The sequence below is a fragment of the Megasphaera micronuciformis F0359 genome (assembly GCF_000165735.1).
Lineage (GTDB): Bacteria > Bacillota > Negativicutes > Veillonellales > Megasphaeraceae > Megasphaera > Megasphaera micronuciformis.
Genome location: NZ_GL538208.1, coordinates 172,682 through 288,024, shown reverse-complemented (window position 1 = coordinate 288,024; position 115,343 = coordinate 172,682). Strand labels below are relative to the sequence as shown.

At 45.2% G+C, this 115,343-nt stretch carries 107 protein-coding genes, 2 tRNA genes, 1 other RNA gene and 1 other annotated feature (1 of these 111 cut by a window edge); of the genes, 11 read left to right on the top strand and 99 right to left on the bottom strand.

The window, feature by feature from the left end:
- The 5 genes from purM to HMPREF9429_RS05080 form a co-directional block, all read right to left on the bottom strand.
- A protein-coding gene (gene purM / locus HMPREF9429_RS05100) for a phosphoribosylformylglycinamidine cyclo-ligase (RefSeq protein ID WP_040773885.1) crosses the window boundary here: on the bottom strand, positions 1 to 657 show its 5' portion. It extends 417 nt beyond the left edge of the window; only the first 657 of its 1,074 coding nucleotides appear in the window; the start codon lies at positions 655 to 657; its stop codon lies beyond the left edge, outside the window.
- Positions 635 to 2,062, bottom strand: coding sequence for an amidophosphoribosyltransferase (purF, locus tag HMPREF9429_RS05095; protein WP_006942165.1), 1,428 nt, complete (start codon positions 2,060 to 2,062; stop codon positions 635 to 637). The genes purM and purF overlap by 23 nt, the downstream gene beginning before the upstream one ends.
- 18 nt (positions 2,063 to 2,080) lie before the next feature.
- Positions 2,081 to 2,578 carry a 5-(carboxyamino)imidazole ribonucleotide mutase gene (purE, locus tag HMPREF9429_RS05090; protein ID WP_006942163.1) on the bottom strand — a complete coding sequence of 166 codons (498 nt, stop codon included), beginning with the start codon at positions 2,576 to 2,578 and terminating at the stop codon, positions 2,081 to 2,083.
- Between the two features lie 254 nt (positions 2,579 to 2,832).
- Complete coding sequence (locus HMPREF9429_RS05085) at positions 2,833 to 3,300, bottom strand: hypothetical protein (RefSeq protein WP_040773882.1); 468 nt, start codon at positions 3,298 to 3,300, stop codon at positions 2,833 to 2,835.
- A gap of 98 nt (positions 3,301 to 3,398) precedes the next feature.
- Positions 3,399 to 4,652, bottom strand: coding sequence for a diaminopimelate decarboxylase family protein (locus HMPREF9429_RS05080; RefSeq protein ID WP_006942160.1), 1,254 nt, complete (start codon positions 4,650 to 4,652; stop codon positions 3,399 to 3,401).
- 155 nt (positions 4,653 to 4,807) lie between these two features.
- On the opposite strand from HMPREF9429_RS05080, the gene HMPREF9429_RS05075 reads away from it, so the two are divergent.
- Positions 4,808 to 5,674 (top strand): LysR family transcriptional regulator, encoded by an 867-nt coding sequence (locus tag HMPREF9429_RS05075; protein WP_006942154.1) that lies wholly within the window; start codon positions 4,808 to 4,810, stop codon positions 5,672 to 5,674.
- 39 nt (positions 5,675 to 5,713) lie between these two features.
- On the opposite strand, the gene rplT is transcribed toward HMPREF9429_RS05075, so the two are convergent.
- The 6 genes from rplT to HMPREF9429_RS09175 all read right to left on the bottom strand — a co-directional run bounded on the left by rplT (position 5,714) and on the right by HMPREF9429_RS09175 (position 9,142).
- Positions 5,714 to 6,064, bottom strand: coding sequence for a 50S ribosomal protein L20 (gene rplT / locus HMPREF9429_RS05070; protein ID WP_006942153.1), 351 nt, complete (start codon positions 6,062 to 6,064; stop codon positions 5,714 to 5,716).
- A 38-nt stretch (positions 6,065 to 6,102) separates the two neighbouring features.
- Positions 6,103 to 6,300, bottom strand: coding sequence for a 50S ribosomal protein L35 (gene rpmI / locus HMPREF9429_RS05065; RefSeq protein WP_006942152.1), 198 nt, complete (start codon positions 6,298 to 6,300; stop codon positions 6,103 to 6,105).
- Between the two features lie 17 nt (positions 6,301 to 6,317).
- Positions 6,318 to 6,821 carry a translation initiation factor IF-3 gene (gene infC, locus HMPREF9429_RS05060; RefSeq protein WP_006942151.1) on the bottom strand — a complete coding sequence of 168 codons (504 nt, stop codon included), beginning with the start codon at positions 6,819 to 6,821 and terminating at the stop codon, positions 6,318 to 6,320.
- Positions 6,822 to 6,844: 23 nt separating this feature from the next.
- Positions 6,845 to 6,955 (bottom strand) — a sequence feature (ribosomal protein L20 leader region).
- Positions 6,956 to 7,032: 77 nt separating this feature from the next.
- On the bottom strand, positions 7,033 to 8,265 hold the full coding sequence (locus tag HMPREF9429_RS05055; protein WP_006942150.1) for a deoxyguanosinetriphosphate triphosphohydrolase family protein: 1,233 nt from the start codon (positions 8,263 to 8,265) through the stop codon (positions 7,033 to 7,035).
- Between the two features lie 3 nt (positions 8,266 to 8,268).
- Positions 8,269 to 8,874, bottom strand: coding sequence for a hypothetical protein (locus tag HMPREF9429_RS05050; protein WP_006942145.1), 606 nt, complete (start codon positions 8,872 to 8,874; stop codon positions 8,269 to 8,271).
- A 127-nt stretch (positions 8,875 to 9,001) separates the two neighbouring features.
- Positions 9,002 to 9,142, bottom strand: coding sequence for a hypothetical protein (locus HMPREF9429_RS09175; RefSeq protein WP_156780718.1), 141 nt, complete (start codon positions 9,140 to 9,142; stop codon positions 9,002 to 9,004).
- A 634-nt stretch (positions 9,143 to 9,776) separates the two neighbouring features.
- Here HMPREF9429_RS09175 and HMPREF9429_RS05045 point away from each other — a divergent pair.
- Positions 9,777 to 10,961, top strand: a complete 1,185-nt coding sequence (locus tag HMPREF9429_RS05045) for an acetyl-CoA C-acetyltransferase (RefSeq protein ID WP_006942140.1) — start codon at positions 9,777 to 9,779, stop codon at positions 10,959 to 10,961.
- A gap of 111 nt (positions 10,962 to 11,072) precedes the next feature.
- Here the strand turns inward: HMPREF9429_RS05045 and HMPREF9429_RS05040 are convergent, their stop codons facing one another.
- The 25 genes from HMPREF9429_RS05040 to HMPREF9429_RS04920 all read right to left on the bottom strand — a co-directional run bounded on the left by HMPREF9429_RS05040 (position 11,073) and on the right by HMPREF9429_RS04920 (position 38,059).
- Complete coding sequence (locus tag HMPREF9429_RS05040) at positions 11,073 to 11,981, bottom strand: lysophospholipid acyltransferase family protein (protein ID WP_040773878.1); 909 nt, start codon at positions 11,979 to 11,981, stop codon at positions 11,073 to 11,075.
- 9 nt (positions 11,982 to 11,990) lie between these two features.
- Positions 11,991 to 13,013 (bottom strand): UDP-3-O-(3-hydroxymyristoyl)glucosamine N-acyltransferase, encoded by a 1,023-nt coding sequence (lpxD, locus tag HMPREF9429_RS05035; RefSeq protein WP_006942137.1) that lies wholly within the window; start codon positions 13,011 to 13,013, stop codon positions 11,991 to 11,993.
- Between the two features lie 14 nt (positions 13,014 to 13,027).
- Positions 13,028 to 13,447 carry an OmpH family outer membrane protein gene (locus HMPREF9429_RS05030; RefSeq protein WP_006942136.1) on the bottom strand — a complete coding sequence of 140 codons (420 nt, stop codon included), beginning with the start codon at positions 13,445 to 13,447 and terminating at the stop codon, positions 13,028 to 13,030.
- A gap of 16 nt (positions 13,448 to 13,463) precedes the next feature.
- Entirely contained in the window at positions 13,464 to 14,402 is a 939-nt protein-coding gene (locus tag HMPREF9429_RS05025) for a protein kinase family protein (RefSeq protein WP_040774253.1), read from the bottom strand.
- A 5-nt stretch (positions 14,403 to 14,407) separates the two neighbouring features.
- Positions 14,408 to 14,884 carry an OmpH family outer membrane protein gene (locus tag HMPREF9429_RS05020; RefSeq protein ID WP_006942134.1) on the bottom strand — a complete coding sequence of 159 codons (477 nt, stop codon included), beginning with the start codon at positions 14,882 to 14,884 and terminating at the stop codon, positions 14,408 to 14,410.
- Between the two features lie 15 nt (positions 14,885 to 14,899).
- Positions 14,900 to 16,069 carry a hypothetical protein gene (locus HMPREF9429_RS05015; RefSeq protein WP_006942133.1) on the bottom strand — a complete coding sequence of 390 codons (1,170 nt, stop codon included), beginning with the start codon at positions 16,067 to 16,069 and terminating at the stop codon, positions 14,900 to 14,902.
- 139 nt (positions 16,070 to 16,208) lie between these two features.
- Positions 16,209 to 18,431 carry a BamA/OMP85 family outer membrane protein gene (locus tag HMPREF9429_RS05010; protein ID WP_006942132.1) on the bottom strand — a complete coding sequence of 741 codons (2,223 nt, stop codon included), beginning with the start codon at positions 18,429 to 18,431 and terminating at the stop codon, positions 16,209 to 16,211.
- A gap of 13 nt (positions 18,432 to 18,444) precedes the next feature.
- Complete coding sequence (locus tag HMPREF9429_RS05005) at positions 18,445 to 18,993, bottom strand: hypothetical protein (protein WP_006942129.1); 549 nt, start codon at positions 18,991 to 18,993, stop codon at positions 18,445 to 18,447.
- 136 nt (positions 18,994 to 19,129) lie between these two features.
- A complete protein-coding gene (locus tag HMPREF9429_RS05000; RefSeq protein WP_198005683.1) occupies positions 19,130 to 19,762 on the bottom strand; it encodes a sigma-70 family RNA polymerase sigma factor in 633 nt (210 codons plus the stop codon).
- Between the two features lie 30 nt (positions 19,763 to 19,792).
- Positions 19,793 to 24,085 (bottom strand): translocation/assembly module TamB domain-containing protein, encoded by a 4,293-nt coding sequence (locus tag HMPREF9429_RS04995; protein ID WP_006942126.1) that lies wholly within the window; start codon positions 24,083 to 24,085, stop codon positions 19,793 to 19,795.
- A gap of 78 nt (positions 24,086 to 24,163) precedes the next feature.
- Positions 24,164 to 25,687 (bottom strand): TolC family protein, encoded by a 1,524-nt coding sequence (locus tag HMPREF9429_RS04990; protein ID WP_040773869.1) that lies wholly within the window; start codon positions 25,685 to 25,687, stop codon positions 24,164 to 24,166.
- A gap of 31 nt (positions 25,688 to 25,718) precedes the next feature.
- Entirely contained in the window at positions 25,719 to 26,954 is a 1,236-nt protein-coding gene (locus HMPREF9429_RS04985; protein ID WP_006942116.1) for an MlaD family protein, read from the bottom strand.
- Positions 26,954 to 27,703 carry an ABC transporter ATP-binding protein gene (locus HMPREF9429_RS04980; RefSeq protein ID WP_006942115.1) on the bottom strand — a complete coding sequence of 250 codons (750 nt, stop codon included), beginning with the start codon at positions 27,701 to 27,703 and terminating at the stop codon, positions 26,954 to 26,956. The genes HMPREF9429_RS04985 and HMPREF9429_RS04980 overlap by 1 nt, the downstream gene beginning before the upstream one ends.
- A 9-nt stretch (positions 27,704 to 27,712) precedes the next feature.
- Positions 27,713 to 28,507, bottom strand: a complete 795-nt coding sequence (locus tag HMPREF9429_RS04975) for an MlaE family ABC transporter permease (RefSeq protein WP_006942114.1) — start codon at positions 28,505 to 28,507, stop codon at positions 27,713 to 27,715.
- A gap of 151 nt (positions 28,508 to 28,658) precedes the next feature.
- Complete coding sequence (locus HMPREF9429_RS04970; protein WP_006942112.1) at positions 28,659 to 30,674, bottom strand: SpoIVB peptidase S55 domain-containing protein; 2,016 nt, start codon at positions 30,672 to 30,674, stop codon at positions 28,659 to 28,661.
- 3 nt (positions 30,675 to 30,677) lie between these two features.
- Positions 30,678 to 30,968 carry a biotin/lipoyl-containing protein gene (locus HMPREF9429_RS04965; protein WP_006942111.1) on the bottom strand — a complete coding sequence of 97 codons (291 nt, stop codon included), beginning with the start codon at positions 30,966 to 30,968 and terminating at the stop codon, positions 30,678 to 30,680.
- An 11-nt stretch (positions 30,969 to 30,979) separates the two neighbouring features.
- A complete protein-coding gene (gene mreB, locus HMPREF9429_RS04960; RefSeq protein WP_006942110.1) occupies positions 30,980 to 32,044 on the bottom strand; it encodes a rod shape-determining protein in 1,065 nt (354 codons plus the stop codon).
- The gene (gene murA / locus HMPREF9429_RS04955) at positions 32,028 to 33,299 is read right to left on the bottom strand and encodes a UDP-N-acetylglucosamine 1-carboxyvinyltransferase (RefSeq protein WP_040773864.1); all 1,272 of its coding nucleotides are present in this window, start codon (positions 33,297 to 33,299) and stop codon (positions 32,028 to 32,030) included. Before murA ends, mreB begins: the two co-directional genes overlap by 17 nt.
- Before the next feature lie 248 nt (positions 33,300 to 33,547).
- Positions 33,548 to 34,459: a metal ABC transporter substrate-binding protein gene (locus tag HMPREF9429_RS04950; protein ID WP_006942108.1), complete on the bottom strand. Its 912-nt coding sequence runs from the start codon at positions 34,457 to 34,459 to the stop codon at positions 33,548 to 33,550.
- Positions 34,460 to 34,629: 170 nt separating this feature from the next.
- Positions 34,630 to 35,061, bottom strand: coding sequence for a hypothetical protein (locus HMPREF9429_RS04945; protein WP_006942107.1), 432 nt, complete (start codon positions 35,059 to 35,061; stop codon positions 34,630 to 34,632).
- A 104-nt stretch (positions 35,062 to 35,165) separates the two neighbouring features.
- On the bottom strand, positions 35,166 to 35,909 hold the full coding sequence (locus HMPREF9429_RS04940) for a DNA/RNA non-specific endonuclease (protein WP_006942106.1): 744 nt from the start codon (positions 35,907 to 35,909) through the stop codon (positions 35,166 to 35,168).
- A complete protein-coding gene (locus HMPREF9429_RS04935) occupies positions 35,906 to 36,310 on the bottom strand; it encodes a hypothetical protein (RefSeq protein ID WP_006942105.1) in 405 nt (134 codons plus the stop codon). The genes HMPREF9429_RS04940 and HMPREF9429_RS04935 overlap by 4 nt, the downstream gene beginning before the upstream one ends.
- Before the next feature lie 8 nt (positions 36,311 to 36,318).
- Complete coding sequence (locus tag HMPREF9429_RS04930; RefSeq protein ID WP_006942104.1) at positions 36,319 to 37,023, bottom strand: pentapeptide repeat-containing protein; 705 nt, start codon at positions 37,021 to 37,023, stop codon at positions 36,319 to 36,321.
- Between the two features lie 22 nt (positions 37,024 to 37,045).
- Complete coding sequence (locus HMPREF9429_RS04925; protein ID WP_006942102.1) at positions 37,046 to 37,597, bottom strand: phosphoribosyltransferase family protein; 552 nt, start codon at positions 37,595 to 37,597, stop codon at positions 37,046 to 37,048.
- Between the two features lie 27 nt (positions 37,598 to 37,624).
- Positions 37,625 to 38,059 (bottom strand): hypothetical protein, encoded by a 435-nt coding sequence (locus HMPREF9429_RS04920; RefSeq protein WP_040773860.1) that lies wholly within the window; start codon positions 38,057 to 38,059, stop codon positions 37,625 to 37,627.
- Between the two features lie 149 nt (positions 38,060 to 38,208).
- Here HMPREF9429_RS04920 and HMPREF9429_RS04915 point away from each other — a divergent pair, with 149 nt between their 5' ends.
- The gene (locus HMPREF9429_RS04915) at positions 38,209 to 39,747 is read left to right on the top strand and encodes a hypothetical protein (RefSeq protein WP_006942099.1); all 1,539 of its coding nucleotides are present in this window, start codon (positions 38,209 to 38,211) and stop codon (positions 39,745 to 39,747) included.
- A 55-nt stretch (positions 39,748 to 39,802) separates the two neighbouring features.
- Here the strand turns inward: HMPREF9429_RS04915 and HMPREF9429_RS04910 are convergent, their stop codons facing one another.
- On the bottom strand, positions 39,803 to 41,434 hold the full coding sequence (locus HMPREF9429_RS04910; protein ID WP_006942098.1) for a malolactic enzyme: 1,632 nt from the start codon (positions 41,432 to 41,434) through the stop codon (positions 39,803 to 39,805).
- Positions 41,435 to 41,702: 268 nt separating this feature from the next.
- Here HMPREF9429_RS04910 and HMPREF9429_RS04905 point away from each other — a divergent pair, with 268 nt between their 5' ends.
- From HMPREF9429_RS04905 to HMPREF9429_RS04895, 3 genes are all read left to right on the top strand, one after another.
- Entirely contained in the window at positions 41,703 to 42,458 is a 756-nt protein-coding gene (locus HMPREF9429_RS04905; RefSeq protein WP_006942097.1) for a hypothetical protein, read from the top strand.
- Positions 42,459 to 42,605: 147 nt separating this feature from the next.
- On the top strand, positions 42,606 to 43,145 hold the full coding sequence (locus HMPREF9429_RS04900; protein WP_071585512.1) for a restriction endonuclease subunit S: 540 nt from the start codon (positions 42,606 to 42,608) through the stop codon (positions 43,143 to 43,145).
- A 27-nt stretch (positions 43,146 to 43,172) separates the two neighbouring features.
- Positions 43,173 to 44,093 (top strand): site-specific integrase, encoded by a 921-nt coding sequence (locus HMPREF9429_RS04895; protein ID WP_006942095.1) that lies wholly within the window; start codon positions 43,173 to 43,175, stop codon positions 44,091 to 44,093.
- Positions 44,094 to 44,115: 22 nt separating this feature from the next.
- On the opposite strand, the gene HMPREF9429_RS04890 is transcribed toward HMPREF9429_RS04895, so the two are convergent.
- The 6 genes from HMPREF9429_RS04890 to HMPREF9429_RS04865 form a co-directional block, all read right to left on the bottom strand.
- Positions 44,116 to 44,673: a restriction endonuclease subunit S gene (locus HMPREF9429_RS04890; RefSeq protein WP_006942094.1), complete on the bottom strand. Its 558-nt coding sequence runs from the start codon at positions 44,671 to 44,673 to the stop codon at positions 44,116 to 44,118.
- 35 nt (positions 44,674 to 44,708) lie between these two features.
- Complete coding sequence (locus tag HMPREF9429_RS04885) at positions 44,709 to 47,933, bottom strand: type I restriction endonuclease subunit R (protein ID WP_006942093.1); 3,225 nt, start codon at positions 47,931 to 47,933, stop codon at positions 44,709 to 44,711.
- Positions 47,934 to 48,130: 197 nt separating this feature from the next.
- Positions 48,131 to 50,509 carry an AAA family ATPase gene (locus tag HMPREF9429_RS04880; protein WP_040773858.1) on the bottom strand — a complete coding sequence of 793 codons (2,379 nt, stop codon included), beginning with the start codon at positions 50,507 to 50,509 and terminating at the stop codon, positions 48,131 to 48,133.
- Between the two features lie 166 nt (positions 50,510 to 50,675).
- On the bottom strand, positions 50,676 to 51,308 hold the full coding sequence (locus HMPREF9429_RS04875) for a hypothetical protein (protein WP_006942091.1): 633 nt from the start codon (positions 51,306 to 51,308) through the stop codon (positions 50,676 to 50,678).
- A 219-nt stretch (positions 51,309 to 51,527) separates the two neighbouring features.
- Positions 51,528 to 52,787 (bottom strand): peptidase T, encoded by a 1,260-nt coding sequence (pepT, locus tag HMPREF9429_RS04870; protein ID WP_040773855.1) that lies wholly within the window; start codon positions 52,785 to 52,787, stop codon positions 51,528 to 51,530.
- Between the two features lie 67 nt (positions 52,788 to 52,854).
- Positions 52,855 to 54,426, bottom strand: a complete 1,572-nt coding sequence (locus HMPREF9429_RS04865; protein ID WP_040773853.1) for an AbgT family transporter — start codon at positions 54,424 to 54,426, stop codon at positions 52,855 to 52,857.
- 204 nt (positions 54,427 to 54,630) lie between these two features.
- On the opposite strand from HMPREF9429_RS04865, the gene HMPREF9429_RS04860 reads away from it, so the two are divergent.
- Positions 54,631 to 54,705: transfer RNA gene (locus HMPREF9429_RS04860), tRNA-Arg, on the top strand.
- Between the two features lie 51 nt (positions 54,706 to 54,756).
- Positions 54,757 to 55,092, top strand: coding sequence for a nitrous oxide-stimulated promoter family protein (locus tag HMPREF9429_RS04855; RefSeq protein ID WP_006942088.1), 336 nt, complete (start codon positions 54,757 to 54,759; stop codon positions 55,090 to 55,092).
- Positions 55,093 to 55,159: 67 nt separating this feature from the next.
- On the opposite strand, the gene HMPREF9429_RS04850 is transcribed toward HMPREF9429_RS04855, so the two are convergent.
- The 37 genes from HMPREF9429_RS04850 to HMPREF9429_RS04670 all read right to left on the bottom strand — a co-directional run bounded on the left by HMPREF9429_RS04850 (position 55,160) and on the right by HMPREF9429_RS04670 (position 91,780).
- Positions 55,160 to 56,587 carry a hypothetical protein gene (locus HMPREF9429_RS04850; protein WP_006942087.1) on the bottom strand — a complete coding sequence of 476 codons (1,428 nt, stop codon included), beginning with the start codon at positions 56,585 to 56,587 and terminating at the stop codon, positions 55,160 to 55,162.
- 169 nt (positions 56,588 to 56,756) lie between these two features.
- Positions 56,757 to 57,698: a Dyp-type peroxidase gene (locus HMPREF9429_RS04845; RefSeq protein ID WP_040773850.1), complete on the bottom strand. Its 942-nt coding sequence runs from the start codon at positions 57,696 to 57,698 to the stop codon at positions 56,757 to 56,759.
- Between the two features lie 115 nt (positions 57,699 to 57,813).
- Entirely contained in the window at positions 57,814 to 58,683 is an 870-nt protein-coding gene (gene htpX, locus HMPREF9429_RS04840) for a zinc metalloprotease HtpX (RefSeq protein ID WP_006942085.1), read from the bottom strand.
- A 158-nt stretch (positions 58,684 to 58,841) separates the two neighbouring features.
- Positions 58,842 to 60,026, bottom strand: a complete 1,185-nt coding sequence (locus HMPREF9429_RS04835) for an aminotransferase-like domain-containing protein (RefSeq protein ID WP_006942084.1) — start codon at positions 60,024 to 60,026, stop codon at positions 58,842 to 58,844.
- A gap of 74 nt (positions 60,027 to 60,100) precedes the next feature.
- A complete protein-coding gene (locus tag HMPREF9429_RS04830; protein WP_006942083.1) occupies positions 60,101 to 61,033 on the bottom strand; it encodes a bifunctional riboflavin kinase/FAD synthetase in 933 nt (310 codons plus the stop codon).
- A gap of 2 nt (positions 61,034 to 61,035) precedes the next feature.
- On the bottom strand, positions 61,036 to 61,917 hold the full coding sequence (gene truB / locus HMPREF9429_RS04825; protein ID WP_006942082.1) for a tRNA pseudouridine(55) synthase TruB: 882 nt from the start codon (positions 61,915 to 61,917) through the stop codon (positions 61,036 to 61,038).
- The gene (locus HMPREF9429_RS04820) at positions 61,914 to 62,858 is read right to left on the bottom strand and encodes a DHH family phosphoesterase (protein WP_006942081.1); all 945 of its coding nucleotides are present in this window, start codon (positions 62,856 to 62,858) and stop codon (positions 61,914 to 61,916) included. The genes truB and HMPREF9429_RS04820 overlap by 4 nt, the downstream gene beginning before the upstream one ends.
- 3 nt (positions 62,859 to 62,861) lie before the next feature.
- Complete coding sequence (gene rbfA / locus HMPREF9429_RS04815; protein ID WP_006942080.1) at positions 62,862 to 63,209, bottom strand: 30S ribosome-binding factor RbfA; 348 nt, start codon at positions 63,207 to 63,209, stop codon at positions 62,862 to 62,864.
- A 24-nt stretch (positions 63,210 to 63,233) separates the two neighbouring features.
- The gene (infB, locus tag HMPREF9429_RS04810) at positions 63,234 to 65,786 is read right to left on the bottom strand and encodes a translation initiation factor IF-2 (protein ID WP_006942078.1); all 2,553 of its coding nucleotides are present in this window, start codon (positions 65,784 to 65,786) and stop codon (positions 63,234 to 63,236) included.
- Positions 65,787 to 65,805: 19 nt separating this feature from the next.
- Complete coding sequence (locus HMPREF9429_RS04805) at positions 65,806 to 66,114, bottom strand: L7Ae/L30e/S12e/Gadd45 family ribosomal protein (RefSeq protein ID WP_006942077.1); 309 nt, start codon at positions 66,112 to 66,114, stop codon at positions 65,806 to 65,808.
- Positions 66,114 to 66,374: an RNase P modulator RnpM gene (rnpM, locus tag HMPREF9429_RS04800; RefSeq protein WP_006942076.1), complete on the bottom strand. Its 261-nt coding sequence runs from the start codon at positions 66,372 to 66,374 to the stop codon at positions 66,114 to 66,116. Before rnpM ends, HMPREF9429_RS04805 begins: the two co-directional genes overlap by 1 nt.
- Before the next feature lie 9 nt (positions 66,375 to 66,383).
- Positions 66,384 to 67,511, bottom strand: a complete 1,128-nt coding sequence (gene nusA / locus HMPREF9429_RS04795) for a transcription termination factor NusA (RefSeq protein WP_006942075.1) — start codon at positions 67,509 to 67,511, stop codon at positions 66,384 to 66,386.
- A gap of 16 nt (positions 67,512 to 67,527) precedes the next feature.
- Positions 67,528 to 67,989 carry a ribosome maturation factor RimP gene (locus tag HMPREF9429_RS04790; RefSeq protein ID WP_006942074.1) on the bottom strand — a complete coding sequence of 154 codons (462 nt, stop codon included), beginning with the start codon at positions 67,987 to 67,989 and terminating at the stop codon, positions 67,528 to 67,530.
- A gap of 130 nt (positions 67,990 to 68,119) precedes the next feature.
- A complete protein-coding gene (locus HMPREF9429_RS04785; protein WP_232216646.1) occupies positions 68,120 to 68,773 on the bottom strand; it encodes a hypothetical protein in 654 nt (217 codons plus the stop codon).
- Positions 68,774 to 68,806: 33 nt separating this feature from the next.
- Positions 68,807 to 68,891 (bottom strand) — tRNA-Leu (locus tag HMPREF9429_RS04780).
- A 7-nt stretch (positions 68,892 to 68,898) separates the two neighbouring features.
- Positions 68,899 to 69,471, bottom strand: coding sequence for a lytic transglycosylase domain-containing protein (locus HMPREF9429_RS04775; protein WP_040773845.1), 573 nt, complete (start codon positions 69,469 to 69,471; stop codon positions 68,899 to 68,901).
- A gap of 13 nt (positions 69,472 to 69,484) precedes the next feature.
- A complete protein-coding gene (gene coaE / locus HMPREF9429_RS04770) occupies positions 69,485 to 70,087 on the bottom strand; it encodes a dephospho-CoA kinase (RefSeq protein ID WP_006942071.1) in 603 nt (200 codons plus the stop codon).
- A 9-nt stretch (positions 70,088 to 70,096) separates the two neighbouring features.
- On the bottom strand, positions 70,097 to 70,918 hold the full coding sequence (gene mutM / locus HMPREF9429_RS04765; RefSeq protein WP_006942070.1) for a DNA-formamidopyrimidine glycosylase: 822 nt from the start codon (positions 70,916 to 70,918) through the stop codon (positions 70,097 to 70,099).
- A 9-nt stretch (positions 70,919 to 70,927) separates the two neighbouring features.
- Positions 70,928 to 73,501, bottom strand: coding sequence for a DNA polymerase I (polA, locus tag HMPREF9429_RS04760; RefSeq protein WP_006942069.1), 2,574 nt, complete (start codon positions 73,499 to 73,501; stop codon positions 70,928 to 70,930).
- A gap of 17 nt (positions 73,502 to 73,518) precedes the next feature.
- Entirely contained in the window at positions 73,519 to 73,887 is a 369-nt protein-coding gene (locus HMPREF9429_RS04755; protein WP_006942068.1) for a hypothetical protein, read from the bottom strand.
- Positions 73,888 to 73,916: 29 nt separating this feature from the next.
- On the bottom strand, positions 73,917 to 74,366 hold the full coding sequence (smpB, locus tag HMPREF9429_RS04750; protein ID WP_040774238.1) for an SsrA-binding protein SmpB: 450 nt from the start codon (positions 74,364 to 74,366) through the stop codon (positions 73,917 to 73,919).
- A gap of 22 nt (positions 74,367 to 74,388) precedes the next feature.
- The gene (rnr, locus tag HMPREF9429_RS04745) at positions 74,389 to 76,542 is read right to left on the bottom strand and encodes a ribonuclease R (RefSeq protein WP_156780733.1); all 2,154 of its coding nucleotides are present in this window, start codon (positions 76,540 to 76,542) and stop codon (positions 74,389 to 74,391) included.
- Positions 76,543 to 76,696: 154 nt separating this feature from the next.
- Positions 76,697 to 76,933 (bottom strand): preprotein translocase subunit SecG, encoded by a 237-nt coding sequence (secG, locus tag HMPREF9429_RS04740; RefSeq protein WP_040773840.1) that lies wholly within the window; start codon positions 76,931 to 76,933, stop codon positions 76,697 to 76,699.
- A gap of 51 nt (positions 76,934 to 76,984) precedes the next feature.
- Positions 76,985 to 77,635, bottom strand: a complete 651-nt coding sequence (gene sigH / locus HMPREF9429_RS04735) for an RNA polymerase sporulation sigma factor SigH (RefSeq protein ID WP_006942064.1) — start codon at positions 77,633 to 77,635, stop codon at positions 76,985 to 76,987.
- 9 nt (positions 77,636 to 77,644) lie between these two features.
- A complete protein-coding gene (locus tag HMPREF9429_RS04730; RefSeq protein WP_006942063.1) occupies positions 77,645 to 78,169 on the bottom strand; it encodes an NYN domain-containing protein in 525 nt (174 codons plus the stop codon).
- Positions 78,170 to 78,177: 8 nt separating this feature from the next.
- Positions 78,178 to 78,921, bottom strand: coding sequence for a 23S rRNA (guanosine(2251)-2'-O)-methyltransferase RlmB (rlmB, locus tag HMPREF9429_RS04725; protein ID WP_006942062.1), 744 nt, complete (start codon positions 78,919 to 78,921; stop codon positions 78,178 to 78,180).
- A gap of 3 nt (positions 78,922 to 78,924) precedes the next feature.
- Entirely contained in the window at positions 78,925 to 79,404 is a 480-nt protein-coding gene (locus HMPREF9429_RS04720) for a Mini-ribonuclease 3 (RefSeq protein ID WP_040774235.1), read from the bottom strand.
- Entirely contained in the window at positions 79,401 to 80,846 is a 1,446-nt protein-coding gene (gene cysS, locus HMPREF9429_RS04715; RefSeq protein ID WP_040773837.1) for a cysteine--tRNA ligase, read from the bottom strand. Before cysS ends, HMPREF9429_RS04720 begins: the two co-directional genes overlap by 4 nt.
- A gap of 377 nt (positions 80,847 to 81,223) precedes the next feature.
- Entirely contained in the window at positions 81,224 to 82,687 is a 1,464-nt protein-coding gene (gltX, locus tag HMPREF9429_RS04710; RefSeq protein ID WP_006942059.1) for a glutamate--tRNA ligase, read from the bottom strand.
- A gap of 13 nt (positions 82,688 to 82,700) precedes the next feature.
- A complete protein-coding gene (gene ispD / locus HMPREF9429_RS04705; RefSeq protein ID WP_006942058.1) occupies positions 82,701 to 83,891 on the bottom strand; it encodes a 2-C-methyl-D-erythritol 4-phosphate cytidylyltransferase in 1,191 nt (396 codons plus the stop codon).
- A gap of 6 nt (positions 83,892 to 83,897) precedes the next feature.
- On the bottom strand, positions 83,898 to 85,070 hold the full coding sequence (locus HMPREF9429_RS04700; protein WP_006942057.1) for a PIN/TRAM domain-containing protein: 1,173 nt from the start codon (positions 85,068 to 85,070) through the stop codon (positions 83,898 to 83,900).
- Positions 85,071 to 85,334: 264 nt separating this feature from the next.
- Positions 85,335 to 85,850: a cysteine hydrolase family protein gene (locus tag HMPREF9429_RS04695; protein WP_006942056.1), complete on the bottom strand. Its 516-nt coding sequence runs from the start codon at positions 85,848 to 85,850 to the stop codon at positions 85,335 to 85,337.
- A gap of 46 nt (positions 85,851 to 85,896) precedes the next feature.
- On the bottom strand, positions 85,897 to 87,264 hold the full coding sequence (gene radA, locus HMPREF9429_RS04690) for a DNA repair protein RadA (protein ID WP_006942055.1): 1,368 nt from the start codon (positions 87,262 to 87,264) through the stop codon (positions 85,897 to 85,899).
- 9 nt (positions 87,265 to 87,273) lie between these two features.
- Complete coding sequence (locus tag HMPREF9429_RS04685) at positions 87,274 to 89,703, bottom strand: ATP-dependent Clp protease ATP-binding subunit (protein ID WP_006942054.1); 2,430 nt, start codon at positions 89,701 to 89,703, stop codon at positions 87,274 to 87,276.
- 29 nt (positions 89,704 to 89,732) lie between these two features.
- The gene (locus tag HMPREF9429_RS04680; RefSeq protein WP_040773831.1) at positions 89,733 to 90,797 is read right to left on the bottom strand and encodes a hypothetical protein; all 1,065 of its coding nucleotides are present in this window, start codon (positions 90,795 to 90,797) and stop codon (positions 89,733 to 89,735) included.
- Entirely contained in the window at positions 90,790 to 91,299 is a 510-nt protein-coding gene (locus tag HMPREF9429_RS04675) for a UvrB/UvrC motif-containing protein (RefSeq protein ID WP_006942052.1), read from the bottom strand. The genes HMPREF9429_RS04680 and HMPREF9429_RS04675 overlap by 8 nt, the downstream gene beginning before the upstream one ends.
- A 13-nt stretch (positions 91,300 to 91,312) precedes the next feature.
- Positions 91,313 to 91,780, bottom strand: a complete 468-nt coding sequence (locus HMPREF9429_RS04670; RefSeq protein ID WP_006942051.1) for a CtsR family transcriptional regulator — start codon at positions 91,778 to 91,780, stop codon at positions 91,313 to 91,315.
- Positions 91,781 to 91,972: 192 nt separating this feature from the next.
- Here HMPREF9429_RS04670 and HMPREF9429_RS04665 point away from each other — a divergent pair, with 192 nt between their 5' ends.
- Positions 91,973 to 92,974, top strand: a complete 1,002-nt coding sequence (locus tag HMPREF9429_RS04665) for a DUF535 family protein (RefSeq protein WP_040773829.1) — start codon at positions 91,973 to 91,975, stop codon at positions 92,972 to 92,974.
- Between the two features lie 674 nt (positions 92,975 to 93,648).
- On the opposite strand, the gene HMPREF9429_RS04655 is transcribed toward HMPREF9429_RS04665, so the two are convergent.
- From HMPREF9429_RS04655 to HMPREF9429_RS04565, 19 genes are all read right to left on the bottom strand, one after another.
- The gene (locus HMPREF9429_RS04655) at positions 93,649 to 94,290 is read right to left on the bottom strand and encodes a CatB-related O-acetyltransferase (protein WP_006942047.1); all 642 of its coding nucleotides are present in this window, start codon (positions 94,288 to 94,290) and stop codon (positions 93,649 to 93,651) included.
- A gap of 11 nt (positions 94,291 to 94,301) precedes the next feature.
- Positions 94,302 to 95,441 carry a DegT/DnrJ/EryC1/StrS family aminotransferase gene (locus HMPREF9429_RS04650; protein WP_006942046.1) on the bottom strand — a complete coding sequence of 380 codons (1,140 nt, stop codon included), beginning with the start codon at positions 95,439 to 95,441 and terminating at the stop codon, positions 94,302 to 94,304.
- A 14-nt stretch (positions 95,442 to 95,455) separates the two neighbouring features.
- Positions 95,456 to 95,938, bottom strand: coding sequence for a GNAT family N-acetyltransferase (locus HMPREF9429_RS04645; RefSeq protein WP_198005682.1), 483 nt, complete (start codon positions 95,936 to 95,938; stop codon positions 95,456 to 95,458).
- 2 nt (positions 95,939 to 95,940) lie between these two features.
- Entirely contained in the window at positions 95,941 to 96,942 is a 1,002-nt protein-coding gene (gene rfbB, locus HMPREF9429_RS04640; RefSeq protein WP_006942043.1) for a dTDP-glucose 4,6-dehydratase, read from the bottom strand.
- Positions 96,943 to 96,953: 11 nt separating this feature from the next.
- On the bottom strand, positions 96,954 to 97,532 hold the full coding sequence (gene rfbC / locus HMPREF9429_RS04635; RefSeq protein WP_006942039.1) for a dTDP-4-dehydrorhamnose 3,5-epimerase: 579 nt from the start codon (positions 97,530 to 97,532) through the stop codon (positions 96,954 to 96,956).
- A 12-nt stretch (positions 97,533 to 97,544) separates the two neighbouring features.
- Positions 97,545 to 98,423, bottom strand: coding sequence for a glucose-1-phosphate thymidylyltransferase RfbA (gene rfbA / locus HMPREF9429_RS04630; protein ID WP_040773826.1), 879 nt, complete (start codon positions 98,421 to 98,423; stop codon positions 97,545 to 97,547).
- An 18-nt stretch (positions 98,424 to 98,441) separates the two neighbouring features.
- Positions 98,442 to 99,419, bottom strand: a complete 978-nt coding sequence (locus HMPREF9429_RS04625; protein WP_006942035.1) for a glycosyltransferase family protein — start codon at positions 99,417 to 99,419, stop codon at positions 98,442 to 98,444.
- A 237-nt stretch (positions 99,420 to 99,656) separates the two neighbouring features.
- Complete coding sequence (locus HMPREF9429_RS04620; protein WP_006942034.1) at positions 99,657 to 100,907, bottom strand: PIG-L family deacetylase; 1,251 nt, start codon at positions 100,905 to 100,907, stop codon at positions 99,657 to 99,659.
- Positions 100,908 to 101,185: 278 nt separating this feature from the next.
- Positions 101,186 to 102,979, bottom strand: coding sequence for a phosphoethanolamine transferase (locus tag HMPREF9429_RS04615; protein WP_006942033.1), 1,794 nt, complete (start codon positions 102,977 to 102,979; stop codon positions 101,186 to 101,188).
- 186 nt (positions 102,980 to 103,165) lie between these two features.
- The gene (locus HMPREF9429_RS04610; protein ID WP_006942032.1) at positions 103,166 to 104,314 is read right to left on the bottom strand and encodes a glycosyltransferase family protein; all 1,149 of its coding nucleotides are present in this window, start codon (positions 104,312 to 104,314) and stop codon (positions 103,166 to 103,168) included.
- 32 nt (positions 104,315 to 104,346) lie between these two features.
- Entirely contained in the window at positions 104,347 to 105,105 is a 759-nt protein-coding gene (locus HMPREF9429_RS04605; RefSeq protein WP_006942031.1) for a glycosyltransferase family 2 protein, read from the bottom strand.
- A complete protein-coding gene (locus HMPREF9429_RS04600) occupies positions 105,068 to 107,113 on the bottom strand; it encodes an LTA synthase family protein (RefSeq protein ID WP_006942029.1) in 2,046 nt (681 codons plus the stop codon). Before HMPREF9429_RS04600 ends, HMPREF9429_RS04605 begins: the two co-directional genes overlap by 38 nt.
- A gap of 264 nt (positions 107,114 to 107,377) precedes the next feature.
- Positions 107,378 to 108,556, bottom strand: a complete 1,179-nt coding sequence (locus HMPREF9429_RS04595) for a glycosyltransferase (protein WP_006942024.1) — start codon at positions 108,554 to 108,556, stop codon at positions 107,378 to 107,380.
- 188 nt (positions 108,557 to 108,744) lie between these two features.
- Positions 108,745 to 109,242 carry a methylated-DNA--[protein]-cysteine S-methyltransferase gene (locus tag HMPREF9429_RS04590; RefSeq protein ID WP_040773821.1) on the bottom strand — a complete coding sequence of 166 codons (498 nt, stop codon included), beginning with the start codon at positions 109,240 to 109,242 and terminating at the stop codon, positions 108,745 to 108,747.
- A 14-nt stretch (positions 109,243 to 109,256) separates the two neighbouring features.
- Entirely contained in the window at positions 109,257 to 110,762 is a 1,506-nt protein-coding gene (locus HMPREF9429_RS04585; RefSeq protein ID WP_006942021.1) for a phosphohexomutase domain-containing protein, read from the bottom strand.
- A 59-nt stretch (positions 110,763 to 110,821) separates the two neighbouring features.
- Entirely contained in the window at positions 110,822 to 111,745 is a 924-nt protein-coding gene (locus HMPREF9429_RS04580; RefSeq protein ID WP_006942018.1) for a transketolase family protein, read from the bottom strand.
- Positions 111,745 to 112,563, bottom strand: a complete 819-nt coding sequence (locus HMPREF9429_RS04575; protein WP_006942017.1) for a transketolase — start codon at positions 112,561 to 112,563, stop codon at positions 111,745 to 111,747. Before HMPREF9429_RS04575 ends, HMPREF9429_RS04580 begins: the two co-directional genes overlap by 1 nt.
- A gap of 111 nt (positions 112,564 to 112,674) precedes the next feature.
- Positions 112,675 to 113,046 (bottom strand): PTS glucitol/sorbitol transporter subunit IIA, encoded by a 372-nt coding sequence (locus HMPREF9429_RS04570; protein WP_006942016.1) that lies wholly within the window; start codon positions 113,044 to 113,046, stop codon positions 112,675 to 112,677.
- 18 nt (positions 113,047 to 113,064) lie between these two features.
- Positions 113,065 to 114,093, bottom strand: a complete 1,029-nt coding sequence (locus tag HMPREF9429_RS04565) for a sugar-binding transcriptional regulator (RefSeq protein WP_006942011.1) — start codon at positions 114,091 to 114,093, stop codon at positions 113,065 to 113,067.
- 169 nt (positions 114,094 to 114,262) lie between these two features.
- Here HMPREF9429_RS04565 and ssrA point away from each other — a divergent pair.
- Positions 114,263 to 114,613, top strand: a transfer-messenger RNA (tmRNA) gene (gene ssrA, locus HMPREF9429_RS09025).
- A 414-nt stretch (positions 114,614 to 115,027) separates the two neighbouring features.
- Positions 115,028 to 115,343, top strand: a 316-nt coding sequence (locus HMPREF9429_RS09330; RefSeq protein ID WP_006942007.1) for an IS110 family transposase, incomplete at its 3' end; no start/stop codon positions are given.

The window sequence follows — 115,343 nt, the reverse complement described above, 5'->3', positions numbered from 1 at the left end:
TCCTACATAGTCCGTAAGCTTCATCTTCATACGATCAAAAACTATTTTACGAACTAAGGAAAAACCGTTGGAATGAACGCCTGTCGACGGCAAGCCGATGAGAACATCGCCCTCTTTAATGGTTTCTCCCGTAATCAGCTTTTCACGGTCTGCCAAGCCGACACCGAAACCGGCCAAGTCGTAATCGCCGTCACCGTAAAAACCGGCCATTTCAGCCGTTTCACCGCCTAAGAGAGCGCATCCCGATTCGCTGCATGCCTGAGCCACGCCTTTGACGATGGATGCTACCTGTTCGGGATTGAGCTTACCTACGGCAATATAATCGAGGAAAAAGAGAGGTTCCGCACCCTGGACGAGAATGTCGTTAATGGACATGGCTACACAGTCCTGACCGACCGTATCGTGCTTATCCATCATAATGGCCAGGCGCAGTTTCGTACCTACTCCGTCCGTACCGCTGACGAGAACGGGATTTTTTACGGAACTGTTCATTAAGGAGAAAAGGCCGCCGAAACCGCCTAAATCACCCAGCACTTCCGGTCTGTATGTGGCCTTGACCGAATCCTTCATCAATTCAACCGCTTTGTTACCGGCATCGATGTCTACCCCGGCTGCGGCATAGGTCAAACTTTCCTTAGCATTTTCCTTCGAGTGCATATTTTTCTCCTTCCTCATTGGCGGGAATTTCCGTGGGATAATCGTTATTAAAGCAAGCCAGACACATATTTTCCTTTGGAATTTCGGGCATAGCCTTGGCCAATCCGTCAAAGGAAATGAAGTGTAACTTGTCGACGCCTATATACTTGCGGATCTCTTCAACGGACAAGTCGGAAGCAATGAGTTCCTTGCGAACCGACGTATCGATGCCGTAGAAACAGGAGTATTTAACAGGCGGTGCCGATACGCACATGTACACTTCTTTAGCACCGGCTTCACGCAAAAGTCTGCAAATAATACCGCTCGTCGTGCCGCGGACGATGGAGTCGTCAACCATGACGATTCGCTTGCCCTTAACAACGGACTTGACGACGTTCAGCTTCATACGAACGGCCAGTTCACGTTGCTTCTGATCCGGTTTAATAAAGGTACGGCCCATATAGCGATTCTTAATGAGGCCGAAGTTAAAGGGAATGCCCGAGGCCATGGAATAGCCGAGAGCCGCCGTCGTACCGCTGTCGGGAACGGAAATGACGAGGTCCGCATCGTAATGCGTTTCATTCCACATTTCCCGCCCCATAGCCAAACGGGCCTGGTACACATCCTGTCCGTCCATGATGCTGTCGGGACGGGCAAAATAAATGTATTCGAACGAACAGACTTGTTTACGTTCCGCTTCCGCATACATGGTAGACTTCAAGCCGTCCGCTCCGATTTCGATAAATTCACCGGGCTTGACATCACGCACAAAAGTAGCTCCGATAGCATCGAGAGCACACGTTTCCGAAGCGATGACATAGCCGCTCGTTTCCGTACGGCCGATACACAAAGGACGAAATCCCAAGGGATCACGTGCCCCGTAAAGCTTTTTGTTGGTCATTAAGACAAGGGAGAATGCACCCTTAATTTGAGTCATGCTGTCAATAATTCGTTCTTCAATAGTCGGTTTTCTGCTACGGCTGATGAGGTTGACGATAACTTCGCTGTCCATCGTCGTCTGAAACGTCGCCCCGTCATCTTCAAGGCGCGTACGCAGTTCCCGGGCATTGGTCAAATTGCCATTGTGTGCCAATGCGATTTCCCCCATAGACGTGTACACGGCCAAGGGTTGAATGTTACGGGGATTGTTGGAGCCCGTTGTCGAATAGCGCACGTGACCGATGCCGATGGGACCGCCTTCATTGGCAGGCAGTTCCTTTTCAAAGACCGAACTGATTAGGCCCATGCCGCGATGATTGTGAATATCCGTGCCGTCCGTCAGAGCAATACCGCCGCTTTCCTGTCCGCGATGCTGTAAGGCAAAAAGCCCCCAGTATACATAACGGGGAATGTCCGCTTCTTTATCGTAAATGCCGAAGACACCGCATTCTTCATGAAGTTTATCCCATACCGAATCGTATTGCATAGTTCCTCCTGATTGATTCTACGCCTGATTGAGTTGCTTTTGTAAATTTACGTTCTTCGCTTCTACCTGAGCCGTCATATCTGCACGATAGGCCTTGTATTTACCGGCCAGTTGAGCATCACCTACCGCCAGAATTTGAATAGCCAAGAGAGCCGCATTCTTCGCTCCGTTTACGGCTACTGTCGCCACGGGCATACCCGACGGCATTTGTACTGTCGACAAAAGGGCATCCATACCGCGCATGCTGCCGCCTTCAAGAGGAACTCCGATGACGGGCAACGTCGTAAAGGACGCAACAACACCGGCTAAATGAGCCGCCATTCCCGCACCGGCAATGAGGCACCCTATGCCGCGTTCTTCCGCCGTTTCGGCAAATTCTTTAACAGCTGCGGGCGTACGATGTGCCGAAGCCAATACGGCTTCATAAGGAACGCCGAATTCCTTAAAAATATCCAATGCTTTTTGCATAACGGGTAAATCCGAATCGCTACCCATCAACAAGCCAATTTTTTTCATAACTTCCTCCTGTAGAAAATAAATAAATCCCGGCAGAAGGCATACGCCTTCGGCGGGATTATAGCACTAAGATACACTGCAGGCACGACAATAGAAGGTATGTAAATTTATCTTTCGAAATCTCATTCTCATGTCGCATCTCCTCGCAGTATGAATGATAGAAAATACATGTTGTATTGTACCAATAATCAGGGGCTTCTGTCAATGACAAAGGCCGTCACACAGGCGTTTTTACGGCATACGAGCAAGAGTTCTCAGTCCTTCTTTTCGCTCTTGACGATCCGGTCCGAGTACGAAAAAACGACACCTGCCAACATCCCGCCCACGACGGGGCTGACAAGAGACGTAACCCATAAGTATCTTAAGGTCGGTACAAAGTACAAAGCCAGTTGCAAAAAAGACAGGACAAAGGCCGTCGCCACATATGGTCGAAAAACTCTTCTCGTAACCGGAACCCTCCGCTGTAACTGCCCGTAACCGCCCTTTTTGCCGAAGACGGCATGGGTCACAAAAAGGCTTGCCACAAACAGTCCCGCCCAAAGACCGAGCCCTTCCGAGGCATATAAGGTCACACTGAGGCACCACAAAAGACAGATTAAATTGTGTAAAACGACGGCCCGCACCGACACGCTTCCCTTTCGGCATGCATAAGCTCCGCCGGCACCGATGACGACGAGAGCAAACAAATGAAAGGTCGTAACCGCTTCAAAGGCATGGAACATACTCATCTCTCCTTTCTTACATACTACCATGAAGGGAAGGTCCAAGCCAAACAAAAAAGGCGTTCCTGCAGGAACGCCTTCGAGTAATAATGCAGTTCTTATAAATCGGAAAAATCCAAGGTTGCAAAGAGGTCGTCAACCGTTTCGGCACGACGAATTTGCGTGACACTATGGTCCTTATGCATGAGCAATTCCGCCGAACGAAGTTTTCCGTTGTAATTAAAACCCATAGAATGACCATGAGCACCCGTGTCATGAATGACGAGAATATCGCCGTCCTTAATTTCAGGCAAGGGGCGATCGACAGCGAATTTATCGCAGTTTTCGCAAAGAGATCCCGTTACGTCATATACGTGATCGGCCGGTGCCTCTTCTTTTCCCAGAACGGTCAGGTGGTGATAGGCTCCGTACATGCCGGGACGCATGAGGTTGGCCATGGAAGCATCCGTACCGATGTAATGTTTCCAAATATCCTTATGGTGAATAGCCGTCGTTACCAAATAGCCGTAAGGGCCCGTAATGGCACGTCCGCATTCAAAGGAGAGGCGAATATCATCCAATCCGTTAGGAACCATAATCTTTTCAAACTGATCCTTAATGCCGGCACTCAATACATCATAGTCGACAAAACTTTCTTCCGGGCGATAGGGTAAGCCGATACCGCCGCCGAAATCGATAAAATCAATATAAATGCCGAGGCGTTCTTTAACCTCTACAGCCAATTCAAACATCATCTTCGCCGTATTAATCAAGCCGTTGGCGTTGAGTTCATTAGATACGACCATGGTATGAAGACCGAAGCGTTTTACACCCTTTTGCTTTAAAATAGCCATGGCTTCAAAAATCTGATCGCGCGTAAGCCCGTACTTCGATTCTTCCGGCGTTCCGATAATATCATTGCCGTCTTTTAATAAGGGGCCGGGATTATAACGCATGCAGATGCGGTCGGGAATGGGACCGTTCGCTTCAAGGAAGTCGATCATCGTAATGTCGTCAATATTAATAATGGCCCCTAATTCCATGGCCTTGGCAAATTCTTGATAGGGCGTATCGTTGGACGAAAAGATAATGTCGTCGCCCGAAATACCGACTTTTTCGCACAACAACAGTTCCGGTAAAGAGCTGCAATCGGCACCGACGCCTTCGGCTTTAAGGATTTTCATAATATACGGATTGGGCGTTGCCTTTACAGCAAAATATTCTTTAAAATCCTTCGCCCAGTCAAAAGCCTTGATAAGCTTGCGAACGTTGGCTCTTATGGCTTCTTCATCGTAAATATGAAAGGGTGTCGGATAGGTTTTAATAATTTCACGAATTTCGCCTTCTGTAAAAGGCACTTTTTTCTCATTCATCACTGTCACTCCGTTTTCCGTACTGACGGGCAGTACTGAACTTACTGTACGATAATTGTCTCTTTTACCGCCTTATTATATAATAAGAAAAAATAATTTGTAAAATAGATGAATTCGATTGAATCGATTTGTTTTTCAGATACTTGGAGAAATTTATGAATACGGAAACGCTGCGTACCTTTATTGCCGCCGCCCAAATTAAAAACTTTACCAAAACGGCGGAACACCTTTTCATTGCCCAATCAACGGTAACAAACCGAATTGTCGACTTGGAAAGTGAAATCGGCAAACCCCTTTTTACACGCAAACATAAGCAGATTGAGCTGACCGAGGCGGGGTTGCAGTTTTTAGACTATGCGAAACAGCTCGTCGATTTGGAAACAACGGCCTTACAAACGGTCCGCTCTTCCCTTTCGTCCGACGAACGCCTGCGCATCGGTACGACCAACACTATTTACGAATGCCGCCTGCAACACGCTCTGCGAAAGTGGATGAAAGCCAAGCCTCTAAGCACGATTATATTGAACATCGGTCATACGACGGAGATGATCGAGTCTTTAAAAAAAGGGAACCTGGATATGGTCTTTTCCTTCGTTTCCTTTTACGGAGACGGTTACTGGTGCCGTCCTTATTACAGTGAAGATCTCTGCCTCGTCTGTACTGCCGATGACACGACCTGGGCCGACGGAATTTCCAAAGAAAATCTTCCCGAAATCGACTACCTCTTCTCCAACTTTGCCCTTCAGGGGTTGGGTCTATACATTCGCGATCTCTTCCCCAAACACCATCGCTTCCGCCTGGAAATCGACAACAGCACTAAGCTTCCCGCCTATATTCGCAAGGGTCTGGGCTATACCTTTTTGCCTGCAAGTCTCTTACAGGACCCGGCGGTCTCCACAGGCATTCGCATTATTCCCCTTCTCGATTTTGCACCGCCTAAAATCGACTCGTACTGCATTATGCGACGCGACCGTCCCCTTCCGCCCGATTGGGAAGACTTCTTTCTTTACGATAAATCCTAAACAAAAAAGCCGCTCATATATGAGCGGCTTTTCCTTATCTTACTGAGCTTTCGCTACTTCAACCAACTTAGCAAAAGCGGCTGCATCGTTAACAGCCAAGTCTGCCAACATTTTGCGGTTTACTTCAACGCCTGCTTTCGTCAAGCCGTTGATGAAACGGCTGTAGCTCATGCCGTTTGCACGAGTTGCCGCATTGATGCGGGCAATCCATAATTTACGGAATTCACGTTTCTTCTGACGACGGTCACGACGAGCGTAGAAGAGAGCCTTCATTACGCTTTCGTTAGCCTTTTTGAAGAGACGGCTACGCGTACCGCGATAGCCTTTTGCCATTTTAATGATTTTTTTATGACGAGCGTGTGCTGTAACACCGACTTTAATTCTAGCCATTATATAATTCCTCCCAATCTCTTAAGTGTAATAACGTATTAAATGAAGGGGCACATCTTGCGAACCGCATCCGAATAGCTCTTAGCAACGAGAGCGGCTTTACGCAGATTACGTTTACGTTTCGGAGATTTCTTTTCCAAAATATGGCTCTTATAAGCTTTTGCTCTTTTAAACTTGCCCGAACCTGTTACACTGAATCTTTTTGCCGCAGCGCTGCGGGTTTTTAATTTACCCATGATATAATTTCCTCCTCTTACTTCGCCTTATTGACAGCTATGACCATAGTCATGTTTCTGCCTTCTATCTTAGGTGCCTTTTCAACATGAGCGACTTCTTTCAACTCATCGGCAAAGCGAATAAGCAACTTTTCACCCAATTCGGGATGGCTCATTTCGCGGCCTCTGAACATAATCGTAACCTTGACCTTGCTGCCTTCATCGAGAAAACGTTGTGCCGCTTTCATTTTGACGTAAAAGTCATGGTCTTCAATGTTGGGACGTAATTTTACTTCCTTCAACGTCAGGACCTTTTGTTTTTTCTTTGCTTCCTTTTCCCGTTTCTGTTGTTCATACCGGTACTTCCCGTAGTTCATAATACGGCAAACGGGCGGTTTGGCATTGGCTGCAATTTCAACCAGGTCCAAGTGCCGTTCTTCCGCAATCTGACGTGCAGAGCGCAAAGACATAACACCGAGCTGTTCATTCGTATCGCTTACCAAACGTACTTCCTTAGCTCTGATTTGATCGTTGATACGCAATTCTTTACTAATAATCTTTCACCTCCGCAAAAAAAGAGCGAACAGCATAGCTGCCCGCTCATATATGACCGACATATAACCTTAGTAACTGTGCGTCTTGTAAGGTGAGAAGCGGACGGCTTCTGCTTAATCTGTAACACAACATATTATACTCACAGCTCCGATCCCTGTCAAGGCCCAAACCGCCATGACCGGAAATATTCCGGAACGGTTAAAAGGTCGTCATTTCACCGAAAATCTTTTCAGCATAAGTATCCGTCATACCGGCAATATAGTCGATGCACGCCTTCTTATAATCAGCTTCGCTATCCGAGATTCGGTAAATCACCTTGTTGCCGTATTCGTCGGGATCCGCTTCGAGACGACCTAAGTCGGAGAACTTTTTCATACGCTTTTCAAAATGCCGCCCCAAGGTAGGATAATCTTTGGCAAGAATTCGGATATTGTTCATCGTTTCCGTGCCGTCATAACACTCGCGCAAAAGCTTATACACCGATTCAAGAATAAGGCGCGCATAAGCATGATACACTTCCAGCCTCTTATTCTTATAAATGTGTGCGTAATTGAATCGCATGACCGCATCCATCATATTAATATGCGACTGCGACAGAACCAAACCCGCTTCGGGAGAACTTTCGCGGCAAATATCCGTAATAAGAGGATACATAATGGACGTATTCGTCACCGACTGAATAGGCTCCTTGCTGTAACTGTTCAGTTCTTTTAACAAGTCCTGTAAGGGCTTGCCGTCTTCTTTCAAAATACCGAGGCGTACGGCATCTTCAATATCTCTACCCAAGTATGCGATTTTATCGGCAATTTTTACGACACATCCTTCCCACGTGTAGGGAGCATACTGACTGGGGCGCTCAATGTCGTTTAAGTCCATGGCTTCTTCACGGGGTCTTATCACCGTCGACCGCACTTCACCGCAATGACTGATAATACCGTCTCTGACCGCATAGGTAAGCATGAGATTTTGTGTCTTTCCCGTCGGATCCAACAGAGTTTCAATGGAGTCTACTACATGCAGGCCCTGCTGTTCATGCCAAAAGCGCTGCCCCGCCTCGTCATGACTGATTTTCTGCAAGATCCGCTCGCCCAAGTGCCCAAAGGGTGAATGACCCAAATCATGACCCAAAGCAATGGCACTGATAAGCTCCGTATTTAACCCCAAATAAACGCCGATGGTATTACTCACGGAATTGACCTGATTGACATGGTCGATACGCGTCGATATATGATCGTTCTTCGTCGTAAAAAACACTTGAGTCTTATGTTTTAAACGGCTGTAAGCCAGAGAATGGATAATACGCGTATAGTCGCGACCGAATTCCGTACGAAAATCGCCGCTGCGACTGTACAGTTTGCCGGCACGGGCCGAAGCATATTGCCAGTGCGGATGATTTTCATCCATGCGAACGGACGCAAAAGCTCCTTTCATAAGTTACCTCTTTTCCCGTAAAGCCTCTAAACTGCGAGAGGCTTCTTCCGTATCGATATATTTGGCTTCCTTGTCGAATACCTCAAGATTCAATCTTTTTTTGGCTTCCTTGCGAATTTTTTTATACAGATTCTTAGGAAAGTCGTCGTCATGATATGTAATTCCTCGCGGGAAAACGGCTTCCCTCTCCAGAATATAGCCTTCCGGAACTTCACGAGACTGACGAGGATGATACAAGTCGAACCAGAGGTAAAAGGCCTGTCTGCCGCTTCTGTTAATAACTTCAAAGCACGCCGCCCCGTCTTTTATTTCATCAAGATGAAAATAAACGGGCCCACCTGTCGTCAGTGAGCGTAATCGGGATAAATAGGACCAAGCCCCGAAAAGACCGTTTACCGGAACGGGGGAAGTCTTATCGAAACCGAAACGACCGACTGCTTCAGGCAAAACATCCACGTCGGAACCTTGAACTACGGTAGATTTTAAATGCCCGTCCAATAATTCATTCTGAGCCTTTGCATTATTAAATAAGACTAAAGCCTCGTCATATATTTTGGTATCTACGGGCTGAAGACTCGTCGTACCGATGAACTTATTTATAAAAGACATGACCTACCTCCTCTTTTTATGTTTCATATTATACGTGTATCTGCAGATACTGTCGAGATAAGTCTCCCTATAGACTCAATCGCCTCTTTCCCGTATATTTACGAGTCTTGTTGTGGCCTTTCAGGTCTTATGATTTTACCTTATCTTTGATATTTAAAGATGTAAATGAAATTTTTAAAGTTTTTTCTTTTATTTTTATATTTAAATATTTAAGTATATCTACCTTTTTTCTTCTTCTATCTCTATTTTTAAGTCCGATTTTCTCCATATTTTTTATCATCAGTCATAAACCATGAGTATTCATCATATATAACTAGTATCCATAACTTTTTAGGCTATTGCATTATTTTTTTAAGAGAGTATTATTAAGACAAGAAAAGAAAGTTCAGATAAGAACATACTTTTACAGTATTTCAATCTTTACCTTATTACATTAATTACCCCTGTATTTCATAAATAAAAGGAGGCGGGCGATATGACTTCGATGAACGAAAATATGAAACTGATGGTTTCTGTTGCCGTACTTTTCAGCTTCGGTTTCATTTCGAACCTGTTCTAATTAAAACAGTAACACGTAAAAGAGGCATTCCTTTAAAAGGAATGTCTCTTTTTTTATATGCTCTGCTCAAGTCCTGACAATCTGCTGTGTTCATAACCGTTAACCGCTTTATTGTTCCTCATGTATACCCTATAGTTACTGTTCCTTCACTCTCAATAGCTAGAAAGTATAACTTTTTTCCTTTTACCCCTTGTATTTATGAGTAAAAAAATATACTATATAGACATGGAGATTGTGAAAACAGTAACGATATATTTTACGAGTATATCGTGCATGCTTTCCGTCTTCGCGGTTATAATGATTTTTACATTCACTATAAACGAGTTGAGAAAGGGTGGTATTCATGAAAGATGTAGTAATCGTAAGTGCTTGCCGTACGGCTATCGGTAAATACGGCGGTGCATTCAAAGACGTTCCGGCTGTAGACTTGGGCGCCGTAGTTATTGAAGAAGCAATCAAACGTGCCGGCATTGCTAAGGACGCAGTAGACGAAGTCGTAATGGGTAACGTATTACAATCCGGCCTCGGCCAGAATCCTGCTCGTCAGGCTATGATTAAAGCAGGCATGCCTGTTGAAACTCCGGCTATGACAATCAACAAAGTCTGCGGTTCCGGTCTGCGTTGCGTATCTTTGGCAGCACAGATTATTAAAGCCGGCGATGCCGACGTTATCGTTGCAGGCGGCATGGAAAACATGTCTCAGGCACCCTATCTCGTACAAAAAGCTCGTTGGGGCTATCGTATGGGCGACGGCAAGCTCGTTGATGAAATGATCAAAGACGGCTTGTGGGACGCATTCAACAACTACCATATGGGTATTACGGCTGAAAACGTTGCTGAAAAATTCGGCGTTACTCGCGAAGTTCAGGACGAATTGGCTGCATCTTCTCAGGCTAAAGCTGTTGAAGCTATTAAAGCCGGTGCATTCAAAGATCAAATCGTTCCTGTCGTTATTCACGGCAAAAAGGGCGACATCGTTGTCGATACGGATGAATTCCCGCGTGAAGGCGTTACGGCTGAAGGCTTGGGCAAATTAAAACCCGCTTTCAAACGCGACGGCGGCACGGTTACGGCCGGCAATGCTTCGGGTATTAACGACGGTGCGGCAGCATTTGTTGTTATGTCCGCTGACAAAGCTAAAGAATTGGGTATCAAACCGCTCGCTACGATTAAGAGCTATGCATCTGCAGGCGTTGATCCCGCTATCATGGGTACAGGCCCCGTTCCCTCGTCTCGTAAAGCTCTGGAAAAAGCAGGCCTCACAGGCGCAGACATGGACCTCGTTGAAGCAAACGAAGCATTTGCTGCACAAGCTGCATACTGCTGCAAGGAATTGGGCTTCGATATGTCGAAGGTCAATATCCACGGCGGTGCTATTGCCCTCGGTCATCCTATCGGAGCATCGGGTGCTCGTATCCTCGTTACCTTGCTCTACGGCCTCAAAGAAAAGAAGGCAAAATACGGCTTGGCAACACTGTGCATCGGCGGCGGCCAAGGCACGGCTTGCATCGTAGAAAACAACCAGTAATTTACACCGATAAACGGAGTCTCTCTTGTGAGAGACTCCGTTTTTGCATGCATTGTGACAAAAGAAAGGCACCGCAGAGGATCTTTTCGCCTCTCGGTGCCTTTTTCTTTTCTATTTGTTTCCTTCCGCCTTTTCTTTTTCCGCCAGGCGGTTCGTCCACTTCCAGCGGTTGTGTAACCAGAACCAGTCACTCGGATATTTACGAATATGAGCTTCTAAAATATCGTTGAGTTTCTGTGTTACTTCATAAATACGCTGTTTCTTTTCTTCTTTTGAAAGGGTCTCTCCTTCTGCAAAGACGTAAAGGGGAGCCTGTATTTCAATGTGATGGTGGTAAGGGCGGTCTTCGTGAATGAATACGGGATAAATGCCGTAGTTCTTCATGGCCGCCATCTTGGCCGGTCCGTCGGCCGTCAACGTGTCTCTGCCGAAGAGTTTTACATTAAGTCCCGTATAGCCCGGGTCCTGGTCCATGAGAAGGCCGATATATTTACCTTCCCCCAGAAAGCGAAGCATGTCCCGAATGCCCGTTTTATAGGTTACGTGCTGCTTCATCATCGTCCGATATTCGTTAATAAATTCATCGGATCCGCTACTTTGCTGCTGAGCTACGGAAATGACCGGATAGTCACTCATAGCCAACCAGGCACCTAGAAGTTCCCAATTGCCTGCATGAGATGCCATGAGCACGGCACCTTCACCGCTTTCTTTCAATCGGTCCAAATATTCTTTGCCCGTAACGGTAAATTTTTCAAAAAACCCTTTTTTCACCAAATTCGGATAGGTCAAGACTTCGACAATCATAGGCCCGAATCGCAGGCTGCTCGCCTTGGCAATAGCCATGGCCTCTGCCGGTGAATCGGTGAGTTTACAATCCAATATTTGTTTTTGTGCCAATACCTTGCGTCGCTTGGGCACAAAGGTCCAAAAAAAGACACCCATTCCTCGTCCTAAAGCCTGTTGCCAACTGACGGGCAGATGACAGATGAGGAAGCTGAGGATTTTCATGAATCGGTACATACAAACCTCTTACTTTTTTTCTTCCAGTTCGGCAATCCGTTTTTCCAAAGCTTTGACGGTCTTTGCCAAATCGGGGAGTTTTTTAATATATACCTGTGTGCGGCTCCATTCAATGTGAGGACGTGCCGGGAAGCCGGCATTTACCGTATTGCTGGCCACATTGCCTACAATGCCGGACTTACCGGCAAAGGTAACGTTATCCCCAATGGTAATATGTCCCGTACAACCGGTCTGGCCGGCAAAGATAACGTGATTTCCCACCTTTGTACTGCCGGCAATGCCTGTCTGCGCAATGACGAAGCAGTCTTCACCGATTTCCACATTGTGTCCCAAATGGACGAGGTTGTCTATTTTCGTACCTCGACCGACCTTCGTGCTGCCTAAGGTGCCGTTATCAATAGTCGTGCAGGCACCGATTTCCACGTCATCACCGATAGTAACATTGCCGATTTGGGGAATGCGCGTGTGCTTGCCGTCTTTGGTAGCAAAGCCGAAACCTTCACCGCCGATAACCGCATGGGCCCGAATAACCGCATTATCTCCCATAACCGTATTTTCCATAATCACGGCACCGGGATAAATAGCCGCATTGGCACCGATGGTCACATTATCACCGATAAACACATAGGGATAAATAACACTGCCTGCGCCGATACGTACGTTTTTACCGATAACCGCATAAGCCATAACGGCCGTATTTTCGCCGATGGTTGCACTCTCATCGACAACCGCCGTGGGATGAATGCCCTGTTTCACACTCTGTCTGGGATGAAAGAGTTCCAACAATTTGGAAAAAGCCAGACGGGGATTTTCCACAAGAACAAGGGTGTTATCTCCTGCCGGATATTCTTTCTCCGTAATAACAGCCCCGGCATGAACCTGAGGTAAGTATTCCGTATACGGTTCGACGGCAAAAGAAATGTCGTCGCTCCCGGCTTCGGCCAATCCTTTGAAATCGGAAATCTCCCGATTTTCATCGCCTATAACCGTGCCGCCTAAAAATTGTGCCAACTCTTTTACCGTCTTTTTCACACTAACACACCTCTTTATTGTAATTTCGCAATTACTTCGTCCGTCACGTCGATACCGCCGTTAGGTACGGCTCTTTTATCAACAATAATGCCGACTTCCTTATCTTTAGCAATTTCCGCCAACTTCTGATCCAAATCGGACTTAAATTGACGTTGCAGGCCGGCACTGTAAATATCCAGCTCCTGCTTTTGTTTCTGCTGTTCCTTTTGGAAGTCTTCATCACTCATGGACAGTTTTTCTTCTGCCAACTTTTTATTGATTTCCTGAACCTTCTGTTCGTGTTTTTCTACATACTGCTTAGCCAGGGGTGCTTCTTTTTGCACTCTCTGTGTATCGACAACACCGACTTTGTCGGCACTGCCGCAACCTGCCAAGATTCCTGCCGTCAAAACGGTAAGAATCAGGGCCGTAAGTTTTTTCTTTGCACCTTTCATTCTTCGGGCCTCCCTGTTATGCCAGCTTGGCAATAATATCATCAGTCACGTCTTCTGCCGTACCGATGCCTACATAATCGCTGAAAATCATGTCAATTCCCTGCTCTTGTGCCACCCGTGCGGCGCAATGGCGAATATCATCCATAATCTTTGCCTTTTCGTCATCCATTTCCTGCTTTTTCGCATCAAGCTTGGACTTCCATTCATCATTCCAAATCGCCGGGTCCGGTGTATTTTGAAGTCCTGCCAATTGAGTCTTTAACAAGTTATCGTTCGTATCCTGGCGACTTTGCAACTCTGCCCGTTGGGCTTCTACATAGTCTTGTAACTCTTTTTTAGCCTTTTCTTTATAAGGAGCCATTTCGGCTTCCGCTTCCGCAACGGCCCGTGCCGAATCGGTACCGCCGTTTTTACGGAGCAGGGCAATCAACTCATTTCTGGCCGTTTCTCTCTGTTCCTTCGTCATGGCCAGTGTATTTAGTTGAAGCTGTAAATTGACAGCCTTCAGTCGATCCGCATCATTTAGAGACGGAAGGCGCTGCTCTTTTTCCTTTAACAAGGACTCGTACTTTTGCTGCAATGCACTGTTTAAGTCCGCCTCTTTCAACGCCGCCTTGGCCTTCAGTTCTTCTTCCGCCGCGGCCGCACCCATGAGGCTCATAGACTGAGCTTTTTGCAGAACTTGTCCGTCTTTTCCGGCTTGCTGCGTGTAATGCCACTGTTCGAACTGGTACTGTGCTACCATAGCATTATACTCCAGCTCCAACCGGTGATAGACGGCGTAATCGGGATGGCTCATCATAATATGCTCCGTATCGGCATAGGCATATACCGGTCCCTGTGTCGCCGATTCATCAGGTGCCTTGTGTTTCCAAGCATAGATACCCGCCAAAAGGCACAACACTAAAAGGACGATGGCTCCGCCTGCCGCCACGTTGCGTTTATTTTTATCCATCGACATTACTTGGACGATAATTGTTTAGCTACCTGGTCCGTAATGTCTTGACCGCCGTAGAGGACTACGCTCTTATCAACAACAAGGCTCAAGCCCTTAGTCGAAGCAACGCTGCCTACAGCTGTTTCCAATTTGTCTTTTAAGCCCTTTTGAATAGCTTCCTGCTTATCGGACATTTCGCCCTGCATCTTTTGGAAGAGTTGAGCTTTTTCTTCGTCCGACATATTGGCGGACTGTTCTTCAAACTGCTTCTGCATATCCTGGGAAGCCGTTTGTAATTCTTTCTGTGCGTTTACAATTGCTTCATTATCCGGTGCAAATACCTTGCTCGTGTCGACAACACCGATATTGCTGGACGGTGCGGCACTGACCGGGTTGCCCGTCTGCATAACAGCCATAGCCGCTACGGAGAGGACAAAAATTACGGCTACTGCAGCCGAGAAAATCTTTACATTCTTTTTCTTACCCATTTCTGCCATCATAGTCAAATTACTCCTTTACAAATAACCTATAACTCGGAGCCACTGGTCGTGTTCCGACACAATATATTCTAAGCCTACATAGTCGTGTAGTCTATAGTTAATTCCCAATTCTTCATCATGATTCGATATATCCCAATCAAAGCGCAAACTCCACCGACCTGCCAGCTTTTGCTTCAGCCACAGGTGGTGACTCTTATCTTCAGTCTCAAACTGATAACCCAGGGATGTCTTGTCCGAAAAGCGATAGAAATAGCCGGGAATCAGATTCCATTTCAACGTTGACGGTTTGAATTCGACTTCGCCGAAAAGCTCATGTCCTGAGCCGAACTTTCTGCCGATGTGAACTTTTGCAACCGTATCTTCGTCCTTCTTACCGCGACGCTTGTCGCCGTCACGACGCATATCGATGTACGCCGAAGCCTGAATATCGTAAAAATCGGTAAGCGATTTCAAGCGAATATCCAAATTCTCGCCTACTGTTAATTGCGGCTCTACTCGCAACTTGTACTTTTCTACAACCCATTGATCGGAAACGGTGCGGCTCACATCTTCCTGTATGTCTTTTTCATGACGCCGAATAAACGCAACAGGCAGGCCTTGAAGGCCTGCGTAGCGCGTTTCCATATGCTTTCGTGTATCGTAAAAAACGACTCGCGGAATGTTTTCCGTCTCTACCTTTACGTTTACATTACGCACAACGGGAAGTTTCGGCAAAAAGTATACGTCTACCTTCGCCGTCTTTCCGGGCGTAATAATCACGTGGGGATAAAACTCGGGAATCTGCCGCTCCAATTCGCTTTCAAGCACGTCCTTTACGGCTCCGCCGGCCCAATCGAGGGCATCTTCCGGAAGTCCGACGAGAACATTTTCCACCAAATTTTGAGCTCCCTGCACATCCTCTTTAGCCATGTTTTCAGCCAAAGGCGACAAGGCTCCGAAGTCGAGATTCAATGAAACGGTTTCTATCGTATTTCCCCAAGGTCGTACGACAACGTCTACCTCCGTTCGTTCACCCGGCCGAAGGGTCAGGTTCTCTACCGTATAGCCGATGAGGACGCGATCCATAATGTCATTCATCATACGATTGTACGTATCCGCATTCCGACCGACTTCACCGTCATCTCTATCCAGTAAAACTCTGCGGCCTACCGTTTCGATGCTGGCGGAAATTCGCTTAGCCGCCAAAGGCGGTACAGGTGCACCGGAAGACGCAAGACGTACGTCTACATCGTGAATCGAGGCAGCCGCCGCACCGGACCAACATAGGGCCGATACGACGACTCCTGCGAGTATTTTTTTCTCATCTGTCTCCCCCGCGGGTTGACTAGAATTTACCGCCGAAGCTGAAGTGGAACTTGCCGCCGTCCTTACCTACACCGTAGTCAAGACGAATAGGTCCGATAGGAGTCGTTACGCGCAAGCCCGCACCGACGGAATAATGAAGGCCTCTGCTTTCCTGGTACCAGGGAATCTTACCGGTGCCGCCCCAGGCTGCACCCATATCGGTAAAGAGCACGCCCTGTACCTTCTTGGCAATGGGGAACCGATATTCAACCGTAGCCGCATACATCTTGTTGCCGCGGAATTCATCATCTTCATAACCGCGAAGCGTATCGGCACCGCCCAAGGTAAAGAGGTCATTGTACGGCATGTCGCCTGTAGCGATACCGCCCATGAGTCGAACGGCAATGACGTGTTTTACGCCGACTTTATAATACAGTCTGTTTTCGATAATAAACTTGTAGTAATCGAAGTCGCCGCCCAAACCGTGACCGGCCCAAGTGCCTGTAAAGGACAAGCGTTTGCCGTGCATGGGATCGTAAATATTGTCACGGTTATCGAAAACATGGGACCACGTTACGCTGTTCGTCGTACCGAAGTTGTTGTCAATATAGTCACGGAATACGGGCAAGGAAGCAGGATTATGTCTCCAGGAATCGTAGTTGTTGGGACCGCCTTCATGGCTTAAATACTTGGTCTTCTTCGTTTCCAAGGTTACATAATCGCTTACATATTCACTGCGAACACGACCGTACGTCACATTGCCGCCCGTCGTTTTCTTGCGATATTCCGATACGGTGTTGCCCTTACCGTCATAATCGTCATATTCCGCTTCTCTGTCGTAAATACTCATGCCGATAGAGTCACCGTGGCTATTGAGCCAAGGATGTGTATACGAGAAGGTATAGTTTTTATTGGAATGAGTTTTACCGCCGAATTCCCAGTTCAGAGCCACCTTGTCGCCCGTACCGCGGAGGTTCGTTTCGCTTAAGCCCAAAATCCCTACCAAGCCGTCGGACTGAGAATAGCCGGCACCGACCGTAACGGAACCGGTCTTTTGTTCGGCCACGTCAATTTCCATAATAACGTCGTTAGCATTCTTTTCACCCTGGAAGAGACGGACATTGACGTCTTCGAAGTAGCCTGTATTGTAAATTCGTTCAATACTGCGGCTGGCCAGATTACGATTAAATACATCGCCCTGTTTAAAACGAAGTTCACGGCGAATAACGCGATCTTTCGTCTTCTTGTTGCCCTTAATATCAATGCGTTCCACATGGCCTTCGCTGATACCGATATGTAAGATACCGTTTTCATCCATGTTGACGGCCGTAACGTGGCTGAGGATATAACCCTGGTTTGCATAGTAGCGGTTCAGTTCGAAAATATCCTTGCTCACAATCGTCGAATTAAGAACCGTACCCGGTTGGATATGGAGCATCTTTTCGAGATCTTCGGACTTAATGGAGTCGTTGCCCGTAAATTCAATGCCCTTTAAAACGGGATTCATTTCCACTTCGTAATTAAGAGCTACCCCTTCAGGTACAGGAGTAAATACGGGTTTTACGGAAGCAAAGAGTCCCGACGATCCCAATACGTTCAAATCGTGGCGTACGTAGTTTGCTTCTATAGCATCACCGGAGCGCATGGCAAGACGGGGCAGGAACTTTTGAGCCAATGCCGGTTCAGGCAAGGGACCTATGGTAACAGTCGTAACAACTTTGCCGGCAACAGCCTGAGCCTGGTCATCCGTCAAGGCGTGAGAATACGGCAAAGCGGCTTCTTCATCTTGCGAAACGGTGGCAATGGGATAACCCGGAATCGAGGTATCCACCTGCACATCGCCAAGACCGCCTACATAAGGAATGCTACCGCTTTCTACCACATCGGCAGGCACGGGAGCCGCCTGTCGTTCCGGTTCTGCCGGCGCTGCAACAGGAGCGGGAGCCGCCTGATCCGTCGCTTGCGGTTCTTCAGCAGGTTCATAACCCGTAGCACCGCTCGAAGCCGTCGTCGTCGATGCCGTCGCAGTTGTAGAAGTTGCTTCGGTCGCCGTCGGTTCGGCTTGAGTCGAATGCAAGGTAACCGGTTGTTCACCACGTTGAATAGCGGCCAGTTCCTCTGCCGATTCGTAACCGGTCAAGCCCGTAGTACCCGATGTCGTTACGCCCGTAGTGCCTACTGTCGTATCGGCTGCCCATACAGGGCAGGTCATAATGGCACTCACTGCCATAATAGCCAAAAGTTTCTTGTTCTGCGTCTTCATGCAAAATCCTCCGTTATTTTTGTATTGATTCAGTACTTCGCAGACTGTGTCGTGCTGCTTGTACGGTCTCTTGAACCTGTGCCGAAGTCATGACCTGACTTGCGGCCGGGGCACTCACCTGTTCCGGCTGAGTCGTATGTACACTTACTTGTGTATCCCCTTCAGTGTATGTCTGTACGGCTTCGCCGGTCTGTGCCGGCACCTGTACCGCCCCTTCTTGCCGAGGCGGTGCTTCGTAGCGGAGCGGTTCGGCTTTCACCCACTCCGTACCTACTTCCGAGGGCGGTGCCGTATAGGTAGCCCGAATCTCCCCGTGTCGTGCGGCTTGCCCCAAGGCCAACCAAAGCAAAGCGATAGCAATGGCCGTCGCCACGGCTCCGTAACGCATGAGATTCTTTCCTGCGCCGTGGTTTTTACGCAAATTTTTCATTTCCGCTTCAGCCAAAAGAAGACTTAGTTCCCCTTGTACATCCGAACTGCTGCGAAACGATTCTTCCGCCTTGTCTAACCAGACCTTGGCCGAGCGAACCCGCTCCGCCTTGTCCCGGTCGGTTTGCTTCATACGACATCCCCCCTTTCGGATGCATATAGAATCCGTCATAAAGGGTCAAAGTATTACTCCGATTATACCGTAAAACAGAGGAAATATCACTATTTTTCTGTGTATTTCTATGTTTTTTACCCTTATTTACCCGAAATTATTTATTTTTCTTCATCAAGCGGCCGAACATGCCTCGAATACGCCGCACGCCTCGCTTTTGTAAACGATATACATAAGGAAGACTCACATCCAAATCGGCAGCCACCGTCTTGGGTTGCCTGTCCTTCAAGTAAACGGCTTCCATAATGAACTGTTCCTTTTCGGGAAGACGTGCCATAAAAGCACCTACTTGTTCTAAAAGCAACTGTCTATTCGTACGATCGCCTAAATCTTCACTGTTATCAGACAGCATATCACCCAGGGTCAATCCGTTTTCATCCGGTTCATCCATAGACACATTGGCTGACTTGCCTTCTTTTTTCAACCAATCGACAATTTCCCCGCGAATACGGTGAACGGCATAGATTGAAAAGGCTACGCCCAACTTATAGTCATACCGTTCAACGGCTTCAATGAGTCCCAGATTCCCTTCTTGCAAAACATCGGCCATGTGTTCTTCGCCTACATGCCAACGCAGAGCCTCCCGAAAGACCAAGGGCTGATATTGCTCGATAAGTCGGCCCCGACTGTCCATGCAGCCTTCATCCTTATACGCCATCCAAAGCCGCTTTTCTTCATCAGGTTTTAATAATGTAATTTTTTGTAATTCTTCCAAATACGAACGGAGCAATATAACTCCTCCTTATATGAGCGGCACTATCTAAAAACTGTATCTCCAGCTGCCGCCTACATATGCATTCTTAGGAGAACGCCATGCATCCACACTGAATCTGCTTCCCAAATTATACTGCATGCCGACACGGTTGTCATTGTGATTAAGCCCGAAGGCGGCAGTTAACATGAAATTATTAAATAAATATTTACCCATTTCAATATTATAGTAGTTTTTATCATCCCCCGAATCATGGGCCGAAAGATCGAGATTTCCCGTCGTAACGGTCAACATATCAAGAGACAAGGCATCTTCCAATTTCTGCGTAACGCCCAAACTGTTCAGGGTAAAGCGAATACCGCTACCGAGTAGGGAATTCATATCATCGCTATTTAAAGAGCTGTCATGCTTATCTGCATTGCGCAACGTAATGAGCGAAATAATTTGTGTCCGTGACAAGGGCGGATCCGATTGGAAGTTCATGTCCATATCATCCGCCGGTCCCGTGAGATTCAAGAATACCGCATATTGACCGACACGCGTATTGGCCGACAGGTTTATGTAAGGAATGAAAGAGGTACCCTTAAATTCCGCCCGACCTTGAATGAGTTGGAAACGCGTATCCAAATAACGGACACTGCCGCGTGTTACGTCGAAGTGACCCGTGGCATAAGGGGATTTTACGGTGCCCTTAAAGGTCGCATCGCCGGTTACCCACACATCGTACAGGCCCGAATTATAGAAACGAACCTTGTCACCGGCCTTGACGGTTATATCAAGGGCCGCATTCATATCCGAATCGGACATAACCAGTGCCAGGGGGATATTGATAGTCGCATCGTGTACATCCATATTCCCGCTTATGAGAGGTAAATCCCCGTCTTTCGACACGGTCAGTTCTCCGTCGACAGGTCCTTTGTAGTAGTCACAGTCAAGAGCCAAGCCGTGGGCCCCCACGGTAAGACTGTAATCGGTAGGCGTCGTACCTTCCCATACCGCTTTACCCTTAACATCATAATGGCCTTTGTCGCCCTTGCCTTTCTTATCCATCGTGCCGTGACTTTCCAAGGTAGCCGAATTGCCGTTAAAGATGAGGTCACCGTTTACACTGTCCAAAGGATTGGAGATGCCCTTCAATTTGGCATATCCGTTTCGTACCGTCACGGAGCCGTTAAGTTGAGGATTCTGTACCGTACCGCCTACGACGATACGCCCCGTCATGGCGCCTTTGGCTTCTTCCACCCAAGGTGTCAGGAAAGCCAAGCCGTCAAGGCCTGCATTATCAAGACGTAATTCTACTTGAATGGGTCCGTCCGAAACATCATCTCTCAAGGCAGCCAGAGGAATGGTCCCTGAGGCCGTCGCCTTGTAAGGTGAACGGGTCAAGGACGCCTGATTCAGTGAAATAACGCCGTTTTTGACGTTAAAGAGGGCAAAGGCATCCGTAAAGGGGACACCGTTCAAGGTACCGCCCGTAAGCTGAACGGATCCTTCGGCCACGGGGTTATCACTCGTACCGCTCATATTTAAAGCAAAGTCGATTCGTGAATCGACAGGTACGGAATTCGAGCCTGTTACATCTTGCAAAATGGCCGTCGAAAAATTCTTAGCCGCAATTTGAATATTAACCGGACCGTGTACGGCATAGCTTCCCTGTGCCGCCAAAAGGCCGCCGTCTACGTGAAGAGACAGTTTGTTGACCTGTAAGATCCCTGCTTCAAAGGTTACATCAATATCCGACGGATCAATGTCGTATCCGTCCATTACGCCTTGCGTAATCTGTCCTTGAATATGAGCATTGGGATTATCCGTCGTGCCGTCAACGGAAATATTCCCGTCCAGACGTCCCGTAATCTTGGTAAGCGGAGCCTTGGTTATCTTAACGATATTTTCCAGACTGCCGCCGTCTACGGACGCACGGGCAATAATACGACCGTTTTTGCCGTTATGCATCAATTCGGCTTCATACTTGCCGTCGCCTTGGGTAAATCCGAAACGATGAAGTCGTAAAATACCGTCACCGTACGTGAAGTTCCCTGAAATATTATCCAGCGGCAAGTCGTTAACAACCAAAGATGCGCCTTTTACGGAACCGCCTACAGACGGATTATCCAAGGTGCCGCCTACATGGGCCTGTAAGTTGAGGGCTCCCTTCAAAGATACGTCTTTACGATGAATAAGCCGATCCGTTTCCAAATTCGCCCCGTCTACGTCGAGGTTTAACCGATCTCCTACAGTGCCGGAGAAGTGTACCGTCGCGTCATAAGCGGATACACTCCCGTTCGTCAATTCCCACACACCGTTGTCCATGCGGTAATCAGCCTGTACGTAGTCATAAAGATAGCCTTTGACGGAACCGTAAGAAAGAATGACCTTACCTTCAACGGACGGATTATCCGTCGTACCGCTTATATGGACCGTATTGTTAACCCAACCTGTAAATCCGGTCAGGTCTTTACCCGTAGCCTGTAGCACTTGTTCCAGACGTGCATGTTGCGTATCAATCTGCAAGTCCAAAATGCCGCTATCGAGATTTATGCTGCCGAATGCGCGATGTGAACCGTCTTTATAACGGTACGTCAAATCATCAATAACAATCTGTCGTCCCGTACCGTGCAAGTTGCCGTAAATATTGTCGAAACCCATGCCGTTAACAGCTCCGTCTGCAGCATTTAAATCCATACTCCAGATCGGCTCCGTACCGCTTACGTGAACAACAGCCGATACAGTCCCGCGTAAGTCCGCTCCTGCCAAGCCGGAGAACATATCCAGGGGAGCTCCCGTAATGATAAGGTTCCCGTCCGTCTGTTTGTCTGAAAAGCTGTAAGCGAAATCGCCACGGAGCGTACCGCTACCTACGAAACCGTGAATCCTCGTAAGTTGCAAGATCCCGTTACCGTAATGAACATCGGTCGAAAGGCCGTCCAAGGCTATGCCGTCGTAAGAAAGACCGTTCCCCTGTGCCTTGCCCTGAACAACCACCTTATTCAAATCATTCGTATTACCGCCGACAATGAAATCACCGCTTATAATAGCTCCCAAACCGACCGGAACGCCGGGCATATCACCTACGGAGACGGAGTCGGCGTGTAGCGTAGCTCCTATATCGCCGGATTCACTATTCCAACGACCGTCGGCCTGCAAAGTGCCGCCGTATAAGTTCGCCTCAAGGGATTGAAGGGTAGCCACATGATGAATGTAAGACACATCAGCCTTAGCCGAATCGACAGTAAAGCCGCTGTACGTTACATTATTCAGAATCACCTTTCCTTCAAGACCCAAGTCGGAGGGAGTCCCCCAAAGGCGACCGTGATAGCCGGCCGTCCCGCTTACATCCACATCTCGCCCTACAGTCAGGGCTCCCATATCTACCCGATCCGCATCGACTTTCAGGTCAAAAACGGGCACGTTACCGTTAATCTTAACAAGACCGGAAACGGCGACGGCCTGATCGTTTACCTTAGCGTGCACATCATTTAAGTGCAAATCCGTATCGAATAAACGGATTTGACCGGTTACATCGGAAACACGATAGTCACCGTATACAAATCCCAGATGATTCAAGTCGGCCTGACCTTCGGCAAACAGGCCGTCATGAGATTCCCTGATATGAAGAAAATATTCACCGACACCGCCTTCTGTCAGACTCACACCCGTATCGACCGGCACGTAAGAAGCGGCAAAGTTTGCCGAAAGACCGCTCCCCTTCACTTTAATATCATAATCACGCGCCGACAGGTAGTGTACCGAAAGGGACACATCCTGCCCGTCAACGGAGGCCGTTGCATCTCCGCGTACAGAAGGATAATCCGCTAAGGATACGGAACCGTTCACCTTTTCAACGACGGCCGTTTTCCCCTGTGCCGGAGCAACACGAAAAGTCCCGTCATGTATGAGAATATTCGAGCGCAGAGCCATCGGTTGATCGGGCGACTGCTTTTTGAATAATTTCGTTACATTCCAGGACTTATCCGTCGGATTTTGCCATACATGAAGAACGGGAGTCTTTACATCCACCAAATCGACAGCCCCTGCCGTATGGCCTGACGAAAGAGATGACACGACCGCCTTGAAAGGATTGATCGTAACGTCAACTTCCTCACTGTCCAGCACGCGTCTTCCCTGCGCATCCGAAACGGCGACGTCTGTAAAGACGACTTTCCCCGTAAGGGATATATGCATATCACTAAATGTCAGGGTGCCGTTTATCTTTTCATCGGCCAAGGACGTAATCATCTGCGGTAATCGGGGCCATAGAGCCGTGCGCATCCAAATAAAGGCGACGCCGAAAACCACCAAAAAGATGATAACGACACTTGTAAACAAGCGGTGTCTCTTCATGAATGGTAACTCCCGTATTTCATCTATAGACAAAGAGAGAATTGTAGCAAACAATTCTCTCTCTTATGTATTTATAACTTATGCATTCGTCGGAATAACCGCACCCGTACGAACGTCCATGCCCATTGCTTTTTCAAGAGTTGCAATGCCTACATTGTAGTCATAGAGAGCCTGAATGTTGTTCGTGCGAGCCTTATCCAAGTTAAGCTGAGCATCGAGAACATCCAAGTTAATGCCCACACCGGCCTGATAACGAACCGTAGCGATTTTGAAGCTTTCCGTAGCCTGGTTTACTACGGTCTGGGTAGCTTGTACACGCTGTGCTGCACTGCGAATAGCAAGATATGCCTGTTTTACTTCGAGTTGTACGGCTTCACGAATCTTCTGTTCATTTTCACGAGCCTTCGTGAAGGCTTCCTTAGCTTCTTTTGTCTTAGCCCTGGTGGCACCGCCGTCCCAAATGGGCAGGGATACGGTACCCTGGAGCTGCCAGCCTTTATTCTTAGTGCCCGGGAAGTCCGTGTCGAACCAGTTACGGCCTGCACCGACAGCTACGGTCGGGCGATACCCCGACTGAGCTACACCGATATTTTCATCCGCTTTTTCTACAGCTAAAGCCGCCTGTAATACTTCGGGACGATATTTCATAGCGTAGTCGAGAGCGTCTTCCAAAGACATGTTGTATTCATTAAACGGCAAACTGTGGTCCGCCAACTCCAACCGTGTATTAATAGGAAGTCCCAAAATATTATCTAAAGACGCTTCCGCATTGGCCACATTATTAGCTGCCGTTACGGCATCGGTCTTCGAGTTGGCCAAGGATACATCCGATGTCAGTACATCAAGTTTGGCAACGGTGCCGACGTTGTACTGTGCCGTTACATTACGAACGTGTCCTTCCAAATTCGTCACCGATGTATCATATACGTCTTTCAACTGTTTATACGCCAAGAGAGCGTAATATCCCTTAATGGCATTGAGTTTCGTCTGCTGTTCAACGCGCAGCACTTCTTCTTGTGCCGTCGTCTTACCCAACTTGGCAATTTCCGTCATGCCTTCTACCTTACCGCCCGTATACAAAGGAATGGACACACTGAGCCCGTTTGTAAAACGGTTACCGATTGTCGAGACCCCGGCAACACCCGTTTGCGACGAGCTGCGAGTAGCGGCAAAACTATAATTTACATTCGGCATCTTGCCGGCCCGTGCTTCGTTAATGGCATATTCAGCCGACTTCAAGTCATAGTGAGCCATTTTAATGTCCCGATTGTAATCCAAGGCCATGCCTACTGTACGGGGCAATGTAAGCTGTACCGCTTCATTGCGAGGCACGCGACCGACGACGATAACCGGATCGGCCTCTTTCTTTTTAGCCGCTTTTTCAGCTCGTTTTGCCATATCCGCATGAATTTGTTGCGACAATTTTTCACGTAACTCAGGCGATACATCAGATTTACGGCTGTCTGAAAGCTCTGCCGAAGCCGCATGTTTAACGATGTCCGTCGCATCTAAATGTTCCGTCGTGTCGGCTGCGCCCGCAGCGGCACTGATAGATGTAAGCATGATTGCTACTAAAATCTGCTTGGAAATTTTTTTATTCATTGCAAAACCTCCGTAACCGTATTCGGTCGTATTAGAAGACATAGTTAATCCCGTAATAATTACCGCCGTCGGATCTCGACATGGGGCGAGTAAATTGCCCCATAAGGAAGATGTGCGGATGAATCTGATATTGGGCCGTCAAACGATAACGCCAGTCGTTGGGGTCATACCCTTCAAGAGAAAAGCGAAACTTGCTGTGTGTAAAGAAATCGGCCCCTATACCGAACTTACCGTGTATCAACCCGGCCCTTGCGGCATAGTCTTTATAAGCTCTGCCGTATTGCAAATTAAGCTGCGTACCGTCTCCCACGTCTTCCGCACCGACAAGTGCGAAAGAGTCGCGACGGTATAACTTAAAATTTGCGCGACCGCTGACCTCGTTTCTCGTATCATTATACAACATGCCGGCTTCGCCTTCCATGTTCATACCGCCACCTCCGAGCAGGCCGTTTACCTTTTCGGAAATCTGTGCCGTATTATGCAAGGTTTTCCGAATGTCCGCACTGCTCTGCGGGTCCGTGGCGATATTTTCCATCTCCCCCGCAATGACCGTAAACCGGTCCGTAATAACCTTGATATTTTCCAGGGAACTGCGCATATCGGCGCTCATCTTTCCGTCGCCGTCCATGCGTTGTACCGATTCATTCAATTGTCCCGTAATAGCCGCCATATTGGCCGTCATCTGCTGTACATTACCGGCATTGGCCGCCAACATATCGTTTACATTGCCCGTAATTCCGGCAATATTTTGAATGGAGCCGCGCATAGCCCCCTGTGTCTTTTCGTCACCGATAACGGAGTTGACGTTTTTCATCATGTCGTTTACGTTGTTCAGCAACTTATTGGCATTATCCATAACATCGTCAACCGACTTGACCTTATCACCCTGTAAGGTACCGCCGTCTGTCACTAAATGTTGCGTATCCTGTCCGGGCGTAATAGACACCAGTTTTTCACCCATAAGACCGTCCGTCGTAATGACGGCCTTGGAGTCCTTCGGAATTTCCGTGCCTTTTTTCAGTTTCAAAGTCACTTCTACTCCGTCTTTACCGGCCGTTACGGATTCTACCTTGCCGACGTTGACGCCTACGTAGCGCACGGTATTACCGGCCTGTAACCCGTTGGCATCACTGAAAGCTACGTGTACCGTAAGTCCCGACGAACGAAACAAATCTGCATGGGACAAGCCAACGACTACAAAGAATAATAAGAGTACGCCGACAACGGTCATAATTCCGACCTTGACTTCCGCCGTCATATTCTTCATTATCTCTCGCCCCCTTCTCGTCCTTCTTTACCGCCTGTAATGAAATAGCGAACTTTTTCATTCGTCGTATTTTTAAATTCTTCCGTTGTTCCTATCATTTCAAATCTTCCGTTTTCCAAATACACCATTCTGTCAGCTACTGAAAAAGCCGACTCCATATCGTGTGTAACGACGACCGATAAAGGATGCATACTTTCCTGCATAGCCTTTATCAGACGACTGATGTCGTTGCTGCGCACCGGATCAAGACCCGCTGTCGGTTCATCGTATAAAATAATCTTCGGATTTAAGGCCACGGCCCGTGCCAGACTGACACGTTTTTTCATGCCCCCCGACAAGTCGTTGGGCATCATCTCTTCAATTCCGTCCAGCCCGACGGCGTGAAGCTTTTCGGCAACTATCTTATGAATCTCTTCTTCTTTCGTCTTTGTATGCTGCCTCAAACCGAAGGCCACGTTTTCACCGACTGTCATAGAGTCGAAGAGAGCTGAATACTGAAAGACCATACCCATATGGCGTCGAACTTCATCCATCTTTTCTTCCGAATAGTCCGTAATATCTTCGCCGTCAATGTATACCCTGCCGCTCGTCGGCTTTTGCAACCCCATAATAAGTCGTAAGGTCGTACTTTTGCCGGAGCCGCTGGCACCGATAACGGCCAGAGTTTCGCCGTCGTGAATATCCAAATTGACATGGTTCAAAATAATTCTGTCGTCATAAGCGACGGTTATATCTTCTAAACGTATCATAGGTCGCTCCTAGTATAAAATGACGGACAAAATATAATTCGTTATAAAAATAAAGATAATAGACGTAACGACGGATTTCGTCGTTGCCTGTCCTACCCCTTCGGCCCCACTCTTGGCGTGCATCCCTTCAAAACAAGCTACAAGGGCAATAATACCGCCGAAGACACCGGCCTTGATAAGACCGAAAAGGACATCACTGATTTCCGTAAAGAACTCGATGGAATGCATGTACGTATAATCCGTAAGTCCCGCACTGAAAACGGCTACACAATAGCCGCCGCCCGTACCGATGAGATAGCCGAAAAAGGTCAATAACGGAACCATAAACACGCAGGCAACAAAGCGCGGCACGACCAGATAGGCTACCGGGTCCGTAGCCATACAACGCAGTGCGTCAATTTGCTCCGTCACCTTCATCGTCCCGATTTCGGCCGTCATAGCCGCACCGACGCGGCCGGCTACGACAACACCCGTCAGAATGGGTCCCAATTCACGTCCCATGGCGACAGACATAATGCCGCCCAACGTCGACTGCGCTCCGTATCGCATGAGAATATCCACGATTTGCAGGGTCATAACCATGCCGGCAAAGAGCATAGTCAGAGCGACAATGGGAAATGAATCGACACCGAGGTGTGCCATTTGATTTATGGTCAAATCCCGACGAATACGGGGCATTTGTTTTATAGTTTGTCCGAAGAGAACGGAAATAACTCCGACTTCCTCGAAAATGTGCAGAGTAAAGCGTCCGATACGCTCCAATAGGTGTTGCAAAACTGCCTCCTTCAGACACTCTGTAACCATATATGGAAAACTATCGATAATTCTCCAGTTTTCATAAGGTTAATCATATCATGAACAAGAGTATTTTTCAAATGTTTTTCGCATTGAATCGCCGTTTTGAGCAGTTTTTTACGAAAAAAAGGAACGGATAATATCCGCTCCTTTTTCGCTCTCATGAAAACTTATTCATCCTTTTCGTCCGTAGTCGGGTCGGCATCCTTGTCGCCATGATTCTTTTGAGCGTCCGAGGCCGTCTTATCTTTATGAGACGACGCATTTTTATCGCCGTTTTACGGGCTTTCACATCATCCTTCTTCCCCGTTACGTCACTGTCTTCACCGTCCATCGATTCAACGAGACTGACTTGTCCGCTATGAGACTTTTTGCGCTTAGCCATCTCAGCATCCCGTTTGGCCGGTGTCATAACCTTAATGGTAATCTGCCCGTCGCCGTGAATAATATACGGCGTATCGACAACCGATTTGGCTTCGTCGTCATCGTCATGTTCGCTGAGAAGTTTCTTTTTCGGCTTCACCAGGGATTTGTCCGTTTCGACAGGTTCCTTCCCTTGAATCTTCAACTTCGCCGTTGTCGACTTTTCATCGTTGACCATGCTTACATTCTGTTCAAGGATTTCGATGACGATTTGGTTGTTTGAATCTTCTTCTTCGATTTTCTTTTTCAAGTCGGCGAAGTCCTTGTATGTTCTCAGGCGTTCAAGGATTTCATCCGTCAAATTATACTGCTGTTTCTGAATGAGGTACGGCAAAGGTACGACACCGCCGCCGCGTACTTCCAGAACCATGTCGCCCAGAGGCTGATCTTCCGGTACGACGAAGGACATATCTTTAATTTCGTCCTCGCCCCGATAGGGGTGAATCTTCACTTTAAAGTAAATCGTATCGCCGGGGCTGACGACAACGGGAGCCGCCGTAGCATCGACAATCCGAGCCGACTGTTTAGCCTGCGTAAGAGATATATCCGATTCTATGGATAAAATAGGATATTTAATAAATTCGTTGTGCTTCAAAATATCGAGGACATTATACAATTCGTCAATGGATTTTTCGTTAATATTATCTTCCGAATAATACATATTGTGACGAGTAATGCTCTTATCGTCACCGTCAGCCGAACGAATAGTGTAAGCAATGGTCGCTGTACCGCCGCCCTTACGGTCTATAGTCTGGTTTACCGTGTTATAGACCGTCGTCGACGCCAGAACGGGAGTCAACTCGCTGTCTTCAATAATTTTTACATGCTTCGTTTTAGCTGCCAGCGTATCCCTGTCGGATACATGAATAGTTACGGGAATACCCGGTGCGACGGCACCGTATTCACCGGCAATACCCGAGCCGCGGTCCTGATCGATTTTACCGACTTCCGCACCTACGGAGCCGAGTTTAAATGAGCTGTCATAGTTGTTTACAATCGTAAAAATATAAGCATTGTGCATAAAATAATCAATACTGCCGCGTTTTAAGAAAGGATGCCCGAAGGCGACGATATGCTTGTCGTCCACATACGTAACGGTACCGATGGCACCTAAGCGCATGTCGCCGTCTACGAAGGCTGCGGCAACGGAGCTGCCCGCTTCCAAAGGATAGGCCACGTTATCATCCCCTGCCGAGGCCGTGTCGACAGGTTGGAAGTTGTAGGACTTCAACTTGTCCTTCATCCACTGCATGGAAAGAGAATCGAATCCCGAAGCCATTAAGGGCGTGGCAATAGGTACCAATTGCGTTTCTCTGGCGTTAAATTCGGGGATCTCTTCCTTTGCCGGATCGTTCCAGAGCTTTACCATGTCTTCAATGGGTGTAATCATACCCATACGGGATTTGGTAAAGGACCACCCGTAAGCAACGGCACCGACAAGTTTCCCGTTAATATATACGGGACTTCCCGACATGCCCTGCGCAATACCGCCCGATTCTTCTATGAGGGGTCCCGAGAACTTGGCCAAAATCAAGTCCCCCGACGGGCCTGCATTTTTCATAATTCCCAGGACTTCTACCGGGAAGGTTTCTATCTTTCTGCCGTGAGCTACCGTCTTGGCATACCCTGTCATGCCCGGTTGAACATCCTTAACGGACATAAAGGTTTCGGCCTGAACCGAAAAAGCGGTAAGACAACAGAAAGCCGCCGTCATTGCTGCTGCAACACGGCGGAATTTCCGTAGTATATTCATCTCTTATTCCGCTTCCACCACAACTACCGTTTCGCCGGCATTAACTGTGCTGCCCGCTCCGACGGCAACGGATTTAACTACACCGGCCGACTGAGCTCGAGCTGCAGCCATAGGGCCTGTCAAGGTGTTGACCGTAAGCAGTACATCGCCTTCACGAACAACCGTACCTACAGCCGATACGGTCGTTACCGTACCGCTCAACACGGAAGTATATGCTACTTCTGCAGCGCTGACGGGCATCACGGCCATAGCGGCCAAGCCCAGTGCTACTATCATCTTTTTTAACTTTTTCATATTATCCACCTCTATGATTCGTAATAACTGTCTTTTAATCTGTCCATTTCCGCCAAAGCCTTGCCGGCTCCGTTTGCTACGGAAAGAAGGGGCGTGTCGCATAAATAAGCGGCCATCCCCGTGGCTCTTGCAATGAGACGATCAAAACCGTCCAAAAGAGCCCCGCCGCCGGTGAGGACAATGCCGTGGTCGGCAATGTCGGCCGCCAATTCGGGCGGCGTCTTTTCCAATATAGATACGACGGCATGGACAATACTGTCCAACGGCTCTTCCAGAGCCGTTCTTATTTCCTGCGAGTCCACATCGGCCTCTACAGGAAGTCCCGTTTCCGTACTGCGACCGCGCACGTCGGCCATAAAGTTGCGACCGTCCGCAATGGCCGTGCCGATGAGCATTTTTAACTCTTCGGCTGTACGATACCCGACGGTTACGGATTTATTTTTTTCCAAATAGCGAATAATCGCTTCATCGAAGGTATGACTGCCGATACGCAAGGATTCGCTGATAACGACACCGCTGAGGCTTAAAATAGCCACATTGGTCGTACCGCCGCCCAGGTCGACAACCATGGACCCGTTCGAATCGGCAATATCAAGACCTGCCCCGATGGCTGCCGCCAAGGGTTCTTCCATGACGACAATCTTACGGGCTCCGGCCTGCAATACCGCTTCCATAACGGCCCGTCGTTCTACGTTCGTCACACCCGAAGGAACGGATACGATGACGCGCGGCTTACTGAGCATGTAATTACCCGTCACCTTGCGCAGATAATGACGCAAAAGATACTCCGTCGCATCGTAATCGGCAATGACACCGTAGCTCACAGGATGATAGGTCCTCACATTGCGAGGCGACCGCCCCAACATAGCCTTGGCTTCCTTACCGACGGCGACAACACGGTTAAGTCGCTCGTCGACGGCAATAACGGCCGGTTCATTAATAACGACACCGCGGTTTTTAACATATACGACAATATTGGATGTCCCCAAATCAACGGCAATGTCCGTACCGAACCAACGGGACGGTGACAAATACCGCAACGGAGACAGAGTTTTTCGATTATTCTTCGTCTTCAACTCGGACTCGGACAATGTCTGCACCCAACCTTTGTAACTTGGCTACCAGATCGTCATAGCCTCTGTCTATGTGATGTAACGAGCCGATTTCCGTACGGCCTTCAGCCACGAGACCGGCCAGGACAAGTGCCGCGCCGGCACGCAGGTCCGTCGCATTGACGCGACCGCCAGCCAAGTGTTGCACCCCTTCAATAAAGGCACTGCGACCTTCAATACGGATTTTCGCACCCATTCGTTTAAATTCTTCAACATGCATAAAACGGTTTTCAAAAACTGTTTCCGTGACAATGCTGTTACCTTCGCAAATAGTTGCCAAGGCCATGAACTGCGCCTGCATATCCGTAGGAAAACCCGGATAAGGCAGGGTCTTTATTTCAACGGCTTTCAGCGGTCTCGTACCGATGACGCGAATACCGTCAATGTCTTCTTCAACCCGTGCGCCCACTTCCTTGAGCTTGGCAATGAGGGGTTTCAAGTGTTCGGACAAAGCGTTTTCTACATACACATTCCCCTGTGTCATAGCCGCACCGACCATAAAGGTCCCCGCTTCGATGCGATCGGGAATGACGGCATGAGCGGCGCCGCGTAATTCCTTAACGCCTTCAATACGAATGGTATTCGTCCCGGCACCGCGAATATTGGCACCCATGCTGTTAAGATACGTTGCCAAATCAACGATTTCCGGTTCTTCCGCCGCATTTTCAAGGACCGTCTTGCCTTCAGCCAAAGAGGCGGCCATAAGAATATTTTCCGTAGCTCCTACGCTGGGAAAGTCCAAGTAGATTCTCGCACCCTTCAAACCGTCAGGAACGGATGCTTCAATATCGCCGTCGGCCAAGTCAATAACCGCACCCATGGCTTCAAAGGCCTTTAGGTGCAAATCAATGGGTCTGGCCCCGATGGAACACCCGCCGGGAAGAGAGATTTTAGCATGCCGTTTCCGTGCAAGCAAGGGACCCATAACGAGGAAAGACGCACGCATGCGACGTACCAAATCGTACGGAGCCACGGTAGACGTAATATTCGTACCGTCCAGAACGAGTGTCCCCTTTTCGGGCGATTCCACTGCTACGCCTAAGGATTTAATAACCTCGCTAACCGTGTGGACATCGGCCAATTCCGGAATTTCCGTCAATGTCGACTTGCCTACTCCCAACATGGACGCAACGATAATGGGCAAAACGGCATTTTTAGCACCGCTGACCCGAACCGTACCGTTAAGCGGATTACCTCCGTGAACAATCAGTTTTTCCAACTCCGATGCCTCCCAATATATCTTCAATATACCTTTATATACATAGTTTTTACTCTAAACAATTTACCTTCCGGTCATAATTGCTAACAGATATTGTAACACAGAAAAGCGAAATCTGAAATACCCCGAAGAAGGGAGATAAAAGGATTTTCAGCAAGAAAAAAAGGACAGAATCCAAAAGATACCGCTCCTTTTCAGTCTGAGCGCAATACCTTTCTTCCTGTCCTTTTTTCTATCTAAAAGAGGATTTATTTCATGCTTTCATAAATGCGTTCCAAGTTGGTCTTCATACGATCGAGATATGACTCTCCTTCAGGATTGCTTTCTATCGTATCGAGGACTTCCACCTTGGCACCTACTTCGGCGGCCAAGGTTTTAGAAACTGCAGGGCTTGCCGCTTCTTCGGCAAAAATCGTCTTCACTTGATTCGTCTTGCAATATTCGGTCAGTTCGGCCAATTCCTTCGGGCTCGGCTCACCTTCTGCAAAAACGTCTTCTACGCTCTTTTGCGTTAACGCGAAATCGCGGCACAAATAGCCGAAAGCTGCGTGACCCGTTACGAAGTCGCGACGCTGAACGTCTTTAAACTTGCCTTCATAATCCTTGCGCAGGCTTTCAAGCTGGGCAATGTATTCTTTAGCGTTCTTTTCGTAGAAATCCTTATTAGCCGGGTCGGCTTGAGCCAGTCCGTCGGCAATATTTTGAACCTCTTGTGCGGCACAAGTCAGACTGAGCCATGCATGGGGATCGAATTCACCGTGTTCTTCCACTTCTTCCGGATCAGTATTCTTAATGGCGTCAATTCCCTTAGAAGCCTCAATTTTAACGAGCTTGTCGTTATGAGCCGCTTCGACAACCTTTTCCTGCCACGGTTCCATACCCAACCCGTTATACACGAATACGTCTGCCCCTGAAAGAGCTTTCATTGTTTCCGTCGAAGGTTCGAAACCGTGCGGTTCCGTCCCTGCCGGGATAACGGTATGCACTTCCACTTTGTCCTTGCCTACGGCCTTGACGAATTCTCCCATGGCATCAAAGCTGACAGCCACCTTCACCTTATCCTTCTTCGCCGCCTCTTCCGTCTTACCGCAACCGGCCAAAACGGATACGGCCAAAAGGACCGTAAGTATGCAAGCTATCCATTTCCTCAACCCTACCATCTCCTTTTTGGCAAATGCGAATCATCTGCATTAACATACAAGAAAGATTATCACACCCGTCTATGACTGTCAATCTTATGAAAATATGCAAATTTATCGTTATATTTACTCTTTCGGATTTTCCGTTACGGCAACAAAAAAGAGCCGTCTTACCGACGACTCTTTCCCTTTTAAGCGGCCCAGACGGCTCGCATAATTTGTCCGTACGATTCTTCCAAGTGCTCGATAATGAGGCTGAACAAAACCGATATAATTTCTCCGTCAGCTACATCATCGCTAATGTAGCAAACGTCCAGGATCAGTGCCCCTTCTTCGTCAACACAGTACTTGAAAGACTTGTACGTACGATTGTACTCATTGATGAGATTATATACAGCCGTTTCGTTGCCGTTTTTCAGAACCTTCGGGGCTATGAGAACACGAATTGTCGAATACAGCGTATCGTCAAGAACCAACACAAGCGGTAATTCCGTTCCCTGAGCTTCAATGAATGTCCTGAAAATGACCGTGTTCAACTGGCGGTCATGCATATCATCCATCATAAACGACTTGATTCCCGATTTCTTTAAATATTTTCGGAAGGCCTCGGCTTTCTTATTCATCTGTCATCACTCCGTTCCGAACAACACAGACCGAATCCGAAGATACGAACATAGTTTCTTTAATTTCATTATACAGAGAATAAGAATGCCTTGCAAAGCCGCTGCTATACTGATATTCGATGACTTTTGCCCGTGGCATAATCGATTTCGATACCGGGCTGATTATTATAAACAAAAACGTTAAATTTGATTCCCTTTCCGTTATCTTCTACAGAGAGTGCTTCCATTTGCACTCCCCTTGCCACCAAATTCTTTCCTTCAAAGACGGGCGTTACCCGATAAAGCACGTGATTGTGCGTTTCCTTAATATAGTCATGAACCATATTTTCAAAAGGAAGCATGCCTTGCACGTTCAAATAGCGCGTACCTGTAATGAGATTCTTCGGGTTTGCATTTTCCGCCGTCAACTGATAACCGATAAGGTGACAGCGGTTATATAAGTATTTTCCGTCTACGTTATCATATTTAACCGTTTGCCAACCGCTGGGTTTGACGGAACCGATAGGACCGCGTTTTTGCGTAGGCATCAAATCTTCGCCGATATCGGCAAAGGCCGGACCGCACCGCCCCAACGGATCGAGATCACTGTATCGCTCGACAGATGTCGTCTTCATATCCTCTTGGGAAAAAGACGGCTCATTGTTGTTAATGACCACATAGGGCTTCCCGCTAAAAGGCGGCAAGGTCGACAGGTCGACAACATTGCGCCCCGACTCGTTTTGTGCCGAAACAGCGGCTGCAGGTACCGCCTTTTCCGCCTTCGGTTCGACCGGATTAGAGCCGCACCCGGCTAATGATACCATTACCAGTAGGGTCGCCAATAAGGCCGTAAGTTTTTTCTTTATCATCTCGTATATACCTCTTGCGTAATATCATCGTGAGACGTGCCGATAAAATCCGTTTGCTTCGTTACGGTAAATACCCCTTCTAAGGGCAAATCAAAGAAAAAGTCACCCGGGTAAGCACGGTTCCACTTATATAAAACAACAGATTGAACCGAATCGACAAAAGACTTTACAGATACATTTTCAACAAAACAATACGCATCTTCGCCGGCCTTTTCAAGAAAATTCTCGTCGCACGTAAGAACCGCTTCCGAACCTTCAAATAAATCGGCAGAAAAGGGGTGAATGTACAAATTCGTCCCGTATTCTTTTATGATACGCCTGATCACTTCGCTGTCTTTACTCTGTCGCCTGTTGTTGAACAAGAGTCCCATACTGTCATCTACTGCCGCAATAATATGCATATTTCTCCTTAATAAGCCTTCGCCTCTTCCGGCGTCAACCAAAAATGAATGCCCGTCGTCGAATCGTACCAACGGTCTTCATTAAAATTCTTTACTTCCATCCATTGTCCGACGCGATAAATAAACTTGGGGTCCACCAAGGACATGGCCTCTTTATACGACGTCTTTCCGTCAAAACTCTTAATACTTAGGACCTTGGCCTTATTACAGCGACAGGTCTTACCTGTAGCGGAGGTACGCTTGGCGTCGGCAGGTACCAACAAGGTGACAAGAAGGTCGTTAAAACACTTCTTGTACGCCAAAAAAGGTCCCTTTTGGGGACAATAAAGACGAAAAAACCGAGTCTTCTCATCGTCTACAATAGCGTCCAATCGAGCACCTTCCAGGTTGGCCCGGTATAAGTTGGCCCCTTTAATGACTGCATGATTCAAGTCGCAACCTCGCAAGGCCGCTCCGTGCAAGTCGGCACCGGACAAGTCGGCGACGGCCAAAGAGCAATCGGTAAACAGCGTATCGGAAAGATCAGTATCTTGCAAACAAGCCCCGATGAAAGATACATGGCGAAAGTCGGACCACGAAAAATCCAGGCCCGATAAATCCAAGCCGTCGAGATTCAATCCGTCCAGCTGCGATTCACGGCACGAATGAGCCTGGCGTTCAGCCCTCGTCATCGTGCTTAATTGACGCATATCTTCAAGTGTCAGCGTTTTCATGGTACCACTTCCCGCTTAAGCCCTAACGGGCTTCAAAAAGGGGCAACTTTTCCAGAAAAATAATGTCCGTCCGCTTGCCCGCATCCCCTTCAGCCAAAATAGCCGCCTTGCCGATGACTTCGGCACCGGCCTTTTCAGCCAACTCTTCCAGAGCCTTCAAAGAACCGCCCGTAGAAATAACGTCATCTACAATGACAATTTTCTTATTCTTGATAAGCTCTACATCCGCATCGGAAAGGCAGAGGATCTGTTTTCCCTTCGTCGTAATCGATTCATCGTCTACAATAAGGGGATTTTCCATATAAGCCTTAATGCTCTTGCGTGCCACAATATAGTGAGGCATGCCGAGAATCCGGGCCATTTCGGCTGCCAAGGGAATCCCCTTCGTTTCGGCTGTCATAATCATATCCGCTTCGGCCGGAAGCTTAGCCGCCAGCTCCTTAGCCGTATTGACGGTCAGCTCCGTGTCACCGAGAATGACAAAGCCTGCAATAGCCAGACTGTCCGTAACATTTAAAATCGGTAACTGTCGCGTACAGCCTGCCACGTGAAGTTCATAATATTCTTTAGCCACGATACACCTCGTTTTTCCCGCAGGAAATTAGATTTTTAAATCGATAATCGCCGAAACGCCTACGCCCTGAATACGCGATGCCCCGACGGGATTGGCACTGTTTACGGGAACAAGCCCCTTAACACGCGCTATGTTATTAAAGCTACCCTCTACCTGGGCTACGGCCTTTACCTGATCCACTTCCGCCGTCGGTCCCGTAACCTGAGCGGCACCGACACGACTGCCGTTACCGATACTGACAATGGGAACCACCTTCGTCGCATACGTAGTGCCGAGATTTTTCTGATTCAATAATTTATTCAAAAAGCTGTTAATGGAGCTGCCGTATTTATCGATGACAAGGCCGATAGCTCCACCTTTAATCATACCGCCCAAGCCGATGGCTTCTACGGGAAGAACGGCACCGAAAGAGGCCGTACCGATAGAAACGGCCAACATAGCCGCAATAAGTTTCTTTTTCATCTTATACCTCCTATGCATCTTATGATTCTATTATATCAAGACACGGTAGTCTGTGAAACCCTTATAGATATAACGACCGAATCTGCCCGATTCCCTTGCCTGCAGGATATAGTATATAATAACATCACCAATATATTGCGGAGGTACGTATGTTAAAAGCTAAACTTCAAAAAGCGGGTTCTCACCTGTATCAACTGTTTAAACAGGACCCTTTGCTGTATATACTGATCCTTTTATTTTCAGGATTCATTTCCAACATCCCTACGACGGAACCCTACGTTCGTTCAGCACTCATTCTCTTATGCGGTCCCGCCCTTCTTATACAGACCTATGTTCTACGCAATAACCGTTTCAGAACTATTGCCACGGTACTTGCCGCCGTTATTTCGGCCATCGCCTACGCTGCAGCTGTAGCTCTGGATAATACGGGCGTTTCCGCCTTATGCCTGAACTTAGCGGCTCTCTGGCTCTTTGTCACCGTCTTGCGATACTTGACCCTGGATGCTACGAATAACCCGACTTCGGCTTTTTACGGACGCTTTCTGCAATTCATCAAAGCAGGTGCCGTAGCCATACTCATCAACACTCTGCTATCCGTCATCCTTTTATTTGTCGCCCTCATTTTTCCCGAAAGCCTCCCTATTACCTTCATTACCGGTCATCTCACCCCCACCTTGTGGACCCTGGTCTTCTTCATCGTCCTCTTTTCGTATGAATCAGTACCCTCCGAACCGGGCAAACTCTACACCTTTATTTTTAAGACCGTCGTGCCTAAGTTCACCGTCTTTTCGGGAACCCTAGCCGTCATTTATCTGTTTTTAATCCTTATCGACGTGCGACCTGATGCTCGCTTTTTGTATACCTACTATCCTTACGTTACCTTATACTATCTATTCTTTTTAGCCGGCTTTCGCATTAAAGCAACCATTCCCGAACATCCCCTCATACTCATCCTCTTCTCGGCCCTTACGGCCCTTTGCCTTATCCTTACCGTTAAGCGAGTCTATGTCGATTCATCTCTTATCCTGGGGGCCGTTTACATTATCCTCTTTAACGGTGCCTTTCTGATTCACAACCTTTACCTTCTCATTCGTAAAACAGGGCCGGGGGCACACACGAAACTCCTTGCCCTTATCATGGGGCTCATTATGTTCATGCCCCTCGTAGGTTACACCTCTTTCATCCGTTTCGTCACCTACACTCACGAAGAAGATACCTATATCCCTCATTTCTCCATAAGCAGCCAGTTCGATAAGGATGCCGAATCGACTCAGAGCGAATCGGAAGACGAATCTTATACCGCCGGTCATACTCCGACCGGTGACAAAAAAGGCAAGGTAACCAACCTGACGCCGCGACGAGAATCCGCTATTTCCTATCATATTGCGTCGTATGCGGAGGCAAATTTAAACAACGTCTTTTTCTTCAACAAGCAGACTCGCAAAGCTTCTCGTACCTTCGGCGACTACACACTGGCCTTGGACGAATCGGGCAAGAACCTGACGGTTACCTTGCCTGACGGGCAATTGCGGACATACAACATACCGGAAATCATAGAAGAACAAATTTCGGCGGGCGATGAAAATACAGCCGTTACCTTGAATACCGACGACTACCTGATCGTCATTACCCAATACCATAACGACACTACGTCGACGAGTCTGAGCTTTGACATATTCTACAAATAAGAATCTTCACATAAAAGAGGCATCTCAATGAGATGCCTCTTTTACTTACGTGCTTTTATTTGTATTCAGGGACCCATTTCAAAGCATCCACGTTTTGCAAAGCCTCTTCTTCGCTCAAATCACTCTGCCCTGTCCGTACGGCTTCTTTTGCTACCGCTACGGCCACAGTATGGGAAAACTCCGTGAGTTTATCTACCGGCGGCAAGGTGGCTGCCCCGGGTTGCGTTACATCTATGATTCCTCCCAATGCATGAGCGGCTGCGGAAATCATTTCATCCGTCAACAGCTTGGCCTCTGCTGCCATGACACCCAAACCCAAGCCGGGATAAATGAGGGCGTTATTAGCTTGTCCGATATAATACATAATCCCCTTATACATAACCGGTTCGGCAGGAATACCCGTAGCAATAAGGCCGCGACCTTCTGTCCATTCAATGAGATCTGCCGCCTTGGCTTCTGCCAGCTTTGTCGGGTTGCTCAACGGGAAGATGAAAGGACGTTTCGTCGTTTTTGCCATATGGCGAACAACACCTTCCGTAAAGGCCCCGGGAACTGTCGACGTACCCACAAGAATCGTCGGGTTCACCGCCTTAACTGCAGCTTCCAAATTCGTCAATTCATGGGCATTAGAAAACTCATCGCGCTTACGAGTAAACTCTCGTTGTTCCGGCGTAAGATTCGGCGTATCGTCAAAAAGAAGGCCCTGCTTATCGACAAGATAAAAACGTTTTTTTGCCTCTTCCGGGGAAAGACCCTGTTCTACCATTTCTGCATAGACGCGGTGAGCAATACCGCAACCGGCTGTACCGGCACCGAAACACATGTACACCTGGTCCGTTAGCTTTTCTTGAGAAATATCGAGACCTCCCAAAATACCGGCGAGCGTAATAATCCCCGTCCCTTGAATATCATCGTTAAATACGGGATAGGTCTTATTATATTTTTGTAATAAAGCCGCCGCATGGTCTCTGCCGAAGTCTTCAAAATGTAAGTACAATTTCGGAAAGAGTCGTTCCGCCGTTTCCACAAAAGTATTTAAAAATACATCGTAATCATGCCCTGTTACACGCTTTTGATGATTTCCCAGATACAGCGGATTATCTAAAAGGGACTGACGATTGGTACCGCAATCGAGGATAACCGGCAAAACCTGTTCGGGATTAATGCCGGCGGCAGCCGTGTACACCATAAGCTTACCGACGGAAATGTCGACACCGTTCGTACCCCAGTCACCGATACCGAGGATTTCTTCCGCATCGGATACGACAATGAGACGAATATCTTTGCCCTCTGCTCCGCTTCTCAAGGACTCTTCAATTTGCGACGGTTCGTCGACAGACAAAAAGACAGCATTTTGCGGATTTACAAAAAGTTCACTGTATTCTTCAATATTTTCGGCAATAACCGGATCGTACACAATAGGCATGAATTCGACTACGTGTTCGCTGAACACCTTATAGAACAAGGTGCGATTCGTATCAAACAACTGCATGAGAAAACGCCGCTTTTCAATACCCGCATCCTTGCGGCAAATATGTTCGTACGCTTGCCTGGCCTGCTCTTCAAGAGTCTGTACATGAGGCGGTAACAACCCGACCAACCCGTTTTCTATACGTTCTTCAATGGTAAACGCCGTGCCCTTATTCAAAAACGGATCATTTAATAAATCATAGCCTGTCTTCATCATTTATCCCCCTAACCGAAACACCATACAACCATCAGATCTGACATGTAGTAACTATTATATCACAGCCCGAATAATTCTAAGGCAAGCATATGCCAAAGAGCCCCCATGCAAAGCATAAAAACCCCAACTTTAAGATTTTTAATACCTTGCATGCAATATACTTTAACTCATTAGTTGCTAATTTGTTTGTTCTTTAAAAATTATTATGTTATGATGAAATTACAAAAATTCGTTTAGTACGTACTACTTTTACAAAGGAAGTGCCGACATGGACGATATGCAACGGTTTATTAACGAACACAACCTACGACTGAGAGAAGGTGCACAAGGTTTTATGAGCAGGGAATTTTCGAAATATGAGTGGGCGGCTCCGGTTATTCAAGAGGCCGACATTTTTAAAAAATACTGTCATCACTTGGGCCTCATGGGCGCAACTATTGAAGAAATCACCACTGTGGGCTTCGGCGTCGGCCCCATAGACGGTTACTCCATATCCCATTTTTGCACGCACAAACGCCATCCGGAAAATAAAACCTCCATCGACGTCGATGCCTGTCTATGCGGAGTCGACCACGTTAACCTCATTATGAACTGGTACCTCTGTCCCATAGTCCTTGTGACGGACAAAGGAAAATTTGAAATCGACTTCACCGAATCATCAACCGTCTACATGGGCAAAGACTCCATTCCGACTCACTACTACGGAGCCTCCGAAGAAGAACTGGAACAAGAATACCTGGCCAAAGAACTCTTTGCAGGACTACAAGGAGACACCGTCGTCGACTGCCTCATTGAAGAACAAACCTTTGAAGAAGCAGCCTGCGAATTTACGGGAGCCTGTAACATGACCTTGCCCTACGGTCTGACCTCGTATATCAAAAACATTACCTTCTGCCTGGAAAGCGGCAGAAAGCTCCGCCTCTCCACCTTCTGGAACAACGGCATGATCGAAGTCCTGGACAAGGAAGACCGCTACGTGCAAATCCCGGCAGACCACCTGAAACGATGTCTTCCCTTTGCTTAATACAGGTGGATGTTGAGTCGCGTGAAAACAATGAATGATGTGAGTAGAAATTGCTAAGGGAGGAAGAGGAAATAACGAGCAATAGAAAATTCCGGTCAGATTGAATCCGACCGGAATTTTTTCAGTTGTATAACAAGTATAGAGCTCTTGCTTTCTACATATCCTTGGGAACAGCGTAAGTTTAGATCTCTATTCCAAAAAAATTTAGAACGTAATGATGGACAATTCCCTTTCAATAAAACTATTTCTATTTCAAGAATGATTTATAGTGAGTCTGGAAATGGTGCTAGTACTGAATCATTAGATAACTATAAAGTTTTAAGAGTCGGAGATATTGCTTTTGAAGGTCACGAAAACAAGGATTTTAAATTTGGTAGATTTGTGATGAATGATGTTGGAAATGGAATTATGTCGCCTCGCTTTACTGTTTTACGCCCCTTAATAGATATGGAATTAAATTTCTGGAAAGAATATATAAACTATGAACCCATTATGCAAAAAAAGTTAGTATATTCAACTAAAAAGGGAACGATGATGAATGAATTAGTTGTTGAGGACTTTTTGAATCAGTATGTAGCCGTCCCATCAGTACAAGAACAACAGAAAATTGGTTATTTATTAAAGTGCATGACAGATGATATCACCCTTCATCAGGAAGAGTCATTTCTGCACAAATATATGCTGTAAATTTGCTAAAGGAAGGAGAACATAAATATGAATGAAAAGGGAAGTGAGCTTTTTTATAAATATTATGAAAGGTGGATACGTATTTATAAAGAAGGGGCCATTCGAGATGTAACCATGAAAAAATACGAGATTACACTAGTATGGTTGAAAAAACTGGTGCCTCAATTATCATTATGTGATTTAAATCGCATAACCTATCAAAAATTATTAAACGATTATGCAGCTGTTCATGAACGACAAACGACTATGGATTTTCATCATCAGCTAAAAGCTGCCATCTTAGATGCTGTTGACGATGGCATGATTGAACGCGATCCGACTCGTAAGGCTATTATAAAAGGGAAGACACCTAGGGCGAAGAAGATTAAGTACTTAAACCAATTCGAGCTTCACACCTTGCTTTCATCCTTGAAACTACCGCCGAAAATCAATTGGGACTGGCTGATTCTATTAATTGCCAAAACAGGTATGCGATTTTCTGAAGCCCTGGCCTTAACGCCTAAAGACTTTGATTTTGCCAGACAGTCCTTGTCGGTGGAGCGGACGTGGGATTATAAAGGGAAGGGAGGGTTCATGCCGACGAAGAACAAGTCATCTGTGCGGAAAATACAACTTGATTGGCAAACTATCATCCAATTTTCCGAACTAATCAAGGGCCTACCTGAAGACGAACCGATTTTTATTCGAGGCCGTGTCTTTAACTCTACGGTAAACAGTATATTAGCTCGCCATTGCAAGGCCCAAAACATACCCGTTATATCCATTCATGGCCTAAGACATACCCATGCCTCCCTCTTACTCTTCGCCGGCGTTTCCATTGCCAGCGTAGCCAGACGATTGGGTCATGCGAGCATGACAACGACCCAAAAGACCTATTTACATATCATTCAAGAACTAGAAAACCGAGATATTGATTTAGTCATGAGATCCCTATCAGGGTTAACCTAGTAAAAATGTGTGGAAATGACTTTTACTGATGAAGGGTGATGCTGTCATCTAAAATTTCGAATAACTTACCGACTTTTTTCTGTTCCTCTAAAGATGGAATATTTAAAGGCATTTTTTCCATTTGTCTACCAGATACTTCAACAAATGTAGACCCAGCCCCCATAAGTTCACCATAACGTTTTAATTGAGGTGTTAAGGTATATAAAAAATAGGTGTCCAAAATATTTTTTCTGGGAATAATGGACTGAAATCCCTGATTTGTACACCCTTCTTTTCTCAGAATGGCAGTATTACCAATGCCTGCCCTTGAGGTAAATAATACCGTTCCTACTGGTAAAATTTTAGTCGAACTTTTCTCCAATCCTAACTTAGTAATTTTACGAATACTATCGGATACATAGCGGTTAGAACCAATTTCTACAGGTGAATACCAATCTATGTCTCCATCCCAATAGTCCGCAAAAGATGTACTCGGTGTGCCACCACCTATAATATCCGCAACCTCCCCCAACTTACGCTGTTCCCAAGGTTCAGTGAACCCAGGGAACCTTAATTTCGGTACTAATTTTTTCTCTTCCATCTGTACCTCCTATTATTCTTACTTATATGCTTACACTACGGTTCTACCATGGAATCTGCCAATTTATAAATGGCTAAATCCAATTGATTCCTATATTCTACTTTTTTGAGGGATCTAATGGCCTTGTCTTGTGCTTTTGCCTCATATTCCTTGGCTCCTGCACGTTTTATTTTGCCAAGTTTTCCCTCTGAATCTAAATCGTTTCTACCGTATGTGTGCCCGGCAATAAGAGCCTGTAACTCTTCATTGGACACAACATCGACAATGCCCCATTGCAATCGGAAATTGAATATTTGGTCTCCAAGTACCACTTCATTGGCAGCCCTAATAATGTCATCACTTTTACTCAGCTTTACGGGATAGGTTAACTCGGTGCCAGCTGCCGGATAATGTCCCTTAACAATGGCATCGGCAGCGTTGTTGATTTCTTTGGCATAGGCTCTGTCATCCATGGACTTCGTAAAGTCGTAAATCTTTTCTCTCGTTTCTTGAGCTTTTTCTTCTTCGCCATCATGGACATAGTTCAAGAGGTTTTCTACTAGTTCTGTTAAGTAATCATAGTTGACCTGTACGTCTTTAACATGAGTCATGGCTAACTCAATCTGATAGACGGGAATTTGTTTTCGTTCTGCCATCTTTTCTTTCAGCTCGTTATATAAGGAGTTGGAAAGCATGGACTCTTCTTCAACGGTCATGCCGAGTGCTTCTATGAGTTGTTCGGGCCGATCGTAATTAAATCCACCTTCTTCACCATTTTCAGTTTCATGGTTATATTGTTTCAAGCGGGATACAGCACGGCTATAATCACGCATGAGTTCAGCCATTCGTTCCTGCATTCCTTCACTGGCCGGAACAGCCGTAAACTGTTCTGTTATGCTGGCTATTTCGCTGACAATGGCCCGAGTATTAGCCAATTCAGCTTTAAATGAATTGGCTAATACTCCTGTCTCAACTAATTTCTGTTTATCCGGATCTGTAGTGCCAGGGTCTATTCTATTTTTTAATTCTGCCGACGTTTTGTCTGCATAAATGGCGAGTGCCTTGTTCATAAGCCTTTCATTGTACGCAGGCCAGCGGTAATTTACGATTCTCCCCCACGGCTTTTCTTTCATATCTGCCACTCGGTTAGTCCGCGAATAAGCCTGTATGAGAAGGGCATTTTTCAAAGTGCGATCCACATATAGGGTATTCATTTGCGGCGCGTCAAACCCTGTGAGCAGCTGGTCTACGACAATAACAATATCCAAGAAGTTTCCGTCTATTGCCGTTCGATTCAAACGGCTGGCCACATCTTGCGTATAAGCTGACGTATCATCTAACCCAAAAGCCGTACCAAATTGTTCGTTATATACTTGCATGGCCGACCAAAGTCCGTCATTGGTTACTTTTTGGTAATCTCCATTATTCGTAGACTGGCTAAAGGTCACGGCTGTCTTTAAGGTAAACAAGCCTTGCTCTACCCGTTCTTTATTGACTCGTTGGAACTCATTAAAATACATCATAGCCATGGGCGTACTCGCCTTGTTACCACCGACATGGGTCGTAAAGAGGGCATTGTATTTCCCTTCGTTCGAACGATTGCGCCAATTCTTAAAGATATCTTCTACGACAAGGCGTACATGGTCTATGTTTTCATCATAAATACTCGGTTCAACCATATCGTCCATGTCTTCATCTGTCATGTTTTCTATCTTATTTTGAATTTTTTCTTCCGACCAATCGGGATATTGCTCCTTATAAAAAGCCGGTAGATATTCGGACTTCATTTGCTCTTCATTAATGGTCGTTTCAAAGTCGACCTTAAAGCCCAAAACGTTTCTATCAGCAATGGCTTCACGAATGGTATAAGCATGTAATAAAGGTCCGAAAATATCTTCTGTACGAGGCGCTGTCTTGCTCACTACATCATCAAACATGGGCGTTCCTGTATAGCCAATCCAAGCGGCATGCCTAAACTTTTTCTGAATCATCTCAAAGTTTTCTCCACCTGTAGACCGATGAGCCTCATCGACAATAAACACATAGTGTTTATCCGGAACTTCAAATCTCTTTCGCTTAACCAAGGTGCCCAGCTTTTGTACGGATGTGACGATGATGGACATGTCCTTGCTCTTTAGCTTCCGTTCCAAGTCCCTCGTACTTTCCGTACTTTCTACGCTTCCCTTTATGCCTGCATCTGCATCAGCTGACGGATCGTAAGCCCGATAATTTTCATCAGTTTGACGCGTCAAGGCAATACGGTCGACAACGAAGACAACCTTATCCACCTGAGGCATACGACTGGCAAGCCATGCCGTCTTAAAGCTTGTAATGGTCTTGCCTGAGCCAGTTGTATGCCATATGTAGCCCAGCTTATTCGTTCCCACGGAAAAATCAGCTTGTTTAAGTTTTGCTAAAACAGCCTGGGTTGCATAAACCTGATAGGGGCGCATGACCTTAATCATTTGCTTATTTTTCGTTCCGTCGAGAATCATAAAGTTTGTAGCCATTTGGTGAGCCATAGGGATGCTGAGCATTAAGTCTGCAAACTCTTTCCAATTACGAACGGGCTTATTATCTCTATCTTGCCAACGAAAAGCGAAATCTTTGTTGAATTTATCGGCCGTCGTATTCGCCATGTATTTCACATCATTCGGTGTAATGGCCACAAGGATCTGCAAGGTCGAGAAAATATCCGTATACTGTCGCTCACCAATATATTGATGCATTTGATTTAAGGCTTCGTTTACATCGTGTGTATCCGCCTTTTCTTCAATTTGAATAATCGGTAGGCCATTAATAAGCATAGTCGTGTCAAAGCGGCGTGACGGGCGGCCTGTTATCTTCGGTTCTCTACTTATTTGATTCACTACTTGGTACTGCGTATTGCCTGCTCCAATTTGCTTTTGATCAAAGACCGTCAGAAACACATGCCGTCCATCGTCTAAGTCCACTTCTACCTGGGAAACACCGTTGAGGCCATACAAAAATTGACCAGCTTCATACGGAGTTTTAAGGTTGCTAATAACTGACTTTACTTGATTAAATTCAATATCACTAAGAGGCCGGTCCAACTTATCCTGATTAAGGGTATACAAAATAGACCGAAAATTATTCCACAGATCTTCGGTAGTCTTAATATTCGGTTCGTACTTCCATATCTTTGTCTTAATCGGTCCATATTTTAACTGCCCTTCGGCAATCTGTCCGTCTCGCACAGGAGTAATCGTCCCAGTCGTCAAATAATCAATCAACTTATCCTCAAAATCAAGTTCCCTCATGGCCTGCCTCCCAAGTGCTATATCTATGCCGTCTACGGCAACTATCTATGATTTAAAACTATTTTTATTTTAACATATATTTTATATTACACATTACATATATTTCCTTGCGGAATAGATCTCATCCAAGAGTTCAAAGAAGTAAAATTTCTAATTATATCGCCTCTATACTTTCACACGAACCAATAACTACAAGCTTACATGACTACCACACTCTTTTCCAAGTCTTTAATCCATTTATCAATAATTACTTCAACATTATTAATTTCCTTTAAGTGAGCAAGGACATGTGCTTTATTTAATAAATACATAAAGCAAATTATGTCTTTTGCTGTTCTTCTCTTCTCCTCTGGTGAAATAACTGAGAAGAAATTAATATTTAACTTCTTTACTTGTTCTTCTTTATGACTACCTCCATGTAATACTAATCGATACATTAAGTTCTTAAAGTAATCGATATACACCGGTGGTATTTGCGACAAAATCTTATCGTCGGTTGAGACCTTGGCAATTCCGTGTCTATACTCAAAAGTTGAGAAAGCTTCAAGTACTTGCCTCATCACATTACCAATAACGATATCATTATCATGGGATTCATCGCTTCCGTAACGATAGACTTGTGTAAGAAGTTCAGTATATTCTTTCTTCCCCTTTGTATCAATGCAGATTAATCGACAATCTTTAAGTTCTAAAGTGCAGTACTCTGGATTTATTTTTTTAAATTTTTGCTTCCACTCGTCCCCCAATTCTTTGAAAATATCTGTTACTTCAAAAAGAGTTGACAAATCATGCGTCATCACAATAGCCCTGCTGTATTTATTTCCATTGAGAATCTGTGCAAGCTCAAACTTTAAAAAAGACAAAATCCCAACCCTATTTTCAAAGTCATAACTGGATATCGGATCGTCAATTATAAGCAAATTTTCATCACCATAGACACTATTTTCATCTCTTTTTTCCATTATTTTTGCAAAAAAATAACATAGTCCTAATATATTACGTTCCCCGACAGAAATCTGCTGTGGTGATACCATTTCCCCATTTGATAAAACTTTATAACTATCACCGTCAGATTTAATAGCTAACCTATTTTCAGTAAAAAATATATATTGTAATGCTTTATTAATAACATCAATAGCAATCTTGAAATTCTTTCTTTTTTCATTCAACTCCTTTAAGACTTCTTCTTGCTCATCTTTATAGCTCTTAGCTTCATCCAGACACTTTTTTGCCTTATCATACTCTATTTTCTGTATCTTAAACTGTTCACAATCTTTAATTATCTCGTAATACGCAAGTTGTTCATTTATATCCGTCAGCGTATTTTTATACCCCTCTATATCTCCTACTTTGGTATTATGTATATCTTTTTCTTTTTTAAGATTATCCAGCTTAGTATTTAACTTCTTTATTAGCTCTGCCACATTAGAAATATCTTTATCATTAAGGGGTACATAGGGATTATCTATCTTCTTCTGGATTATCTCATTATTAGTATCTATAGTATCATTGATTTTCTTCAATAATTCATCGCATTGTTGGTATGATTTTAAAGATGAAAAGAATGAAAGGTCGAATTCTAATTTATTGTACTTCAGATTTTTCAATTGTACCTGATGATTCTTAACCTTATCAGTCAATACCTTTTGAATCTTTCTTACTAATTTCTCCTTATAATCTACTGTTAAATCCTGTAAACAATACGGGCAAAAAGTATTGTTCTTATCACTCAGACACTTTTCCCTTTCTTGTAGTTCTACCGACTTTCCTCCAGTCACCAAATCTAATAGAATCTTTTCTCTATCCGATAACTCAGGCTTTTCAATCTTTTCTTTTATTAATTTATTCGCAAGCGTAACCGTATCTTGTTTATAAGATTCGGGAACAGTCGGAATTTCCTCAGCTATCTTGTTACAGCCGTCCCTCGCAGCCTCTAATTTTTTCAGCGTACTTTCAAAGTCGGCATCTAGGTCCTTCTTTTCTTTTTCAGGTTCAAGTTCAATAAATTTTTCATATGTATCATCTTTCACTGGGGTATTAGTCTTGTTATTTTTTATCTTCCGGTCTCTACCTGCCCATCCGTCATCACCTCTAAGAATCTCACATATCCTATCGTGATAAAGTTGAGGAGCTTTTGGATTCTTCTTATCTATGTACTCTTGAAATTCTCTATCTCGACTTTCTACTAACTTTCGTGCCTCATCTAACTTCTTCTTTACTTCTCCAATCTCCTGTGTTAAGCTCACTTGTTCTCCTAAGATCGCAATAGATTCAAGATTGCCTTCAATACGGACGTTCTCTTCTACAAACTTCTCGTCAAACACAAAAATATTATCTGTTCCAGATAATGTAACTTTTTCATTATCTCTATTATAAAAATTAGCACTTATATCCTTATCATCAGCATTTCCCGTAATGAGCCTCACAGCTTTTGCAATCGTACTCTTACCTGCCCCATTACGGCCATAAAGCAATGTTGCTTTAACATATCCCTTTTCACTATTGAATAAACCTAAGTTTTTTGAATCAGCAAAATTTCTGCCCTCTATTTTAAGACCTAATATATCTTTAATCACTATTTTCGCTCCTATCACAATATTTTTCTACTTTTAGCATTTTCCTTCTACACCCGTCCAGTTAGCCAAGGTACACTTTATACGCCCCGTCGCCCGACCGTCTATTAAAAATACATTCACGTTCTTACCTCGTTGTGCCATGTGCGGCCCCTCCTATATAATCCCCCTACGGCCCGATGAGCACGAAGTACAGTGCCTCGGGGTAGTCACGTCTCATATCTTTCAGTTGTGCCGAGAAGCGTTTAAAGTAGTCGGCAAAGACTTGTATGTTTTCTACGAAAAAGGGTTTATATTCTTCGTTACTGAGAACTAAGTCTTTTAAGCCTTTTGGATTTCTGTAAAGCCAATCAATATCGAAGGTGACGTCGCCCACCTTGCCCCGAAGTCCACCGTAATAGCGAGGATCCGTGAAGGTGCAGGCCGGGGCTTTCAGCATAGTAGTCGTAAATTCGTCCAAGCGTTCAATGAGTATGTCCAGTACGGAAATGTCCTGAGAGTTCCAGCCGTAGTGTTCGAAGCGTCCGTCTCCGTATCCAAGGCCGCCGCTCTGACTTTCATAGTCACAAATCCATTGTTCAACCAAGCTTTCCGACAAAGGGCCGTCAATACCGCAAAAAGCATCCCAACAAGGATAGCGTTCCTCTTTATGCCAGTCGTCCGTAAGGCTTATGCAGTAGAGACTCACATCTCCGTCCCTTTCATCATAAAAGGACAGACTTTCAAATTCCGGTGTGACACGATACTTTTCGCCCTTCCATGTAAGGTATGTATTTTCTTTATAGCCGTCCGAGTACTGCATATACGCCCCCAAATATAACTATCCTTATGTTTCATCCGAGACTTTATTAAAAAGCTCCTTATTGTGACAATACGTATAAATATTATATACCTTATCGTGTTAATTAGTATCTATATATGAGTATAAATCTATCTTTATTATCACACTATGATATATTCAAATACATTAAAAGGACTTAGACAGAGTCTCCTCTATCTAAGTCCTTTTCATACTAATAGGTTACGCTCCCTCATATACGAGGTTAATAATAGTCAATGTTGTTTCGCATGATTTGACAAGGGACGGTATGGGCAGGAATTCATAAGGGGAGTGGAAGTTCATGCCGCCTGTAAAGTAGTTGGGCGTCAGGATTCCCTTGGTGGAGATGAAGGACCCGTCCGTACCGCCGCGCATGGCAATGGTTTTGGGCGTAATGTTCAGTTCTTTCATGGCTTCGTAAATGTAGTCGATGGCCTTGCCGTTTTCATCCGTCAAGGCATCGCGAATGTTGCCGTACGTATCACTCATGTCGAGTTCAAAGCGAGCTCGAGGATATTTCTTCGCCATGTCGTCTACATACTTACGAATGCGTGCCTTCTTTTCTTCGTATTTCGCTTTGTCGTGATCGCGAATGTTCAAGGTGACTTCAGCTACGGACTGGTTGGATTTCACGGCTTGGCACCAAATATAGCCTTCTTTTCCTTCCGTGCATTCCGGCGTTTCCGTTCTGTCGAAGAGATTCATAAAGTCTACAGCCAAAAGGGTCGGATTGAGAAGGACTCCTTTGGCACTCATGGGATGAGCACTGACGCCGTGAATGGTCACGACGGCCGTACCGGCGTTGAAGGTTTCATAAACAACTTCACCCAGTTCGCACGAGTCGATGGTGTAGGCAAAGTCTACGGGAAAACGGGAAAAATCCATGTTTTTCGACCCGTAGAGGCCGCATTCTTCATCAGGTACGAAGGCTACGTAAATATCGCCGTGGTAAAGATTTGAGTCGCTTGCCAAGGTGTGCAAGGCCGTCATGACATTGGCTATAGCCGCCTTATTATCCGAACCGAGGACGCTCGTTCCGTCGGTGACAATAAGGTTCTGCCCTACATAAGGCTTTAATTCAGGATGTTCAGCCGCCTTCATGACCAAATTTTTTTCTCGATTTAAAACAATGTCGCCGCCGTCATAGTTTTCTACCGTATGGGCGTGAACGACGGGCGACAAGTTAACATCTACCGTGTCCAGATGAGCGCAAAAGCCGATGGCCGGTGCCGACTTTTTATTCGGCCCCAGGCGTGCCGGAAGACGTCCCGTAAGAACGCAGTGTTCACTTAAATGTAAATCGACAAGGCCTATTTCTTCACATTCTTTTTGTAAGAGTTTTGCCATGTCCCACTGCCCTTTTGTACTGGGAACCTGCGTGCCGCCGTTCGGTTCACTTTGAGACGGTACGCCGATATAGCGGTAAAATCGTTCTGTCAGTTCTTGTGTTAAGTCTTTCATATTCTTTCCTTCTTTCATACACCGGGTACAGTATTTTCTATGTTAGAAGTGCCTTTATGAAATAATGTTAGAACATTTGACGCGGATATACATAGTCTGCCTGGAAGCCCAAAGGAATGCCGGCTGCCCAGAAGAGATACAAGGTAATGGTCAGGACGATGAGAAGTGCAATCGTATACGGAAGCATAAGGCTGCTCAGCGTACCGACACCGGTCTTTTTGTAGTATTTCTGGCAGTAAATGATGATTAAGGGATAGAAGGCAAACATGGGCGTGCATACGTTAACAGCCGAGTCGCTGATACGAAATGCCGCCTGAGTCAGTTCAGGGGCAATGCCGACGGACATGAGCATGGGCACGAAGATAGGCGCCAAAATGGACCACTTAGCCGAGGCGGATGTAATGAGCAGGTTCAGTAAGGCAACGAAGACGATGATTCCGAAGACCGTAACCTGCGGCGGTAAGGCCAAGGATTTCAAGAATTCCGCGCCGGCGATGGCAATGAGAGCCCCCAAGTTGGATGCACCGAAGGCATACATGAACTGGGCTGCAAAGAAGTAGAATACAATGAGCTGTACCAGTGTATGCGTAATGTCTTCCATAGACTTCGTAAAGTCCTTGGAGCTCTTGAAGCTACCGCTCAAGATACCGAAGACAATGCCCGGTACGGCCGCAAGCAGAAAGATAATGGCTACAATGGACTGCATGACGGGAGCCTTAAAGCTGGCAATATTTCCCGCCGGGTCACGCAAGATAGAGTCTTCCGGCCAAAGCGCCGCAAAGAGTCCGACAAGCATCAAAATGAGAACGAAGGACGCAATGTAGAAGGCTCTGTTTTGCTTAGGCGTAATGACATCGATGGCATCTTCCGATACGTCAATATCCGCATCCAAGGGGCAAGCCTTACGGCACCACGGTTCGGTAATTTTTTCCGTTACCCACCAGCAAACGGCAATAACGGGCACCGTCGCCGCTAATGAGAAGAAATAGTTACATAAAACATTGATTTCGTATGTCGGGTCGATGAGTTGAGCCGCCATTTGCGAAAATCCCTGGATAACCGGGTCGATGGCCGACGGCGTATAGTTGGCTGCAAAAGCACCGGCAATGCCGGCAAAGGAAGCACCTACACCGGCCAAGGGATGCTTACCCGATGCGTAGAATAAATAAGCCGCCATGGGGATGATGATCATATAGCCGCTATCGGGAGCCAAATGACTGAGCATACCGACGACGATGACAATAGGTGTTAAGAGAAACTTCGGTGTTACGGCCAAAAGCTTTTTCAGGCCCGTGGCAATAAAGCCGGACCCCTGTGCGACGCCGATACCCAAGGTCGCCACAATAACCATGGCCAAGGGGGGGAAGCCTGCAAAGTTGCTGACCATCTTAGTCAACAGGGTCGCCAGCGATTCGGGGGCCAGCATATTGGTGATCGTAATTTCTTTACCTGTTGTGGGATGAATGTATCCGAAATGAATTTGTGAGAATAAAGCCGATACGACACAGGTAATAACAAAGGCTGCAATAAACAGCATGGTAATGTCGGGAATACGGTTACCGATGCGCTCAATGGCGCCGAGTATACCGCCTGTCCCCTGCACTTGTACGGTGCTGTCGTTCGAGTTTTCTTGCGACATAACAGGTCCTCCTCTGTATAAAAACAAATGTGCACTCAAGTCAGTGCTTCTTTTATAGTAGTAGTCACGTATTTTCATGTCAATGTACTTTTATGAATATGCATATATTCCTGATACCTATACTATTACGACAACGTTGAGGTCCCCCGTTTCATCTTGATATACACCCTCATTCATGGTAAACTATTTTAGTACGACATATATGCGCCTATAGCTCAGGGGATAGAGCACCGGTCTCCGGAACCGGGTGCGCAGGTTCGAATCCTGCTAGGCGCACCATATTAAAAGGCTCACTACTCGGTTAGTGAGCCTTTTTTGAAGGAGCGTTCCATGGATAAGCGTGCTCGCGAACAACAGACAATGGAAGAAATGATTAAAATTTATTGCCACGGTCTTCACCATACCAAAAAAGGAACTCTCTGTCCCGTATGCACAAGTTTGCTTCAATATACAAGGGAACGAATCGCCCGTTGTCCTCATATGGAGACAAAGACCTTCTGTGCTTTTTGCAAGACTCATTGTTACTCTCCGACACGACGTGAAGAAATTCGTGCCGTCATGCGCTACAGCGGTCCGCGTATGATGCTTACGGCACCGGTAGCGACACTGCACCATTTATACCTGTCCATTCTGCACAAGCTGAAAGGGTCAAAACATAAAGATTAATCCCACCGGCCGAAATACAGATATACGAAACCCCCGACTCCTATGAGCCGGGGGTTTTATCGATTTCCTATAATTTTCGTTCAATGGCAATGGCCTTACAAATATCCGAAGCCGTATTCTTTCCTTCTCTATGATCACTGGGCGTACGGGGAATGGAAAAGGTATAGCGACCGTCATGAAACTGCAGTTTAAAGTGAGGGCCTTCATCAATAACGGTAAAGCCCAAGTCTTTTAACCGAGCCTGTTCACTGCTACTCATACGGCACCCCCTCCCGAAGAGGTCGCGAATACTGCGAGCTATCTTTTCACCTTCACCGACACGCGGATTGGCTTGCAGTAAGTCTTCAATAAGCGTATAAGGGCGTGACGTTTCTTCATAGCGGTTCTTTACTTGCGACAAGATGCTGTAAAGAAGGTCATTAGTCTCACCGTCGTAGAAATCTTTTTCCTCGCCGCGGCAGTAAAAGGCCTCTCCAGCCGCACTGTCCGCCAAGGAGGCCGTCATGGCATCCAGACGGGCACGCAATATATAGTTTTGGGAACTCAATTCTTCTACCTGCTGCTGGAGTTCTTTATTTTCCTGATCAAAGGCTTCCATGTACAGGTCCAGTTGTTCTTGTGCCTGAGTACCCTCTCCGTGCAAACCTTGCAGACTTTGCTTGGCCTTATGGCTGTTAACCTGTGTCCAATTATAGTCGGATACGTCCGACCGAGTGATGAGCATACTCCAGATATCGGCAATAATGGCATCGGCCATAGCTTTACCATCACGGTTATAGTCTGCCGGAGCGTGACGGCGGTAATCGGGCGTGCCGGGAAAATAGATGCCTGCATAGCCGTTGTGCACGTTATTTTCATGTGTTCGTTCACGCAGCACCCAAGACGTATTTTTGTCTGTTTCTACCAATACATGCGCCACGCCGCCAAGTTTTTTAGCTAAGTAATTCGGAGGGACAACGGTCCTGCCGTTTTCACCGACACTTAGATAGACAACGGGAAGACTGTAGTCAGCGACACCGTTCATGACAGCTACAGCCGTATCTACATAGCCTTCTTCAACGATGTAATACTCACTTTGAATGGCAAAGGGTCCGTCATTACGGCAGTATCCGTTTTCCATACAAGTACGTACAATATATGGCTTATTTCCTGACGGCAGATCTCGGGGCGTAAAGGAATCGACCATCCGTTGCAGTTGAACCAAAAACTGTTTGGTACCGTCTTTGTCGATATAGATGCAATCACTTTGCCAACACTTATTATCCTCACGCTCTTCCAAACGACAGGCCAGAACATCTACCTTAGAGTCCGTAAATGTTTTAAAAGAAACAGTCGTGTTTCCGCTTACAAAGACCTTATCTCCGTCACTTATGGTATATTCCAGATTTTCAAAGCCGTAATGAGGACTTCCCGTAATCCATTCTCTAATGAGTTCGATAATATCCTCTTTGATTACCGACTCTTTAAGGGGTAATCGCGTACTGAATAAGAGCATGACCGTCACCTTTCCGTTTCTTTTCCGTCGTCTGCGGCTTGTATGCCGTCGTACATGTATTTGTATTGTATCTTATATGTAATACGTTTGTCATATTACTTGTACGAATATTCTCATATTCTTAAAACAAAAACAGGCACTCTCATGAGTGCCTGTTACGATTTATTTCTTAAAGTTCGCCTTCTGCAATGGCATCAAGGATATCCAAGGACGGAATGAAGAAAAGCTGTCCCGTTACGGGCTTAGAGTAATCGAGGAGCTTGTCGTTTTGTGTAAACATATTGGTAAGCATCTGCTTTGTTACATCCCAATAGCGGGCATAGCCGATAAAGTACGTGCCCCTTACGCCTTCGCCGGGATTGGAGAAGGGTACGTTCATACGAACGATTTTGTGTTCTTCCCCGTCTCTGTTATCTTGAGCCACTACGTTATGTGCCTGCGGGTCTTTTTCGTCATCTTCCAATTCAATATCGCTGAATTTATGGCGTCCGATAAATTTTTCCTGCATTTCCGTCGGCAAGGCGCGCCATGCATCAAGGTCGTGAACGTATTTTTGAGCAAAGGCATAGGACCCGTTAATAAAGTCCGGGTCTTCATCTCCGATGACCCCCCATTCTACCGCTTCTTCATCAACCGGGTTTTCCGTGCCGTCAACGAAGTCTATAATGGCACGGCCTTCAAAATAACGGAAGCCCTGAGTTTCGTCGACTAATTCCGTTACGGGGCGTAAATATCCCATAATCTGGTCAACGACCATATACGTAACAGCCGGGTCCGTAGCACGAACGTGGAGAAACAGGTCCGCTTCCGTAGCGGGAGCATCCTGCTTATCCCCTTTAATACCTTGGAAGTCTTCCAATTCCTTCGGCTTTTTAGCACCCGGAAACAGGTAATCCCAAGCTTTATCGCTAAATCCCAAGGTCAGTTTCAAGTTAGCTTTATCGGCACGAATATTCATAGACCGCTTAATAGCTTGAATACGGTCTGCCATATCGGCAACGACTTCTTTTTCCGCTTCCTTATTCTGACGCTTTAATTTAAGCAAAATAAAATCTACGGCTTCACCCGCATCTTTATATACATCTTGAGTTCTTGCAACATCAACTGCCATCATTTTCTCCTTTTACGAACAATGAAAATAAGTATCTTTAATTACGCTCTATTATACCATTCATAAATGTGAAAGAACAAGAAAAGGCTATGCTCTTTTGAGCATAGCCTTTCGTTTATCTACGATGTAATTCTCTGTCCAGCTTTTGTAAGCGTGCAATTCGATCCTGTGTCGACGGATGGGTGCTAAAAAGCTTGGCAATACCGCTACCAACTCCGGCAAAGGGGTTAATGATACACATGTGAGCCGTCGACTCCGTAGCGCCGGGCAATACTCTTCTGTGTGCATAGGCATCAATCTTCGCCAAGGCACTTGCCAATGCCAGGGGATCTCCCGTTAGTCTGCCGCCTGCGTCGTCGGCCATATATTCACGCGTTCTCGAAACGGCCAACTGAACCATAGTCGCTGCCAAGGGTGCGATAATAATGGAAGCAAGCAGGCCGATAATACCGCCCCCGCCGCCGTTGTCATCATCATTATCACGACCGCCACCGAAAATAGCCGCCCACTGCAATATATTGGCTAAATAGGATACGGCGGTAGCAAAGGTAGCCACAATGGTACTGATGAGAATATCACGATGTTTGATATGAGACATTTCATGAGCCAACACACCGCGAATCTCTTCATCGTCAAGCATGGTCAAAATCCCTTCCGTAGCCGCAACGGCTGCATGGGAAGGACTCCTCCCCGTCGCAAAGGCATTGGGGACGTCGGAAGCGATAACGTATACTCGCGGAACGGGTAAGCCGTCGCGCTTGGCCAAATCCTGTACAATATGATAGAGTCGGCTGTCGGACCCCACTTCTCTGGCATTATACATACGCAACACCATAGAATCACTGAACCAATAGGAAAAGACATTGATTCCTATGGCAAAAACCAGAGCAAAGGTCATGCCCGACCTGCCTCCGGCTACATAACCCAGGGCCAGAAAAATGACACCCATGAGGGTCATAAAAAATACGGTCTTTATATTGTTCATAGGCCATTCCTTCTTTTTAAGTTATAAAGTCAAAAGGTTAAACTTATACTCATATTATACGTAAAATCAGAATAAAAGTCAATTTCCCTCTATAAACGAAAAAAGCCCGCAAGGGGCTTTTTTCTTGTATTTATTAGGCATAGATAGGGGGAGTTTATCTATTTGCCTAACTCGCTGTGTAATACTTCACCCAACCGTTTGATGCCTTCTTCAATTCTTTCGGGAGGCATATTCGAATAGTTGAGGCGGAAGTGGTTGGCGTTGCCGCCGTTCGGGTAGAAGGGACCGCCGGGAACGTATGCTACTTGACGATCGAGTACCTTAGGCATCAATTCTTTAGCATCCATGCCTTCCGGCAAGGTTACCCAAGTGAAGAGGCCGCCTTCCGGATAAGTAAAGGTAACGCCTTCGGGGAAATATTTCTTCATGCAGTCATACATGAGTGTACGACGTTCGCCGTAGAGTTTGCGAATCGTAGCTACGTGTTTGTCCAAGTCGAACATATCCATGTAGTAAGCTGCCTGGCGCTGGCCGAAGGAAGAGGTCTGTAAGTCTACAGCCTGTTTCAATTTAACGACTTTGTCGATAACTTCGGGGTTTGCAACCATCCAGCCGATACGGAAACCGGGCATGAAAATTTTCGAGAACGAACCGAGGAAGATAACATTACCCTTGGTATCCAAGGATTTCAAGGTCGGTACGCGTTCGCCGTCATAGCGAAGTTCACCGTACGGATTATCTTCAATAACGGGAATTTCGTATTTATTCATAATGTCCATAACCGCTTTGCGGCGTTCTAAAGGCCACGTAATACCCGTCGGGTTCTGGAATTCGGGAATAACATACATGAGGCGAACTCTGTCGTTTTCAGCCAAGATTTTTTCGAGTGCTTCGGGAACGATACCCTTATCGTCCGTCGGTACTTCGATAAATTTCGGGAAGTTCAGTTTGAATGCGTTTATAGCACCCAAATACGTCGGGCTTTCAACCAATACGATGTCGTCTTTATTAAGGAAAATCTGGCCCAATAAGGATAAGCCCTGCTGAGAGCCGGCTGTAACGACCAAATCTTCAAAAGTACAGTCAATATCAAAGGCCGATTTCATGCGTTTCGCAATTTTTTCACGCAAGGGATTGTAGCCTTCCGTCGTGCCGTACTGTACTGCTTGTCGTCCTTCTTTTCTGAGGATTTCCACGTCTACTTTTTCCATATCCTCAATAGGGAACAATTCCGGTGCAGGAAGACCGCCGGCAAAGGAAATAATTTCCGGCATAGTAGTGAGTTTAAGCAATTCACGAATTTCCGATGCTTTCAGGCTCATTGCCACATCAGAGAACTTCATACACAATCACTCCTTTAAATAAAATAAACGTATAACTATGATTTGAGTGTATCATAGATATACGTTTAACGCAATCATGTATGTGCTGAAAAATGCAATAATACCTTTTTTTTATCGACTTTCATGGCATCGACTAATTCAGTAATGGATGAAAACTTCTTCTCATCCCTCAGCCGTTTATAAAAACGCAGAGTTACGGTTTTCCCGTAAATATCGCCGGACCAGTCGAGAATATGCGTCTCCACGCGTCTGTATTGTCGCGTAAACGTGGGATTATTACCGATATTGGTCATGGCGGGCCATTCTTTTCCGTCCAAGACGACACCGGTTACATATACACCGTCGGGTGGCAGAGCCGCCTTCGGAGGAATAAGCATATTCGCCGTAGGGAATCCGATAGTCCTCCCCCGCCGATCGCCTGATACAACTTCGGCCCGAAGTTCAAACGGTCGGCCCAAAAGAGTCATGGCCTCTTGCATTTCTCCTTTAGCTATGAGTCCGCGTATGACGGTTGAACTGACCGGGTAGTCGGACTGCGGGGCTTCAACCAGATCGAGGACACGCACGGGAATATGGGCATCGCCCATAGACTGCACAAGGGTCTCAGTATTGCCTGCCGCCTTTTTACCGTACGTAAAGTTCGTGCCTACGACAATCTCCGACGGAGCGAGATACTTAATCAGACAGGCGCAAAAGTCTTCAGGCGATTGGTTGAGCAGTTCCTGCGTCATAGGCAACATGATGAGACCGTCAATGCCTACGGACCGTATGTATTCTTCTTTTTGTTCTACTGTAGCAAGCCTTGCCGGCTCTTTTAAGGGGTTTAAGACCGATAAGGGGTGAGCCGAAAAGGTGAGAACCAGCGTCGGCACATGCAGTCGCTTGCCTTCAGACATAGCCGTTTCCATGACTCGACGATGACCGACATGGACGCCGTCAAAGGTGCCCAAGGCAATGACGGCATGCCTGCAAACAGCTGCCGCTTCCAACGAATCGTATACGTTCATAACTACCTCTCGCCGCTAAACATTTTATGCGGCCTTAGAATATGGTGGGACACATCGAAGGTCCCGACACCGACCATGATATGCATCGGGTCGTAAATTCGAACTACTTCACCGTCGGCAAGACCTCGTCCGGCAAAGGGTACGGGACGGCCCTGCAAAAGAGCGGCATATTGATCTTTCGAGCAGGTCGTCGCCGCCATATGCGGTAATGCCGCATCGATAGGAAGGAGAAACTTTTCTTTTTCGGCGGCCAATTCTTCGAGAGTAGCCGCTTCACTAATAGAAAAGTTACCTACACGCATTCGCAAGAGCCCGGTCATGACGGCCTGTGTCCCCAATCTTTCGCCTATATCACGAATGAGCGAGCGAATATATGTCCCCTTGGAACAGTCTACTTCTATAACGGCTCGATACCCGTCATAGGCCAGAAGGGTTACGTCATCAATGTAAATGTCCCTGTCAGGCAGCTCGAATTCCTTGTTTTGTCGTGCCAATTTGTAAGCCTTAACCCCGTTGATGCTAATGGCTGAATACTTGGAGGGTCGCTGTTTTCCCGCACCGACGAATTCTTTCAGTACGGCCTCCAATTCTTCTTTTACAGGCCGCGGGGCATCACTTTGTGAGACTACCGTTCCCGTATAGTCTTCCGTATCCGTCGTAAAACCGAATACGAACTCGGCACGATAGGTCTTGTCGTCATCACCGCTGTACTCGATAAGGCGTGTTGCCTGACCGAGAAAAACGGGCAAAACGCCGGCAGCCAAGGGATCCAAGGTGCCGGCGTGACCGACCTTTTTCATACCGAAAATACGTCGCACCCGTCCGACCACATCGTGGCTGGACATGGCGGACGGTTTCAGAACATTAACGATTCCGTGTATCATAAAACCTTCCGTATTTCTTCAATTAAGGAGGATTTTGTTTCATCCAACGACTTGTTGACGGTACAACCGGCTGCACGAATGTGCCCGCCGCCACCGAATACGGCAGCTACGGCATTGACATCTACATCCTTGGAGCGCAGACTGACACGAGTCTGCTCCCCTGTGACAGCCTTCACCGTAAAAGCCACATCAACGCCCTTAATACGACGAGCGTAATCGATGTAGCCGCCCGTGTGCTCGCCCGTATATTTCAAGACATCTTCCGTAAAGGATATTCCGGCTATACGACCACCTTCAAAGAGTTCTATTTGCTGTAAGACTTGTGACAGCGCCCTTGTCTTTACCAGTGTCGTTTCTTCCAAGTGTTCGGAAATCCGATTGGGACGAGCTCCCGCATCAACTAAAGCTGCAGCACAACGCAAAGTATGCCCTGTCGTATTACTGAACTTAAAGAAACCGCAATCCGTAGCAATGGCCATATACAAGGCATCAGCCATGGACGGTGTGATTTCTTCTTGCCACTTCAAAAAAAGATCCGTCAATATTTCTCCCGTTGCGGCACAGTCTGTAAGAATATATTCGCAGTCGGCAAAATGAGCATTGGATACGTGGTGGTCAATGTTGACCGTATAGTCCCCCAAGAGTTTCGCCGTCTCACCGGTTCGACTCGGATCCGTCGCATCGAGAACAACTCCGATTCGTCCCGCTTCAGCTTCTACATCCGAAGGGCGCAGAATATGTTGACATTCTTCAATGAAAAAGAATTTGTCGTCAATACTGTCATCAATGACGGTAATAACCTTTTTCCCCTTGCCTTTCAGCCAGAGGGACAGAGCTGCCAGGGACCCCAGCGCGTCACCGTCGGGACTGACGTGTGCAGTTAAAAGAAAGGAATCATGGCGCTCAAAAAGAGCCCGCAATTCTTCGGGAGTACCATTCATAATCTAATCCTTCTTCTCAATGTCATGTAAAATCGATTCGATTTTCATGCCGTATTCGAGTGATTCATCTTCTTTAAATTCAATCTGCGGCGAATAGCGGATACCCAATCGTTTACCCACTTCCGAGCGGATATACCCTTGAGCCTTGCTCAAGGCGGCAAGGGTATTTTTCTTTTCTTCATCCGATCCGAAGAGGCTCACGTATACAGTCGCTTCCCGCAAGTCGCCCGTAATCCGGGCATCCGTAACGGTCACAAAACCGAGACGGGGATCCTTTAATTCCTGCAGGACAATACGAGACACTTCCTGCTTAATGAATTCCTGTATTTTACGTACTCGTAATTCTCCCATAAGAGCCTCACTTTACATTAAGCCTTATTTAGGCACTACTTCTACCATTTCGAAGGCTTCCACTTCGTCGCCTTCTTTTATATCGCGGTAGCCGTCAATGGTAATACCGCATTCATAACCTTCAGCCACTTCTTTTACATCGTCTTTGAAACGACGCAATCCGTCCAAATCGCCTTCATGAACGACAATGCCGTTACGGATAAGACGAACCTTTGACGTACTCGTAATCTTGCCTTCCTTAACGTACGAACCGGCAACGATAACCTTCGGCGTCGTAATCACCTTGCGTACTTCCGCACGACCGATAATGTTTTCTTCGTACTTCTTGTCAAGCATACCCTTAATAGCCGCTTCTACATCGTTAATCGCATCATAAATGACGCGGTATGTACGCAAATCGACGCTTTCCTTTTCCGCCGCTTTACGAGCCGCCGTATCGGGACGTACATTAAAGCCGATAACCAAGGCATTGGAAGCCGACGCCAACATAATATCCGATTCCGTAATAGCCCCTACGCCGGCATGAACGATGGCAATACGTACTTCATCGCTCTTAATGGCCAAGAGGGACTGGCTGAGTGCTTCGACAGAACCTTGTACGTCGCCTTTGACAATAAGAGACAGTTCCTTCAGCTCACCCTGTTGAATCTGGCTGAACAGATCATCCAAGGTAACCTTCGATTTAACACTCAATTCGGACGAGCGTTTCTTTTCCAAACGTTTTTCCGCTACGGAACGAGCCGTCTTTTCATCTGTTGCATTAAGAATATCGCCGGCTTCAGGTACATCATTCAGCCCGAGAATTTCTACGGGCAAGGACGGTTCCGCTTTTTTAACGCGTTCGCCTCGTTCATTATTCATGGCACGCACCTTGCCGTACGTGTTGCCTACGAGGATGGAATCGCCGACGCGCAAGGTACCTTTTTGTACGAGGACGGAAGCTACCGTACCGCGGCCTTTGTCGAGGCGAGCTTCAATAACAACGCCTTCGGCCGGACGATCGGGGTTAGCCTTAAAGTCCGATACTTCCGCAAGGACGAGGATGTTCTCCAATAAGTCATCGAGGCCTTGTTTCGTGTGAGCCGAAACGGGAACCATAATGGTATCGCCGCCCCAATCTTCACTGATGAGACCGTATTCCGTCAACTGTTGCATAACGTTGCTCGGATTAGCCCCTTCTTTATCAATTTTATTAATAGCCACGATAACGGGAACATTCGCCGATTTAGCATGATTAATGGATTCAATGGTCTGAGGCATAACGCCGTCATCAGCCGCTACTACGAGGACGGCAATATCCGTAACCTGGGCACCGCGAGCACGCATGGACGTAAACGCTTCATGACCGGGCGTATCCATGAAGGTAATCTTTTTACCTTCGTAACGTACCTGATAAGCCCCGATATGCTGCGTAATACCGCCGGCTTCGTGACTCGTAACGTTTGTTTTGCGGATAGCGTCAAGAAGGCTGGTCTTGCCATGGTCGACGTGACCCATAACGGTAACTACGGGGGGACGAGTCTTTAAGGTTTCGGGAGCATCGATGATTTCTTCGATTTCCGTCGGATCTTCCGGCGGAGCTTCCATCGTTACGGTTACGCCGAATTCATCGGCAATAAGAGAAGCCGTATCGTAGTCGATTTCCTGATTAATAGTCGCCATGATACCGCCCAGGAGAAGACGTTTGATGACTTCCGCCACTTCACGGCCCAAGCGTTCGGCAAAGTCCTTAACCGTAATCGTTTCCGGTAATTCAATGGATTCGGGGTAATTTTTCTTCTGCGGTTGGTTCTGATGGAAATCATGTTGCTGACCATGGCCGCCCTTACGGTTTTTCTTGTTCTTACCCTTGCTCAACGCATCGGTCAAGAGAGTCTTGGGACGACCGGCATTCTTGCCGTTACGATCGTTTTTGGCGTTACGGTCATTTTTCCCCTTGCGGTTGTTGTTTCCTTCACCGCCTTGTGTCCGGTTAAAGAATTTCGTCCGTTTGCTTTCACCATTTTGTCCGCCCGACTGAGATGCCCCGTTCTTACGGCTGTCCGGACGATTGCCCTGTGTCTGAGTGCCAGAGCGTACATTACGGTCGTTACGGTTACGGTCATTGCCGCTGCGAGAATCATGGCGGCCGTCGGCCGTACGATTGTCATGAGGACGAGCATTGTTGCGGTTATCGGGACGGCGGTTTCCTGCCGGACGCTGAGCACCTGCCTGGGCACGTTGCTGTCTGTTACCGTTTCTGTCTTCGCCCTGCTTAGCACCGTCACGTTGCGATGTATGGCGGTGTTCCTGCTGTTGCCCTGCCGGACGTTCGCGACGTTCACCGTTACTGTGCCGTGTATGTGCCGGTGCAGCCGCATTGCGGTGATTATCTCCGTTCGAGCGTGCTGCCGACTGTTTCTGCTGCGGTTGTGCCGGTTTGGAACCGCCTTTAAATGCTGTATCCAAGACGGCCTTCATCTTATCATCTACGCCCGTAAAATTGGACGCTTTTATATTTTTATTTGCCAAAGCCTGAATGACTTCTTTTGTCTGTACTCCGTATTCTTTTGCTACTTCAAATACTCTTTTCGTCATCTGGTTACCCCCTCCGTACTTATTCCATCTCCTGTACCGCCTTTATCATAGCTTCGGCAAAGCCCTTGTCGGTCACGACGATTACCGCCGTCTGTGAGCGCCCCAAGGCCAGGCCCAACTGTTCTTTCGAGTACGTTCGAATCATATCTATATGTTTACGTGTGCCGAATCGCACATATCGTTCTTCATTCGTAGGACCGCTGTCACTTGCCAGAAACAACAGGGCCGCTCCGTTTTTCTTTATTTGCTGCTCTGCAGCCTGAGCACCGCATACTGTCTTGCCGGCTCTATGTGCCAAACCGACGAGATTCAATACTTTGTCGCTCATTATTCCAACTCCTTGCGGAGTTGATCATATATTTCTTCAGAAACGGCTTTTTTCAAAGACCGTTCCAACCGATGTTCTTTATACGCTTTTTCAAGACATGCCGGGTCGGCACAGACATACACGCCTCGACCCGATTTTTTGCCGGTCTTGTCGATTTCCACCGTATCTTCCGGTGTGCGAACAATCCGAAGTAATTCCTTTTTCGGCTTTTGCTCCTGGCAACCGACACAGACACGAAGCGGGATTTTTCTCATCTTCATGTCGGCCTCCTAGACTTCGTCTTCAACCGGCATAGAAGTCGCTTCATTATCGACTGCGTCGAATTCAGCCAAAATGTCATCGTCTCCGGTAGCCACGTCACCGTCTTCGGCTTGACTTTCGCTCTTAATATCAATCTTCCAATTGGTGAGCTTAGCCGCCAATCTGGCGTTTTGTCCGGCTTTACCGATAGCCAGGGACAACTGGTAGTCGGGGACGACTACGACGGACGATTTTGCACCTTCATCAATCGTGACCGAAACAACCTGAGCCGGGCTGAGTGCGTTAGCAATGTATACTGCCGGATCTTCGTCCCACTTAACGATGTCGATTTTTTCGTTTTGCAGTTCCATGACAATGTTCTGCACCCGTGCGCCTTTCGGTCCGACACAGGCACCGACGCAGTCCACGTTCGGATCGCGCGAGTAAACGGCAATCTTAGAGCGTTTACCCGGTTCGCGAGCCACGGAATGCAGTTCCACAACGCCATCGTAAATTTCGGGAACTTCCAATTCAAAGAGGCGTTTCAACAAGCCCGGATGCGTGCGGGATAATTGAATCTGCGCCCCCTTAGGCGAATTCCTTACTTCAACTACATAACATTTAATTCGCTGTCCTACCGTGTATTCTTCCGTAGGAATCTGTTCCGAATAAGGCAATACGGCTTCAGCCTTACCTAAATCGATATATACGTTTTTTTGTTCAATACGTTGAATAATGCCCGTAATGATATCGTCCGTACGGCCGTAAAATTCATCATATACAATATTTCGTTCCGCTTCACGAAGGCGTTGAATCATGACTTGTTTTGCTGCCTGTGCGGCAATACGTCCGAAGTTTTTCGGCGTCACATCTACTAAAATTTCATCGCCTTCTTCATATCCCTTGTCGATAGCTCGCGCATCTTCCAAGGATATTTCATTTTCTTCGTCAGCTACTTCAGCCACAACCGTCTTGGGAGACACGATGCTGTAGTCGCCTGTCAACCGGTCTAAGCGAACCGTAGCGTTGGGGTTTCCGTCGTATTCCTTTTTATACGCCGTAATCAGCACGGCTTCCAAGGAATCACAGATGACATCGGCCGTAACGCCCTTTTCTTTAGACAAGTATTCAATGGCACTGAGCAGTTCTTTATTCACTGTTGCACAACCTCCGTTAAAAATCTATATGTAATCGTATTTGCGAAATATCCTTGCTGTCTATGGCCGCATCTTCTTCATCTATGAGAAGATGTACGACGCCGCTTTTATCCTTGCCGACAAGACGGGCCGTAAGGCTTTTAACTCCTTTGTAGGGTGTAAAAAAGTGTACATCCACATGGCGGTCCTTATAGCGAACAAAGTCTGTATCTTTCTTCAAAATACGGTCCAACCCGGGTGAAGAGACTTCAAGCAAGTATTTATCCGTAATGGGATCTTTGACATCGAGAAATTCGGAGAGTTTTTCACTCACTGCCTGACAGTCCTCGAGGCCTACGCCGCCTTCTTTATCAATAAAGACACGTAAATACCAGTCCCGTTCCCGTACGTATTCGACATCGACGAGCTCCAAATCCGTTCCGGCAATGATTGTTTCTACTTCTTGTGAGACCAATTGTTCAATATCGCTTCGTTTCATTCATTTCACCAACTGTTCGTAAAAATAAGGTCCGCATAAAATTTGAGAGCGGGTTTCCACCCACTCTCAAAACAAAGTCCACAAATTACTTATGATTATACCACTTGCAATGAGTCCGTACAATGCGTAATTACTTTATCTGTCCTCGTACGTCATCCAGAACGGAGCGCAAATTTTCCGACAAGGCGGTGCGCAATTCATCTACCGTCTTACTGTCAAAATCGTGCACGAGATTGGGGAAATTGCGTACACGCCGTTCTGCAAAAAAATCATCACGCAACAGGTTGTACATAATCGACACTCCGCTGCGAGTCGATGCGTCATAATAGGCTACTACCATGTAAGAGCCGTTAATAATCCGCACGGCCTCAGACGGCTCGATGATCCGTTCAAAGCCGGCGTACTCAAGAGGCAAAAGATCCTGCCAGTCACCGTCGGGAACCCCCTTATTCGTTAAAATAACGGAAAAATCTTCCCGACAGTGCACATAGTGAGTTTCAATAATATGCGGCAATCGCTTTTCGACCATCTTTGTAAAGGTCGCAAAATCGTCCGTTATAAACTCAATGAGCGTAAATTCCAACATGCCGATATCCGTACGTACGGAAAAATCTCCCGACCCGTTATGATACACGCCTTCAACGGTCCATCCCTTGCGTTCGTTTACATACGCAAAGATAACTGCATAGTCATCATCTTGAAGACTCGCTTCGGAAAAATCCTTCCGTAATGTAAAATCTCCCACCTGAAGTGGGAGAGACGCATCCATATTCCATTGTTTCACTGTTTCGATTAATCTCTCGTCCATGAGTAAAAATGGTGCGGTTGGCGGGACTTGAACCCGCACGACCAAAGATCACTGCCGCCTGAAGACAGCGCGTCTGCCATTCCGCCACAACCGCCTGAAAACTAAAATTCATACAACTCTTTGTATTTCTCTTCGTTTTGCATTACTACTTTAACATATTCCCGCGTTTCTGAAAAGGGTATGCTGTCGATTTCGGAAAAATTTTTGTCCCAACCGTATTCCTTCATCCATTCGTCTACATGCCCCCGTCCGGCGTTATAAGCTGCCAGTGCCAGCACCGTATTGCCGTCATATTCACGCAGTAAGTAAGCTAAATACCAGGTACCCATGCGCAAATTCGTACTGACGTCGTTAAGCATTTCGGGTTTAAAGCCGACCATACCCGTTTCTTCGGCAATCCACTCACCTGTTTCGGGCATAATTTGCATGAGACCGCTGGCTCCGCGATGAGAGGATGCATTGTCCTTAAACTTACTTTCCGCCAGAACGACGGCTGCCACCAAGCTGGGACGCACGCCGTTTACGCGAGCGTATTCACGAACAATATAGTCGTATTCCAGAGGATATACCAAGGTACGCATAAAGGTCTGGCGCCACCCTGAAAAGTAAAATGCCGACAGGAGAACGAAAAAGACGGCTATGACAATTGTACCGATTCTGCTTTTTCTTCTCACTGATGCCTCCGTTTTACAAACGCATTTGTAACCTTTCCCATAAAGAACGCACTTGCTCTTTTGTATCTTCCAAGGTTCCCGAATTATCGATTACCTGTTGGGCAAGGGACTTTTTCTTATCGACGGAAATTTGCGAATGAATCCGTAACAGCGCCTCCTCTTTTGTATAGCCGTTCCGCTTCATTAAGCGGCTTAGCTGTACTTCAAAGGGAACGTATACAAGCCATACCTCGTCGACGTACGAGTCATATTTTACTTCATACAAAAGCGGCATGTCAAGAAAGACGACAGGCGTTGCACCCTCTCTTTCAAGGCGCAAAAGTTCTTCATCCAGGGCCTCAAAAATAAGGGGAAAGAGGATATTTTCCAAGCGTTTTTTCATTTCCGGATTCCTAAACACCAAATCGCCTATATAGACGCGATCCATGGAACCGTCCGCAGCTACCGCATCTTTACCGAAGGCCGCTTCAATTTTTGCAAGGCCCCGCGTTCCCGGTGCCACCACATCTCGGGCCGTCTTATCACAGTCAATGACAAAGGCTCCCAATTCTTTCAACATATTCGTAACCGTCCTCTTCCCCGTAGCAATGGAGCCGGTCAAGCCGATTCGATACATGTATGCCTCCTAGTGTTGACAGTGCGGACAATAGTGGGTGCCCCTGCCGCCCTGCTTTACGTATTTAATAAGGGTTCCGCACGTTTTGCACGGCGTTCCCTCACGGCCGTAAACGGCCAGATTTTCCTGATTTTCCCCTTCCCGACCGCTACCGTTGACAAAATCTCGAATCGTCGTACCGCCGTATTCAATGCCTTCAGCCAAGACGGTATGAATGGCCTTTGCCAGTCTCTGCGTTCGCTCCTTACCGATGTGATTGCAGCGACGCGACGGGCGAATGCCGGCAAGAAAGAGAGCTTCGTCTACGTAAATATTTCCCAATCCGGCCAAAACGGTTTGATCAAGCAAAAAGGACTTTACAGTTCGCGACGAAGCTTTCATTTTTTCACGCAAATAATCAGCCGTAACCGCCGACGAATTGGCATCGGGACCGAGGTCGTCATAGCCGGAAATGCCCGTCTTCTCACCCGGCTTTGCAAGCCACAGACAACCGAAGGTGCGTACGTCGCAATAGTAAAGAAGGCCCTTATCAAGGTGAAAGACGATATGAGCCGTCTTCGGCCTATTGTTGCCTGCAGCGTCATAAATAAGACTTCCCGTCATACGCAAATGAACGAGTAAATCCGACGATCCGTCCGTACAAAGGCGCAAATACTTTCCTTTACGCCCCACGGCAGTAAAAGTACAGCCCGAAAGAGCCTTTGAAAATGCCTCTACCGTCGCATTTTTTATAAGGCGCGGCAAGGTAATATCTATATGGGTAATCGTTCGCCCCGTCAATACGGGTTCCAAGGTCGCACGGACCGTTTCGACTTCCGGAAGTTCAGGCATGATATTCTCCTACTTGGCTTCTTCCCAGTTCGTTCCCGTATGAATATCGGCAATAAGCGGTACCGACAGGGTAACGACTTCTTCCATCGTTTCTTTCAAAAGTTTTTCAATCGTTTCTTTTTCTTGCGCCGGCACTTCTAAAACCAGTTCGTCGTGAACCTGTACAAGCATGCGGCTGTGCAGGTTTAGTGCTTCCAATTTTTTCTGAACCGCATTCATAGCCAGTTTGATAATGTCGGCGGCACTTCCCTGAATAGGCGTATTCATAGCCGTACGCTCTGCAAAGGAGCGGCGCATAAAATTCTTACTGCTGATTTCCGGTAAGGTGCGTAAGCGACCGAACATGGTACGTGATTCGCCGGTGCGTCTTGCTTCTTCCACCAACCCGTTCATATAGTCGTGAATGGTACTGTATCGGGCAAAGTACGATTCAATATATTCCTTAGCCCTATTACGTGTAATCCCCAGATTTCGTGACAAACCGAAATCGCTGATACCGTAAATAATACCGAAATTCACCGCCTTGGCATGAGAGCGCAGTTCACCGGTCACTTCATCAAAAGGCACGCCGAAAACTTCCGATGCCGTTCGACGGTGAATGTCCTGATTATGCTTAAAGCCGTCAATCATCGTCGGATCTTGTGACAAGTGAGCTAAAAGGCGCAGTTCTATTTGTGAATAGTCACCGGACACGAGATAGTCATACCCTTCTCCGGGTACGAAGAAGGAACGAATCTTGCGACCCTGTTCCGTACGAATAGGAATGTTCTGCAAGTTCGGATCCGAGCTGCTGAGGCGTCCCGTAGCCGTCACCATTTGGTTAAACGACGTGTAAACACGCTCGGTTTTCTCGTCAATGAGGGGTTCCAAGCCGTCGAGGTACGTGGAAATCAACTTCTTCAAGGCACGGAACTTGAGTATTTTCGGCACGATCTCGCTTTGTTCCGCCAATTCTTCCAAGACAGACGAATCCGTCGAGTACCCGGTCTTTGTTTTTTTAATAACGGGAAGTCCCATTTTTTCAAACAAAATAACGCCCAACTGTTTCGTCGAATTAATATTAAAGGACTCACCGGCCAAGTCGTAAATTTCCGTTTCCAAGGCATCCGCTTCTCGAGACAAGTCGGCCTTCATCTCTTCCAGACGATCTCTGTTTACAGTAAAACCGTTTAATTCCATAACGGCCAGAGTCCGTTCCAAGGGGGATTCGATAGTTTCAAAAAGGGATGACAGCCCTTTTTCTTCCAGGGCCTGTTGTACAGGTCCGTAGAGGGAGTAGACGAAAGCGGCTTCGTTAGCCGTCTCATTTTGAGCCTCGCCCTTAACTTCATTCAGAGTGCGCCCGAATACTTCAGACAAATAGGTCAGGCCGTAAGCCGTTCGCGTCGGGTCCAACAGATAGGCTGCCAAGGTTACATCATATACGGGTAAATCTCCTATTCCCGCACAAAGAGCCGCCTTATACAGGGATTTCCCGTCAGCAGTCACAACGACCTCAGAGTCTTCCAAAGCCGTAAGCCACTGTCCTATATCCTCACTTTTTACCTCGTATACACCGCCTTCAACGGCTAACGTCAAGGTACTTATTTTCGAATGTCCCGGTGTATTTTCATAATGAGCCGCTAAGGCTACCGTCTTCCCCTTCACATCACGGGCCTTCAATTCTTTCAACTGCTTTAGAGTCACCGTCTCTTCAGCTTGTTCCAAAAACGCGAACCGATCAAAGGCGGCGAAACGTTTGAGCAGATTGCGAAAGCCCAGCTGTTTGAACAAATCACGCACTTCCCCCTCCCGCGGATGGGGCAAAAATCCCGCTTCGTCGAATTCAACGGGTACATGGCAATTAATGGTAGCCAATTCTTTAGACAACATAGCCTTATCTTTATTATCCGCCAGTTTTTCACGCAACTTCTTGCCGCTTATATCATCTAAATGTTCATATACGCCCTCAACCGTACCGTATTCGGTAATCAGTTTAAGCGCCGTTTTTTCACCTACACCGGGAACTCCGGGAATATTGTCAGACGTATCGCCCATGAGGGCCTTCATATCAATGACCTGAGCGGGTGTATATCCGTACTCTTCTTGCATGACATCGGGAGTTACGGCAAGCATCTCGGAAATACCTTTTTTAGTCAGATACACCGTAATGTTGTCATCTACCAGCTGCAAAGCATCACGGTCACCCGTAATAACGGACACGGACGTATTGTCCGTCGGCACCTGTTTGGCAACGGTCCCGATAATGTCATCGCCTTCATAGCCTTCCGTTTCCAGCACATGAATGCCTAAACATGCCAAAACCTCCCGAATGAGTGCAAACTGAGGTCGCAATTCATCGGGAGCCGGTTTTCTTGTCGCCTTATAATCGGCATATAATTCGTTTCTGAACGTATGTTTATCCTTATCAAAAGCGACGGCCACGTAATACGGATCCAAATCGGCGTAAAGTTTCAAAAGCATATTTAAAAAACCGTACACGGCATTAGTCGGCCGTCCCTGACTGTCGCTCAAAGGCGGCATGGCATAAAAAGCCCGATATAACAGACTACTTCCGTCAATAATCATCAAGTTTTTTTTCATAGTTTCACCTACTGCAGTCAACTCAAAAATTTACGTACAACGGAATAAACAATATAAATCCCCAGGATGGCCAGTAAATACGGCAAGGCAACCAGTAAAAGGCCGAAAATACCGACGATGACGGCGGCTATTAAGAAGATAATGACCGCTAAGGCCGCCTTGATACGCAAGGGCATTTTGGTGTAAATATGGACCCGCCCCTGAAGGCTTTCATCTTCTCTTACGTCCTCAGTATATACACGTCCTTCTTCATCAACGGTTTGACCCGTAAATCCGTCCCGCTCGGCACGGGACATGACCTGTACGTCCTCTTGTTGACGGGCATGGCAGGACTCGCACAAGCCGTCTGCATATACAGCTTCATTATCGCATTGACGACATTTCATAATCTATTCCTCCGACTGTTATGTCTACTCTAATATTCTTTATTCTTCATGCGTCTTTCAATATCGCGTTTTGCTTCTTTTTCCGCTATAGCCTGTCGTTTGTCATAAAGCTTTTTGCCGGTTGCCAAAGCGACGGTCACCTTGACCCGTCCTTTTTTGAAATACAAATTAAGGGGAATAAGTGTATACCCCTTTTCCTTGGTCGCACCGATAAGTTTAACAATTTCGTATTTATGTAACAGCAATTTGCGAGTCCGTAAGGGATCGGCATTAAAACGATTGCCCTGTTCGTACGGACTGATATGCATACCGACTATATAGGCTTCACCGTCATCAATACGGCAAAAACTGTCTTTCAGATTCACTCGGCCGGCACGCAGCGACTTTACTTCCGTTCCCGTAAGAGCCAAGCCGGCTTCGTACGTGTCATGTATAAAATAATCGTGTCGGGCTTTTCTATTGTCCGTAATATATTTCATGCCCTTTGTTTCCGCCACGGTGTTACCTCCTGTGCTTTTTCTTTCCTTTACCCTTTCCCTTACCGTTTTTCTTCGAGTTTCCTTTTACGCTACTGAGTTTAGAACCCTTTTTACGACTCTTCTGTGATTGGGATGAAGGGATTTTTTCCTTTTTTTGTCCCTTTTTACGATCTTTCTTACCCGATTTCTTTTCAGTCTTTTTTCCGCTCTTTTTCGCTTTACGACCGGCTAAAAGGGTCTGTAAATCTTCTAAAGAATCAATACGCCCGGGAACAAAATCGATTTCACAGCGTTCCGTATCGACGGAAGCCAAGGTAACGGTCATAGCATCCCCTAACCGATAGCGGCGACCGCTTCGACAACCTACGAGGGTATATGTACCTTCGTCAAAAATGTATTCGTCATCCCGTAAATAGGAAATATGAACCAGGCCTTCAATACCGTCGTCGAGGGATACGAAGAGTCCGAATCCTGTAATCCCCGTAATATGGGACTCATACGACTCGCCGATAAAGGGCTTCATATACTGGGCCTTCTTCAAATCCGCCGTATCTCGTTCCGCTTCAACGGCTACGCGTTCGCGCACACTCGCATGGTCGGCCGCATTGGCCAAAAACAATGCATCCGCCGCTTTTTCTTCAGCCTTTACAACAGGGTGCACCGCATATTTACGCAACAATCGATGAACCAATAAATCGGGATAGCGTCGAATGGGCGATGTAAAGTGCGTATAGCTTTCAGAAGCCAAACCGAAGTGGCCGGCATTTACAGTCGCATAACGTGCCTGTTGCATAGCGCGTAAGGCTATGGTCTGAACAACTTGTTCCGCCTCCGTTCCCGCCGCCTTTTCCAAAAGAAGCTGGAATTCTTCAGGCGTCGGATTCTCTGCTGAAGGAACGGGCAGATTAAATACGGACAACACGGTTTTCATCATTTCAATCCGTTCTTTGTCCGGTATTTCATGAATTCTGAAAACCGTCGGGTTTCCCGTCCCTTCCAAGTAGGTGGAAACGGTTTCATTGGCAATGAGCATGGCTTCTTCTACAATCCGTTCAGCTACGGAACGTTGCCGCTCTTCCATCCGTAAAGGAGTGCCTTCTTCATCGAGAATAATCTTAAATTCCGGAAACTCGAAGTCCACGGCACCTCGACGCAGACGCATATCTTTTAAAATCTTGGACAGATCACGCAAGTCTTCAATCATAGGCATGAAGGGCTGCAAATCATCGGGAATAATCCCGTCTTCCAAAGCCTTCCGTATTTCCTTGTAATTACAACGTCGTTTGACACGAATGACTGCAGGTCCGATATGCCGAGATACGACAAGACCCGTTTCATCGATTTCCATAACGCAGGCCATGCTGTACCGGTCTTCTCCGGCGTTTAAACTGCAAATGCCGTTACTCAAAACTTCCGGTAACATGGGGATAACACGGTCTACAAGGTAGACGCTGGTCCCTCGCTTATAGGCCTCTTCATCAATGACCGACCCGGATTTTACGTAGCGACTTACGTCGGCAATATAAACACCCAATCGATAATGCCCGTTAGACAGGCGAACCACGTCAACGGCATCATCCAAATCCTTGGCATCTTCACTGTCAATGGTAATAAGTTGTCTATCGCGATAATCAGCCAGTCCCGCTTCAAGGCTTACAGTCTTATCCAAAGCATCGGCTGCTTCCGCTACTTCGTCCGGGAAGGAAAAAGGCAGACCGTGACGTGCCATAATAACCTTTACATCCAGGTCCTTATCGCCCGTATAGCCGAGAACTTCCGTAATTTCGCCTTCCGCCTTCTGATATTCCTGAGGCCATGCCGTAATCTTTACGGCTACTCTCGCTCCGGTACGAGCGTTCAAGGCTTTATCCAAGGGAATGTACACATCTTCATGTAAACGCGGATCATCAGGGGTCACAAACCCGAAATGAGCCTGACGGTCATAGGTTCCCACCAAAGTTTCATTAGCTCGTTCGAGAATAGTCACGATCGTCCCTTCTTTACGCTTTCCTACGGAAGACGTAATCTTAACGATAACCTTGTCGTTACTCATGGCCGTATGTCGATTTTCTTCGGCTACGTATACATCATCTTCTCCGTCAGGCGTGACGACAAAACCGAAGGAACGCGTATATCCCTTATATATTCCTGTTATTTCTGCGACCTTCTCCGTCATATGCCGCTGTTTGCCTTGAAAAACCACGAAGCGTGTCTCTCCTTTTACTTTCACAATCTACTGATACACATATAAAAATATTATATCATATCTCATGTACGTCTGCTGTTTCGGGCAACAAAAAACCTGCGGTAAGTACCGCAGGTTCCGTTGTTTAAAATGTATGCATCAATCGTCCCAAGACAAGGGTCAAGATGGCGAAAATGACGGAAAAGAAAATGGTCATTTTCGAAAGCAAGGCATCCATACCGCGTGCCCGACTGCCGAACAAATCTTCCGCACCGCCGCCGAAGCCTGCACCCATTCCCTGAGTCTTGCTCTTTTGTGCTACAACAACACCGATTAAAATTAACGATACTATAGTTACGAGAACTTCCAAAAAGTTAATCACCGTACTCCTCCTTATACTCATGCTAACGCAATTATTGTACACTCTTTTCGACTATCTATCAATAGAATTTCTCCCGTCACGAGCATGCACATATTCCTCCAGCTTATGCTTAATACGCTGTAAGGCGTTATCGACGGACTTTACGGGACGATTGAGACTCTCAGCCGTTTCATTGTACGATTTTCCTTCCAAATAGGCCAACAGAACTTGCCATTCCAAATCGCTGAGTACCTCGTTCATGCGCAATTCCATGTCTTTGTACGCTTCTTCATTAATGACGAGTTCTTCCGGGTTCAGGTCTTTTTCTCCGGTCAAAACATCCTGCAAGGTGCGTTCGGATTCATCTGCATAAACGGGGCGATCGATGGAGACGTACGAGTTCAACGGAGCATGTTTATACCGCGTTGCCGTCTTAACGGCCGAAATGATTTGACGCGTAATACAAATTTCCGCGAAAGCACTGAAAATAGTATGCATGTGCGGCTTGAAATCGCGAATAGCCTTATAAAGGCCAATCATTCCTTCCTGCACCAGGTCTTCCGCATCGGCTCCGACAAGAAAGTAGGCATGAGCTCTGGATTTAACAAGGTTTCGATATTTTTGTATTAAATAATCGGAAGCGGCCGCATTGCCGGCTGATGCCAGAGCTGCTACTTTTTCATCTGCCATATCCTGAAAGTTTGTATCTTGTCGTTCTTCCATATATGTCTCCTATTTCGAGCGACGTATTTTTTCCAGCTTTTCCCAAACGTCCGTATTTTTCACGCGATGGACGACTTCGTTACGGACTCCCGTCAAATGAACCTCACCGTGCACATATTGTTTTTCTTCGTGCTTCATACGAGCTACATCTTCAGCAAGTTCCCTAGCCGATACGCGGTAGGCCCCGCTACCGAGAATCTGCTGTTGCTCCGTTCCGTCCGATGTGGCGACAAAAAGGCTGCGTCGTTCCCGTCGATGCTCGTACACAAGGCGTTCTATACGACTGTCCGCCGTCTCATCCTTATCCGTAAAGACAATGCGACAATCCTTGCCAACGGACTCTTCTTTCGCCCCTTCATCCGTGTACATGGCATCGAAAACAATGACCGCTTCAACTCCTTTTATTTTACCGTAACCCGCAATCGTATCGATCAGTCGTTGACGTGCATGTTCCAATGATTCATCGGCCAGAGCCTGCAAATCCTTCCAAGCAAAAATAATATTATAGCCGTCTATGATATAGAGATCTTTCATTTTCGCACCTACTTTTCCCGGTGTCGTTTACGAGCTACTTCATACATGAGAAGAGCTGCCGCTACGGAAGCATTTAACGAGTTAATCCGACCGAACATAGGAATGCGTACGAGTACGTCGCAATTGTCCTTCACAAGACGGGATATCCCCTTACCTTCACTACCGATAACCAATACCAGTGGCATATCGGCAGACAGGGAGTAATAGTTTTCTTCGCCGACCATGTCGGCCCCTAAAACCCAGAACCCCTGTTTTTTTAATTGTTTCAACGTAGTCGTCACATTGCCGATACGAACGACCGGCATGTATTCCACGGCACCGGCCGAGGTCTTGGCTACCGTTTCATTTATAGGGGCGCTGTGCCTTTGCGGCACCAAAATGGCATGTACGCCGGCACATTCAGCCGTACGAATGATAGCACCCAAATTGTGGACGTCTTCAATGCCGTCGGCAAGAACCAAAAAGGGCATCTCCCCCTGTTCCCGCACCTTGGCCAAAACATCGTCCAAATCGGCAAAGTCAACGGCTGCGGCAAGGGCAACGACATCTTGATGCCGTATGCCCGGAGCCAGTCGCTCCATAGCTCGATTATCAACGAATTCGACGGGAATTTTTCGCTCTTTCGCCAAAGTTCGAATACGAGCCAAAGGCGGTGCCTCTTTTTTGGCAGTCATATAAATTTTTGTCACCGAACGCCCTGCTTTCAGGGCTTCGGTGACACTGTTGCGTCCTGCAATAATCGATGTATCCACAGGCTACTCCTTATGTGAGTCACGACTATATTTTCGTGTATAAGAAACAATGCAATTCATGATTTGCTGTAACCGTTCATCTTGTTCGGAAAGAATCAGATAGCCGATAAGTGCTTCCAAGGCCGTACTGTTGCGATATTCACCGACAGTGGCGCTCTTGGGAACTTGCATCTTCGCATTGCGTGCACGGCGGCAAACAGCCGTTTCCTCTTCTGTAAAATCTTCTTTAAGGGCTTCATAAACGACGGACTGCACCTTGGCGGAAACAAATTCGGCCGCCAGGGAATGCAATACCCGGGCATTGGGTATACCCGTAGCCGTTAAGCATCGACGCAAAGTCAAGGCATAATAGGCATCGCCTATGAGTGCCAGATTCAACGAGTCCGTACGGGCTACATCAACAAACGGTACGTTCAAGGTCGTATCGTCTGCAAAGGCCTTAAGGGCTTCTTTCTTTACTTGTTGAAACTGTTCGAATTTCACTTTTTCCAACGCGCTCCCTGAGGCGAGTCTTCAATGGTAATTCCCAAGTCCGACAACTTGTCGCGAATAGCGTCGGCCAAAGCATATTGCTTCTGAGCCCGGCATTCCTGGCGCAATTCAAGAATAACATCCATCAAGGCTGCATAGTCCTTATCATCCGCTTTTCCGGCCGTACCGTTCCAGCGATCCTCCAAGACCCCGAGAATATCCGTCATAGTTTTAAAAATACGCTTTACTTCCGAAAGGACGGCGCTGTCTGCCGGTACGCCGTTCGTCGATACTTCGCTCGTATAAATATTGACTTTCTTAGCCAATTCAAACATGGCCGCACTGGCAAGAGCCGTGTTGAAGTCATCACACATAGCCGTTTCAAAATCTTCCATAGTACGTTGCGCATCGGCCAATAAAGCAGCCGATAATTCGGATTTGCCGCCCGACGGCTGTTCCAATAACCACAAAGTATTATCAATAGCCGTACCGAGGCGTTCCAGGCTACGGGTCATTTCCGTCAAGCGTTCGTCACTGAAATCCAAGGGACTTCTGTAATGATTGGATATGAGGAAGTATCTAAGCGCATCGGGACTGTAATGTTCCAATACGTCTTTGACGAGGAAAAAGTTATTCAACGACTTACTCATCTTTTCAGAATCAATAGTAATGAAGCCGTTGTGTACCCAATAATTGACCATAGGGCCGTGATTGCAACAAGCTTCAGTCTGAGCGATTTCATTTTCATGGTGAGGAAATATCAAATCACTGCCGCCACCGTGAAAATCAAAGGGTTCGCCCAAGTATTTTAAGCTCATGGCCGAGCATTCAATGTGCCAACCCGGACGGCCTTTTCCCCAAGGACTGTCCCAAGACGGTTCACTCGGTTTAGCAGCTTTCCAGAGAGCAAAGTCCATGGGATTTTCTTTGCGGTCGTCCACTTCGATACGAGCTCCGGCCATCATATCGTCCAAGGAACGATGGCTCAATTCCCCGTAGTGTTCAAAACTCTGAACACGATAATATACATCGCCGTCCAACTCGTAGGCATGGCCGTTTTCAATCAGTTTGGAAATCATGGCTATAATATCATCCATATGTTCAGATACGCGCGGATATTTATCGGCACGTTGAATGTGGAGCTTATCCATGACTTCAAAGTAAGAAGCGATATATCGATTGGCAATTGTATCCCACGATACTTCTTCTCCGTTGGCGGCATTGATAATCTTATCATCCACATCCGTAAAATTTTGAATATGCGTAACGGCATAGCCTAAGTGCTTCAAATAACGTTTAATAACATCCCAAGTAACAAAGGGACGCGCATTTCCCATGTGCGAATGGTTATACGGCGTAATACCGCAAACATACATCTTCACTTGCCCGGGGGTAACAGGCTTAAAAGCCTCTTTTTTTCTGGATAGCGTATTATATACGGTTAATTCTCTCATCATAACCTCCTATTTAACATAAAAAGAGCCCCCATCCCCTGACAGAGACGGTGGCCCGCGGTTCCACTCTGTTTTACGACATAGTCGTAATCTTCATAACCGGTAACGGCGGTATCCGGATCGAGCTACTATCGTTCACTCGACCGACTCGCGAAGGCAGTTTTATCATCGGGCAATCTGACAAGGCTTTCAGCGACCGCCTCGTCTCTCTGTAGTGCCGAAGGATAAACACATTTCGGTCTTCGTCATTGTACACTTTCCGTAGAAAGCTATATATAATACATAATATTATATGACTTATCACTTTCCTGTCAATAGGATACTTGGATAAAATTAAAAGGGAGTATCTCCTAAAGACACTCCCTTTTTACCTTGATTTATTCCGCAATAAGTCCGCTGCGGCGCAAGCGCTGTACCACTTTTTCACGTCCCATTAAAGCGATGATGACGTTCAGGTCCGGACCGTGCATAACACCGGTCAAAGCCACGCGGATAGGCATGTACACGAACTTGCCTTTAACGCCTACCCCCTTTTGCACCTTCTTGAAGAGAGGCTGAACCGTATCGGCCGTAACTTCGTCCAAGGCCTCCAGCTCTTTCAAAAAGGCCGTAAGAACAGCAGGAGCCGTTTCTTCTTTCAATACGTCTGCCGTTTCTTCGTTTTCCGGTTCATATTCATCGGTAAAGAAGACTTTAGCCGCATCGGTAACTTGAGCACCGTACTGAATGTGTTCACGCAAAGCCGTTACCATAGTTTCAACCCAGGTTAAGGTGTTCGCATCAGGGTTTTCCGACACGTAGCCGGCCTTCTGTAAATGAGGTAAGCAAAGTGTTACTAACGAAGGGCCGTCCAATTCTTTCATATATTGGAAGTTAATCCAATTAAGTTTTTCAATATCGAAAACTGCCGGGTTTTTCGCCACACGATCAAGAGTAAACATGCTACACAGTTCTTCTTTACTGAAAATTTCCTTATCGCTGTCAGGTGTCCATCCGAGCAAGGCCAGGAAGTTAAACAGTGCTTCGGGTAAGTATCCCATATCCCGATACTGTTGTACGGATGTGGCCCCGTGACGTTTACTCATCTTTTTCTTATCTGCACCGAGAATAAGCGATACATGAGCAAACTTAGGAGGTTCAAATCCCAGCGCTTCATACAAAACAAGCTGACGCGGTGTGTTGGACAGGTGTTCTTCCGCCCGAATAACATGGGTAATTTCCATAAGGGCGTCATCAAGGACTACACAGTAGTTATAAACCGGCACCCCATCGGATTTAACAATAACGAAATCCCCGATTTTATCGGAATCAAAAGGCACCTTGCCACGCACAATATCATCTACTTCGTAAGTTTTGTGCTTCGGCGTTCTAATGCGTATGACATGCGGTCTACCTTCAGCCAGATACTGTTTTATCTGTTCTTCCGAAAGATGACTGCACGTGCCGCCGTAAACGGGCGTTTCTCCCTTGGCCATTTGTGCATCTTTTTCGGCTTCCAACTCTTCGGGTGTACAGAAGCAGTAGTAAGCTTTACCTTCAGCCAACAGTTTTTCCGTATATTGACGATATAGATCAAGGCGTTCCATTTGACGATACGGTCCGTGATCACCGCCTACATCAATGCCTTCATCCCAGTTAATCCCCAACCAGTGGAGGGCTTCTTTTATGTTTTCTTCCGATTCGCGCGTAGACCGCTTTTGATCCGTATCTTCTACGCGGACGACAAAAGTTCCGTCATTATGAGCGGCTACAAGATAATTAAAGAGTGCCGAACGGGCACCTCCTATATGAAAAGGCCCGGTCGGGCTGGGAGCGAAACGTACGCGAACTTGCTTAGACATGAATCAATTCCTCCTAAATTGCATTGTACTTGAGAACCATAGCCGCCGCTTGTGCCGCCATGCCCTCTTCATTACCGACGAAGCCGAGTCGCTCCGTCGTCGTGGCCTTAACGGATACATCACTTTCATCCATTTCCAAAGCCACAGCTATATTATGAACCATTTGGGAAATATAAGGTTTAACCTTCGGCTCTTGAGCCAACAAGGTAGCATCCACATTGATAATGCGACACCCGTTTTCTACAAGAATTTGCTTAACCTTGCGTAAAAGAGCAATACTGGACACATCCTTGTAGGCCGCATCCGTATCGGGAAAGTACGTGCCTATATCCTTAAGACCCGCCGCCCCGAGGAGGGCATCCATGACGGCATGAACCAACACATCCGCATCGGAGTGACCTTCCAGTCCCTTACCGTGAGGAACCGTAACACCTCCCAAAATAAGTTTGCGACCTGCTATAAGACGGTGTACGTCATAGCCGCTACCTACACAGTGCTTCGTCGACCCGTTTAAGTAAAACTCCAAAACGGGAATATCGTCGGGTGTTGTTACCTTGAGATTACGCTCGTCACCGTTTAATACAACAATGGGAACACCGCAGGCCTCGACCAACGAAGCATCATCTGTGCCGCTGAAGCCCTTTTCTTTCGCATATTCATGAGCCTTCTTCAAGACCGAACGGCGAAAAATCTGCGGCGTTTGCACGGCAATAAGGCGGCTGCGGTCCAAGGTTTTCAGCCGTTGAGGTTCCGCCGTCTCCGCATCTTCTCGAAGTTTCACCGTATCCTTTACAGGCACGGCATAAACGGCCGCATCAGCTCTCTCCATGACGGAGACGGCATTATCAAACCACTCGGGACCGGCCATGGGGCGAGACCCGTCGTGAACCATGACGATGTCACAATCCTCGGCAGTCAGCAAGAGACCGCTATATACGGAATCTTCCCGCTCAGCACCACCGATGGCATATTTCACGGGAATAGACGGCTTCAAAGCCCTTACCACCGCTTCCACGTCTTTACGATCCCGTTCGGACACGACAATAACGGTCTCGGACACGTACTTAGCCGCAAAGAGATTGGTCAGCGTATGTTCTAAAACGATTTTTCCGCAGAGGGGATAAAAAAGTTTATTTCGTTCATAGCCGAATCGCCGTCCCGATCCGGCGGCAACTACAATAACAGATACTTTCAAGTACTCCACCTGTTTCTAATCAGATACTTTGACAAAAATCATACGTCCCGCCGAAGTTTGCAATACGGAAGTTACGGTAACGGGGACGGACATACCGATATACTTTTGTCCATTTTCCACGACAATCATCGTACCGTCCTCCAAGTAAGCGATCCCTTGGTTTTCTTCCTTACCGGCCTTGACGATAAGAACGGTCATTTCTTCGCCGGGAACACGTGCCGGCTTCATAGCATTGGCCAAATCGTTAATATTGAGAACAACGACACCTTGTAATTCTGCTACCTTATTCAGATTGTAATCGTTGGTAATGACCTTGGCCTTAAGATCACGGCCGAGGCGCACCAATTTTGAGTCTACGCCCTGAATGTCATCAAAATCGTCATTAATAATGTGCACATCTACGTGGCCGTCCTCTTGCATTTGTTTCAAAATATCCAAGCCGCGCCGACCTTTAGTCCGTTTCAATAAGTCCGCCGAGTCGGCAATGAGTTGAAGCTCTTCCAGCACGAAGACGGGCACGAGGAGCGGTCCTTCTAAAAATCCCGTAGCACACAGCTCGGCAATTCGACCGTCAATGATGGAACTCGTATCCAACAACTTGGTACTTCCCGTCTTTTTTACAGATCTTTCCTTGGCTTGTTTGCCTAAGCGAAAGTTAGCCAACAGGCCGGACACTTCCGCTTTTTTATGTACGGCAATGCTCATTCCGGCATAGCCGAAAACAAGGTTGAAAACAATAGGACCGTAAGCCCCGATAATGGGGAGCCGGGCAAAGGCGAATCCGATTAAATTAGCAATTATAAGTCCAATAAGCAAGCCCACGGTTCCGGCAAGAAGGTCCTGTCCCGAAAGAGATCCCAGACTGAATTCGATACGATGAATAGCCGCCCAAATGAGGCGCAAAATAAAGTGAGATAAAATATAACCGACAACGGCTCCGACCAAAGCCCCGACTACGTATGCAATAACTGTCAGCACGGTCAGACTGAAAAATCCCGTTGCCTCGCCTTCCAACTCGGCACTGAAAAAGGGCGTCGTAATGATTTCGTCAGCCAATACAACAAAGATAATGGCCACTACGAGGACAATGAGCCAACGCATGAGCGTATCGGCCAGTTTATGCACCTTTACGCGACGTGCCTTACCCGTTTCCCGTTCAGCATTGGAAGAACGTTGATCATCAGACATACTACGTCACCTCCCGCAAATGATCCTTAACCTTTTAAAACTGTTTAATTATATCATGTATCCATGCCGCTTTCCAGGTAACCCGTCGTTACAAAGCCTATAAAAACTCTTTATTTACACATTCATATACAAAGGGGTCAATTATTCCGATTTCTTATAATCCATTCACATCGGCTAATAAAAAAATATATTCTCATACGAAAATAAGACAGCTCAGGCTGTCTTATTTTATCTATGCGCAGATTATTTCCCTTATTGCGAAAATCAGCAAATTTTTATTTGACACATTTGCATTGTTTTTAAAGCCGCTTCATGACTTTCGGGAGTCACTCCGGCACAGCAGGAAGATACAACGGATACAGATTTTTCAGGATAAAAGGCCTTCAGCATGAGAGCATTGGAAACAACACAAATATCCGTGCAGAGTCCCATGAGCTCGATTTCATCATAATCGGCTAGAAGATCCGGTAAGTCCTTAGAGCCGAAGGTCGGCTTTTCCACAACCGCCACAGCCGACTTCACGTACGGCTGCAAGGTGTCGATAATCTGCCATCCCTTAGTCCCTTGAATACAGTGTTCGACAGGCAGATTCTTTCCTTCCTGAGTTTCCAGATAATTTTTACCGTGAGTATCCATCGTAAAAACCAAAGATGCACCGGCTTTTTGGGCCGCTTCAACTTCGGTCTTCACGTGCGGAACTATCTTTTGGGCTTCCGCCGTCCCCAGACTTCCGTCAACGAAGTCGTTTTGCATGTCGATAACTACTACAACCTTATTCATATGACCATCTCCCGTATTTTAGTATCTTACGTGCTACACCTTTTTGCTAGATCTTAAAAGCTTTCTCAATCGCTTCTTTTACCGTCTTTACGCAAAGAATATCATACTTTTTTACATCTATATCATCCCTGTTGCCTTCGGGAATGATAAACCGCTTAAATCCCAATTTAGCCGCTTCCTGAATGCGTCTTCGTGCATGAGGCACCCGTCTGATATCACCTGTCAGGCCGATTTCCCCCATGACGACCGTTTCCGCATGAACAGGCAGATCTCTAAAAGATGATACGACAGACAGAGCCACAGGAAGATCGGCTGCCGTTTCGGACATCTTCAAACCGCCGGCCACGTTAATATATACATCTTGAGTCGATAGGTTGATACCCGCCCGTTTTTCCAACACGGCTAAAAGCAAGATCAATCGATTATAATCCATACCTACAACAGTCCGCCTGGGTACGGCAAAAACGGAACGTGAAGTAAGGGCCTGAATCTCACCCATAAGGGGCCGCATACCGTCCATGACGGCGGCAACAGTAGAACCGGCCTGACCGGCCGAACGCTCAGCCAGTAAAAGTGCCGATGGATTGACCAGTTCTTCCAAGCCGCCTTCGGTCATGGTAAAGAGCCCCGTTTCATTAGTCGATCCGAAACGGTTTTTCATGCTGCGAAGAACGCGAAACTGATAATGCCGTTCCCCTTCCAAGTACAATACCGTATCCACCAAATGTTCCATTAGTCGAGGGCCCGCAATGGCACCTTCTTTGGTAACATGTCCGATAACGATGACGGGAATGCCCGTAGACTTGGCAAAATTCATGAGCTTATTCGTTCCTTCACGAACTTGAGTCTGACTCCCCGGTGCCCCGTCACAGTCACTCGTATACATGGTCTGAATAGAATCAATGATAAGCAGTCCGACATTTCTCGACTTTGCTTCTTTTAAGACCGAATCCAAATAGGTATCGGCTTGCACGAAGAGGTCGTCGACTTTAATATTTAAACGATCGGCTCTCATTTTAATTTGTCCGGCCGACTCTTCACCTGATGCATACAATACCGTACCGGCTTCCCGACTTACGGCTGCTGCCGTTTGCAAAACCAACGTAGACTTGCCGATACCCGGGTCACCGCTCAGAAGAATCAAGGCCCCCGGTACAATGCCACCGCCCAAAACCGTATCCAATTCGTCAATTCCCGTTTGCAAACGACTCATTAATTCCATACGTACAGACTTCAATAACTCAGGTTCCGTGCCTTCGCTTCGTACCGAGGAAGCCACCCCTTTAGGAGCTTGCGGAACGGTTTGTTCTTCAACGAGCGTATTCCATTCGCCGCACTGCGGGCAACGCCCCAACCATCGGGTTGAAACGCTGCCGCAATTGTTGCAGACGAAACGGGTCTTTATTTTTGCCATATCGACTCCTTATATCATCTGAAAATCGATCTTTTTCCCGTCTTTACTGTCAATGCACACCTTCATGCCTTCTTTTAAAGTCCCTTCCAGCATATACTCGGACAGCTTGTCTTCGACGAGCTTTTGCAAGGCACGCCGTAAAGGGCGAGCCCCATATGCAAAGTCGGTTCCTTCTCCGACCAGGACCTCCGTCGCCTTTTCCGTCACGTCTACGACTACCCCTTTTTCTTTTACCTTATCTTCCAAGGTGTGAATCATGAGGCGTACAATATGACGCAAGTCGTCTTTAGTCAAAGGTTTGAAGATCAGAATTTCATCCAATCGGTTGAGGAACTCGGGTTTAAAGAACTTGCGAACATCCGTCATAATATCCTTCTTTACACCTTCAAAGGCATGGAGCCTGTCATCTTCCGACTCGTGTCCGACATTAAAGCCCATTGTAGGCACTTCGGACTTCAAACGATTAGCACCCAGATTCCCGGTCATAATAATAACCGTATTTCTGAAATCGACAGTTCGCCCCTTTGAATCCGTTAAACGACCGTCATCAAGGATTTGTAAAAGAAGGTTGAAGAAGTTATGGCTCGCTTTTTCCACTTCGTCAAATAAGATGACGCTATACGGTTTTTCTCTAACTTTGTCGGTTAACTCTCCCCCTTCATCGTACCCTACATAACCGGGCGGAGAACCGACGAGTCGTGCTACGGCATGAGATTCCGTAAATTCACTCATATCGATGCGAATCATGGCCTCTTCATCACCGAAAAGACCGGCCGCCAAGGCACGTGCCAGCTCCGTTTTACCTACGCCGCTGGGCCCCAGGAAAAGGAAAGAGCCGACAGGTCGCTTCGGATCTTTCAGACCCGCTCCGGAACGGCGCATGGCTTTAGCCACAGCTCGAACAGCTTCATCTTGCCCGATAACCCGTTTATGCAACTCATCTTCCAAGTTAAGAAGGCGTTGCGCTTCAGTCGTACCGATTTTTTGTACGGGCACTCCCGACCAGACGGAAACGACATCGGCAATATGAGAGCTTAAAACCTGAGGTCGGTCTTTTGCCTTTTGGGCTTCTTTTAACTCACGAATTCGTTCTTCCATCTCTTTGGCCTTATCACGCAAAGCGGCACACTCTTCAAACTTTTCGGCTGCCGAAAGTTCACTTTTTTTCTTTTCAATTCGTGCCAATTCGTCTTCCGCTTCTTTTAATTCACCGTTAGAAGCGGCATGTTCCAAGCGAACCTTAGAAGCCGCTTCATCAATAACATCAATAGCCTTATCGGGCAAATATCTGTCAGCAATATAACGAGCAGACAGTTTTACCGCATCCGACAAGGCTTCGTCCGTAAAGTGAACATGGTGAAAGTCTTCATACGGTCCTTTTAATCCCTGCAAAATAGAAAGAGCCTCTTCTTCCGTCGGTTCTTCTACGCGTACCGGCTGGAATCGGCGAGTCAAGGCCGAGTCCTTTTCAATATACTTGCGATATTCATCCGTCGTCGTGGCACCGATACACTGAAGTTCACCTCTGGCCAAGGCAGGCTTTAAGATGTCGGCGGCATCCATAGTCCCTTCAGCCGAACCGGCACCGATTAATTGATGCAATTCATCAATAAACAAAATTAACGATGAGTCTTCTTTGACCGCTTCCAAGAGTTGTTTGATCCGCTCTTCAAATTCGCCGCGATATTTAGTGCCGGCAACCAGACTTGCCATGCTCAAGGAGATGACACGTTTATCTGCCAACGGCTTAGGAATATGGCCGTCTGCAATTTTTTGCGCCAATCCTTCGGCTACAGCTGTTTTGCCTACGCCGGGTGATCCGAGAAGAACCGGATTGTTCTTCGTACGCCGGCACAAAATTTGGATGACCCTGTCAATTTCCTTATCTCTGCCGATGACGGGATCGATTTTGCCGTCTTTCGCATCTTTATTTAAATCGCGCCCGTAAAGGGCGAGAGGATTTTCTTTTTCAGTTCTCGTATCCGTGTCCGGGATTTCTTCACCGCCTTGGCGAACGGGTACTCTTTCTTCAATTTCTTCAATAATGCCGGCCGTATCAATATCCATATTTTCCAATACGTGAACGGCCATACTGTCTTCTTGTTGCAATAATCCCCAAAGAATGATATCCGTTTCAATGGGCCGCGACTGTTTGGCAGCCTCACGCGAAGCCTCTTCCATGGCCAGGCGGGTCTTGGTCGTTAAGACAGGGTTATCCGTCACTGCCGTACCGATTCCCACTACGCCTTCTATGACTCGCATGACATTGCCGTCCGTAAGTCCCAGTCGACGTAGGATTTTCCCGCCTTCTCCTTCTTTTTCCAAAAGCAGTCCGATTAATATATGTTCAGTTCCCACATAGTTATGTCCCATACGGCGAGCCGCATCGCGAGCATAGCGGAGAACGCGTTTTGAAGGTTGTGTAAAATGTTGTTCCATGCACATCCCCCTCCTTTCAAACCTTTCTGTTACGGCTCACGCCGTACGTACTTTTTAATGAGACTGCGCAATAAGCGAGCCCTTTCTTTTTCTTCTGGGTCTTCATCATTGAATCGCCTCAGACTTACATACGCGGAGTCAACAGCAGTAACCATAGCCGCATAGGTTTGCAAATCGGCATCGATTAAACCGCTCGTTACGGCCAGACGAAAATCACTCAACAAATTGAGGGCTTCTTCCTGTTCCATCAGTCTGGCTTGAGTCAATACACCGTAGCTACGGTACAGACGATCGAAGAAAAGGTCTGACTTTTCTTCCCGTAAGGCACGTCTGCATTCCCGTTCTTCCTCAATAATATGACCGACAACCGTTTCCGCTCGGTCCAGCAAGTCTTCTTCCGAAATGCCCAAGGTCATTTGATTGACCACTCGAAAAACATTACCTACATGCGTACTTCTTCCTGAATATACGCCCGAAAAGCCGAATCCGAACTTCGTAATCCCTTGCATAATTCGACGCAACTTTTTAGCTGCAATAAGCCCCGGCAAATGGAGACTCACGCCGATAAAAAGTCCCGTCCCGGTCATGGCCGGCATGGATGTCAAATAGCCGAAATCTTCATGAAAAGCCAACTCCGGTTGACCTTCCAGCACATTGTCGACGGCAAAAGCCTCCGCGGCAGCCTGGCGAACATTGCTTCCTGAAACAATCGTATTGATAACGAAATGATCCGTTTCATTCACCGCCAAAGAAGCTGCCGCATCTTGACGTAAAAATAACAGCTTGCCTTCCCCTTTTTTTGCAAGAGTAGGCGTTATGATCCTGCGTGCTGCCGCCAAATCACGATTCTCATCGCTCATATCATTGACGGATAACGCTTCATATTGACCTTTACCCAATTCGTTCAACCCGGGTATGCAAGCACGTGCCGCCTCACATACAACAGCCTTATCTTCTGCCGATGCCCGTTCGGGAAAGGCTCGATTCTTCATATTACGTGCCAACCGGATACGACTATCCAAGACGACATCGTCATCCGTACCTCGACTTTCCTGCCACGGCAAGACGAGAGACCGTATATACTCATTAAACACGATCTTCACCGCCTTCGAAGCTCAAAGCTTTGATTTCATCTCGAATCCGCGCAGCCTCTTCGTAGTTTTCTTGAGCCACCATGAGCTTTAATTCCCGGCGCAGTTTCTTTATATGGGCCTTTGTCCGAAATACCTCCGTACCGCAAACAGGAACCTTTCCTACATGACGCACATGACCATGAATCCTCCTCAAAACGGGTTGTATTTCTTCAGAAAAAGCGGTATAACACGCTGAACACCCGAATAGGCCCGTGCGATTGAAGTCGGCAAAAGTCATGCCGCATTCCGGGCAAGTAACTTCCGAGGTTATCGTAATTTCATCGTCACCGGTTGCTGTTTTGCCGAAAAAATTATTTCCCCATGCCTCAATATCCTTACCGTTTATGAGGATCCCTTCTTTTTCGGCACAGGCGGCACACAAATGTAATTCCGTCCGCTTACCGTTTTCTATTTTAGTAAGATGTACGACCGCATCGGCCTTTTTACAACTATCACAGAGCATGTAAAGCCTCCCCTTATCCCTTGGGTACGAGCTCAAGACTTTTTAAAATACGCGTAATAACAGCCATGCGTTGTGCTTCGTCATCAAGTTCTTCAAATAAAGATTTAAAAGTCTGATGCAACATAATGGCCTCCCTATTTGTTACTGCCTTATGTTTTAATAATTTAAACAGCAGGCCGTCCAGATCTTCCATAGAAATGCTGACGGCAGGGCGTCGTTCCGATAAAGTAACAGGCGTGCGGTCATGTTTTTTTCGCTTTTGCAACCGCACAATGCGTACGAAACCGCCGGATCCCCTTCTCGATTCGACGATAAAGCCTTTATCATTGGAAAAGCGCGTGCTCAAAACATAACTGATTTGCGAAGGCGCGCATTCCAACTCATCTGCCAATTCATTACGGCGAAGAACTATATTTTCTTCCTCTTCTTCCAATAACTTATGTAAAATAAACTTTTCTATTTTATCGGCTAATACACTCATATTATCACCTCATAAATACATCTGAGAGGTCCTTTTCATACGCTTTGACCTTACAATTATTATATTAGACTTTTTGACTTTTTACAAGAAGAATACCCCGACTAATCCGGGATGATTGACAGTATATAGTCCTTCTTTTTATAATAAATAAGTTATATACCTACGTTCGACACTGTATTGAGGGAGGCACTCATGTTAAGTACATCCTACTTTTGGAACTTGTCAAAAGCTATCTACAGGCCGCGCAATTTCCGTGAACAAAAGCGGGCTTTTTCCTTCTTTTGCATCAGTATTATGCACAAAGACCTGTTTAGAGAGTTCTATGACTACTTCGATTCATACGAACCTATGAAGGGGTTCTTTACTGAAAAAGACATTGATTTCCAAGAGAGTATGACCCGAGTTTTCCTTTATAAAAACTCGACCATGCGGGAACGCCTGACCGCCTTGGAACATCATTTCGATATTCTCCGTACCATGTTTACGGATGAGGTTATTCACGAACTGTATTGGGGCAAGGGCTACACACTCTGGGAATCTCCCGATCCGGAACTGCCCCTCGTCTGTCGCCTCATCTTCGATACGGGACAACGAAAAGAAGGGTTCTTATCCTTATATCTGTATTATGAGAACGAAATGATTTACCATTTTAACTTCCGCTTCGACTATAATAAGAGCGGAGTTCCTTCCTTGTATGTAGGTACTCTTCAAGGTTCTAAAGAAGGCTTGGCGCTGACAAAGGTGTTGACGAAGAAACTCTTCGGGTACAGGCCGAAGAATTTCATTCTCTACTTATTACGTATCTTCACACAAACCTTGGGAATGAAAAATTTATATGTCATTACGGATGAAGGTTTTTATACCAATAGCCATCTTCTGCGAGGAAACCGTTCAAAAAAGACGAACTTCAACGATTTCTGGAAAGATGAAGGTGCCTTCTCCGTATCAGACGAAAAAATGTATTGGGCCTTACCGATTGAAGAAAAAAGGCGCACATACAGTGAAATCAAGTCGCAAAAACGCAACCTTTTCCGCAAGCGTTACTTATTGATGGACACCATCATACCTACTTACATAGAAGCTATAAAAAGACTCTTTCGACCGGAATTTACACCCGTACCGTCAGCCGTAGACCCGGCTTCGATTACGGATAAACCGGCCGATTATGACCCCATCGAAGCTCCGAGAGGGTAACTTTTCTATAAATACTGGTGAGTATCTGACCCACCAGTATTTATAGAAATCAAACATAGCACAGCGTTTAAGAGAACATGGCAGGCACAAATAATATTTGTATAGTTTTCCCTTTAATGTAATAGCTGAAATAGTTCAGCAATCGAGGGTATATCTAGCTACTTACATCTTGGTCTAAAAAGGATGTTTGCTGAAAATAACGGAGTACATTCAGAGCCATACTATCTAGGCTATTTGTATTTAGCACAAATATGTATGCTGCGAATATTACCTGTATTTGCAGTGACCTTTTGGTAAACTTTATGTATTTCGTAGCATGCCCATAATGAGGACAGGTATGCTCCGTAGCAGGAGGTATCACTTTATAAACTAATGAATTATCTATTTTGTAGGAATTGGCAATAAATTTCCCTTTAATATTGAAGAAGGGTTGTATATAATTAATAGTAGGCATATGAGATCGCATCCTTTCTTTAGGGCTTGGACACTTTTATTGTAAAGCATGCGAACCTCATATGCTTTTGTTTTACAAAAAAAATAATGTTGGGGTCAGCACCTATTAGGTGCTGACCCCAACATTTATTATAGAACCACATTTATTATAGAACCGATAAAATCTATCTTCATCGCCACTAAAACCAACACGAAATGTCCTATAACGCTAATTGAATATTTTACTTATATCGTGCTATAAAATTCTTAATATTAGACCAATACTGCATACTTTCAAAGATTTTACTATCATCCCATTTCCACCATTTTATAGATAATAAATCTTCCACTTCATTATCAGAAAATCGTTGTTTTATAACTCGATTACCACCTACAACAACTGTATATGGTGCTACGTTCTTTGTTATGACACTACCTGCTCCTATAACAGCACCATCACCGATAATAACACCGCTTCTAATAATACTATGAGCTCCAATCCATACATCATTACCAATTCTAATGCTTCTATCCGCATCTGGCATATCTTTCTTATAGTCAAGAAAGACTCCATAAGTACTTACATAATTAATATTATGACCATTTTGAACAAGGTGTTGGTCAATACCAATAGAACAAAAACTACCTATTGAATGCATCTCTCGCTCCTTAAAAGAACGATATCCATAAGTAAATTTTCCTATTGGTATTCCTATATATTTATCAAACCAATATCTAGCTAAATTATCTTTCCATCCATATTTCTTTCTAGAATGTTTATATAACCATTCTGGAGGATTACTTGTTCCTCTAATTTTACGTATTCCGTCTAAATAAATTTTTTCCCATTCAGTAATCCCGTATTTATCTACTAACTCACTCATGATTTCCTTATTTATCTATTCACAAATTCAATAACTTTATTAGCAATCATTTTCACATCATCTTTTGTTAAATACATATGAAGTGGCATTGTAATAATTCTATTAGACATTCTATGCGCATTAGGACATTTACCATTATCATAAGAATACATTTCATACTCTGTATTATCACGATAGTGAACACCTGGGTAAATATCATTTTCTTGTAAATATTCAAGTAAACCATCTCGATTATCTACTGCAATCTCATAAATATGATAAGAACATTCATCTGCGTATGGTGTACCAATGATTTGAATTTTAGGCTCATTTTTAAACATTTCATCATAGCATCTAGCTAATGCACGACGATATTCATTTGTTTCATCCAAATATTTAAGCTCTACTAAGCCAATAGCAGCCATAATAGAATTGCCATGATCTTTATAGCCAAGGTACTCTACATCATATTGCCATTTATAAGAGCCTTTCGTACCACTATTACGTGCATACGTATCCTTATTAATACCTAACCAAGTCAATTTACGGCAAATTTCATCATATTTTTTATTTTGGAAACAAATCATACCACTATCAGCAGTTGGTAGATTTTTAACAGCTTGGAATGAATAAACAGCCACATCTACACCATCCCAAGTACCTGGCATTTGTCCATTCACGCGAGTACCTGCCATATGAGCCGCATCGAGTATTAACTTCAGATTATGTTCTTTACAAATTTCAATAATTTTATCTAATTGACCAACACGTCCACCATAACCAACGAAAATAACAGCTCTAGTTTTATCATTAATTTTACGTTTTACATCCTCAGGATCTAAGCAAAGGTATTCATCTACATCAGCAAAACGAGGTACTAATTTTTCATATAAAACAGCATGATTCGTAGATACAAAAGTAATTGGTGTTGTTATAATCTCATCACCATTTTCCCAACCATTTTCTTTTTTTAAAATTTCTACTGCTAAATGTAAACCAACAGTAGCAGAATTTAAGAAATGAGCATTCTCATGACCAGTATATTCTTTCCATTTATTTTCAAATTCTACTGTTTTAAAACCAAGACCAGTCCAACCAATCTCTAGACACTCTCTGATTTCATTTAAACATTCCTCTACATGATATTTAGGTTTTAATACTTGAATCGTCATAACGATATACTCCTTTATAGATATAATTTCATTTTTATAAGAATTCTATTATCTAAACTAGCTCTATCATATTCTATAAATCCACACTGTTCATATATTTTTAGTGCTGGAATATTATCAGCAAAAACTTCTAACTTTAACTTTTGTAAATGAAATTTATCTCTAGCAACATTAATCAAATATTTTAAAATAAATTTACCTAAGCCAGGTTGATTATATTTATCTTTATCAACTATAAGTCGACCAAATTCAGCCTCATTATTATTGATATCATAAATAGCAGCAAAGCCAATTATACTATCATCACTTTTACGAACTACAGAATACATATAATCTTGAAAGTTTTTTAAATATGAATCAAACCATATCTGTTGACTTTCATAAGAAATTTCCTTTTGATAGATAAAATTTTTACGATTAACACTCCTATTTCGTAAAACATGTAAAAATTCTATATCATCTTTAAGCAATTCTCTTATATAAATACTATCATTCATAGCTATATTACACAACATTTATATTCCCCACTAATAATATGTTCCCACCAATCTTGATTATCCATATACCACTGAATGGTTTTCTTTATTCCTTCATCAAAAGATGTTTTAGGCAACCACCCTAATTCATTATTGATTTTAGTAGGATCAATAGCATAACGTTGGTCATGCCCCGGTCGGTCTATAACATAAGTAATTAAAGATTCATCTTTTCCCAATGTAGATAAGATTGTTTTTACTACATCAATATTAGCACGTTCATTATGACCTCCAATATTATAAACCTCACCCACTCGGCCTTTTCTAATAATCAAGTCGATAGCTTCACAATGATCCTTTACATATAACCAATCACGTACATTCTTTCCATCCCCATATACGGGTAATTTTTTATTATTGAAAGCATTAATAATCATCAATGGAATCAATTTTTCGGGAAAATGATATGGTCCATAGTTATTCGAACAACGAGAGATTGTTACCGGTAAGCCGTACGTTCTATGGTATGCCAACACTAATAAATCAGCAGCCGCCTTAGATGATGAGTATGGGCTCGATGTATGAATCGGTGTCTCTTCTGTAAAGAATAAGTCCGGTCGATCTAGTGGCAAATCGCCATACACTTCATCTGTAGAGACTTGATGATACCGTTGAATACCATATTTACGACATGCATCCATTAATACAGCAGTCCCCATAATATTCGTACGTAAAAATGCTTCGGGATTCTCAATGCTTCTATCTACATGAGATTCGGCTGCAAAATTAATAACTATATCCGGCTTATATTGTTCAAAAATCTCATATATAGTCTGTCTATCTGCAATATCTGCCTTCATAAAAGTGAAATTAGACGTATCTTTTATAGGTTCTAAAGTTTCTAAATTACCTGCATAGGTTAGCACATCAACGCATATGATATGGTCCTGTGGGTATTTAGCTACCATCATATGTACAAAATTACCACCGATAAATCCAGCACCGCCGGTCACAATAATATTCATATACTCACATCCTATTGCTTACTATCAGCCATTGTAAAGGATATCTTATTCTCTAATTCATCAAAGAATGGTGATTTATTATCCTTCTCAGATAGAATAGGATTTTCTATACCCCAATTAATAGCCAATGTAGGGTCATTCCATCGAATACCTCCATCTGCGTCCGGTGCGTAATAGTTATCTGCTTTATACATAAACCCAACATGATCTGTTAGTGTTACAAACCCATGTCCAAAGCCACGAGGAATTAGAAATTGTTTTTGATTTTCTTCACTAAGTTCAATACCATACCATTGCTTATATGTGGGACTATCCTTACGAAGATCAACTGCCACATCGAGCACAGCACCACGGACACATCGTACTAGTTTAGCTTGCGCCTTATCCCCATATTGAAAGTGAATACCACGCAATGTACCTTTTACAGTAGATGATGAATGATTATCTTGTACGAAATTATAAAATAAACCAGCCGTCTCCATAGTGCGCTTATTCCATGATTCCATAAAGAAGCCTCGATGATCACCAAAGACTTGTGGCTCAATGATCACAAGACCCGGTATACCTGTTTCTGTAACTTTAATTCCCATACTACATAACTCCTATCCTTGTATTTGCCCTTCTGCTACACGCCGTAAATGTTTACCATATGGAGATTTACCATATAACTTTGCACTCTCTAGTAATTGTTCTTTACTAATCCAATTGTTACGATAAGCAATTTCTTCTAACGCGGAGATTTCAATACCAGATCGAGTTTGAATAACACGAACAAATTCAGACGCATCGCTAAGAGAATCTACTGTTCCCGTATCTAACCAAGAATATCCACGCCCCAATATTTTTACGCGTAAGTCTCCACGTTCTAAATACATCTTATTTAAATCAGTAATTTCTAATTCCCCTCGTTCCGATGGTGTTACCTTTTTAGCCAATTCGCAAACGTCTTTATCATAGAAATATAATCCCGTTACCGCATAATTTGATTTAGGATATTCAGGTTTCTCTTCAATAGACTTTACTAATCCGCTTTCATCAAATTCAACGACACCAAACCGTTCAGGATCTTCTACATGATAACCAAATACAGTAGCTCCGCTTTTTACTTGTGCAGCTTCTAACAACTGCATTCTCATACCGGCTCCGTAGAATATGTTATCTCCCAAAATCATGGCACATGAATCACCATTAATAAATGTTTCTCCAATAATAAAAGCTTGGACCAATCCATCAGGAGAAGGTTGTACCTCATATTGTAAATTAATGCCGTACCGTAAACCATTGCCTAATAGTCGTTCAAAATTAGGCAAGTCTTGTGGAGTCGATATAATTAAAATATCTTTAATACCCGCAAGCATCAATATAGACAAAGGATAGAAAATCATCGGTTTATCATAAACAGGCAATAACTGCTTAGATGTCACCAATGTTAATGGATACAATCGCGTTCCCGAACCACCGGCTAAAATAATGCCCTTCACACTAACCTCCCTAAAACTCTACGAAAAGATATGCTTTAATGAACTAACTAAATTGTATTTTCCTCGAACAATTACTCCACCAGCCTTAGCAATCTCATTGCGCTCGTACTCATGTTCCAAGTAATACTGAATTTTATCAATTAATTCTCGATTGTCCTCATAACAATCAAAATGTCTTCTTTCTTCTAATTCCAAATCACATTTATTTCGTCTATCACTAAGTACAAAGTTATCGTTTCCCATAATTTCAAAAGTCCGACAATTATAACAACTATGCCCTTCTAAGTGAATATTAAGATTAATCTTAGAACGCTTGTAATACTTAATAACATCGTGAGGCGCAAGAACCTTATTTTTAACAAACTTAGATAGATAGGGATATTTATGCTTAAACTTTAACTTTCCTATAAGCCGCTGATACCAGTGGTGACTATGCCAAATACGGCCTAATACAAGCATGTTATAGTTCTTTTCACAAGCCAATTTAGCTACCGTTTCCAATATATCTAAGCGTTTGGGTATGCCGGCAATCGTACCAATAAAGAATATATCAATATCCTGCCTATCTTCAGATGTGCGAGGAGATGCATAAAACGAAGGTCCGGCAAACAGAGGCAAATATGTTCCCCTAACGGAATAGTATTTCTCCAATTGTATGATGTCATTAATCTCAAATGAATAGATTTGAGAATATAAATGAATATGTGCTCCTAAATCACTCATCTCATGCATAGTATCCCAAACCCATAGACGACAGTCTATTTTTTCAGCTATCGTTTCATCGATAAAAAATGTTTTATCCGGAAATCTAAAATCATTAAGAAATAACACAACATCTATTTTTTTATCTTCAATTACTGTTAAGAGTCGCTTCCGTTCTTCTTGCGCGGATTTACTGTAATCCAACTTAAACATATCGGTATTATTGCCCAGTTGTGTGTTTGCAGCAATCATACTATCAGAAAATATGCCGAAATTTTGATGGGTAGTAACCATACAGACATTCATACATATCACCCACTCCACATAAAATATAACAAATATGCCAATTTTATTTCTGAACTGCCATACCTTTGATTATAGACTTATCGAAACTATGCTATCATAAACGTTTATTGGGCTACATCTCTGTAAAAAGCAATCCAATACCTTCTAATTCTAATCTTCGCCTTTATTCCCCTATCCCCTTAGCTCAAACATCATTATTCAGAAACCAATAACCAATATGCTCTATTAGGACTCATATCTAAAAGGCCGTTTCAATTTCTGTATCTGCCTATACCGTTCTCTTCTTCTATAGTGGTCTCGCCTATATCTTAACCAATCTTTAATAACAAAGACTACGTGACCAAACCAATCACTGAGTGTTCCACGCCGCAATATACTTTCACTATATACCTTGGGATTAGTCCGCAACTCACATTTTAATACCACTGTATCTACATTATTTTTATTCATAAAGTTGAAGATTTCCATGCAACTACAACTCTTCATCGGCAAATTGTTACAATGCCAAGCAACTCTTGTATCTTTGGATAGCAGCACTTTGCCTTCCATAGAATTTCCTAAATAGATAGAAATCTCAGGATATTTTTCACCTTTATAAACTACCCAATCATATGCGAAATTTCCATTGAATAAAATTTGTATATATTTATCGCCAGGATCATCGGCATGAGGTCCCCTATACCAATAAACCTGATCACTATTAATCAATTTCATGCCACGTCGGTATGCGGCTTGGGATTCATGGGCTCCCAATGCTTGATATAGAGGATTCTCAATTAGCACATGATTTCTACAGGACTGAGGTACCGGAATACGTACTCGCTCGTTCCAAGTTAAATTTTTGCTGGGTGTCGAATACCCTTTTGGACATGCTTTCGGATTCATAACAGAGGAATACCAATGAATTCCCCGCCAATCATTAATGGATTCATAGGCATTGCCGTAAGCAAATGTACTATACAATCTAACCTTACTCCCACCAGCCCATAATTTTCGCATAGCGGTCAAAACAGCCTCTTCACATTGTCTATGGTCTCGATGTGAATCGAATCCTGTGCAAATGATAGCATCAGGCTGTACCTTTAAAATTAATTGCTCAATATCGTTCAATAAAATTCCCCAGGAGATTTTACGATTTCTATAATTAAAAACAGCATTTTTATGTTCGTATACAGATAAAGTAGGAAATCCACAATCCGGATAGTCTAAAAAATAAATATTTTCTGGTGGCACATTAAGATATCTGCCAGCATTTAAAGCTTCATTATTTCGAAAAGGTACTTCATAATCACAATCACCATTCGTCATGAATGCTAAGAAAACTTCTACCCCTTCCTCAGTTGCCCCAATAATAGTGCTACCACCAACATTAATCTCATCATCTTGATGAGGCACTATTACCAATAATTTTTTCCCACCGAAGAACCCTCTATAGGAAAAGCTGCTCGATATATCCAATTGACTCATATCTCCCATATAACTTCCCCCCCACCACTATTAAAACCACATTCATTTTACCAAGAACTTATATTTCAAATATCAACGACTATATATAAAATCACTATTTAATCGAGGCCCCATTTCATCCTTTAATACGCATCATTCAAAAAGGTCTTTAGCCCCTTATATCAACCACGAATTATCATTGCCTCACTAGACGGCAGGTCATTTCTAAATAACGACATTCATTTAGCCAATAGATATCACCACTTTAGGAAGTAAAATACTCTCGTTGGGATTATAATTAAGAGAGATTAACGTTCGATATCATCACTTATAGACACGCTGCCTAAATTTGTTTTAAGTGATTCCTTCGTGTATTTATATTCAGCTTTAGTAAAATCATCCTTAAAAGAAACTTTGTTACATTTAATTTGCATAAGACCAAGCATTAAATTAAATACCAAATCATTCGTAATATAATATTCTTTATGTTTCATCAATATTTCATAGGTTTCTAAATACCTATGTTTATATTCATTCGATAAATAAACAAAAAACGGCACTCTAACTGTATCAAACCCATCAAAATAAGGTACCCTTTTAGTTCCAATGGGTGTGCCATGATCTGAAAAATAAACCATCGCTTGCAAATCCCAAGTACTCTTTCCATATTCAAATATTGATTTTAATACATAATCAGTATAGAGAATCGAATTATCATATGCATTTTTGCTTGAAAGTTCTTTTTTTTCAACCGGCCAAACTTCAAATTTCTTAGGATATCGTTCTGTAAAACCTACATGGCTACCTTTTAAATGTAAGACTATCAATTTATTCGAGTTGGTTTTAGGCACAGCTCGTAAATACTCCAATAAAACCTCATCATACGGGACCATGGTGTAATCCTCTAATGTCCACCTATGATGATCCGCCTTTTTCCCAATAATGGATACGACCGTATTCTCTACATTCGCAACCCCTTGATTACTATACCAATAAGTTTCAAACCCACAAGCCTTCGCTGCATCAATAATCGAAATTGCGTCGATAAACGATATATCATTATATTGATTAGCACTAGTCAGTGCCAATTCCATTACTTTCGCCGTTTGCACAAATGACGAATACATATTTTTATATGTGAGAATCCTACCCTCTCGACTCATTTCAGATAGCCAAGGCGTAGTTTCTCGATGGTACTCACACAAAGCTGATAAATGACCCGTATTAGCAGACTCTCCAATAACAAGTATAAATGTACTACCTTCTCCATTCTTAAAAGCAGTTGAAAAATGTGTATTATGTAGTGCCTTTTCATGTTTTACATTATATTGTTTTAATTCTTTTTGAAATCTATGAAAATCAAGTATTATCTTAATTAATCCCGTTCTTTTTATTAAGGAGTTTTTATCTTTGACTTTAACTACAAAATAAGTAATACCGCAAAAAAGAACAATCGAAATAATAAATTCAGATAATTTTAACGGATTCGCAATTACAGAGAAAACACTTAATAACGCAAGTCCAATAAAAAAAGAACTAATATATGCCCCAATAGAAACCTTTTCAAAAGCAGAAAAAGTTTTAAAAAATTCAATCATCTCAAACTTCTGCGTATAATAAACAGTCTGAACAGTAGCAACATCTACAATTTTTTTATATAGTGCATAATACGCAATCATTAATATACTTGGAAGCAAAAATACAATTAAAACTACTGTATAAATCAAATGGTAAACAATACTATTCCCTAATAAAGTACCCAATATCTCCTCTATGAGTATTAATTCAATAACGGAATATATTCCCCAAACGAAGTCGTAGGAATGTAAAAAATCAGCTTTACTATTATGATTTGTTAAATAATAGATTATAGGATAGGTATATGCAATAATAAGACCAACAATACCGGGAGTTACAAATACATTCAGACCAATCAAAAAAACTTGAATATTGACATAAATTAATCCTCCCAACAGAATTAACGGTATCAATAATTTTTTAGCAGAAACGCGATAGTCTGAAGCATCTAATTCATTGGATAGCTTTATAAGTGAATAATATAAAATAAAAAATATACTCACAATCCCTATAACATAATACATAGCTTCACCTTTATATACTATTAGCAAAATATTATATTACACAACAAATAATATACCTCATAATCATTCAATACTGTATGCTATTAACAAAAATACACCTTTCAAATGAAAATATCTGTTTTAATAGCAGAGCGTACATAGTGTCCCTAAATATCAACTTAATATATTCTCTATAATATGACACCACTACTGCAAATGGCTACTATTCTCTATATCCAGAATAGTCTCCATCATTCGTTGATGTCTAAAGACGTCGTTTGCTTTAACCAAACCTTCTTCATAGACACTCGGGTTGTCAATCATTTGATTGACAAATATTTCCAAGCCATTACGTATTGTGTCCACTGAAGAGATGTCTAAAATTTCACCTACATGATAATCACGAAGTACTTCAGGATTTATTTCAGGCGATACCAAAACGGGTTTGTAAAAACCGATAGCGGTATAAAGCATGGCACTCCAATGATACCGATAACGTTCCGCTCCATAGGGCATTAAGATGGCGTCCGATTCTAATAAGGCTTTATCCCAATCAGGCCCGATAAGATTAGCATGCAAGAAAGACAACCCCGGCACATCGGCATATTGCCTAGCAATTTCATCAAACAATTCACTATCCTCGGGCTTAGCCGTGGCTCCTTGTACAAGAAGCTCTACCGGCCCTTTGAAATGTGCTGTTTTAAATGCATCCAATAAGGGAATAATATTTTTTTCTTTACGAAACTGTCCGAAGAAGCCGAGACGTAAGGGGGTGTGTATGGAAAAGGTCGGCATTTCTCCCGTAGACGGGGTGTATACAGGCGGCAAAATAGGCCTTACACGAGACAAGTCCTTACGAAGCATATCGTCACGCAAAGTAATGACATCCAAATAGATATTTTTATATTTATTTACACGTTCTGCCTGTTTTAGGAATCGTACATTTTCTCCTTTACCGATACCGTGGAAAATAAAGTGTACAGGTATAGGACTATCTTTTAGCGGCGTATCAAGTAAAGCTTTTATATAGCGATATGTAGATGTAGGAACAATAAGAGCATCGCAATTAAACTCTTGTAGTTTCTTTGCGGCCGAGGTAAACCAAGCCCGACGCCGTCTTTCTCTCAATAACGCTAAAAAGGGGTTCTTCCACTTAGCCACTCCGGCATAAGTAACCACTTCTCCGCCTTCAAGATAAATGATTTCCGTCCCGTAATCCACCTTAAAGGGAAAGTCCTGCGGTACCATAAATACCGGCTCATGTCCTTGACGCTTGAGTTCATTAACGAGAATACGATCAAATTCCACCTCATGACCGGCAGGCATGATAATGCTTTCAAGTATAGCCACACGCATAGCCCAATTCCTTCTTTCTTTATATTCCTGAACTATAATTTACCATCAGATTTTAACAAATAATAAAGCTTAACATACTTAGTCATGGTGTAAAAATAATGATTAACAGACAAGATAAAACCTATCTTTCCGTCTAAAAATCCTCTATCAAGGATATATACTTTAAAGAATGCCCAGGCAGGCCGAATAAGGATATCTTTTACAAAGGAACAAGACTTTCCTTTGTCTTTATATTGCTTAGCTGCTAAAGTCGTATAATTATTAAATTTATTAAAATACTGTTGCCAATTATCATACGTATAATGATACATTTTTCCTTGCAGTTTGCCTTCCGGATAAGAGCTGGAAATCTTTTCGTGTACCACCCCTTCAACCATAACCCCGTCTTTAGGCATAAATCTTAATACGAAATCAGGGCGCAATACTCCATGAGTAGCTTTATTATGGTGGAACACATTGGAACGTTCTATCCAAAAAGCTTTTTTCTCATTTCTCTCCAAAACAGCAAGTATTTCTTGCCTTAATTCGGTGGAAATACGTTCATCTGCATCGAGAAACAGAATCCATTCAGAGGTAGACTTCGCAACGGCATACCTTCTTTGTTGAGACCAATCTCCGTCCATACGGTGTTGTGCTACTTTAGCTCCCATAGACATGGCTATTTCGGCTGTATCATCCGTACTATAGTCATCTATGACAAGTATTTCATCTGCAAACTGTACCGTTTCAATGCACGCTTTAATATTTTGTTGTTCATTTTTGACCAGAATAATGACTGACAGTGTTGCCATTGTTATCTCCCCTGTCCAACTTAGCATAATGATTCATAAGCCACACAGCCAATGAACGCCAGGCATTCGCTTCTTTTTGGTGGGAATCCACCGGTCGAATGTATTCAGCTGTTTCTGCCGTATATTCATTCAATTGTCCGTAATCTTCCCTAATATCTCCCACCATATTTTCCGTAATCCATTGATAGGGCGTTACCTGTACGTCAGGCTGTTGCTCAAATAAAGAGGGCAAAACAGAATAGTATCCAAATCCTTTAGGTGCAACCGCTTCAATAAGGGTGGGTATTAAACTTAAATGAGTTCCCGTCACAGCCGTAAACGATGATTGTAAAAGTTCCGGATGCTGCATATAAAATACCGTATTAAATCGCTCGCGAACCGTATAATCTCGTCTTAGAAATGATGTATTATGAAGTTCTCCAAAAAGGGATGAGTGGTCACCTGTAACAATGAATAGACTATCCGGAAATTTCTTCTTCATACGAGTCACAAAATCAAAAATAGCCTTATCACAATATTTATATGTTGCAAGCTCCTTATTCAGGTTTTTGCGATTAAGAATATCATTGCCGACTCCACGTAAATCACGTGTAGCATCAAAATCCAAATATTTATCCTCCAGCTTATAGGGGCCGTGATTTGTCGTCGTATATATAAAATGGAAAGTCGGTTCATGAATATCTAAAATAAGTTCCGCCGTTTTCTCAAGAAACACATGGTCATAAACACCGAGCCAAGTCCGAGGTGCGTCAGATCCGCAAAAGTCAACCGCATTCTCAATGCGATCAAAACCTTGCGCTTTGCCGTATTTTGTAAAATTACCGCTAGATGAATTACCTCCATACCAATATATGGTCTGGTAACCTAACTTCTTCATTTGAGCCGGTAACGCCGTAGGTAAGGTATGATTCCAAAATGTTTCCTTCTCATTCAATTCCATGCCGCTATCATAAACACCGCTCATAAGGCTGGAAATAGAAGGGCGGGATACATTTCCTGCAGGCAGAAAGTTAGGTACGCAAACGGTATGTGCATCTGACGCAAATGCACGTAGCCCCGGGCAAATATTCAATGACATATAGAGAGGGTCCATAGACCACTGCGGAATACTTTCGCCGACAATTAAGAAAATATGATGAGGCCCGGAAATACGAGAACCTTTGGCGGTCCGTTTAAATGCCTCCAGGGGATTATTCAGCTGTCTCCACGTACTATCAGGCATAATGCAGTCAATCTCTTGCATGAGCTCTTCATCAGACTTTATTTGTTCGGGCTGTAGAGGATTTTTTCGTACCAATTTAAGAGCTTCCAAATCATCAATCGTCGCCTTGGCAAAAAATATATCTTCTTTGACAATGGTCGGAACCGTATCCCACTCCGGTTTATTTCGATGATTTAAAGTACCCCCGAAATGGAACCAATAATATATCAGGACATATAGCAGCAGAAAACCGAAAGCGCTTATGCCTTCAACAATACTGCTTTCAAAATACGGATAAGGGATGTTCGGGATTTTAGATAATACCCAACTTCCCCCGTAGCTCATAATACCTACCGGAAGAATACCTAACAACACATACGCACCCTTATCTTGGTTAAAGAAAATATCGATAAGATTCTTCTTATCTGCATGATTTCCGTAATGGACCATGTAATTATAGGTATCGTTAAAATGCTTATAGAAAATAATCTTTCCCGCAAATGCCGCATATACGAGTATACTCACAATCGTATTTACAATAAGTGCCGCCGTATACGCATATCCGACAATAAATAGTCCGGGAATCGTCGCTACAAAAAACAATATCAATAATTGGTAGGCATTCACATCCATTCCCCACCAAAAACCGAAAGAAAAACACTTCCGAATAATAGCCCATTTATCGTCCAACTTTTGATACGGATGATACCCGACAATGAAAGCAGCCCTAAAAATTGCGCATAATATGGGTAACCAAAAAAACAACTTGATATTTTGTTGTAAAGATAAGAAAAACTGTTCTCCCATTTCTATTTCCTTATATGATAAACTCCACTATCGTCTTAACAATCTAATCGCCACTCTGTCCTAAATAATAATTAATTTCTATCTACTATTAAATTAATATCTACGTAGCACTAACTTGTACAAAACTCCCTCTATCAGTAAAAATCCTCTGTATCATATTTCGCTATAGCTTCTAATTGTTGCTTCTTCAAAAGGCCAGAACTTTATACTCATAATTTCATTATGCCATCGATATGTGGATTATTTCCTCCAATAAGTCTATCGTTAATGCCATTCTTTAACAAGTGATTTCAGCAAGTCTTCCCACTGATTCCAAATAACCTCAGGGGAAAATTGCTTCATTCGTTCACGACCGGCGCATCCCATCCTCGTTCTCAACTCTTGGCTCGACATTAATTTTTCAAGTGCCTGAGCAAGAGGCTCGGCTCCGTCATCACAAAGAAAACCGGTTTCCCCATTAATAATAAGTTCATTTACTCCGGTACAAGATTTATAGCCGACTGCCGGTAATCCTATGCTCATAGCCTCTCCTAACGATAACCCAAATCCCTCACCCGCACTCGGAAAAGCAAATATATCTGCTTGCAAAAGAACTGAAGGTACATCCGTAGTTGTACCTTTAAAATAAACCCGACTTGTTAAATCCATCTTGGACACAAGCATGTCCAATTCTTTTCTATAAAGTTTCCTATCTTCTTGCCCCCATAATTCAAGATCCCACTCCGGATACTTCGAAGCTAACGCTGCAAAAGCTTTTATCAATAAATGCGGCTGTTTTCCTCGATTTAACCGTGCTACAAACACTATTTTACGGCGAAATCTCGACTTGGTTAAATCCACCTGTTCCGTATATTGAGAAACTGCATTTCCGATAACGACAACTTTTACTTGAGGCAATCGTGCCTTAATATGAGCCTCGAACGACGGCAAGAGAACCTGGTTCACCGTACTTTTCGCGACAGCCTCAACTTCTTCAAACGGATATGAGTAAAAATAATCCTCAGGATCGCCATGGCTCATAGTAATAACAGGAATATCCGTTTTAAGGTCAATTAATAAAGCCTTAGACGCGGCCGGTTGGAATGATACGATAACTTCCGGCTCCGTACGTACTAACACAGATTTCAGGTTATCTAACAGATAATTTTTCGTGAATTCATCATTTACACCGCGAGCTTTACGTTTATTAAAGGTTCTTAGAATCTCACGTTTCATTTTATACCAAAGAGGTATGGAAATACTTTTCCCATCATAGTGGCAAAGATCATAAGCTCCAACATTTTCATTAAGTGAGTAATAGAAATCCCCTATTTGTATGTCTTGATACACAAAGTTTACTGTATGTCCCCGTCTTTGCATTTCATTGGCAAAGGCTATGGTTACCTTCGAGAGCCCGCCCGTATCATTTACCATTTTTGTTAAATTTGCCAATAAAATTTTCATATTACTCACCCTTATAGACACCCGATAGAAATAAATATAATCACTGGAAGGTATTTATATTCTCCTAATTCAAGCCCTGTAAATCACTATGCTTTTCAAACACGGTTTGGATTTGATAAATAAATTTACGACGCCTATCATCAGAACACCAATTCAGTGATTTCCAAGAGCCTATAGTTCTTGACTCCCTACTTTAAATACGATGCGCCTTCCAAATCAAGAAGGAAGCGCTTCTTGTCCTTGCCTCCCGCATAGCCGGTCAGGCTTCCGTCACTGCCGATAACGCGATGGCACGGGACGATAATTGATACGGGGTTGTGTCCTACAGCCCCGCCTACAGCCTGAGCCGACATATTCTGTCCCCGTTCTTTTGCCATTTCTTTGGCAATCATGCCGTATGTCGTTGTCGATCCGTAGGGTATGTTCTGTAAGATTTTCCATACATCTTTTCGAAACTCCGTTCCTTCCAACGACAAAGGTATATTCGGTTCCGGCTTCTTTCCTAAAAAGTATTCATCCAACCAAGCGGCAACTCTCTTAAAAAGTGCCGTATCCTTGCGTGTATAATCCGCCCCGAAATCGGGCATATACAGCTGGCCCTTAAAGTCCAAGTTCGTCAAGGAGCTTCCGGTTCCGGCCATAACCATGGTTCCGAGCGGTGATTCATACGTATATACGTATTTCATAAATATCATCCCTGTTATTTTAAGATTTCCGTATCTAAGTGATCATATCCTTTCAAAAGATCATACATACGGCATTTTATTTTCTCGCATCCGCCGGGCTCTTTACTTTCCATATTGAGAGGCATGTTAGGGTCATGTAAAGACATGCGCAACAAAGCCCACCCTTCGGGGAACATGAGTCGAACGCCTTCGTACGAAGGAGATGCAACTTGTATACGAGCTGCCAAGGCTCGTTTTTCCAGTGAATCGAGTACCGACTCACCGTAAGCGTTGGCATTATCCGTATTTTTGACGGCTAATCGGTATTCAACCGCTTCCGCCGGTTCATTCAGTTTATCAATAAGCGATTCAACGGTTCTACCTCTAACACGAGCTCTGGCAGCAGCTATGATCAGCTTCACGGCTAAATAGGCTCCGTCATCAAGGTAATAGTTCTCGCTAAGAGCTCCGTGTCCCGAGGTTTCAATAGCTAACGGAGAAACGACACCGCTTTTATTGAGGCGAATACATTCATTAATTACGTTCTTGTACCCGCGCATATATCGCAAATGAACGAGATGTAATTCCTCTTCCAAAAAGGCCGTCAGTTCATCAGACGTGACAGAGTCTGTCACAATCGTTCCACCTGCATAATCAGGTGCCAAAATAGCGGCCATAAGCGCAATCAGCGAGTTACGATTCACTTCTTTACCGCTGGCAAAGACGGCGCTCATGCGATCTACGTCCGTATCAAAGATAAGTCCCAAGTCGGCATGGCTTTCCAAAACCGCTTCGCGAATAGAAGCCATAGCCTCTTTATTTTCCGGGTTGGGCACATGATTGGGGAACATACCGTCAGGGGTCAAATAACGACTTCCTTTTATGTCCGCACCGAGAGGTGTCAAAACCTTATGGGCAAAAAAACCGCCCGCTCCGTTACCTGCATCGACGACAATATGCATCCCTTTTAAAGGTTTCTCAGCCTCTTTGGTACTTAATCCGTCGCAAATGAGCCGTCGTAAATGAGCCGTATACAGCTGCATGACCGGACAAGACTCGCCCTTCCACTCAGCCGGCTCGGTCTTTTCTTTTTCGGCAATTTCCAAGATACGGGCAATATCCGCCTTCTCCAAACCGCCGTCAGGCGTAAAAAACTTCAGTCCGTTGCGGTTATAAGGCAAGTGACTGGCCGTGACCATAACGGCACCGTCAGCTTTAATGTCCTCAAAGACCGTGGACATAAACATGGCCGGTGTCGATGCCAGGCCGCAATCAAGAGCCTCTATGCCGGCACCGGACAAGCCTCGACAAAAGGCCGTCTTTACGTCTTGTGCCGAAATACGGGAATCGGTGCCGACTGTAACTCGTAAGTCTCGGGGCGATTTTTTCGTTCGCTCTTGCAAAAAAGCGGCAAATGCACCGCCAATTTGAGCGACCCGTTCAGGCGTAAGATTCACTTTTTCTCCGACTACGCCGTCTACGGCAATCCCGCGAATATCGCTACCGTTTTGTAATGACTTGTACGCGCTTTTTTCGGCCATAACCGATTCCTCCTGTCAGCATAAAATTCCCTCGTATTTAATCAGGTTTTTCGCCTATCTTATTGCAATCCTACGGCCGCCTTTACAATAGCCTCTGCCGTTAACCCGTATTTTTCAAGCAAGTCATCGGGAGAACCCGATTCTCCGAACGAATCTTGCACGCCTACAAAAGCTTGCTTAGTCGGGCATTGGCGCGCCAACACTTCGGCTACGGCCGAACCGAGACCGCCGATAATACTATGTTCTTCAGCCGTTACGACTTTCCCCGTCTTTTTCGCCGAGGCGATCACCGTTTCTTCATCCAAAGGCTTAATGGTATGCACATTAATAACTTCCGCCTGTATCCCCTGCTTTGCCAACGTTTCGGCTGCGTCCAAGGCCTTAGCCGTCATAATGCCCGTTGCAAAGATGCTTACATCCGATCCTTGGCGTAATACTTCCGCCTTTCCCCATTCAAAGTGATACGAATCGTCATGTATATCTTTCGTTTCGGCACGACCGAGGCGAATGTAAACAGGTCCCTGATAGTCAATAGCCGCCAATACGGCCGCTTCCGCTTCCTTAGCATCAGCAGGATTAATAACCGTCATATTCGGTAAGGTGCGCATGAGCGAAATATCTTCAATAGCCTGATGACTGCCGCCGTCGGCACCGACTGTAAGGCCTGCGTGAGTTGCGCAAATTTTGACATTCAACTTCGGATAGCAAACAGAGTTGCGGACCTGTTCGAAAGCTCTGCCTGTTGCAAAGACGGCAAAGGTGCTGGCCAAGGGAATTTTTCCCGCAGCGGCGAAACCGGCGGCCGTACCGATCAGATCCTGTTCGGATATACCCATATTGAAATATCGTTCAGGTGCCACTTCTTTAAAAGCATTGGATTTGGTCGCATTGCCCAAATCGGCTTCCAGTACGACTACATTCGGATTTTTATATACTTCGGTCTTTAAAACATGACCGTATGCGGCTCTAGTAGCTGTTCCCATTATGCTTCGCCTCCCAATTCCTTAAGTGCAGCTGCGCATTCTTCTTCATTCGGTGCTTTGCCGTGCCAGCCGACAAGATTTTCCATAAAGGATACGCCTTTACCTTTTACGGTTTCCGCTACAATAACGGTCGGTTTTCCAACAGTCGTCTTGGCAATCGTCAAAGCACTGCGAATGGCATCCATATTGTGACCGTCGATTTCAATAACATTCCAACCGAAGGCTCTGAATTTTTCCGCAATAGGCATGACAGACATAACTTCACTGTTTGCTCCGTCTATTTGTAACTTGTTATGATCAATAAACAAGGTCAGGTTATCCAGTTTATAGTGACTTGCCGACATGGCAGCCTCCCAAATCTGACCTTCCTGAATTTCACCGTCACCGCAAACAGCATAAACACGCCATTCAGCTCCATCCGTTTTAGCAGCCAAGGCCATGCCGTTAGCTACAGACAAGCCCTGCCCCAAAGAGCCGGTAGACATATCGACCCCCGGCGTATGTTTCATATCCGGATGGCCTTGCAACATGGCACCGCATTTGCGAAGGCTGAATAATTCTTCTTCAGGAAAATACCCTTTTTCAGCCAAGACGGCATACAGCGCCGGTGCCGCGTGACCTTTAGACAACACAAAACGATCCCGGTCTGCACGATGCGGCTCGGACGGAGTCACATCCATCGTGTCAAAGTATAATACTGTTAAAATATCCGTTACGGAAAGAGAGCCGCCGGGATGTCCCGATCCGGCTTTCGTCAACATTTTTACAATATTGCGGCGTACGGCAGTAGCCCGCATTGCCAATTCTTCATTAGTCATATTTTTCTCTCCTTTATTCTTACCGTTCTTTTAGGAAAATATGTACGCTACTCAAGGATAATATAAAATTGCATATGAGTAAAGTATGATTTCATTTTACACATAGCACAATCAATAGATTTCAATGGAAGTGCCGATTTGTATGTCATAGGCAGTCAGTTTATCGTCACCTTCAAGCATAATACACCCCGGTCGCTCCGGAACTTCACCGCCTTTAAAGCACAGGGTACAATGGCTTAACTCCGCCAAGGTATGAGGTGCCTCAGTGCCTACGGCCGTAATCGTAAAGGCCTTATTGCCGATTAGCAGGGTATCCCCTTTTGCCGGCTCGCCCATACCGCCCTTCTTCTTTTGCAAAATCGATATATCCGCTAAATCGGGCGAAGCCGTATAATCAAAAAGAATAAGCGACCGAGAATCGGGATCTTTCAAAAACTCCAGAGCTTCCGACCCGATAGCCACTATTTCCGAATAATATTTCATATGCTAACTCCCTTAATCCTATAACTCTTCATTAAAATTCACTAACGCCCGTGCACAGGACGCGTCGGTAATCAACGTATTTATGTAACCGCCTCGCACGGCACCGACAACAGCTTTAACCTTATCTTCCCCGGCCACTACGGCAATACGCCGCGGCACCTTTCGCAAGTCGGCCAAGGTCATCCCGGCCACACGCTCATTATGAGAAACAAAGGCCCGGGGTGAGCCGTTAATGTCGAAGTATTGAAGTCCTATATCGCCGACGGCGCCCTGCTCGGAAAAATCTTTCAAAATTTTTTCATCTATGTACTTCATGCGCAATACGGTCGAATAATCGCCTTGCGGCACGCCGATACTGAAAAGAACAACATCCAGTCGTTCAAAAAGAGAAAAGACCTTGCGAACCGACGGCTCCTTCTTAAATCCCTGCAACACGCCGGCATCGGAAAAAAGTGCCGGTGCGTAAAAGGGCAAAAAATCGCTTCGAAATTTGCGGGCAAATTCTTCAGCCAATCGATTGGCATGAAGTTCCGCATAGGTTTCTCCTACACCGCCTAAAACGGGCACAAAACAACATTGCACGGCCTTATCTACGGTATAGTCCGCATGCACAATATTGTACAGCGTAAGGCCTAATGTAACTCCGACCATATCACCGTCTTTTAAGATACGATCCAGATATGCCAGTGTCGTCGTACCCAAGAGCGGGCGGATATGTTCCGACTCACTACGGGACGGTCTATCTTCTACAACAATAACCTCTCTAAAACCGAACTTTTCTTCCAAGCGCCGTTCCGTTTCACCGAATTCGGGAGCAAAGGGGTCGAGAACCTCTATTTTTACAATTCCTTTCTCACGACCCAATTTTAAAAGTCGTGAAACAGTAGGTCTTGAAACACCCAAAATCTCACAAATTTCTTCTTGTCCTAAATTATCTCGATAGTATAAGGAGCAGCATTTTACAAGAAGCCTCATATCATCGACAATCTTTCGCATGCCCTCACCTCTTTCGTCGTGTACACGGCTTCGAATATATAACTTTTTCATTTCTAATTATACCCCTGCACTTGCAATAAAGCTATGTTACACTTGGTTTTTATGCCGATTTTGCGTTATCTCCCCTCTTTTCAACGAATATTCCTTGTACATACATAAATAATGTGATATTATAACAATCCCTTCTATGCTATAATATTCGGTATAGAAGTCCCTTCACGGGGATGTAAAGGTTTCGACGTGCATAGTTGTATCATGAACAGCGAGTCGGGGTTTCATCTGCCCGCAAATCGGTGAACTTTTAAATTAAACGCAAAAGAAAACAATTTTGCTTTAGCTGCCTAAGCGCAGCTGACGTCTCTTACCGCTAATCCTGCGTGCGGTCTGTAGGCGACACTCAGCGGGATACTGCACAATCGGGCCCTACGGTTGTGTCGGGAACCTACAGGGCTTGGTCGATGGGGTTTGTCCTTGTACGAACATCGACTGAAATCCCTAACAAGGACTGCGCTCGGAGAGGTTCATGGGGCAGTGTGTACGGACAGGAGTTCGACTCTCCTCATCTCCACCATAAATGAAATAAGACGTGTGAAAGCATGCTTTCACACGTCTTATTTTTTATAGATCAAGCTCAAACATGGCCGTGTCCGTAATTGACCTGCTTTTTCGCCCTTTAAGCTCACAGTCAAGGTCATTTCCGCGTCTTCCCTGCACCGATTGAGCCCATGTACCTCCTCGTATTATTAAGTTGTAGCTTTTCTTTACCTGTTCTTGGTAATCAGCTACTATTGTTATCTGATGCTGTGGATTGGTTATCACCTCCTACCGCGCGACGGTTTTTGTTAGGCTCCAACCACAGCCTCTTTGTTACATTGTTGATCAGTTAGATACCGCATGACGGTTTATGTAGAACGAGGATACAATCAGCAAAGAGCCCTGTGGGTCGATAACAGCATCAAACACTTATTACAGGAGGATTTACTAAATGATTTACGTTGGAATTGATGTTGCTAAGGATAAGCATGACTGTTGTATCCTTGGACCAGATACCGAAGAACTGTTCCCAGTCTTTACGATACGGAACAATAGTGATGGCTATGGAGAATTATTCCACAAGATTGAGTCAGTCTCAAAGGACAAATCTCAGATAAAAATAGGACTCGAGGCTACCGGTCACTATTCCTACAACATTCTGGGATCACTTCTTGACCATGGCTACCACACCTTTGTCATCAATCCGTTACATACAAATCTTTACAGAAAAGGTCAAAGCCTTAGAAAGACGAAAACGGATAAAGTCG

What these genes read in the sequence shown, in the direction of transcription:
- HMPREF9429_RS05075 (WP_006942154.1), top strand. Translation starts at nt 4,808, where the DNA reads ATGAATACGGAAACGCTGCGTACCTTTATTGCCGCCGCCCAAATTAAA.
- mutM (WP_006942070.1), bottom strand. Translation starts at nt 70,918, where the DNA reads ATGCCTGAACTTCCGGAAGTCGAAACGGTCCGTGCGACCTTGGAACCC.
- HMPREF9429_RS04650 (WP_006942046.1), bottom strand. Translation starts at nt 95,441, where the DNA reads ATGACGATTCAAGTATTAAAACCTAAATATCATGTAGAGGAATGTTTA.
- HMPREF9429_RS04655 (WP_006942047.1), bottom strand. Translation starts at nt 94,290, where the DNA reads ATGAGTGAGTTAGTAGATAAATACGGGATTACTGAATGGGAAAAAATT.
- HMPREF9429_RS04600 (WP_006942029.1), bottom strand. Translation starts at nt 107,113, where the DNA reads ATGGGAGAACAGTTTTTCTTATCTTTACAACAAAATATCAAGTTGTTT.
- rfbB (WP_006942043.1), bottom strand. Translation starts at nt 96,942, where the DNA reads ATGAATATTATTGTGACCGGCGGTGCTGGATTTATCGGTGGTAATTTT.
- HMPREF9429_RS05085 (WP_040773882.1), bottom strand. Translation starts at nt 3,300, where the DNA reads ATGTTCCATGCCTTTGAAGCGGTTACGACCTTTCATTTGTTTGCTCTC.
- HMPREF9429_RS04970 (WP_006942112.1), bottom strand. Translation starts at nt 30,674, where the DNA reads ATGAATATACTACGGAAATTCCGCCGTGTTGCAGCAGCAATGACGGCG.
- HMPREF9429_RS04645 (WP_198005682.1), bottom strand. Translation starts at nt 95,938, where the DNA reads ATGAATGATAGTATTTATATAAGAGAATTGCTTAAAGATGATATAGAA.
- HMPREF9429_RS04625 (WP_006942035.1), bottom strand. Translation starts at nt 99,419, where the DNA reads ATGGTTACTACCCATCAAAATTTCGGCATATTTTCTGATAGTATGATT.
- HMPREF9429_RS04605 (WP_006942031.1), bottom strand. Translation starts at nt 105,105, where the DNA reads ATGGCAACACTGTCAGTCATTATTCTGGTCAAAAATGAACAACAAAAT.
- HMPREF9429_RS04565 (WP_006942011.1), bottom strand. Translation starts at nt 114,093, where the DNA reads ATGAAAAAGTTATATATTCGAAGCCGTGTACACGACGAAAGAGGTGAG.
- HMPREF9429_RS04665 (WP_040773829.1), top strand. Translation starts at nt 91,973, where the DNA reads ATGTTAAGTACATCCTACTTTTGGAACTTGTCAAAAGCTATCTACAGG.
- HMPREF9429_RS04850 (WP_006942087.1), bottom strand. Translation starts at nt 56,587, where the DNA reads ATGCTCTTATTCAGTACGCGATTACCCCTTAAAGAGTCGGTAATCAAA.
- coaE (WP_006942071.1), bottom strand. Translation starts at nt 70,087, where the DNA reads ATGTATCGAATCGGCTTGACCGGCTCCATTGCTACGGGGAAGAGGACG.
- HMPREF9429_RS04935 (WP_006942105.1), bottom strand. Translation starts at nt 36,310, where the DNA reads ATGCATATTATTGCGGCAGTAGATGACAGTATGGGACTCTTGTTCAAC.
- HMPREF9429_RS04990 (WP_040773869.1), bottom strand. Translation starts at nt 25,687, where the DNA reads ATGAATAAAAAAATTTCCAAGCAGATTTTAGTAGCAATCATGCTTACA.
- HMPREF9429_RS04615 (WP_006942033.1), bottom strand. Translation starts at nt 102,979, where the DNA reads ATGTATTATGTTATAGGGATTGTGAGTATATTTTTTATTTTATATTAT.
- HMPREF9429_RS04575 (WP_006942017.1), bottom strand. Translation starts at nt 112,563, where the DNA reads ATGACTAATGAAGAATTGGCAATGCGGGCTACTGCCGTACGCCGCAAT.
- HMPREF9429_RS04570 (WP_006942016.1), bottom strand. Translation starts at nt 113,046, where the DNA reads ATGAAATATTATTCGGAAATAGTGGCTATCGGGTCGGAAGCTCTGGAG.
- HMPREF9429_RS04930 (WP_006942104.1), bottom strand. Translation starts at nt 37,023, where the DNA reads ATGAAAACGCTGACACTTGAAGATATGCGTCAATTAAGCACGATGACG.
- HMPREF9429_RS04755 (WP_006942068.1), bottom strand. Translation starts at nt 73,887, where the DNA reads ATGAAATGTCGTCAATGCGATAATGAAGCTGTATATGCAGACGGCTTG.
- HMPREF9429_RS04595 (WP_006942024.1), bottom strand. Translation starts at nt 108,556, where the DNA reads ATGAAAATTTTATTGGCAAATTTAACAAAAATGGTAAATGATACGGGC.
- smpB (WP_040774238.1), bottom strand. Translation starts at nt 74,366, where the DNA reads ATGAAATATATTACGGACAATAGAAAAGCCCGACACGATTATTTTATA.
- HMPREF9429_RS05025 (WP_040774253.1), bottom strand. Translation starts at nt 14,402, where the DNA reads ATGGATAAAAATAAACGCAACGTGGCGGCAGGCGGAGCCATCGTCCTT.
- HMPREF9429_RS05050 (WP_006942145.1), bottom strand. Translation starts at nt 8,874, where the DNA reads ATGTCTTTTATAAATAAGTTCATCGGTACGACGAGTCTTCAGCCCGTA.
- HMPREF9429_RS04885 (WP_006942093.1), bottom strand. Translation starts at nt 47,933, where the DNA reads ATGAGGGAACTTGATTTTGAGGATAAGTTGATTGATTATTTGACGACT.
- HMPREF9429_RS04670 (WP_006942051.1), bottom strand. Translation starts at nt 91,780, where the DNA reads ATGAGTGTATTAGCCGATAAAATAGAAAAGTTTATTTTACATAAGTTA.
- HMPREF9429_RS04985 (WP_006942116.1), bottom strand. Translation starts at nt 26,954, where the DNA reads ATGAAGAATATGACGGCGGAAGTCAAGGTCGGAATTATGACCGTTGTC.
- HMPREF9429_RS09175 (WP_156780718.1), bottom strand. Translation starts at nt 9,142, where the DNA reads ATGGAGAAAATCGGACTTAAAAATAGAGATAGAAGAAGAAAAAAGGTA.
- HMPREF9429_RS04805 (WP_006942077.1), bottom strand. Translation starts at nt 66,114, where the DNA reads ATGAGCGACAAAGTATTGAATCTCGTCGGTTTGGCACATAGAGCCGGC.
- HMPREF9429_RS05055 (WP_006942150.1), bottom strand. Translation starts at nt 8,265, where the DNA reads ATGAAAGGAGCTTTTGCGTCCGTTCGCATGGATGAAAATCATCCGCAC.
- purE (WP_006942163.1), bottom strand. Translation starts at nt 2,578, where the DNA reads ATGAAAAAAATTGGCTTGTTGATGGGTAGCGATTCGGATTTACCCGTT.
- HMPREF9429_RS05030 (WP_006942136.1), bottom strand. Translation starts at nt 13,447, where the DNA reads ATGAAAGGTGCAAAGAAAAAACTTACGGCCCTGATTCTTACCGTTTTG.
- HMPREF9429_RS04905 (WP_006942097.1), top strand. Translation starts at nt 41,703, where the DNA reads ATGGACGATATGCAACGGTTTATTAACGAACACAACCTACGACTGAGA.
- purF (WP_006942165.1), bottom strand. Translation starts at nt 2,062, where the DNA reads ATGCAATACGATTCGGTATGGGATAAACTTCATGAAGAATGCGGTGTC.
- HMPREF9429_RS05045 (WP_006942140.1), top strand. Translation starts at nt 9,777, where the DNA reads ATGAAAGATGTAGTAATCGTAAGTGCTTGCCGTACGGCTATCGGTAAA.
- HMPREF9429_RS04580 (WP_006942018.1), bottom strand. Translation starts at nt 111,745, where the DNA reads ATGGGAACAGCTACTAGAGCCGCATACGGTCATGTTTTAAAGACCGAA.
- HMPREF9429_RS04675 (WP_006942052.1), bottom strand. Translation starts at nt 91,299, where the DNA reads ATGCTCTGTGATAGTTGTAAAAAGGCCGATGCGGTCGTACATCTTACT.
- HMPREF9429_RS04920 (WP_040773860.1), bottom strand. Translation starts at nt 38,059, where the DNA reads ATGAAAAAGAAACTTATTGCGGCTATGTTGGCCGTTTCTATCGGTACG.
- HMPREF9429_RS04610 (WP_006942032.1), bottom strand. Translation starts at nt 104,314, where the DNA reads ATGCGTGTGGCTATACTTGAAAGCATTATCATGCCTGCCGGTCATGAG.
- rplT (WP_006942153.1), bottom strand. Translation starts at nt 6,064, where the DNA reads ATGGCTAGAATTAAAGTCGGTGTTACAGCACACGCTCGTCATAAAAAA.
- truB (WP_006942082.1), bottom strand. Translation starts at nt 61,917, where the DNA reads ATGATACACGGAATCGTTAATGTTCTGAAACCGTCCGCCATGTCCAGC.
- HMPREF9429_RS04980 (WP_006942115.1), bottom strand. Translation starts at nt 27,703, where the DNA reads ATGATACGTTTAGAAGATATAACCGTCGCTTATGACGACAGAATTATT.
- HMPREF9429_RS04940 (WP_006942106.1), bottom strand. Translation starts at nt 35,909, where the DNA reads ATGATAAAGAAAAAACTTACGGCCTTATTGGCGACCCTACTGGTAATG.
- HMPREF9429_RS05005 (WP_006942129.1), bottom strand. Translation starts at nt 18,993, where the DNA reads ATGAAGCAAACCGACCGGGACAAGGCGGAGCGGGTTCGCTCGGCCAAG.
- rbfA (WP_006942080.1), bottom strand. Translation starts at nt 63,209, where the DNA reads ATGGGAGAATTACGAGTACGTAAAATACAGGAATTCATTAAGCAGGAA.
- rnpM (WP_006942076.1), bottom strand. Translation starts at nt 66,374, where the DNA reads ATGAAGATGAGAAAAATCCCGCTTCGTGTCTGTGTCGGTTGCCAGGAG.
- HMPREF9429_RS04730 (WP_006942063.1), bottom strand. Translation starts at nt 78,169, where the DNA reads ATGAAAGATCTCTATATCATAGACGGCTATAATATTATTTTTGCTTGG.
- pepT (WP_040773855.1), bottom strand. Translation starts at nt 52,787, where the DNA reads ATGAAAGACTTAACACAAGAACTGACAGAACGATTTTACCGCTATATC.
- rnr (WP_156780733.1), bottom strand. Translation starts at nt 76,542, where the DNA reads ATGACGGAGAAGGTCGCAGAAATAACAGGAATATATAAGGGATATACG.
- HMPREF9429_RS04910 (WP_006942098.1), bottom strand. Translation starts at nt 41,434, where the DNA reads ATGATGAAGACAGGCTATGATTTATTAAATGATCCGTTTTTGAATAAG.
- htpX (WP_006942085.1), bottom strand. Translation starts at nt 58,683, where the DNA reads ATGAACAATATAAAGACCGTATTTTTTATGACCCTCATGGGTGTCATT.
- HMPREF9429_RS04890 (WP_006942094.1), bottom strand. Translation starts at nt 44,673, where the DNA reads ATGGAAGAGAAAAAATTAGTACCGAAATTAAGGTTCCCTGGGTTCACT.
- HMPREF9429_RS04865 (WP_040773853.1), bottom strand. Translation starts at nt 54,426, where the DNA reads ATGTCGCAAGAAAACTCGAACGACAGCACCGTACAAGTGCAGGGGACA.
- HMPREF9429_RS05040 (WP_040773878.1), bottom strand. Translation starts at nt 11,981, where the DNA reads ATGTACCGATTCATGAAAATCCTCAGCTTCCTCATCTGTCATCTGCCC.
- HMPREF9429_RS04585 (WP_006942021.1), bottom strand. Translation starts at nt 110,762, where the DNA reads ATGGCCGAAAAAAGCGCGTACAAGTCATTACAAAACGGTAGCGATATT.
- polA (WP_006942069.1), bottom strand. Translation starts at nt 73,501, where the DNA reads ATGAAAAAAAACTTGATGATTATTGACGGAAGTAGTCTGTTATATCGG.
- HMPREF9429_RS04835 (WP_006942084.1), bottom strand. Translation starts at nt 60,026, where the DNA reads ATGAAGTTCTCTGATGTGGCAATGAGCCTGAAAGCATCGGAAATTCGT.
- cysS (WP_040773837.1), bottom strand. Translation starts at nt 80,846, where the DNA reads ATGAGAGAATTAACCGTATATAATACGCTATCCAGAAAAAAAGAGGCT.
- sigH (WP_006942064.1), bottom strand. Translation starts at nt 77,635, where the DNA reads ATGGAAGAACGACAAGATACAAACTTTCAGGATATGGCAGATGAAAAA.
- HMPREF9429_RS04875 (WP_006942091.1), bottom strand. Translation starts at nt 51,308, where the DNA reads ATGCAGTACTCGGACGGCTATAAAGAAAATACATACCTTACATGGAAG.
- HMPREF9429_RS04895 (WP_006942095.1), top strand. Translation starts at nt 43,173, where the DNA reads ATGAATGAAAAGGGAAGTGAGCTTTTTTATAAATATTATGAAAGGTGG.
- HMPREF9429_RS04685 (WP_006942054.1), bottom strand. Translation starts at nt 89,703, where the DNA reads ATGGAACAACATTTTACACAACCTTCAAAACGCGTTCTCCGCTATGCT.
- gltX (WP_006942059.1), bottom strand. Translation starts at nt 82,687, where the DNA reads ATGTCTAAGCAAGTTCGCGTACGTTTCGCTCCCAGCCCGACCGGGCCT.
- HMPREF9429_RS04975 (WP_006942114.1), bottom strand. Translation starts at nt 28,507, where the DNA reads ATGGTTACAGAGTGTCTGAAGGAGGCAGTTTTGCAACACCTATTGGAG.
- infB (WP_006942078.1), bottom strand. Translation starts at nt 65,786, where the DNA reads ATGACGAAAAGAGTATTTGAAGTAGCAAAAGAATACGGAGTACAGACA.
- HMPREF9429_RS04830 (WP_006942083.1), bottom strand. Translation starts at nt 61,033, where the DNA reads ATGAACGTATACGATTCGTTGGAAGCGGCAGCTGTTTGCAGGCATGCC.
- rpmI (WP_006942152.1), bottom strand. Translation starts at nt 6,300, where the DNA reads ATGGGTAAATTAAAAACCCGCAGCGCTGCGGCAAAAAGATTCAGTGTA.
- radA (WP_006942055.1), bottom strand. Translation starts at nt 87,264, where the DNA reads ATGGCAAAAATAAAGACCCGTTTCGTCTGCAACAATTGCGGCAGCGTT.
- HMPREF9429_RS04950 (WP_006942108.1), bottom strand. Translation starts at nt 34,459, where the DNA reads ATGGTAGGGTTGAGGAAATGGATAGCTTGCATACTTACGGTCCTTTTG.
- HMPREF9429_RS04855 (WP_006942088.1), top strand. Translation starts at nt 54,757, where the DNA reads ATGGATAAGCGTGCTCGCGAACAACAGACAATGGAAGAAATGATTAAA.
- HMPREF9429_RS04790 (WP_006942074.1), bottom strand. Translation starts at nt 67,989, where the DNA reads ATGAAACGAAGCGATATTGAACAATTGGTCTCACAAGAAGTAGAAACA.
- HMPREF9429_RS04700 (WP_006942057.1), bottom strand. Translation starts at nt 85,070, where the DNA reads ATGTCTGATGATCAACGTTCTTCCAATGCTGAACGGGAAACGGGTAAG.
- HMPREF9429_RS04695 (WP_006942056.1), bottom strand. Translation starts at nt 85,850, where the DNA reads ATGAATAAGGTTGTAGTAGTTATCGACATGCAAAACGACTTCGTTGAC.
- HMPREF9429_RS04965 (WP_006942111.1), bottom strand. Translation starts at nt 30,968, where the DNA reads ATGAAAAAGTTAAAAAAGATGATAGTAGCACTGGGCTTGGCCGCTATG.
- rfbC (WP_006942039.1), bottom strand. Translation starts at nt 97,532, where the DNA reads ATGGGAATTAAAGTTACAGAAACAGGTATACCGGGTCTTGTGATCATT.
- HMPREF9429_RS04995 (WP_006942126.1), bottom strand. Translation starts at nt 24,085, where the DNA reads ATGAAGAGACACCGCTTGTTTACAAGTGTCGTTATCATCTTTTTGGTG.
- HMPREF9429_RS04590 (WP_040773821.1), bottom strand. Translation starts at nt 109,242, where the DNA reads ATGAAATACGTATATACGTATGAATCACCGCTCGGAACCATGGTTATG.
- HMPREF9429_RS04915 (WP_006942099.1), top strand. Translation starts at nt 38,209, where the DNA reads ATGTTAAAAGCTAAACTTCAAAAAGCGGGTTCTCACCTGTATCAACTG.
- HMPREF9429_RS04820 (WP_006942081.1), bottom strand. Translation starts at nt 62,858, where the DNA reads ATGAATGGTACTCCCGAAGAATTGCGGGCTCTTTTTGAGCGCCATGAT.
- HMPREF9429_RS04945 (WP_006942107.1), bottom strand. Translation starts at nt 35,061, where the DNA reads ATGAATAAGAAAGCCGAGGCCTTCCGAAAATATTTAAAGAAATCGGGA.
- HMPREF9429_RS05080 (WP_006942160.1), bottom strand. Translation starts at nt 4,652, where the DNA reads ATGAATGAGAAAAAAGTGCCTTTTACAGAAGGCGAAATTCGTGAAATT.
- HMPREF9429_RS05020 (WP_006942134.1), bottom strand. Translation starts at nt 14,884, where the DNA reads ATGATGGCAGAAATGGGTAAGAAAAAGAATGTAAAGATTTTCTCGGCT.
- HMPREF9429_RS04845 (WP_040773850.1), bottom strand. Translation starts at nt 57,698, where the DNA reads ATGGCAGTTGATGTTGCAAGAACTCAAGATGTATATAAAGATGCGGGT.
- HMPREF9429_RS05010 (WP_006942132.1), bottom strand. Translation starts at nt 18,431, where the DNA reads ATGAAGACGCAGAACAAGAAACTTTTGGCTATTATGGCAGTGAGTGCC.
- HMPREF9429_RS04620 (WP_006942034.1), bottom strand. Translation starts at nt 100,907, where the DNA reads ATGGGAGATATGAGTCAATTGGATATATCGAGCAGCTTTTCCTATAGA.